Annotated in this window: 106 protein-coding genes and 1 tRNA gene (2 of these 107 running past the window's edge); 63 read left to right on the plus strand and 44 right to left on the minus strand. The window is 61.7% G+C overall.

Annotated features, from left to right (window positions below):
- The 3 genes in view from K3174_RS11735 to K3174_RS11745 are tightly spaced (at most 11 nt apart) and all read left to right on the plus strand, a layout consistent with a single transcriptional unit that may run on beyond the window.
- Positions 1 to 289 carry the 3' portion of an ABC transporter ATP-binding protein gene (locus K3174_RS11735; protein ID WP_221558557.1) on the plus strand. Its footprint begins 620 nt before the window's first position, so the window shows 289 of its 909 coding nt (coding positions 621–909); its start codon lies beyond the left edge, outside the window; it ends in the stop codon at positions 287 to 289.
- A 3-nt stretch (positions 290 to 292) separates the two neighbouring features.
- Complete coding sequence (locus K3174_RS11740) at positions 293 to 1,243, plus strand: MlaD family protein (RefSeq protein WP_221558559.1); 951 nt, start codon at positions 293 to 295, stop codon at positions 1,241 to 1,243.
- An 11-nt stretch (positions 1,244 to 1,254) separates the two neighbouring features.
- On the plus strand, positions 1,255 to 1,839 hold the full coding sequence (locus K3174_RS11745) for an ABC-type transport auxiliary lipoprotein family protein (RefSeq protein WP_221558561.1): 585 nt from the start codon (positions 1,255 to 1,257) through the stop codon (positions 1,837 to 1,839).
- Between the two features lie 2 nt (positions 1,840 to 1,841).
- Here K3174_RS11745 and K3174_RS11750 read toward each other — a convergent pair whose 3' ends face one another.
- Genes K3174_RS11750 through crcB form a run of 6 tightly spaced genes read right to left on the minus strand, consistent with a single transcriptional unit; the run spans position 1,842 to position 5,534 of the window.
- Positions 1,842 to 2,546 carry an ATP12 family chaperone protein gene (locus K3174_RS11750; RefSeq protein ID WP_221558562.1) on the minus strand — a complete coding sequence of 235 codons (705 nt, stop codon included), beginning with the start codon at positions 2,544 to 2,546 and terminating at the stop codon, positions 1,842 to 1,844.
- Positions 2,543 to 2,767: a hypothetical protein gene (locus tag K3174_RS11755; RefSeq protein ID WP_221558564.1), complete on the minus strand. Its 225-nt coding sequence runs from the start codon at positions 2,765 to 2,767 to the stop codon at positions 2,543 to 2,545. The genes K3174_RS11750 and K3174_RS11755 overlap by 4 nt, the downstream gene beginning before the upstream one ends.
- On the minus strand, positions 2,754 to 3,413 hold the full coding sequence (locus tag K3174_RS11760) for an HAD-IA family hydrolase (RefSeq protein WP_221558567.1): 660 nt from the start codon (positions 3,411 to 3,413) through the stop codon (positions 2,754 to 2,756). The genes K3174_RS11755 and K3174_RS11760 overlap by 14 nt, the downstream gene beginning before the upstream one ends.
- Complete coding sequence (locus K3174_RS11765; protein ID WP_221558569.1) at positions 3,410 to 4,012, minus strand: FMN-binding negative transcriptional regulator; 603 nt, start codon at positions 4,010 to 4,012, stop codon at positions 3,410 to 3,412. The genes K3174_RS11760 and K3174_RS11765 overlap by 4 nt, the downstream gene beginning before the upstream one ends.
- Positions 4,012 to 5,127: an RluA family pseudouridine synthase gene (locus K3174_RS11770; protein WP_221558571.1), complete on the minus strand. Its 1,116-nt coding sequence runs from the start codon at positions 5,125 to 5,127 to the stop codon at positions 4,012 to 4,014. The genes K3174_RS11765 and K3174_RS11770 overlap by 1 nt, the downstream gene beginning before the upstream one ends.
- Positions 5,124 to 5,534, minus strand: coding sequence for a fluoride efflux transporter CrcB (gene crcB, locus K3174_RS11775; protein ID WP_221558573.1), 411 nt, complete (start codon positions 5,532 to 5,534; stop codon positions 5,124 to 5,126). The genes K3174_RS11770 and crcB overlap by 4 nt, the downstream gene beginning before the upstream one ends.
- Before the next feature lie 228 nt (positions 5,535 to 5,762).
- Here crcB and rpsU point away from each other — a divergent pair, with 228 nt between their 5' ends.
- The 8 genes from rpsU to K3174_RS11815 all read left to right on the plus strand — a co-directional run bounded on the left by rpsU (position 5,763) and on the right by K3174_RS11815 (position 12,983).
- Entirely contained in the window at positions 5,763 to 5,969 is a 207-nt protein-coding gene (gene rpsU / locus K3174_RS11780; RefSeq protein WP_034952298.1) for a 30S ribosomal protein S21, read from the plus strand.
- Positions 5,970 to 6,049: 80 nt separating this feature from the next.
- Positions 6,050 to 6,619, plus strand: coding sequence for an FKBP-type peptidyl-prolyl cis-trans isomerase (locus K3174_RS11785; RefSeq protein ID WP_221558575.1), 570 nt, complete (start codon positions 6,050 to 6,052; stop codon positions 6,617 to 6,619).
- A gap of 19 nt (positions 6,620 to 6,638) precedes the next feature.
- Positions 6,639 to 8,357 (plus strand): DUF4153 domain-containing protein, encoded by a 1,719-nt coding sequence (locus K3174_RS11790; RefSeq protein ID WP_221558578.1) that lies wholly within the window; start codon positions 6,639 to 6,641, stop codon positions 8,355 to 8,357.
- A gap of 49 nt (positions 8,358 to 8,406) precedes the next feature.
- Complete coding sequence (gatC, locus tag K3174_RS11795) at positions 8,407 to 8,709, plus strand: Asp-tRNA(Asn)/Glu-tRNA(Gln) amidotransferase subunit GatC (protein ID WP_221558580.1); 303 nt, start codon at positions 8,407 to 8,409, stop codon at positions 8,707 to 8,709.
- Between the two features lie 118 nt (positions 8,710 to 8,827).
- On the plus strand, positions 8,828 to 10,309 hold the full coding sequence (gatA, locus tag K3174_RS11800) for an Asp-tRNA(Asn)/Glu-tRNA(Gln) amidotransferase subunit GatA (protein ID WP_221558581.1): 1,482 nt from the start codon (positions 8,828 to 8,830) through the stop codon (positions 10,307 to 10,309).
- Entirely contained in the window at positions 10,309 to 10,506 is a 198-nt protein-coding gene (locus K3174_RS11805; protein WP_221558583.1) for a hypothetical protein, read from the plus strand. The genes gatA and K3174_RS11805 overlap by 1 nt, the downstream gene beginning before the upstream one ends.
- Positions 10,503 to 11,999, plus strand: coding sequence for an Asp-tRNA(Asn)/Glu-tRNA(Gln) amidotransferase subunit GatB (gatB, locus tag K3174_RS11810; protein WP_221558585.1), 1,497 nt, complete (start codon positions 10,503 to 10,505; stop codon positions 11,997 to 11,999). The genes K3174_RS11805 and gatB overlap by 4 nt, the downstream gene beginning before the upstream one ends.
- A gap of 135 nt (positions 12,000 to 12,134) precedes the next feature.
- A complete protein-coding gene (locus tag K3174_RS11815; RefSeq protein WP_221558588.1) occupies positions 12,135 to 12,983 on the plus strand; it encodes a hypothetical protein in 849 nt (282 codons plus the stop codon).
- A 37-nt stretch (positions 12,984 to 13,020) separates the two neighbouring features.
- Here the strand turns inward: K3174_RS11815 and K3174_RS11820 are convergent, their stop codons facing one another.
- The 4 genes from K3174_RS11820 to K3174_RS11835 form a co-directional block, all read right to left on the minus strand.
- Positions 13,021 to 13,809: a hypothetical protein gene (locus tag K3174_RS11820; RefSeq protein ID WP_221558590.1), complete on the minus strand. Its 789-nt coding sequence runs from the start codon at positions 13,807 to 13,809 to the stop codon at positions 13,021 to 13,023.
- 191 nt (positions 13,810 to 14,000) lie between these two features.
- Positions 14,001 to 14,303 carry a hypothetical protein gene (locus K3174_RS11825; protein ID WP_221558592.1) on the minus strand — a complete coding sequence of 101 codons (303 nt, stop codon included), beginning with the start codon at positions 14,301 to 14,303 and terminating at the stop codon, positions 14,001 to 14,003.
- 39 nt (positions 14,304 to 14,342) lie between these two features.
- On the minus strand, positions 14,343 to 17,210 hold the full coding sequence (locus K3174_RS11830) for a M16 family metallopeptidase (RefSeq protein ID WP_221558594.1): 2,868 nt from the start codon (positions 17,208 to 17,210) through the stop codon (positions 14,343 to 14,345).
- Positions 17,211 to 17,223: 13 nt separating this feature from the next.
- Complete coding sequence (locus tag K3174_RS11835; protein WP_221558596.1) at positions 17,224 to 19,458, minus strand: penicillin acylase family protein; 2,235 nt, start codon at positions 19,456 to 19,458, stop codon at positions 17,224 to 17,226.
- Positions 19,459 to 19,577: 119 nt separating this feature from the next.
- On the opposite strand from K3174_RS11835, the gene K3174_RS11840 reads away from it, so the two are divergent.
- Positions 19,578 to 21,023, plus strand: coding sequence for an ATP-binding protein (locus K3174_RS11840; RefSeq protein ID WP_221558603.1), 1,446 nt, complete (start codon positions 19,578 to 19,580; stop codon positions 21,021 to 21,023).
- A 134-nt stretch (positions 21,024 to 21,157) separates the two neighbouring features.
- The gene (clpB, locus tag K3174_RS11845; protein ID WP_221558605.1) at positions 21,158 to 23,734 is read left to right on the plus strand and encodes an ATP-dependent chaperone ClpB; all 2,577 of its coding nucleotides are present in this window, start codon (positions 21,158 to 21,160) and stop codon (positions 23,732 to 23,734) included.
- A 73-nt stretch (positions 23,735 to 23,807) separates the two neighbouring features.
- Here the strand turns inward: clpB and K3174_RS11850 are convergent, their stop codons facing one another.
- On the minus strand, positions 23,808 to 26,804 hold the full coding sequence (locus K3174_RS11850) for a TonB-dependent receptor domain-containing protein (protein ID WP_247712125.1): 2,997 nt from the start codon (positions 26,802 to 26,804) through the stop codon (positions 23,808 to 23,810).
- 149 nt (positions 26,805 to 26,953) lie between these two features.
- Positions 26,954 to 27,526 (minus strand): hypothetical protein, encoded by a 573-nt coding sequence (locus K3174_RS11855; RefSeq protein ID WP_221558607.1) that lies wholly within the window; start codon positions 27,524 to 27,526, stop codon positions 26,954 to 26,956.
- A 110-nt stretch (positions 27,527 to 27,636) separates the two neighbouring features.
- Here K3174_RS11855 and K3174_RS11860 point away from each other — a divergent pair, with 110 nt between their 5' ends.
- Positions 27,637 to 27,972, plus strand: a complete 336-nt coding sequence (locus K3174_RS11860; RefSeq protein WP_221558609.1) for a hypothetical protein — start codon at positions 27,637 to 27,639, stop codon at positions 27,970 to 27,972.
- 18 nt (positions 27,973 to 27,990) lie between these two features.
- Here the strand turns inward: K3174_RS11860 and K3174_RS11865 are convergent, their stop codons facing one another.
- The 3 genes from K3174_RS11865 to K3174_RS11875 form a co-directional block, all read right to left on the minus strand.
- Entirely contained in the window at positions 27,991 to 29,832 is a 1,842-nt protein-coding gene (locus K3174_RS11865) for a tetratricopeptide repeat-containing sulfotransferase family protein (RefSeq protein ID WP_221558611.1), read from the minus strand.
- Positions 29,833 to 29,864: 32 nt separating this feature from the next.
- Positions 29,865 to 31,385 carry a putative 2OG-Fe(II) oxygenase gene (locus K3174_RS11870; RefSeq protein WP_221558613.1) on the minus strand — a complete coding sequence of 507 codons (1,521 nt, stop codon included), beginning with the start codon at positions 31,383 to 31,385 and terminating at the stop codon, positions 29,865 to 29,867.
- Between the two features lie 88 nt (positions 31,386 to 31,473).
- On the minus strand, positions 31,474 to 34,698 hold the full coding sequence (locus K3174_RS11875) for a TonB-dependent receptor domain-containing protein (protein ID WP_345719640.1): 3,225 nt from the start codon (positions 34,696 to 34,698) through the stop codon (positions 31,474 to 31,476).
- A 375-nt stretch (positions 34,699 to 35,073) separates the two neighbouring features.
- Here K3174_RS11875 and K3174_RS11880 point away from each other — a divergent pair, with 375 nt between their 5' ends.
- Both K3174_RS11880 and K3174_RS11885 read left to right on the plus strand, forming a co-directional pair.
- Positions 35,074 to 36,246: an acetyl-CoA C-acetyltransferase gene (locus tag K3174_RS11880; RefSeq protein WP_221558864.1), complete on the plus strand. Its 1,173-nt coding sequence runs from the start codon at positions 35,074 to 35,076 to the stop codon at positions 36,244 to 36,246.
- Between the two features lie 109 nt (positions 36,247 to 36,355).
- A complete protein-coding gene (locus tag K3174_RS11885) occupies positions 36,356 to 37,141 on the plus strand; it encodes an SDR family NAD(P)-dependent oxidoreductase (protein WP_221558625.1) in 786 nt (261 codons plus the stop codon).
- A 106-nt stretch (positions 37,142 to 37,247) separates the two neighbouring features.
- On the opposite strand, the gene K3174_RS11890 is transcribed toward K3174_RS11885, so the two are convergent.
- Positions 37,248 to 37,796, minus strand: a complete 549-nt coding sequence (locus K3174_RS11890; protein WP_221558626.1) for a TetR/AcrR family transcriptional regulator — start codon at positions 37,794 to 37,796, stop codon at positions 37,248 to 37,250.
- 158 nt (positions 37,797 to 37,954) lie between these two features.
- Between K3174_RS11890 and K3174_RS11895 the strand changes: the two genes are divergently transcribed.
- The 3 genes from K3174_RS11895 (at position 37,955) to K3174_RS11905 (ending at position 39,949) form a co-directional block, all read left to right on the plus strand.
- Positions 37,955 to 38,311, plus strand: coding sequence for a VOC family protein (locus K3174_RS11895; protein ID WP_221558628.1), 357 nt, complete (start codon positions 37,955 to 37,957; stop codon positions 38,309 to 38,311).
- Between the two features lie 230 nt (positions 38,312 to 38,541).
- On the plus strand, positions 38,542 to 39,411 hold the full coding sequence (locus K3174_RS11900; RefSeq protein WP_221558630.1) for a crotonase/enoyl-CoA hydratase family protein: 870 nt from the start codon (positions 38,542 to 38,544) through the stop codon (positions 39,409 to 39,411).
- A gap of 67 nt (positions 39,412 to 39,478) precedes the next feature.
- Entirely contained in the window at positions 39,479 to 39,949 is a 471-nt protein-coding gene (locus K3174_RS11905) for a MarR family winged helix-turn-helix transcriptional regulator (RefSeq protein WP_221558632.1), read from the plus strand.
- Positions 39,950 to 39,995: 46 nt separating this feature from the next.
- On the opposite strand, the gene K3174_RS11910 is transcribed toward K3174_RS11905, so the two are convergent.
- The 7 genes from K3174_RS11910 to K3174_RS11940 all read right to left on the minus strand — a co-directional run bounded on the left by K3174_RS11910 (position 39,996) and on the right by K3174_RS11940 (position 47,497).
- On the minus strand, positions 39,996 to 40,994 hold the full coding sequence (locus tag K3174_RS11910) for a type II secretion system F family protein (RefSeq protein WP_221558634.1): 999 nt from the start codon (positions 40,992 to 40,994) through the stop codon (positions 39,996 to 39,998).
- A gap of 20 nt (positions 40,995 to 41,014) precedes the next feature.
- A complete protein-coding gene (locus tag K3174_RS11915) occupies positions 41,015 to 41,986 on the minus strand; it encodes a type II secretion system F family protein (protein ID WP_221558636.1) in 972 nt (323 codons plus the stop codon).
- 52 nt (positions 41,987 to 42,038) lie between these two features.
- Entirely contained in the window at positions 42,039 to 43,328 is a 1,290-nt protein-coding gene (locus tag K3174_RS11920; RefSeq protein WP_221558638.1) for a CpaE/TadZ family protein, read from the minus strand.
- A gap of 6 nt (positions 43,329 to 43,334) precedes the next feature.
- Complete coding sequence (locus tag K3174_RS11925; RefSeq protein WP_221558640.1) at positions 43,335 to 43,988, minus strand: CpaD family pilus assembly protein; 654 nt, start codon at positions 43,986 to 43,988, stop codon at positions 43,335 to 43,337.
- Positions 43,989 to 44,002: 14 nt separating this feature from the next.
- Entirely contained in the window at positions 44,003 to 45,547 is a 1,545-nt protein-coding gene (locus tag K3174_RS11930; protein WP_221558642.1) for a type II and III secretion system protein family protein, read from the minus strand.
- Between the two features lie 41 nt (positions 45,548 to 45,588).
- Positions 45,589 to 46,689: a Flp pilus assembly protein CpaB gene (gene cpaB, locus K3174_RS11935; protein ID WP_221558644.1), complete on the minus strand. Its 1,101-nt coding sequence runs from the start codon at positions 46,687 to 46,689 to the stop codon at positions 45,589 to 45,591.
- Positions 46,690 to 46,780: 91 nt separating this feature from the next.
- Positions 46,781 to 47,497: an A24 family peptidase gene (locus K3174_RS11940; RefSeq protein ID WP_221558650.1), complete on the minus strand. Its 717-nt coding sequence runs from the start codon at positions 47,495 to 47,497 to the stop codon at positions 46,781 to 46,783.
- A 156-nt stretch (positions 47,498 to 47,653) separates the two neighbouring features.
- On the opposite strand from K3174_RS11940, the gene K3174_RS11945 reads away from it, so the two are divergent.
- The 3 genes from K3174_RS11945 to K3174_RS11955 all read left to right on the plus strand — a co-directional run bounded on the left by K3174_RS11945 (position 47,654) and on the right by K3174_RS11955 (position 49,884).
- Entirely contained in the window at positions 47,654 to 48,550 is an 897-nt protein-coding gene (locus K3174_RS11945; RefSeq protein ID WP_247712126.1) for an alpha/beta fold hydrolase, read from the plus strand.
- Complete coding sequence (locus K3174_RS11950; protein ID WP_221558652.1) at positions 48,547 to 49,644, plus strand: NAD(P)/FAD-dependent oxidoreductase; 1,098 nt, start codon at positions 48,547 to 48,549, stop codon at positions 49,642 to 49,644. Before K3174_RS11945 ends, K3174_RS11950 begins: the two co-directional genes overlap by 4 nt.
- Positions 49,645 to 49,707: 63 nt before the next feature.
- Positions 49,708 to 49,884, plus strand: a complete 177-nt coding sequence (locus K3174_RS11955) for a YegP family protein (RefSeq protein WP_221558654.1) — start codon at positions 49,708 to 49,710, stop codon at positions 49,882 to 49,884.
- On the opposite strand, the gene rnhA is transcribed toward K3174_RS11955, so the two are convergent.
- From rnhA to ispH, 3 genes are read right to left on the minus strand one after another with little or no spacing between them, the layout of a single operon-like run.
- Complete coding sequence (gene rnhA / locus K3174_RS11960) at positions 49,885 to 50,328, minus strand: ribonuclease HI (protein WP_221558662.1); 444 nt, start codon at positions 50,326 to 50,328, stop codon at positions 49,885 to 49,887.
- Complete coding sequence (gene thrB, locus K3174_RS11965; protein WP_221558671.1) at positions 50,325 to 51,281, minus strand: homoserine kinase; 957 nt, start codon at positions 51,279 to 51,281, stop codon at positions 50,325 to 50,327. The genes rnhA and thrB overlap by 4 nt, the downstream gene beginning before the upstream one ends.
- Before the next feature lies 1 nt (position 51,282).
- Positions 51,283 to 52,266 carry a 4-hydroxy-3-methylbut-2-enyl diphosphate reductase gene (ispH, locus tag K3174_RS11970; protein ID WP_221558673.1) on the minus strand — a complete coding sequence of 328 codons (984 nt, stop codon included), beginning with the start codon at positions 52,264 to 52,266 and terminating at the stop codon, positions 51,283 to 51,285.
- A 96-nt stretch (positions 52,267 to 52,362) separates the two neighbouring features.
- On the opposite strand from ispH, the gene K3174_RS11975 reads away from it, so the two are divergent.
- The 9 genes from K3174_RS11975 to tatC all read left to right on the plus strand — a co-directional run bounded on the left by K3174_RS11975 (position 52,363) and on the right by tatC (position 59,571).
- Entirely contained in the window at positions 52,363 to 53,016 is a 654-nt protein-coding gene (locus tag K3174_RS11975; RefSeq protein WP_221558675.1) for a hypothetical protein, read from the plus strand.
- Between the two features lie 45 nt (positions 53,017 to 53,061).
- A complete protein-coding gene (gene argS, locus K3174_RS11980) occupies positions 53,062 to 54,801 on the plus strand; it encodes an arginine--tRNA ligase (protein ID WP_221558677.1) in 1,740 nt (579 codons plus the stop codon).
- A 2-nt stretch (positions 54,802 to 54,803) separates the two neighbouring features.
- Positions 54,804 to 55,496, plus strand: a complete 693-nt coding sequence (locus tag K3174_RS11985) for an SPOR domain-containing protein (RefSeq protein ID WP_221558679.1) — start codon at positions 54,804 to 54,806, stop codon at positions 55,494 to 55,496.
- Positions 55,497 to 55,576: 80 nt separating this feature from the next.
- Entirely contained in the window at positions 55,577 to 56,599 is a 1,023-nt protein-coding gene (gene nagZ / locus K3174_RS11990; RefSeq protein WP_221558681.1) for a beta-N-acetylhexosaminidase, read from the plus strand.
- Entirely contained in the window at positions 56,587 to 57,405 is an 819-nt protein-coding gene (locus tag K3174_RS11995; protein WP_425594434.1) for a segregation and condensation protein A, read from the plus strand. The genes nagZ and K3174_RS11995 overlap by 13 nt, the downstream gene beginning before the upstream one ends.
- A complete protein-coding gene (scpB, locus tag K3174_RS12000) occupies positions 57,405 to 58,022 on the plus strand; it encodes an SMC-Scp complex subunit ScpB (protein WP_221558690.1) in 618 nt (205 codons plus the stop codon). The genes K3174_RS11995 and scpB overlap by 1 nt, the downstream gene beginning before the upstream one ends.
- A gap of 60 nt (positions 58,023 to 58,082) precedes the next feature.
- Positions 58,083 to 58,310, plus strand: coding sequence for a twin-arginine translocase TatA/TatE family subunit (gene tatA, locus K3174_RS12005; RefSeq protein ID WP_221558692.1), 228 nt, complete (start codon positions 58,083 to 58,085; stop codon positions 58,308 to 58,310).
- Between the two features lie 24 nt (positions 58,311 to 58,334).
- Positions 58,335 to 58,769, plus strand: coding sequence for a Sec-independent protein translocase protein TatB (gene tatB, locus K3174_RS12010; protein WP_221558694.1), 435 nt, complete (start codon positions 58,335 to 58,337; stop codon positions 58,767 to 58,769).
- Position 58,770: 1 nt separating this feature from the next.
- The gene (gene tatC / locus K3174_RS12015; protein ID WP_221558696.1) at positions 58,771 to 59,571 is read left to right on the plus strand and encodes a twin-arginine translocase subunit TatC; all 801 of its coding nucleotides are present in this window, start codon (positions 58,771 to 58,773) and stop codon (positions 59,569 to 59,571) included.
- On the opposite strand, the gene K3174_RS12020 is transcribed toward tatC, so the two are convergent.
- The gene (locus K3174_RS12020; RefSeq protein WP_221558870.1) at positions 59,556 to 61,205 is read right to left on the minus strand and encodes an amidohydrolase; all 1,650 of its coding nucleotides are present in this window, start codon (positions 61,203 to 61,205) and stop codon (positions 59,556 to 59,558) included. The genes tatC and K3174_RS12020 overlap by 16 nt on opposite strands.
- A 110-nt stretch (positions 61,206 to 61,315) precedes the next feature.
- Between K3174_RS12020 and K3174_RS12025 the strand changes: the two genes are divergently transcribed.
- From K3174_RS12025 to K3174_RS12040, 4 genes are all read left to right on the plus strand, one after another.
- Positions 61,316 to 62,569 carry a threonine ammonia-lyase gene (locus K3174_RS12025; protein WP_221558698.1) on the plus strand — a complete coding sequence of 418 codons (1,254 nt, stop codon included), beginning with the start codon at positions 61,316 to 61,318 and terminating at the stop codon, positions 62,567 to 62,569.
- A 172-nt stretch (positions 62,570 to 62,741) separates the two neighbouring features.
- On the plus strand, positions 62,742 to 63,584 hold the full coding sequence (locus K3174_RS12030; RefSeq protein ID WP_221558700.1) for an arginyltransferase: 843 nt from the start codon (positions 62,742 to 62,744) through the stop codon (positions 63,582 to 63,584).
- Positions 63,550 to 65,724, plus strand: a complete 2,175-nt coding sequence (locus tag K3174_RS12035; protein ID WP_221558702.1) for an autotransporter assembly complex protein TamA — start codon at positions 63,550 to 63,552, stop codon at positions 65,722 to 65,724. Before K3174_RS12030 ends, K3174_RS12035 begins: the two co-directional genes overlap by 35 nt.
- Complete coding sequence (locus K3174_RS12040) at positions 65,724 to 69,935, plus strand: translocation/assembly module TamB domain-containing protein (RefSeq protein ID WP_221558705.1); 4,212 nt, start codon at positions 65,724 to 65,726, stop codon at positions 69,933 to 69,935. The genes K3174_RS12035 and K3174_RS12040 overlap by 1 nt, the downstream gene beginning before the upstream one ends.
- An 8-nt stretch (positions 69,936 to 69,943) precedes the next feature.
- On the opposite strand, the gene K3174_RS12045 is transcribed toward K3174_RS12040, so the two are convergent.
- From K3174_RS12045 to K3174_RS12085, 9 genes are all read right to left on the minus strand, one after another.
- Complete coding sequence (locus tag K3174_RS12045) at positions 69,944 to 70,510, minus strand: fasciclin domain-containing protein (RefSeq protein WP_221558707.1); 567 nt, start codon at positions 70,508 to 70,510, stop codon at positions 69,944 to 69,946.
- A 10-nt stretch (positions 70,511 to 70,520) separates the two neighbouring features.
- Positions 70,521 to 71,618: a hypothetical protein gene (locus K3174_RS12050; protein ID WP_221558709.1), complete on the minus strand. Its 1,098-nt coding sequence runs from the start codon at positions 71,616 to 71,618 to the stop codon at positions 70,521 to 70,523.
- Between the two features lie 88 nt (positions 71,619 to 71,706).
- Positions 71,707 to 72,303, minus strand: a complete 597-nt coding sequence (locus K3174_RS12055) for a lysozyme (protein WP_221558711.1) — start codon at positions 72,301 to 72,303, stop codon at positions 71,707 to 71,709.
- A 134-nt stretch (positions 72,304 to 72,437) separates the two neighbouring features.
- Positions 72,438 to 75,884 (minus strand): autotransporter domain-containing protein, encoded by a 3,447-nt coding sequence (locus tag K3174_RS12060; RefSeq protein ID WP_221558721.1) that lies wholly within the window; start codon positions 75,882 to 75,884, stop codon positions 72,438 to 72,440.
- A gap of 230 nt (positions 75,885 to 76,114) precedes the next feature.
- Complete coding sequence (glnA, locus tag K3174_RS12065) at positions 76,115 to 77,524, minus strand: type I glutamate--ammonia ligase (RefSeq protein WP_221558723.1); 1,410 nt, start codon at positions 77,522 to 77,524, stop codon at positions 76,115 to 76,117.
- Between the two features lie 54 nt (positions 77,525 to 77,578).
- Positions 77,579 to 77,917, minus strand: a complete 339-nt coding sequence (locus tag K3174_RS12070) for a P-II family nitrogen regulator (RefSeq protein ID WP_221558725.1) — start codon at positions 77,915 to 77,917, stop codon at positions 77,579 to 77,581.
- A gap of 216 nt (positions 77,918 to 78,133) precedes the next feature.
- Positions 78,134 to 79,072, minus strand: coding sequence for an N-acetyl-gamma-glutamyl-phosphate reductase (gene argC / locus K3174_RS12075; RefSeq protein ID WP_221558727.1), 939 nt, complete (start codon positions 79,070 to 79,072; stop codon positions 78,134 to 78,136).
- Positions 79,069 to 79,416, minus strand: coding sequence for a hypothetical protein (locus K3174_RS12080; protein ID WP_221558729.1), 348 nt, complete (start codon positions 79,414 to 79,416; stop codon positions 79,069 to 79,071). The genes argC and K3174_RS12080 overlap by 4 nt, the downstream gene beginning before the upstream one ends.
- A 74-nt stretch (positions 79,417 to 79,490) precedes the next feature.
- Positions 79,491 to 80,879: a leucyl aminopeptidase family protein gene (locus K3174_RS12085; RefSeq protein ID WP_221558731.1), complete on the minus strand. Its 1,389-nt coding sequence runs from the start codon at positions 80,877 to 80,879 to the stop codon at positions 79,491 to 79,493.
- A 45-nt stretch (positions 80,880 to 80,924) separates the two neighbouring features.
- Between K3174_RS12085 and K3174_RS12090 the strand changes: the two genes are divergently transcribed.
- Both K3174_RS12090 and map read left to right on the plus strand, forming a co-directional pair.
- Positions 80,925 to 81,731, plus strand: a complete 807-nt coding sequence (locus K3174_RS12090; RefSeq protein WP_221558733.1) for a PdaC/SigV domain-containing protein — start codon at positions 80,925 to 80,927, stop codon at positions 81,729 to 81,731.
- Between the two features lie 40 nt (positions 81,732 to 81,771).
- On the plus strand, positions 81,772 to 82,599 hold the full coding sequence (gene map, locus K3174_RS12095) for a type I methionyl aminopeptidase (RefSeq protein WP_221558735.1): 828 nt from the start codon (positions 81,772 to 81,774) through the stop codon (positions 82,597 to 82,599).
- On the opposite strand, the gene K3174_RS12100 is transcribed toward map, so the two are convergent.
- The 3 genes from K3174_RS12100 to ccmA form a co-directional block, all read right to left on the minus strand.
- On the minus strand, positions 82,593 to 82,946 hold the full coding sequence (locus K3174_RS12100) for a GNAT family N-acetyltransferase (RefSeq protein WP_221558737.1): 354 nt from the start codon (positions 82,944 to 82,946) through the stop codon (positions 82,593 to 82,595). The two genes, map and K3174_RS12100, sit on opposite strands and share 7 nt — an antisense overlap.
- Positions 82,947 to 83,049: 103 nt before the next feature.
- Positions 83,050 to 83,706 carry a heme exporter protein CcmB gene (locus K3174_RS12105; RefSeq protein WP_221558739.1) on the minus strand — a complete coding sequence of 219 codons (657 nt, stop codon included), beginning with the start codon at positions 83,704 to 83,706 and terminating at the stop codon, positions 83,050 to 83,052.
- The gene (ccmA, locus tag K3174_RS12110) at positions 83,703 to 84,284 is read right to left on the minus strand and encodes a heme ABC exporter ATP-binding protein CcmA (RefSeq protein ID WP_221558741.1); all 582 of its coding nucleotides are present in this window, start codon (positions 84,282 to 84,284) and stop codon (positions 83,703 to 83,705) included. Before ccmA ends, K3174_RS12105 begins: the two co-directional genes overlap by 4 nt.
- Before the next feature lie 58 nt (positions 84,285 to 84,342).
- Between ccmA and K3174_RS12115 the strand changes: the two genes are divergently transcribed.
- Complete coding sequence (locus K3174_RS12115; RefSeq protein WP_221558743.1) at positions 84,343 to 84,636, plus strand: 4a-hydroxytetrahydrobiopterin dehydratase; 294 nt, start codon at positions 84,343 to 84,345, stop codon at positions 84,634 to 84,636.
- 46 nt (positions 84,637 to 84,682) lie between these two features.
- On the opposite strand, the gene K3174_RS12120 is transcribed toward K3174_RS12115, so the two are convergent.
- Genes K3174_RS12120 through K3174_RS12130 form a run of 3 tightly spaced genes read right to left on the minus strand, consistent with a single transcriptional unit; the run spans position 84,683 to position 86,472 of the window.
- Positions 84,683 to 85,036 (minus strand): alpha/beta hydrolase-fold protein, encoded by a 354-nt coding sequence (locus tag K3174_RS12120; RefSeq protein ID WP_221558893.1) that lies wholly within the window; start codon positions 85,034 to 85,036, stop codon positions 84,683 to 84,685.
- Complete coding sequence (locus K3174_RS12125) at positions 85,026 to 85,832, minus strand: SDR family oxidoreductase (protein WP_221558745.1); 807 nt, start codon at positions 85,830 to 85,832, stop codon at positions 85,026 to 85,028. The genes K3174_RS12120 and K3174_RS12125 overlap by 11 nt, the downstream gene beginning before the upstream one ends.
- Positions 85,833 to 85,854: 22 nt before the next feature.
- Positions 85,855 to 86,472: a DNA-3-methyladenine glycosylase family protein gene (locus K3174_RS12130; RefSeq protein WP_221558747.1), complete on the minus strand. Its 618-nt coding sequence runs from the start codon at positions 86,470 to 86,472 to the stop codon at positions 85,855 to 85,857.
- Positions 86,473 to 86,563: 91 nt separating this feature from the next.
- Here K3174_RS12130 and K3174_RS12135 point away from each other — a divergent pair, with 91 nt between their 5' ends.
- The 25 genes from K3174_RS12135 to K3174_RS12255 all read left to right on the plus strand — a co-directional run bounded on the left by K3174_RS12135 (position 86,564) and on the right by K3174_RS12255 (position 112,659).
- Positions 86,564 to 86,881 carry a 2Fe-2S iron-sulfur cluster-binding protein gene (locus K3174_RS12135; protein ID WP_221558748.1) on the plus strand — a complete coding sequence of 106 codons (318 nt, stop codon included), beginning with the start codon at positions 86,564 to 86,566 and terminating at the stop codon, positions 86,879 to 86,881.
- 41 nt (positions 86,882 to 86,922) lie between these two features.
- Positions 86,923 to 87,939, plus strand: a complete 1,017-nt coding sequence (locus K3174_RS12140; RefSeq protein WP_221558749.1) for a cysteine synthase A — start codon at positions 86,923 to 86,925, stop codon at positions 87,937 to 87,939.
- A 31-nt stretch (positions 87,940 to 87,970) separates the two neighbouring features.
- A complete protein-coding gene (locus tag K3174_RS12145; RefSeq protein ID WP_221558750.1) occupies positions 87,971 to 88,333 on the plus strand; it encodes a hypothetical protein in 363 nt (120 codons plus the stop codon).
- The gene (locus K3174_RS12150; protein ID WP_221558752.1) at positions 88,311 to 89,036 is read left to right on the plus strand and encodes a GldG family protein; all 726 of its coding nucleotides are present in this window, start codon (positions 88,311 to 88,313) and stop codon (positions 89,034 to 89,036) included. The genes K3174_RS12145 and K3174_RS12150 overlap by 23 nt, the downstream gene beginning before the upstream one ends.
- Before the next feature lie 345 nt (positions 89,037 to 89,381).
- Positions 89,382 to 89,867 carry a division/cell wall cluster transcriptional repressor MraZ gene (locus K3174_RS12155; protein ID WP_345719641.1) on the plus strand — a complete coding sequence of 162 codons (486 nt, stop codon included), beginning with the start codon at positions 89,382 to 89,384 and terminating at the stop codon, positions 89,865 to 89,867.
- Positions 89,864 to 90,802, plus strand: coding sequence for a 16S rRNA (cytosine(1402)-N(4))-methyltransferase RsmH (rsmH, locus tag K3174_RS12160; protein WP_221558754.1), 939 nt, complete (start codon positions 89,864 to 89,866; stop codon positions 90,800 to 90,802). The genes K3174_RS12155 and rsmH overlap by 4 nt, the downstream gene beginning before the upstream one ends.
- Positions 90,802 to 91,314 (plus strand): hypothetical protein, encoded by a 513-nt coding sequence (locus K3174_RS12165; protein WP_221558756.1) that lies wholly within the window; start codon positions 90,802 to 90,804, stop codon positions 91,312 to 91,314. Before rsmH ends, K3174_RS12165 begins: the two co-directional genes overlap by 1 nt.
- Before the next feature lie 62 nt (positions 91,315 to 91,376).
- Entirely contained in the window at positions 91,377 to 93,080 is a 1,704-nt protein-coding gene (locus tag K3174_RS12170; RefSeq protein ID WP_221558879.1) for a peptidoglycan D,D-transpeptidase FtsI family protein, read from the plus strand.
- Positions 93,077 to 94,549 carry a UDP-N-acetylmuramoyl-L-alanyl-D-glutamate--2,6-diaminopimelate ligase gene (locus K3174_RS12175; RefSeq protein WP_221558758.1) on the plus strand — a complete coding sequence of 491 codons (1,473 nt, stop codon included), beginning with the start codon at positions 93,077 to 93,079 and terminating at the stop codon, positions 94,547 to 94,549. Before K3174_RS12170 ends, K3174_RS12175 begins: the two co-directional genes overlap by 4 nt.
- Positions 94,546 to 96,012, plus strand: coding sequence for a UDP-N-acetylmuramoyl-tripeptide--D-alanyl-D-alanine ligase (locus K3174_RS12180; RefSeq protein WP_221558760.1), 1,467 nt, complete (start codon positions 94,546 to 94,548; stop codon positions 96,010 to 96,012). The genes K3174_RS12175 and K3174_RS12180 overlap by 4 nt, the downstream gene beginning before the upstream one ends.
- A gap of 18 nt (positions 96,013 to 96,030) precedes the next feature.
- The gene (gene mraY / locus K3174_RS12185) at positions 96,031 to 97,101 is read left to right on the plus strand and encodes a phospho-N-acetylmuramoyl-pentapeptide-transferase (protein ID WP_221558762.1); all 1,071 of its coding nucleotides are present in this window, start codon (positions 96,031 to 96,033) and stop codon (positions 97,099 to 97,101) included.
- Complete coding sequence (gene murD / locus K3174_RS12190) at positions 97,098 to 98,393, plus strand: UDP-N-acetylmuramoyl-L-alanine--D-glutamate ligase (protein ID WP_221558764.1); 1,296 nt, start codon at positions 97,098 to 97,100, stop codon at positions 98,391 to 98,393. The genes mraY and murD overlap by 4 nt, the downstream gene beginning before the upstream one ends.
- A 5-nt stretch (positions 98,394 to 98,398) precedes the next feature.
- Positions 98,399 to 99,655, plus strand: coding sequence for an FtsW/RodA/SpoVE family cell cycle protein (locus tag K3174_RS12195; RefSeq protein ID WP_425594435.1), 1,257 nt, complete (start codon positions 98,399 to 98,401; stop codon positions 99,653 to 99,655).
- A complete protein-coding gene (gene murG / locus K3174_RS12200) occupies positions 99,652 to 100,872 on the plus strand; it encodes an undecaprenyldiphospho-muramoylpentapeptide beta-N-acetylglucosaminyltransferase (RefSeq protein ID WP_221558776.1) in 1,221 nt (406 codons plus the stop codon). Before K3174_RS12195 ends, murG begins: the two co-directional genes overlap by 4 nt.
- On the plus strand, positions 100,869 to 102,293 hold the full coding sequence (gene murC / locus K3174_RS12205; protein WP_221558779.1) for a UDP-N-acetylmuramate--L-alanine ligase: 1,425 nt from the start codon (positions 100,869 to 100,871) through the stop codon (positions 102,291 to 102,293). The genes murG and murC overlap by 4 nt, the downstream gene beginning before the upstream one ends.
- A gap of 44 nt (positions 102,294 to 102,337) precedes the next feature.
- Positions 102,338 to 103,264, plus strand: a complete 927-nt coding sequence (gene murB / locus K3174_RS12210) for a UDP-N-acetylmuramate dehydrogenase (RefSeq protein WP_247712146.1) — start codon at positions 102,338 to 102,340, stop codon at positions 103,262 to 103,264.
- Positions 103,265 to 103,273: 9 nt separating this feature from the next.
- A complete protein-coding gene (locus tag K3174_RS12215) occupies positions 103,274 to 104,248 on the plus strand; it encodes a D-alanine--D-alanine ligase (protein ID WP_221558780.1) in 975 nt (324 codons plus the stop codon).
- Positions 104,241 to 105,149: a cell division protein FtsQ/DivIB gene (locus K3174_RS12220; protein ID WP_221558790.1), complete on the plus strand. Its 909-nt coding sequence runs from the start codon at positions 104,241 to 104,243 to the stop codon at positions 105,147 to 105,149. Before K3174_RS12215 ends, K3174_RS12220 begins: the two co-directional genes overlap by 8 nt.
- The gene (gene ftsA, locus K3174_RS12225) at positions 105,149 to 106,435 is read left to right on the plus strand and encodes a cell division protein FtsA (RefSeq protein ID WP_221558792.1); all 1,287 of its coding nucleotides are present in this window, start codon (positions 105,149 to 105,151) and stop codon (positions 106,433 to 106,435) included. Before K3174_RS12220 ends, ftsA begins: the two co-directional genes overlap by 1 nt.
- A 135-nt stretch (positions 106,436 to 106,570) precedes the next feature.
- Positions 106,571 to 108,322: a cell division protein FtsZ gene (ftsZ, locus tag K3174_RS12230; RefSeq protein ID WP_221558794.1), complete on the plus strand. Its 1,752-nt coding sequence runs from the start codon at positions 106,571 to 106,573 to the stop codon at positions 108,320 to 108,322.
- Positions 108,323 to 108,371: 49 nt separating this feature from the next.
- Complete coding sequence (locus tag K3174_RS12235; RefSeq protein WP_221558796.1) at positions 108,372 to 109,895, plus strand: tetratricopeptide repeat protein; 1,524 nt, start codon at positions 108,372 to 108,374, stop codon at positions 109,893 to 109,895.
- Positions 109,896 to 110,045: 150 nt separating this feature from the next.
- Positions 110,046 to 110,549 (plus strand): type III secretion system chaperone family protein, encoded by a 504-nt coding sequence (locus K3174_RS12240; protein ID WP_221558806.1) that lies wholly within the window; start codon positions 110,046 to 110,048, stop codon positions 110,547 to 110,549.
- A 134-nt stretch (positions 110,550 to 110,683) separates the two neighbouring features.
- Positions 110,684 to 111,424 carry a Bax inhibitor-1/YccA family protein gene (locus K3174_RS12245; RefSeq protein WP_221558808.1) on the plus strand — a complete coding sequence of 247 codons (741 nt, stop codon included), beginning with the start codon at positions 110,684 to 110,686 and terminating at the stop codon, positions 111,422 to 111,424.
- A gap of 171 nt (positions 111,425 to 111,595) precedes the next feature.
- Positions 111,596 to 112,492 carry a hypothetical protein gene (locus tag K3174_RS12250; protein ID WP_247712130.1) on the plus strand — a complete coding sequence of 299 codons (897 nt, stop codon included), beginning with the start codon at positions 111,596 to 111,598 and terminating at the stop codon, positions 112,490 to 112,492.
- A 91-nt stretch (positions 112,493 to 112,583) separates the two neighbouring features.
- A tRNA-Ala gene (locus tag K3174_RS12255) sits at positions 112,584 to 112,659 on the plus strand.
- An 18-nt stretch (positions 112,660 to 112,677) separates the two neighbouring features.
- Here the strand turns inward: K3174_RS12255 and K3174_RS12260 are convergent.
- Positions 112,678 to 113,373 carry a hypothetical protein gene (locus K3174_RS12260; RefSeq protein ID WP_345719642.1) on the minus strand — a complete coding sequence of 232 codons (696 nt, stop codon included), beginning with the start codon at positions 113,371 to 113,373 and terminating at the stop codon, positions 112,678 to 112,680.
- A 172-nt stretch (positions 113,374 to 113,545) separates the two neighbouring features.
- Positions 113,546 to 114,490, minus strand: partial view of a replication-associated recombination protein A gene (locus K3174_RS12265; protein ID WP_221558813.1) — the 3' portion only. 378 nt of this gene lie beyond the right edge of the window; the window shows 945 of its 1,323 coding nt (coding positions 379–1,323); the start codon falls outside the window, past its right edge; the stop codon is at positions 113,546 to 113,548.

Raw genomic sequence — 114,490 nt, forward strand, 5'->3', positions numbered from 1 at the left:
GACGCTGGGCCTGACCGTGTTCCTGATCACGCACGATCTCGATACGCTGCACGAAATCTGCGATCGGGTGGCCGTGCTGGCAGACAGGAAGGTGATCGCGGTCGATACCGTCCCCAATCTGATGGAGCTCGACCATCCGTGGATCCAGGAATATTTCAACGGACCGCGCGGCCGGGCGGCGCTGACCGCGCAGGCGCTCGACGAACTGCGCAGGCATATGGACAAGCCGCCCGCAGCCAACGTGGTCAAAGCGTTGGACAAAGCTAACTCGAAGAAGGATAAGGCTTAGCGCATGGAAACGCGGGCAAATCACGTTTGGGTGGGGGCAGTTTCGTTGCTCATTCTCGGCGCACTCGCGCTGTTTATCGTCTGGCTCGCCCGGCTGGGCGGCGGCGAGCAGAACGAATACGACATATTCTTCAAGCAATCCGTATCGGGATTGGCCAATGGCAGTTCGGTGGACTTTTCGGGCGTTCCGGTCGGACAGGTCAACGAAATCGAACTGTGGGACAAGGATCCCGAATTCGTCCGCGTGCGGATCAAGGTGAAGAACAGCGTGCCGATCCTGGTCGGCACAACTGCGACGATCCAGGGCAGCTTTACCGGGGTTTCGACCATCACGCTCGACGGTGCGCGAACCGGTGCTCCGCCTATCTCATGCGAAACCACGGCCTGCACCGAAGGGGTGCCCATCATTCCGCCGACCGCCGGTGGCGGCTTCGGGGCGGTACTCGCGAGCGCGCCTTTGCTGCTGGAGCGTCTGGCGACGCTCACCGAGCGCCTGACGGTGCTGCTGAGCGACCGCAATCAGGAAGAAATCTCGCAGATCCTGGCCAATACGAATGCCGCAAGCGCAGGGTTCGCCGCGGCGGCGCCCCAGATGGAGCGCACCATGGCGGAATTGCAGGTTACCTTGCGCGAAGCGGCCGAAACGCTCGACCAGTTCGAAAAAGTCACCGCCTCGACCGATCGCATCCTCAATCAGGAAGGCGAAGCGATCGCCAAGGACCTGCGCGCCACGCTCGAATCCGCCAGCGGTGCGGCCAAAGCGCTCGAGGACACGCTGAACGATGCACGGCCTGCGACGAAGCAATTGACCGAAAGCACCCTGCCGGCAGCCGAGGCGACGCTGCGCGATCTGCGCGCGACCAGCAAGGCGCTGCGCGATGTGACCGAGAAGATCGACGAACAGGGTGCCGGTTCGCTGCTGTCGAGCCAGCCATTGCCCGACTACAAGCCGTGAGGGGCCCGAAGATGAAGAGCACCGTCAAACTTGCCGCTTTGGCTCCGGCCCTGCTGCTGGGCGGCTGCCTCAGCTTCGGCGGGGACGCTCCCGACAGCTTGCTGACCCTGACGCCGGCAGCAACCGCACCGGCGGGTGCCGGTCCGTCGGCCGGACGGGGAAACCCGCTGGCGATCGTGGAGTTCGAGGCGTCCAAGGCCATCGACGTTACCCGCGTGCCGGTGCAGGTCACCGATACGCAGCTCGCCTATCTTCAGGACGCGGTCTGGGTGGACCGGCCCGCGCGCCTGTTCGGCCAGCTGGTTGCCGAAACCATCCGTTCGCGCACCAATCGCATCGTCGTGGACGGGAGCGACCCGGGAATGAGCGCGACCGATCGTCTGTATGGAACTCTGCGCAGCTTCGGCTACGATGCGCGTACGGCGGAAGCCGTGGTCGTCTTCGACGCGGTCCGCAACGGCAGCGATTCCGTCGCGCTAACCCGTAGGTTCGAAGCGCGCGTGCCGGTTGCGGCGCCGGAGACGGCTTTCGTCGGACCGGCGCTCAACGAAGCGGCGAACGACATTGCGGGCCAGGTCGCCGACTGGGTCGGCTGACGCTATCGGCCCATTACGGCCAATGCGGTAAATGCCTGCGCATTGGAGAAGTCGTCCTCCCGCCGTTTCCGCACGGCTTCTGCCTCTTCGTCCCGACCCCATTTCTCGGCCTGCCATTCCTCTTCCAGATTAGCGTCCCGCCAGAGCAACATCGGATCGTTGATCGCAGCGTCATTCGCCAGCAGAGCCACGCACAAGGATGCGGCGAGCGATGCCATGGCGGTCATTCCGGCCAGAGTGAAATCGTCCTGCGCCTCCAGATGCTGACGCAAGGTGGACAGCGTATCTTCGGGCTGCGCCCGATGAACGATCCCGCTGACCCGCCGAAAACGAAGGCCGAGTTTGCCCTCAAGATGCTGGACCAGCGGGTCCCACACATCCTGCTGGCGCGCATATAGCGCATCTTCGGGATCGGCCCGGTAGCATAGCGTATCGGTTTCGGCATAGCCGATCAGCTTGGCGATCGCTGCTGCACGATCGGCCCCGACGATATCGATCGCGAAATCCGCATGGTCGCGAAACAGGAAGCGCTTGGGGTCGATCTCGTCTCCCTGCTCGCCCCATTCGCCTGCAAGCGCGTGGGCAAGCGCGCTCGAAGGCACGATCTGCGGGATGCCGCCCTGAGTCTTGACGGGGCGGCCATCGAGAGAAACCTGCCAACCGCCCTGCGCTTCCCCTACCGAAACGTCCTTGTAGAACCGCTTCACTTATTGCTGCTCCATCGCTTGGCGAGGAAGATCGGCAGGATAAAGATATCGACCGCTGCGAGCGCAAGGAAGAGATAGCCAACGATCTCCGGCAAGGGCAGGCTGCCGGCAAGCACCAGCGCGCCGAGCACGCCTAGAGCTACGCCCAACAAACGCACTGCCTGGATGGTCAGAAAGCGGGCCTTGGCCGGATCATGCCCGGCCGGGTCAGGCTGGTTCACGGATCATTGCTCCCAACTGGCCTGCAGTGTCGGCAACCGCGCTGGCACCTGCATCGAACAATTCCTGCGGTTCGTGATAGCCCCAGGATACACCGATCGCGCGCACGCCTGCCGCCGCCGCCATTTCCATGTCGAAGCTGGTATCGCCGATCATCACCGCCTCCCCAGGGACGACGCCGGCTTCGATCAACGCGGCCTCGAGCATGGCGGGATGCGGCTTGGACGGATGCCGATCGGCGGTCTGGAGCGACACGAAGCGATGCCTGATGCCATGCGTATCGAGGCACGCCTGGAGCCCTCGATCGCTCTTGCCCGTGGCTACGGCAAGGAGCCAACCCTCGGCATCGAGGTCCTCGATAAGCTGGGCGATGCCCTCGAACAGCGGCTCGCGCAGCGCACCCGACAGCCGCAGGTCGCGGAAACCGGCCTTGTAGGCTTTGACGATTGCGTTGCGCTGATCGTCTCTGGCGTCGGGGGCCAGTTCGCGCAGGGCGAAGGGCAGGCTCAGGCCGACCACGCGGCGTACACGATGCCGATCGGGTACTGCGAGCCCATTGACGAGAAAAGCCCGCTCCATGGTTTCACAAATCGCGGCCTGCCCGTCGACCAGCGTCCCATCGCAATCGAATACGACGAGACGGCTCATGCCGGAAGACTGCGCATGAGACTGGCCATCGCGGAAGGACCCTCGCGTGTCAGACCTGTTATAACCTCTTCCCGCACTTCGACGGACTTGTTTTGCGAAAGCTTGACCGTTTCGCGCCAGTTTTCGACCGTCATCTCGAAACCGACAATCGCTTTGAGAAGGCCTTCACGGTGCTTTTCGGACAATTTGTCCATCGTCCAGGGTATGCCATGAGCGATGCGGGCTTCGTGCCGGGCGGTCAAGGCTTCGAGAAGTGCGACCAGTTCCTCGCGGTCGAGCGTCGCCACCGGCCCTTCAATCTCTGCGGCAATGTAGTTCCAGGTCGAGACTTGATCGGGTTCGGAATACCACCGCGCGGAGACATAGGCATCGGCGCCGTTGACGACGATCAGCGGTCGGCCATTCGGCAGGTGCTTCGCGACTCTGTTGCCGCGCGCCAGATGGAAGCGCAGGCGATCCCGACCGGCCGTTATCACGGGAGTATGGGCCACCATGGGACCATCCGGCGTTTGGCAGAACACCATCGCAAAACCTACTTCATCGATTAACGCCCGATGAAAGCACCGGTCTGGCTCGCGAAAGTGCGGGTTGGGATGCATCAGCGCTTACCCTTGGGTTTGCCTTTCGCCGCACCGCGCTCCCGGCGCGGCGAGCGCTGCGATTTGCGGAAGTTCTTGGCGTGCTGGCGGGCTTGCTGCTTCTTTTCCTCGCGCGATTTGGGCGGCGGATCGTCGCGCATCGGCGTGGCATCGCTGGCGCTTTCCCGAAAGCCCAGCTGTTCCATCGAGGCGGCGAAATGTTCGGGCAGCTCGGCGGTAACGTCCAGCTTGCCGCCGTCCGGACTGTCGATGATCAGGCGCCGGGCATGGAGGTGCATCTTGCGGCTGATGGTGCCGGTCAGGAAAGCATCCTTGCCGCCATATTTACCGTCGCCGACGATCGGGTGCCCCATTGCCGCGCAATGGACGCGAAGCTGGTGCGTGCGGCCGGTCAGCGGCTGGAGTTCGAGCCAGGCGGCTTTCTTGCCTGCGCTGTCGACCACGCGATACTTGGTCTTGGCGGCCTGGCCGCCTTCGTGGTCGACATGCATTTTCTCGCCGCCCGAGCCGGGCTGTTTGGCGAGAGGCGCTTCGATCACGCCTTCCTTGATGTCGGGCACGCCGATAACCAGCGCCCAGTAGATCTTCTTGGCCGAGCGGCCCGAGAAGCGCTTGGAAAAGAACGCCGCGCTGCCCGGCGTGCGCGCGACCAGCAGCACGCCGCTGGTATCCTTGTCGAGCCGGTGCACCAGCCGCGGACGCACATCTTCCTCGCCCGGAGCGAAAGCATCGAGCAGCCCGTCGACATGGTTGAAGGTGTTGGTTCCGCCCTGCGTTGCAAGGCCCGGCGGCTTGTTGAGGACCAGAGCACCCTTGGTCTTCTCGATGACCATGGCTTCTGCCTGCTCGATCTCGGCCGGTTTCAGCTCGCGTTTGGACTTGGCCTTCTTGTGCGGGGCGTCGCCACCCGGCGGAACGCGGATCTGCTGGCCCTGTTCTAACCGGTCGTCGGGCTTCACGCGCTTGCCGTCGACCCGCACCTGACCGGTGCGCGCCCATTTGCTGACCGTGCCGAAGCCGACCTGCGGCAGATGGCGTTTGAACCAGCGGTCGACCCGGATGCCGTCATCGTCGGGAGCGACGGTGAAGCTGCGCACTTCGTCGGAGGTTTTCATCCGGCCATCCTCATCACGCCGAGCCCGACCATCAGCCCACTAATGCCCAGCGCAATCGACAGGAAGGCGTAGAGCAGGGCGAAGAGGTACTGGCCGCGCTGGATCAGCAGCACCATTTCGAGGCTGAAGGCGCTGAACGTGGTGAAGCCGCCGAGCAGGCCGACCCCCAGCAGCAGGCGCAGTTGCTCGCTATCGCCGCTGCCATTGCGCGCCAGCCATCCGGCCAGCAGCCCCATCAGCAGGCTTCCCGCGGCATTGGCCGCCAGCGTGGCGAACGGAAAGGCGGTGACCATCGGCGCGCCGAGCCAGCCGGTCATGGCGCGGCCCAGCTGCCAGCGCAGCACCGCGCCCACGCCGCCGCCGACGAAGACGTGGAGCGCTGCGACTAAGGGAGAAAAGGAGGACATTGCCGCTGCCCTTAGCCGCCATTTGCGCGTTCGTCATCCCGATGCGCGCGCGCATCTTCGCGAATGCGACAAAGACTTGCCATTTGCAGGGAGAATCCGTATGTGCGCCCCCGTTCGAGCCGATCCGGAACGGATTCGGCGCGTTTTTCGTTCTCTTGGCGAAACCGTTTCAAGGAGGCAAAACCCGCTGGCGCGGGCTCTGGCCCGCTTAGTGAGGTATTTGAATTTATGCAGATCATCGTTCGCGATAACAATGTCGACCAGGCTCTCCGCGCGCTCAAGAAGAAGCTGCAGCGCGAAGGCGTGTATCGCGAAATGAAACTGCGCCGCCACTACGAAAAGCCGAGCGAAAAGCGCGCCCGCGAAAAGGCCGCCGCAGTTCGCCGCGCCCGCAAGCTCGAGCGCAAGCGTATGGAGCGTGACGGCATCAAGTAAGTCGCTATTGCGGCTACAACCAAGCTAAGCCATGAGGGCGCGGAGCAATCCGCGCCCTTTGCGTATCGGAAGAGATTTTAATGACCGAGATTACCCGCGTTCCTCTCCAGCCCATCAAGAAGGGCTCGCTGATCAAGCTGTGGCTCGGCGTCATCGTGGCCGTGCTCGTCGGTGCGGGCCTCGCCTGGGCGGCCATGCCCAAGGGGCTCGATGTCGACACCGTGACCGCAGGTACCGGCGATTCGCCCAAGCTGGGGGACGTGGTCTTCGTGCAATATGTCGGCAAGCTTGCCGACGGGACCGAATTCGATCGGTCGCAGCCGCTGCCGATCCCGCCGGGACTGTTCCCGGACGGAAATCCGCTGCTGCTCGAAGAAGGCGCGATCATCGATGGCTTCATCGAAGGCTTGCAGCAGATGCAGAAGGGCGGCAGCTATGTCCTGACCATTCCGGCCGATCAGGCCTATGGCGCCGAACCGCCTCCGGGTTCGCCCATCCCGCCCAATGCCGACCTGGTGTTCGAAGTCGACGTGGTCGATTTCATGAGCAAGGAAGACTTCCAGCAGCGCGCTGCCGCACTCCAGCAGATGATGGGGCAGCAACAGCAGCAGGGGCAACCCGGCGAAGCAGGTCCACCGCCGGCCGAATAAGCGAGTTGGGGAAGGGCGCATGAGCGATACTGCCGACCTTGGCGTGCCTCGCACCCATGCGGACTGGCCGGTCCGCCCGTGGGTGCTGGCCTTATTGCTGGGACTTGCGGGCCTGGCGATCGATTTCGTCGCGGATTGGGACGCCAACGACTGGGCACCATGGCGCGCGGCACTGACGACAGCCTTCGCATTCGGTCCGCTCGCCTTCGCTTTCACACTCGATCGCAATCGCTGGAAGGAGCCGCTCGTCTTCGCGGTCATGGTAGCGCTGGTTATGGCCGGTGTCGCCTGGCGGGTGGCGCTGGCAAGCGAAACCCATGTCGATGCACCGTTCTGGATGGCTGCGGGGATCGTTGCCATTGCGCTCGCACTCCCGTTGTTCCAAGCGGGTTTCCATCGCCTGCGTTGGCGGACGCCCTATGACGAGACGCATTTCCACGTCTGGACCGATGCCATCAGCATCGCAGGCGCGATGGCCTTTGTCGGGCTTTCATGGTCGCTGCTGTTCCTGCTGTCGCAATTGTTCGTCGCGATAGAGATCAACCTGCTTGAAGAGCTGATCGAAGAAAGCTGGTTCGGCTGGACCTTCTCGGGCGCGGCCTTCGGCGCGGCTTTGGGCGTGTTGCGCAACCAGCTGAAGGTCATCGGTACGCTGCAGGCGGTGGTGATGCTGGTCTTCTCGATCATCGCCGTGCCGCTGGCGATCGCGCTGGCGATTTTCCTGCTGGCCGTTGTGGCGAGCGGTATTTCGGTGCTCTGGAATGCCACCGAAAGCCCGACGCCGCTGCTGCTTTCGGTTGCGGTCGCCAGCTTCGTGCTCGTCAACGCAGTGGTCCGCAACGGCGACGCGGAGGCGAGCGGCAATCACGTACTGCGCTGGGCGGCACTGGCGCTGGCATTGGCGATCTTCCCGCTGGCATTGCTGGCTGCGATTTCGACCGGGACGCGCATCGCCGAATACGGTCTCAGCCCGGAGCGCATCTGGGGCGTCATCGCTGTGGCGGTCGCGGTGGCCTACGGTTTCGCCTACTTCATCGCTCCGATCCGCGGCCGGATGGCCGGCTGGATGGAGCGCGTGCGCACCGCCAATCTGCATCTCGCGGTCGGCACCTGCGTTCTCGCCTTGGTCCTTGCGCTGCCGCTGTTCGATTTCGGCGCGATCTCGGCGCGCAACCAGATCGCGCGGCTGGAAAGCGGCAAGGTCGCAGTGGACAAGTTCGATTTCGATGCGCTGCGCTGGGATTTCGGCGATGCGGGGCGCGAAGCACTGGAGAGTCTGGTGAAAGACGCCGATGCCCGGATTGCCGGGCCTGCTCGCACGGCACTGATGCAGAAACAGCGCCCGTATCGCTATGCCATGCGGGACGATACCCGCGACGAACGGTTGGCAAATCTGCGCATGGAGTTCGAAGACCCCGAGCTGCGCAAGGCCGTTCGCGCCTATGTGCGCGATACGGCATTTCTGTGCAGTAGCGCCTGCGTTGCGCTGGATATTGGCCCGGCCGAAGCGCGGCCCGGACGAGAAATAGCCTTCGTATCCGGCAACTTTGTGAGGCGAGAGATCGTCGATCCGCAGAACGTGCCGCCCGAGGGTGCAGTTCAGGCGGCTTCGGCGATCGAACTCGGGCATGACGACGCCCAACCCGAAGTCACTGCGAAATCGAATGTCGAGATCCGCGAGTGGACCGGTCGTCGCATATACGTGGACGGCAAACCACTGGGCGAACCGTTCGAATAGCAGCTATCCCCGCTTGAAGCACGCGCGGTGCGCGGCTAACGCGCGAGCCATGTCAGTTACACGCGAAGAAGTGGCCAAGATCGCCTCGCTCGCCCGCATCAGGATGGGCGAGGAAGAACTCGAACGTATGGTGCCCGAACTCAACGGCATTCTTGCCTGGGTCGAACAACTCGGCGAAGTCGATTGCTCCGGCGTCGAACCGATGACTGCGGTCATTCCCAACACGCTGCGCCTGCGCGACGACGTGGTCGATGCCGATCCCAAGACCGGTGGCGGTCGCCGCGACGATGTGCTGGCCAATGCGCCTGCCGCCGAACATGGCTTCTTCGGCGTGCCCAAGGTGATCGAATGATGCGGCGCCGTGACTGTCCTTCGACAGGCTCAGGACGAGCGGATTTTTGCGCGCTTAACACCATGCCCGCTCAGCCTGAGCCTGTCGAAGGCCCCGCGTTGACGGAAGAGACAAAGTAATGACCGAACTGACAAATCTCGGCGTCAAGGCCATCCGCGACGGCGTGGCCGACGGCACCTTCACCGCGCGCGAAGTGGCCGAGGCGTTCAACGCTGCCGTCGCCGCTGCATCCGAACTCAACGCCTTCATCGTCGCCACGCCCGACCACGCGCTCGCCGCCGCCGATGCGGTCGATGCCAAGCGCGCGAAGGGCGAGGATCTGGGGAAGATGGGCGGCGTGCCCATCGGGATGAAGGATCTGTTCGCCACCAAGGGCGTGCAGACCACCGCTGCCAGCCACATCCTCGAAGGGTTCACGCCCGAATATGAAAGCACCGTCTCGCAGAATTTGTGGGATGCGGGTGCGGGCATGCTCGGCAAGCTCAATCTCGATCAGTTCGCAATGGGCTCGTCCAACGAGACCAGCTATTTCGGCAATGTCGCTTCGCCATGGAAGAAGGACGGCACCAATGCCGCGATGAGCCCGGGCGGGTCATCCGGCGGTTCTTCCAGTGCCGTGGCCGCACGTATCGCGCCTGCTGCAACCGGCACCGACACCGGCGGTTCGATCCGCCAGCCCGCCGCCTTCACCGGCATCTGCGGCATCAAGCCGACCTATGGCCGCTGTTCGCGCTGGGGCGTCGTCGCCTTCGCCAGCAGCCTCGACCAGGCCGGGCCGATGGCGCGCAGCGTCGAAGACTGCGCGATCATGCTAGAGGCCATGGCCGGTTTCGATCCGAAGGATGCGACCAGCCTGCAGATGGACGTGCCCGCATGGGAAGCGGGCCTCGATGCCGACCTCAAGGGCAAGAAGATCGGTATCCCGAAAGAATACCGGATGGACGGCACCGACGAGGAAATCCTCAAGAGCTGGGAGCAGGGCAAGGAATGGCTCCACGATGCGGGGGCCGAGATCGTCGATGTCAGCCTGCCGCACACCAAATATGCGCTGCCCGCCTATTACATCGTTGCGCCCGCCGAAGCGTCGAGCAATCTCGCGCGCTATGACGGCGTGCGCTACGGCCTGCGCGACCTGCCCGACGGGGCGGGCCTGCAGGACATGTATGCCGCGACCCGCGCCGCCGGTTTCGGCGACGAGGTCAAGCGCCGCATCCTGATCGGTACCTATGTGCTCAGCGCGGGCTTCTACGATGCCTATTACACACAGGCACAGAAGATCCGTACGCTGGTGGCGAAGGACTTCGCGCAGGCTTTCGGCCAGTGCGACGCGATCCTCGCGCCGACCACGCCGACGGCCAGCTTCCCGCTCGGCTCGCTCAACGAAGACCCGCTGACGATGTATCTCAACGACGTCTTCGCCGTGCCCGCAAGCCTCGCCGGCCTGCCTGCGATGAGCGTCCCCGCCACGCTCAACGCCGACGGCTTGCCGCTCGGCCTGCAGATCGTGGGCAAGCCCTTCGACGAACAGGGCGTGCTCGACACGGGCCTCGCGATCCAGCAGCGCGCCGGGTTCGACGCGAAGCCGGACAAGTGGTGGTAATGCCCGGGGTCGGAATGCTTCTGGTCATCGTCGGGGCGATATTTCTGACGGGCGCGGTTGCGTTCTACATTTCGCGCAATGTCGAGCACGGCGAGGCGCGGTTCGGCCCCGGCGGCGAGCAGCTTCCCACGCATCCGCCGGAGCCAGAGAAGAAAGACATGAGCGTGACCGTCACGCGAGAGCGAGAAGATCGATGAGTAGTTACCGCATCCAGGGCGCAACCGGCGAATGGGAGGTCGTGATCGGCCTCGAAGTGCATGCGCAGGTCACCTCCAACGCCAAGCTGTTCAGTGGCGCGGCGACAGCCTTCGGGGCTGAGCCGAATACGCAAGTGTCCCTGGTCGATGCGGCGATGCCCGGCATGCTGCCCGTGCCCAATCGCGAATGCATCCGTCAGGCGGTGCGCACCGGCATGGCGATCGAGGCCGAGATCAACACATACAGCCGGTTCGACCGCAAGAACTACTTCTATGCCGACCTGCCGCAGGGCTACCAGATCAGCCAGCTCTACCACCCCATCGTGGGCGAGGGGCAGTTGCTGATCGAGGCCGACGAGAAGGCCGGGATCGCCGAAGACAAGGTCATCGGCATCGAACGCATCCATGTCGAACAGGATGCGGGCAAGCTGATGCACGACCAGCATCCGACCATGTCCTATGTCGATCTCAACCGCAGCGGCGTGGCGCTGATGGAGATCGTCTCCAAGCCAGACATGCGCTCGCCTGCGGAGGCCGGCGCCTATGTCCGCAAGCTGCGCGCGATCCTGCGCTATGTCGGTTCGTGCGATGGCAATATGGAAGAAGGCTCGATGCGCGCCGACGTCAATGTCAGCGTGCGCAAGCCGGGTGAGGAATTCGGCACGCGGACCGAGACGAAGAACGTCAATTCGGTGCGCTTCGTGATGCAGGTCATCGAATACGAAGCCAACCGCCAGGTCGACGTGATCGAGAACGGCGGCAAGGTCGATCAGGAAACGCGCCTGTTCGATCCGGGCACCGGCACCACGCGGACCATGCGCAGTAAGGAAGATGCGCACGATTATCGCTACTTCCCCGATCCTGATCTGCTGCCGCTGGAACTGGAGGAGGATTTCCTTGCCGAATGCCGGGCGAGCCTGCCCGAACTGCCAGACGCCAAGCGCCGCCGATACGAAAACGATCTCGGCCTCACGCCTTACAATGCGCGCGAATTGACCGCCGAGGTCGAAACCTTCGCGCGTTTCGAAACGCTGCTGGCCGCCGCCGCGGCGAAGATCGGCAAGGGCGAGGCGCAGGTCGCCACGCAGGTCGCCAACTGGGCGCTATCGGTCGCGCCGGGCGTGATGAAATCGCTCGGCGACGAGGCGAACATGGCCAATGCCACCGCCGAAGCGCAGGCCGGCATCCTTGCCATGCAGGACAAGGGCGAGATTTCCGGCGGCCAGGCCAAGGAAATCTACGAAATCGTCCTGCGCGATGGTGGTGAACCGGAGAAAATTGCCGATGAGAAGGGCCTCAAGCAGGTCAGCGATACCGGCGCCATCGAGGAAGCGATCGATGCGATCATCGCCGCCAATGGCGACAAGGTCGAAGAATATCGTAGCGGCAAGGACAAGCTGTTCGGCTTCTTCGTCGGCCAGACGATGAAGGCGATGCAGGGCAAGGCCAATCCGGCGGTGGTCAACCAGATCCTCAAGGACAAGCTCAGCTGAGGCCAGATTTCCCATCATCATAGTCCGTTAGGAAAATCGAACTAGTGCCGCGGAAGCAGGCCGATCGGGCGGGGATGTGTTGCCCCGCCTGAACAGCCTGTTGCCGCAAACTTAATTGCACCGGGGGGGCGCAACATGAAGATTCTTTCCGCGATAATTCCGTGCGCGCTGGTCGTATCCGCGCCGCTTTCAGCCGAGACGCTGTCGAACACCCATGTTCTGATGCTGCTCGATGCCGGGCTCGGTGAAGAGGCAGTCATCGCCAAGATCGAAACCGAGCAGGGCGAGTACGCGACCGACACATCGACCTTGTTGCAATTGAGCGCACGCGGCGTACCGAGTTCCGTGATCGCGGCCATGGTCAAGCGGGCATCGATCGTGCCCGAAATGTCCGATAGCGCTGCCGATCCGTTGGCCCCGCATTTCCCGGGCGTCTATCTGTACGACGACTGGTCGAACGAACCGCGCATGTGGAAGATCGATCCGACCTCCTCATCGCAAACCAAGACTGGCGGTATATTCGGCTATGCCCTGACCGGGGGGATCGCGAGCGCCAGCGTCAAGGCAGTCATCCCGGGGGAGGAGGCGCGCCATAATGTGCCGAAGTCCACTCCGGTGTTCTACGTCTATCTGGACAGCGCGACCGGTGGAATGAGTGGGACCTTTTCTACGGGCTTCGGCGCGTCGATCCAGTCGCCGAACGAATTCTCTCTGGTCGCGCTGAGCCAGAAGAAGGGGCGTCGCGAGGCCCGGATCGGCAGCATGAACATTGCCGGCGCCAAGGCAGGCGTCATGGACAAGGACCAGATTCCCTTCAGCTATGAGCAAGTGGCGCAGGGCGTTTACAAACTGACGCCTGAAGCTCCGCTGGAAAAGGGACAGTACGGCTTCATTTTCGCTGTCGGCGGAGGTGCCGGCCCGGGCCTGGTTGGAAGTGCGGGCACCGCCGGGGCGCGCGTATTCGCCTTCGGTGTGGGCGACTAGACTCTATCGAAGCATGCCGGTGACAGGGCGCTGCCCGTTACCGGCACTTGGGATGCTGTCCGATATCGCGCAGATCGTAGAAATGACCATCTGCAATGGTCACCTGAACGCATTGGCGCGATTCCGGACGCCACTGGATCAAGTAGCGCGTGTTGCCGCTGGCGAAGTTATCGACCTGGCGGAAACCTCGCCGTTCCAGTTGCGACATACCGCCGGCGGCACGAGCGTCGGTCAGATCCTTGTAAACGGCGGCGCGATCGTACCCGCCATGGCCGTGGTGATGCGACAGGTTGGCATTGCGTTGTCGGACGCCTGCCGAATAGCCGCTCGAATAGGCATCCGACCGATCGTAATTATGATAGGCCGCGCTGTGCAGGCCGTCGGTAAAGCCGCGGTCGTAATACTGTTCGTCGTCCCTGCTGGAATAATGGTTGCCGTCATCGTGATGGTTCGACTTGTGGCTTAGCAGCGCGCCGAGAATGGCAGCTCCTGCAACGACGCCCACTGCGGCTGCCGTATTTCCACCCTTGTGATGCCCGCAATCCTGGTCCGAGGCATCGTTGATGGTCATTACCCGGCCATCGTAGACTTCGACCTGCACGCAGTCGTCGTCGCCTTCGTCCCACCAATAGCTGTAGACATAGCCCATCGAATTCTTGTTGGTGGACACATGGGCGAAGCCGCGCTGTTGTAGCTGGTATTCCGCATCGCTTCCTAGCGAGCCGTTGATATCCGTAAGCTGGCTGGCACTTTCCGCGAGCGCCGGCGGGATTGTCAGCGCGATCGCGGCACTCGTCGCAAAGATCTTCGAAAATAGTCCGGTCATGGCAAAGTCCCCTGTCTGCAAAAGATAAAGACAGCGCACCGTCGCTGCGGTGCGACTCGACCCGGCAAGACGGAATTGAACCATCGAACGGGATGAGCGGCAAGTAGGGCGAACCCGAAGGTCCGAAACCGGGCATAGAAAAAGGCGCCGGGAACTCCTCCCGACGCCTTCGTCTGTCTATCGATCTTCGATCAGCCCTGGATCTGGCCCGTAAGTGGCATGTCGCCGAAAGCGCCGGCGTTGACGGTGCCCGTCAGCTGACCGCCATCGACCGTCGCGGTGCAGTTGAGCGTCATCGGCATCGGAACCGTCATGTCCATCGCCCAGGTCAGCGTATTGCCGTCGATCTTGCCGTCCTTGACGTCCATCGAGCCCATGCCGCCGGCCATCGAGCCCGTGAAGCTGCCATCGTCGCCGGGGACGACGGTGAAAGTGCCCTTCTGGTCGCCCATCGGGCTTTTGACGACGGTGTCATAAGTACCTGCTACGGACATGGGTATTCCTCTCTTCGGTTTGAGATTTGAAGTGGCGGTTCAATCGGCGTTACTTACATCGCTGTCAACATCGAGATAGGTCGTTGGCAGGCCCAGCCGTTCGAGCTGAGCGTCGATTTCCTTGCGGTCGCCGACCACCACGATCGTGAGATTGTCGGGCCCGAGATATTCGCGTGCCGCCGCATCGATCGCTGCCTTGTCGATCGCGCGATAGGTTTCGGGCAAGGTGACGTAATAGTCGTCAGGGCGGCCCAGTTCGCTGTTTTCCACGATCGCGCCCAAGACCTGTCCGTTCGTTTCGAAGCGGTTCGGCAGGCCGCGAATGTTGCCGTCCGTGACGCGGTTGAATTCCGTATCGTCGACGCTGCGGGCGCCGTCGGCGAATTCGCGGGCGGTCTGCAGGATCAGTTCGATCGAATCCGCCGTACGGTCGGACTGGACCGCTGTGCTGAGGGTGAAAAGGCGTGGACCATCCGGCGCATCGACGCCGCTACGCGCGCCATAGCTCCAGCCTTTTTCTTCCCGGATGATCATGTTGATCCGGCTCAGGAACCCGTTGCCGAGCACTTCATTGGCCAGATCGAGCGCCTCCAGCCCCGGAGTGGGGCCGGTGAGCGGGAGAACGCGCCCCGCATAGATGACCGATTGCGGGGAATTGGGCCTGTCGATCACGACAAGCTGCGTTTGTGCGGGCGGAATTGCGACGTCGAGCGCTTTTGCCGGGGCAGCTTCGCCCGTACCTTGCCAATCGCCGAAGCTGCTTTCCAGCAGGGGGCGGATTTCGTCCATGGAGACGTCGCCCACCACGTAAATTTTAGCATTTTCCGGGCGTATCCAGCGTTGGTGTTCGGTTGCGAGCGTCTCCGGAACGATCGACTCGACGACCGGCACCGTGCCGAGCCCGCCGACCGAGCCGTAGGGATGGCCCTCGCCGAATACGAGCGGGCGCAGCGTGCGACTGGCAAGGCCGCCGGGCGAGGAGAGCTGCTGGGCGATTGCCGCCAGCCTTTGGTCGCGCACCCGCTCGACCTCGCCCTCCGCGAAAGCCGGATTGCGGACGATATCGGCCATCAGCGCGAGCGACGGCGCGAGATTGGCGGTGAGCGCATTCATCGTAACCGAACTCGAATCGAGCGAACTGCCGGTGCTGATCGAAGCGCCCAGCCGCTCCTGCTCCTCGGCGATCTCGACCGCGCTACGGGTTTCCGTGCCTTCCTCCAGCAGATCCATCATAAGCGACTGGATGCCGGCCTTGGCTGCGCCGTCCGCGGCATAGCCGGCGTCGAATTGCATGCTGACGACCGCCTTCGGAACGGCGCTGCGCCGCGCGAGAACGACTTCGATGCCGTTAGAAAGCTCGGCACGCTCGACCTCGGGGAAGGTCAGCGGGCCGACCGGCTCTGGCGTGGGCAATTCGCGCGGTGGACCGGTGCGGGTAATCTCGACCGGCTCTTTCGCATCGGGTTCGGGCGCGGGCGTCGTGGCCTCGTCGCCCCAGCCGCCCATGTCGCCGCCATTCTCGGTCCGCTCGCCCGGCACGACCGACAGGCGGTAAACCGGCCGCGTCAGCCAGCGCTGCATCGCTTCCTTCACCTGACCGGGCGTGGCGCCCGCAATGGCTTCGAGCTGCGTCTTGTACTGCGCCGGATCGCCCGTGTAGAGCAGCCCTTCGGCCAGGGTCGAACCCTTGCCGCCGAACCCTCCGACACGTTCCAGTGCATCGATTTCGCCCGACACCAGGCTGGTGGCCGCCCGCGCCAGTTCGTCGGCATCGGGACCTTCCGCCACCATCTGCGCAATGACCTCGTCGAAGCGCTTTTCCGCCACGGCCTGGTCGACGCCGGGCTTCACGTCCATCTGCGCGGCAAGAAGCGACACCTGTTCCGACTGGTAGCTATAGGCCGCCACGCTGGTCGCCAGCTGCTCGTCGCGGACGAGGACGTTGTCCAGCCGCGAACTGGCGAGGCCGCCCAACACATTCATGCCCACTTCCAGCGGGACGGCGTCGGGATGCGTCATCGCCGGTCCGCTCCACACGCGGTAGATGCGCGGCTGCGGGACCTGATCGACCATCACGCGCGATTTGTCGGCGGCGAGAGTGACCGGCGGGGCCTCCACCTCAGGTACTGCGGGCCCCGAAGGAATGGCGCTGAACCAGCGCTCGACCATCGGGCGCGCGGTCGCCGCGTCGATATCGCCGGTTAGCGAGAGAACGACATTGTTGGGTGCGTAATTGTCGATGAACCACTTGCGCACGTCGGTCAGGCTGGCCGCGTCCAGATCGGCCATCGAACCGATGGTGGAGTGGCGATAGGGGTGTCCGACGGGGAAGAGCCCTTCCAGCAGGGCGTAGAAGGTCAGGCCATAGGGCTGGTTGTCGCCCTGCCGCTTTTCGTTCTGAACCACGCCGCGCTGTTTATCGAGCTTCTCCTGGCTGATCGCGCCGAGGAGATATCCCATGCGGTCGCTTTCCATCATCAGCGCAAGGTCGAGCGCGCCTTTCGGCACCACTTCGACGTAGTTGGTGCGGTCGAAATTGGTCGAACCGTTGGTGCTGGTCGACCCTGCGGCCTCCAGCGGGATGTCGAAATTCTCGACATTCTCGCTGCCGCCGAACATCAGGTGTTCGAACAGATGCGCAAAGCCGGTGCGCCCGCGCGGTTCGTGCTTGGAACCGACACGGTAATAGGTGGTGACGCCCACGATCGGCGCCTTGCGGTCGGTATGGACGAGAACCGTCAGGCCGTTGTCGAGCGTGAACTGTTCGTAGGGAATATCCACCTCGTCCACGAGGTCGGCTACGGGTGCCGCCTGCGCGGTGTCTTGCGCGGTCAGGGCAACCGGATTCGCAGCGGCGAAACCGGCAAGCGCAACGGCTGCTATGCCGTTCATCAACATACGACGCATCGAATACTCCCTGTTAGCGCGTTGGCGTGTGGCTGACCGTATAGCGGCGCTTGGCGTTGGCAAGCACATCCTCGCGCCAGAAATGAACCGGCTTCAAGCGGTGCTGGACGAACAGCGTTGCCTGATCGGCATAATGCGGGGATGCGGGCCGCGTGGTCGCCGCACCATAGGGCTGGATGGAGCGCGAAGAGACGCGCCCGCCCGGCAACCATTCGACCCACTGGATGAAGCTGTCGCCATGGCGCACCGACAGGCGACCGTCATCGTCGACGTCCCACAGAGTAGAGGCGCGCAGCGTGTCCGATCCGCCGTCGAGCGGCAGATCGACCTTGCCTTGCCGCAAACGCAGCAATTCTCCCATCGGCGGGTCGATCCGCCCGAAATGGGTCTTGAGGTGCCCAACCTGCTTTTCCAGCTCGGTACGGGCGTCGGGCCAGGGTTTGTTCTGATAGCTGGCCGACATGAATTCGCGGATCATCAACAGCGCCAATGCGTCTGCCTCGCCGACATTGTCGGCGGTGAAATCCCAGCCCATCAGCATATCGCGCGCGCCGGCAAGTTCGGCATCGTCGGACAGGTCGAGTTCGGCCAGATCGTCCCACAGCCGCGCGACATAGCCGGCGCGTTCGTAGCCGGTATCGTATTTGATCTCTTCCAGCGTCGCCCGGTCGAGCAATTGCGCTTCGCTCATGAGCTTCCAGGCCCGGCGCGAGCGGTTGGTCTGCTTCAGTTCGACCCCCAGCTCGGGCGCGAAATCCTCGGGCGACAGATCGCTGCCGGCACCGGCAGCGGTGAACGGCGTGTTGTTGGCATTGTAGAGCCAACCGCTCGCCGGGTTCACATATTTCGGCAGCGACTGGTAGGGCACGGGACCGGACCAGATGGCTCGCGGATCGTCGCCGGGCAGAATATTGCGCCAGTCATATCCCTTCGCCCGGTCGGGCAGGGCGGCGTTGTAGATATAGGCGATATTGCCGGCCTCGTCGCCATAGATGAAGTTCGTCGATGGAATGTCCATCCGGGCCAGGACGGTCTGGAATTCCTCCAGATTCGTCGCCTTGTTGAGCCGGTAATAGGCGTCGAGCTGGCCGAGATTGCCGATCCCGCCATAGCGCACGGCGAAATAGCCCTTGTCGTTCTTGATCACCGGCCCGTGGACGCTGCGATAGACGGTGCGCCGGATGGGCAGGGTGATCGGGCCGAGCTTCACCGGCAGGGTCACGGTCTTCGTTTCCAGATCGCGCCACTGATTGCCGATGCGGTATTGCGTCCCGCCATCGTTCATCACCAGCTTGTAGAGATCGACCATGTCGGGCGTGTTGACCGTATTGGTCCAGCCCAGATGTTCGTTGTGGCCGAGGAAGGGGAAGGGGCTGCCGGGGAAGTTGGCGCCGGCATAATGCCAGCCTTCTTCGCTTTCGACGACGAGTTCGTACCACGCCACGCCGCCGCGCCAGGGCTGGTGACTGTTCGATACGAGGATGGTCGGCCCGCCCGATTTCTTCGGCATCACGGCAAAGGCGTTCGATCCGGCCAGCGCGCCGTCCTCGCCCCAGGGCAGCGGCCATGCCCGCGCTTGATCGGGGGCTGTGTCTGCCTCTTCGCGAATGACCTCGGCGGGTTCGGCGGCCGGTGTCGCTTCGCTGCCTGCGGCGGGGATGGGCGGGCCGAATTCGGGGCGCAGTTCCTCGCCCTCTACCAGCGGGCCGATGATGTTTCCGAGGCCGAAGAAGAACGGCTGGCGCAAGGCGAAGCCGGCAGCGACATCGACGCCGTCGACCGGGAACAGATTGCCCAGTTTCACTTCGCCGGGATGCTGTCGGGCGTAGTCGTTGAGCCCCGTCGCATAGGCATCGAACAGAGCGCGCGTATCCTTGGGCAGTCGGGGATAGGTCTCTTCTGCCGTGCCGCGGGCATCGAGCAGGTGATAGGCGTAATCGAACGCGGCGCCATCTTGACCGGCGATCGCGCCATAGCGCCCACGGCTCATCGCCACCACGTCCTGCAGGGTGAAGAAATCGTCCTCGGCATGGGCCACGGCGACGCCATAGGCGACGTCGGTGTCGGTCTTGCCGTAAATGTGCGGCACGCCGAACTCGTCGCGACTGATCTCGGCCGAATAGGCCCGGTTTGGCAGGGAAATGTCGGCGCGCTTGGCCCAGAAAGGCTCCCATGTCGCGAGCCCGATGAAGGCAACGAGCACCAGCACGAGCAGCGCAAAACCTATGCGCCCCAGCCATTTCTTCATAAAAACCCGTCCTCTCTTGCAACCCGGTTAGCGACTGCCGTCGGGACTCGCAATGCGATTGGGCAAAACCGCAAGGCGCCTGTTCCCCCACCCGGATTCGGCTGGCTAACGATGGGCCAGTGACAGCGCAGATCGCCATCGGCCACGAATCTTCCGGCAAACCGGTCGAGTTCGATATCGAGGAACTCCTCGCCACCCGTTTGCTCGTCCAGGGCAATTCGGGCAGCGGCAAATCGCACCTGCTGCGCCGCCTGCTCGAAGAAAGTGCGGGCATGGTCCAGCAGGTGGTGATCGACCCGGAAGGCGATTTCCCCTCGCTGGCCGAGGAGTTCGGTCACGTGGTGATCGACGGTTCGGCCTATTCGCCGCCCGAGATCGAGGCGCTGGCCCGCCGCATCCGCGAACACCGGGCCAGCGTGGTGCTCGATCTGGACGGGCTCGAGGTCGAACAGCAGATCCGCTGCGCCGCGCAGTTCCTGACCGCGCTGTTCGATGCTCCGCGCGAACACTGGTATCCGGCGCTGGTGGTGGTCGACGAAGCGCAGATGTTCGCGCCCGCCGCCGCCGGCGAGATGGCCGAGGATACGCGCCGCATGACACTGTCGGCGATGACCAATTTAATGTGCCGCGGGCGCAAGCGCGGACTGGCGGGCATCGTCGCGACGCAGCGGCTGGCCAAGCTGGCCAAGAACGTCGCCGCGGAGGCCTCGAACTTCCTGATGGGGCGGACCTTTCTCGACATCGACATGGTCCGCGCCGCCGATCTGCTCGGCATGGAACGGCGGCAGGCCGAACGTATCCGCGAACTGGAACGGGGCCATTTTCTGGCGCTTGGCCCGGCAATCACGCGCGTTCCCCTGGCGGTGAAGATCGGCCCGGTAAAGACCGGCCATATGGTGAGGAGCGAAGGGTTGATGGCGCTGCCCGACACCGCGCCCGAGGATATGGCAGCTTTGCTGACCACCGATCTCGCCAGCGAGGTCGCCAAGGCCCCGCCGCCACCGGCTCCGCCGCCCGCGCCGCGGGTTGACGAGATGGAAGACAGTATCGCGCATGCCGAGGAACGGCGGGTCGCTCCGCCCGCACCGGTCGACACCTCCGTCGTCGCCACGCGCATCGCCGGGATCATCGGCGAATTGGCGGGGGAAGAGGGCATCGCCTTCCAGTCGGCCAGCGCGCAATATCAGACCTTCCTCACGCGCTGCCGTCGCGAGCGGTTGATCGGGCCGATGCCCGACATGCGCGGTTTTCGCCGTCGCTTCGCGATTGCCGCGGCGGGGCTGGACGATCTGGCGGAGGATGCCCAGAGGCGCATCATGCAGTTGGCGGAAGCGGTCGAGGAAGACCTGCTCGGCCCCTTCCTCGTCATCGCCAAGGCCGCGCATGCGGGCGAAACGCAGGTCGACGAACATGCGCTCGCCCGCGCTTACGGCACCAGTTCCCCGGGACGCATCCGGCGCCTGCTCGATCATCTCGAACGGCAGGGATTGGTCGTGGTGCGCGAGGATTTCGGCGGTGACCGCACGGTGATGGTGCCGGGTCTCGAGGGCATCGGCGCCGAATAATTCGTGCTTGGCACTCGCCAAGCAACGAGACACCCCTATATCCGGGTAATACACCTTGCGAAAATCGCGGGGAGTACTTGTGTTGTATTATCGTCACACCATATCGACCCGGAATTCTTGATTGGGGTGTTTGCATGAATCTCGAAAAGTTCACCGATCGCGCCAAGGGTTTTCTGCAGGCGGCGCAGACCGTGGCCATCCGCAACAGCCACCAGCGCATTTCGCCGACGCACCTCCTCAAGGCGCTGCTCGATGACGATCAGGGCATGGCGGCGCAACTGATCCAGCGCGCGGGCGGCAATCCGGGGGTGGCGATCACCGAAATCGACAATGCGCTGGCCAAGGTGCCGGCCGTGTCGGGCGGTGGCGCGCAACAGACCCCGGGGCTCGACAACGACGCCGTGCGCGCGCTCGATGCTGCCGAACAACTGGCCGAAAAGGCGGGCGACAGTTTCGTGCCCGTGCAGCGCATTCTTCAGGCGCTGGCCATGGCCGACAATGCTGCCGGTAAGGCGCTCAAATCGGCCGGGGTCGATGCGAAATCGCTCGAAGCCGCCATTCAGGAAGTGACCAAGGGACGTTCGGCCCACAGCGCCGGAGCCGAGGAAGCCTACGACGCCATGAAGAAATATGCGCGCGACCTGACGCAGGCGGCGCGCGACGGCAAGCTGGACCCGGTCATCGGACGCGACGAGGAAATCCGCCGCACGGTGCAGATCCTGGCCCGCCGCACCAAGAACAACCCGGCCCTGATCGGCGAACCGGGCACCGGCAAGACCGCGATCGCCGAAGGTCTCGCGCTGCGTATCGCGAATGGCGACGTGCCAGACAGCCTCAAGGGCCGCACCTTGATGGCGCTGGACATGGGCGCGCTCATCGCGGGCGCGAAATATCGCGGTGAGTTCGAGGAGCGGCTCAAGGCCGTGCTCGACGAGGTGAAGGGCGCCGACGGGCAGATCATCCTGTTCATCGACGAGATGCACACGCTGATCGGCGCAGGCGCGAGCGAGGGCAGCATGGATGCGGGCAACCTGCTCAAGCCGGCCCTGTCGCGCGGCGAACTACATTGCATCGGCGCGACCACGCTCGACGAATACCAGAAATACGTCGAGAAGGACCCCGCGCTGCAGCGGCGATTCCAGCCCGTCTTCATCGACGAGCCGAGCGTCGAGGACACCATCTCGATCCTGCGCGGCATCAAGGACAAGTACGAGCTTCACCACGGCGTGCGGATTACCGACGGTGCGATCGTTGCCGCGGCGCAGCTCTCCAATCGCTACATCCAGAACCGCTTCCTGCCCGACAAGGCCATCGACCTGATGGACGAGGCGGCGAGCCGCATTCGCATGGAAGTGGAGAGCAAGCCCGAGGAGATCGAGGCGCTCGACCGGCGCATCATCCAGCTTCGGATCGAGGAACAGGCGCTGCAGAAGGAAACCGACGGTGCCTCCCGGGACCGTCTCGAGGCGCTGCGCAAGGAGCTGTCCGAGCTCGAGCAGCAGTCGTCGGAGCTGACCACGCGCTGGCAGAACGAGCGCGACAAAATCCATGCCGAGGCGCGGATCAAGGAAGAACTCGATCAGGCGCGGCTCGAACTCGAGCAGGCGCAGCGCGGCGGCGATCTCGCCAAGGCGGGCGAGCTGCAATACGGCAAGATTCCCGAGCTCGAGAAGAAGCTCGCCGAAGCTTCGGGCCAGACGGACAACGCCCTGCTCAAGGAAGAAGTTACCGAAGACGACATCGCCGGTGTCGTCAGCCGGTGGACCGGCATCCCGGTCGACAAGATGATGGAGGGCGAGCGCGAGAAGCTGCTCGACATGGAGAACATCCTGGCGAAACGGGTGATCGGCCAGTCGCAGGCGATCGACGCCGTCTCCAAGGCCGTGCGCCGTGCGCGGGCGGGGCTGCAGGATCCGGGGCGCCCGCTGGGCAGCTTCCTGTTCCTGGGGCCGACCGGGGTCGGCAAGACCGAACTGACAAAGGCGCTTGCGGGATTCCTGTTCGATGACGACCAGGCGATGGTCCGCATCGACATGAGCGAGTTCATGGAGAAGCACGCGGTCGCCCGCCTGATCGGCGCGCCTCCGGGATATGTTGGATATGAAGAGGGCGGGGTCCTCACCGAAGCCGTCCGCCGCCGCCCTTATCAGGTGGTTTTGTTCGACGAAGTCGAGAAGGCGCACGCGGATGTGTTTAATGTACTTCTGCAGGTTCTCGACGACGGTCGCCTGACCGACGGGCAGGGCCGCGTGGTGGATTTCAGCAACACGCTGATCATCCTGACCTCGAACCTCGGCAGCCAGTATCTCGCACAGATGGACGACGGCCAGAAGGTCGAGGACGTCGAGCCGCAGGTAATGGATGTGGTGCGCGGCCATTTCCGGCCCGAGTTCCTCAACCGGCTGGACGAAATCATCCTGTTCCATCGCCTCGCGCAGGAACACATGGCCCCCATCGTCGACATCCAGGTCGCCCGTGTCCAGAAGCTCTTGAGAGATCGCAAGATCGTGCTCGACCTGACCGAGGGCGCGAAGAAATGGCTCGGCCGGGTGGGTTATGACCCGGTCTACGGCGCCCGCCCCCTAAAGCGCGCGGTGCAGCGTTACGTGCAGGACCCGCTGGCCGATATGATCCTGTCGGGCAAAGTCGCGGACGGATCGACCGTCAGGATCGACGAGGGCGATGGGGAGTTGGGGATGGTGGTCGGCTGAAGTATTCTGGCAGATGGCACAAAAAATGGGCCCCGGAATGTCCGAGGCCCATTCTTTCTGGTATCCGACAAAATTAGAAACCGAATGTTGCCGCAACCTTGAAGTAGCGGCCCATAATGCCATCAAAATAGGTGACTACACCACCGCCTGCAGGCGCAGGAAACGGTGCTTCGCTGTCGAACAGGTTCTCCACGATGAAGCGGAAAACAAAGTCCTCGTCGGTTTTAAAGCTAATCCCGGCGTCTACATAGACGATGTCATCACGTTCGAAGAATTCGAATGTCGTCGGCGCCGCGTCAGCATCGACCACAGCTTTGCCGATGTACTGGAATTGCGTGAATGCGCCCCAATTGTCATTCTCGTAGGTTACGCCAACGGTGCCTTGATGCTTCGAGTAACCGATACCACCGCGAAGAGTACTTAGATCGCCCGTACCGACCCGCTCTTCCAACTTATCGATGTACTGGTACGAACCACGCAGACTGATCGTACTGTCGGCGCCGAGGAACGGAGTTGACTGGGTCCAACGCAGATCTGCAATCAGGCCCTGATAGTCGTAGGAGGCAACGTTCAGGAAACCGGTCCGGATGAACTCGACTTGCCCCGCTGCATCGCGATCAATGCGATCGCAGGACGGATCTGGGAAATTCACCGAATCGTAACAGGCTTCGAGAGTGCCTTCTGCATCGACACTCTGAATCGCACCTTCAAGGGCAATGTCCACGTAGTCGACCGACAAGGTCAGGCCCGGAGCAAAAGTCGGCGTGAAGACCAATCCAACTGTCCAACTGTCGGCCGTTTCGTTTTCGAGATCGGTATTGCCCGACAGTGAACCACGTGTGGTAAAGTCCACGATGTTCGAAGTGAAATTGGCCGGCAGACCATCGGCAGCACAGTTTGCCTGTCGCTGCGCCGGGTTGGGGCCCGAGTTGATGAAGCGGGCGTCGCAAGGATCGTCAGCCGTCGTAAAGATGGCGCTGGTCGGGTTGAACAATTCTGTGATCGCAGGCGCACGTATTGAACGGGTGAAGTTGCCACGGAATGCCAGATCCTCGATCGGCTTCCATCGTCCGCCTGCCGTCCAGGTAATGTCTCCCCCGGTCAACGAATTGTCGACGTAGCGAATGGCACCCTTGGCTTCCAGCAGGTTGATGAAAGGTACGCCCATAGACGGTGAAACAATCGGAATTTGGAGTTCGCCAAACACCTCGTCGGTATTGTACGAACCGGAAACTGGATCGATCGGGATTGACCGTCCGAACTGAGTGCGCGGCGCATCTGGATCGTTAGGGTCAGGCTGACCAAAGAAGAACGCTCCCGGATCGAAATCTGCACTTTCCTTGCGATGCTCGTAGCCGATTGAGAAGCCTACTGGGCCGCTCCAGATGTTGAACAAATCGCCGCCAACAGTTGCAATGAAGTCATACTGCTCATTGGTTGCTGTCGGATCGGCAATGGTGGTAATATATTGAGCCACCTCGGGCGAGTTCTGGTTGCCGAACGGGTTGAACGGTACGCAGGTCGCGCTGATCGTCTGAATTGGCGAATTTTCGGCTCCAGCAGGGCAACCGGCAAGCGCATTTTCGAAGTTCTGTTGAACCAGTTCCCGACTACGTCCTTCGGTCCGCGAACGTCCATAAACCCCTGAAACTTCCCAATTCAGATTGCGCGAACCGAGCGAAAAATCGCCACGAAGCCCACCCGCGATGCGGTATACTTCGACGGTTGACGAACCTTCGCCTGAGATGAGATCGGTATTGGCGCGACCGAGAAAAAAGAAGTCTTGCCCAGCGGGGAGTTGCGCTGCGATCGTCGCGCGCGCCTCATCTGACAAAAACGGGTTGCTGAGCGGGATGATCAGGTTGCCGTCGGGCGTGCCGGCGTCATCGAACAGCCAAGTATTGTAGACCGGTTGCGAACGCAATTCCGTACCCTTGGAATTGGCGTACTGACCTTCGAGGAATGCGGTGATGTTGTCGGTCACGTCGTAAGTGGCCGAAATAGCGCCCAAATAACGTTCGACCGGCGAGAGCAAGTTTTGCACAGGAGTTAGGCTGAACCCATTGCCACCCGAAGAGTTTACAACGCCATAGCGTTCACCAAAGTCGAGTGGAACGAGATTGCCGTTGGCATCGAAGACTAATGAATTGCCGCTTGCATCATAGAAATCAAAGCCGAATCCCGGTACGATATCGATACTGGTGGGTGCGCCGAACTCATTGAGAATTGGGATCCTGCGATCGTCGATCAAGATATTGTCGAAAGGTGAGTCCGGATCGTTCGGCGCGACATAGAAAAGGCCCTGCGCAGTTCTATCGCGGTCCGAATACAGAAGTCCTTCGGTCTTGTTGTATTCAAATGCTGCGACAACGTTGCCGCGACCATCGGCAAAGCTCGTGCCAGCCATTGCGCCAAGACGATACTCCCTCGCATCACCTTCTTCGGCGAGGCCCATCTGCGCGTCAAACCGAACACCTTCGAAGCTGTCTCTTAGGATGATGTTGACTGTTCCGGCAATAGCATCAGCGCCGTAGATCGGCGCACCTCCAACAGCGATAGTTTCGATACGATCGACCATTAAGGTCGGAATTGTGTTCAGATCGACCTGCGAACCTGCCGCAACCGGACCGAAAATCGAGGCGGTATTCGAACTGACGTAGCGGCGACTATTGACGAGCGTAAGCGTACGCTGCGAACCTAGACCAAAGAAGTTGATGAACGTCTGTCCGGAACCGAAGCTGCCAGCTTGGCCGCCAACAGGGTTGTTGGACGGTGGACCGAAAGCTGGTTGGTCTTCCAGAGCTTCTCCGATACTTGTTAGGCCGCGTTCTTCGATCTGGTCTGAACCGACCACGATGGATGGCTCCAGCGTGTCGCGATTGGCGCGCCGAATGCGTGATCCGGTGACCACAATCGCATCGCTTTCCGCAGAGTTCGCTTGAGTTTGCTCATCGGCGATGTCTTCATCGGAATTCTGTGCATAAGCTGGAGCGGAGAATACAAGAGCGGCGAGGCCGGCGCTTGTGAGAAGTGCGGCCCGTCCACCCATGGTGGAAATGGTCTTTTTCATGTTGTTCAGTCCCCATGTTTGTGCCGGTTGACCCGGCCCAGAAGGGGATAGAAGCAAGGGGCGACCGTCTAGGCAACCCACACGACGACGATGTCGCAACGGTTCGAGGTCAAGAGTATCAATAATGTCACAATCTGGCTGCAATGACGTTATTTTACTCGATTGGCCTTCACGCCCCCCTGGTTGCCGATCCTGATATAATATGCCGACAGCGCACCGCTCTTGATCAGCAGTTTGTCACCCACCTTTGGTTCGAGCAGTCGGCGCGGCACGTCGGAAATCCGCCAGACGGCCCCTTCCGCTGTACGGATAGTGTAGCCTGAGGGATACGAGCCGCTGACCGCTGCCACCGTCGTTTCGATTTCGTTGATCTCTTCCTCTTCGTTGTCTCGCTTGCCGAAGATGCCCAGATCCGGGAGGGCGAAGCCGAACAGGCCCCGCCTCGTTTCGCGCACCGCCTCCCGATCAACGATGCGGAGTTCTCCGGCGTCTTCGGCAGAGACTATTTCACCCGCCGCGCGGTCGAAGCAGGCGAGTCGGCTAGCAGGCTCGGTTTCTGCCTGGCACGCTTTTAGCGCTTCGAGATACGTGTTCTTCGCATCGGAATCTTGTGCGCTTGCGGGTATCGAAAGTGAAGCGAGAGCTAACGCCAGAGCGGCTGTGAATCTACCGGATGATTCGAGTGCGATATCTTGACCCGCTTGCATGCTTTTATTCTCCAATCCGTGCCAATTAGACTCGCCATACACGACGGCCCTCAAAAACTGAAAGAGGCATTAGGGTTTTGGAGCCATCTCTGCTAACTCAAACGAGAATTGTGGAGGATCTCGAAATGAAATTGCCGAACACAGCCTTGGCTATTGTTGTGTCGATGGCTTTGCCAGCCGCGCTTACTGCCCAGGACGCCGCGGAGCAGCAGCAGCAGGAGCCGGTGGTGGGGTCAATTTATTCCGAGGCTGCATCATCGACCCATGTCGCTTCCAAGGAAGAAATCACTGCGGGATCGAACAAGGAAAAGGTGATCTGCCGTCGTGACAAGGTGATCGGCTCACGAGTCAAGGCTGAGCGAGTATGCAAAACTGCAAAAGAATGGGAATGGGAAAAGAAAGCGAACCGCGAGATGGTAGAACGAGGCCAGAACCAGCGGACTACCTCTGTGGGCGGCTGAATTTCGCTACGTGAGCGGTTATTCGGTTTCGTAGTTCATCTTTTCCGCCCAGGGACGCAGGATAGGAATAACCGGCGACAGTTGATCGGCGTAGCGGCGCCAGCGTCCTGCTGCCCGCGTATATAGTTGCTCGCCGATCTGCGAATAGCTTGCCGTTCGAACCCGGCCCCGCTGGCGGGCGGTTTCGGTGTGGTCCAGCAAGCGGTCGTCCCATTCCAGCCCCAGCCATTCGATCAGAGGCTCGAGTTCGGTACGAGGATTCTCCACCAGCCGTTCGTAGCGGACTGCGCGCCAATCGACCGCGAACAGTTCCGTCGCGCGTTTCCACGAGCTAAATGCTGCGTCGTAAGTTCGCGCTGCTTCCTCCAATTCCGTGAAGCTGCGCATGGCGTGATTGAGATTGAAATTGGCCATGAATGTGCTGAGTACGACGTCGTACGGATGACGTTCGGCCAAAATGATCCTGGCGTTGGGAAACAGCCAGTGGATTGTCGGCACACGGGTCATGTTGAGCGGATGCTTGTCCACCAGCCATTTGCCATCTGCCATGCCGAAATGGCAGGCTTCCTTGAAGTATTCTCTACGCAAGTTGCCGATAGTGGACATATCCAGGTCACCGAGATCATGGTCGCCGATCCTTTTTAGCGTACTGGCCATCATTGGCCTTTCCTCCAGCACGCACAAATCGTCGATGCCCATCAGCATGGTGTCGAGCAGCGTGGTGCCCGAACGCGGAAATCCGACCAGGAAGACCGGGTCCTGCAAGCCGTCCTCAACGGCGCGGTCTGTTGGCAAATTTTGAGCCCAGTCCGCGGTCCATCTTTCTAGTTCGCTCCCCACCTTTTCGCGGAAACTCGCGCCTTCGGGGGCACGGCTTCCCGCAACCGAACCTGCGTTCATTTGTTCAAAGGCGGCAAAGGCTGCGGGGGCGTTCCCTAGCCGATCCTCGATTCCGCCAATCAAGTGAAAGCGCGCGACCGAATGCACCGTTTCAGGAATGGCTGCAGCGTGCCTCGCCGCATCTTCGAAACGACCCTCGCGGCGAGCTTTCCATGCCTTGAGAAATTCCGCTTCCGCCGGCGCTGCGTCGATATCGATACTGTCCACCAGTTCCGCCAGATCGTCGAGGCGATTGAGCGATTCATAGACCAGTCCAAGTTCGATGTGCGCCGGGCCGAAATGGGGCGACAGCTTTATCGCTTGCCGTAAGGTCGCGATGGCGGAATCGAAGTCTTCCACACGTGTATAGGCCATCCCCAACTCGGTGAGGACGCTGACATCATCCGGGGCGATGGCCCGGGCATCACTCAACGTCTTGATGAGCGCTTCCCGACGATCGGCCTCACGCAGGACCTCCGCCAGATTCAGATAAATCGGGATATCGGCTGGTGCTAATGTAATCGCGCGCTCAAAGGCCGTGATTGCTCCGTCAAAGTCGCCAAGTTTGGCTAGTACGTTGCCGAGATTGTTGAATGCGGCGAGGTCATTCATGTCTGCGGCTACGCAACGCCGGTAAGCTTCGGCCGCTTCTGCCAGACGACCCTCAGCCTGTAGCACGAACGCCTCTACTCGGATGAGGCGCGGATCACTTTCGTCTCGCGCAAGCGAAAGCGCGGCTTGATGATTTTCGACCGAAACGAAGGCGTTGGCAAGATTGACTTTCGTCGCGACATCGCGCGGGTTGATCGTCAGTATCCGCTCAAGATGCGGGATAGCACGCGAATGATCTTCCATTCGCTGTGCCGCCATAGCTGCTATCGCGTGCCATGGTGCTTCCTCGCCCAATGGTTCAGCGTTGTTCTCGATCAGTGCCAGCGCACCTTCGTTGTCGCCTTGCCGCAGCTTCGTCATTGCTGCCATCACCTGGGAGGAAGGCTGCGGCCTTGTCTGGTTCATCCGAAGTTACTCTGTTTGGGGCGGGCGACGTCGAACGCGACGGTCATCCGCTCTCCTTGCGGGAAAGGGCGCGTACCATGCCACATCGTGGATGGGAACAGTACCAAACGACCGATCTTGGGCTCGATTAAACGATGTGGCGGGAGTGAAGGCACCAATTCCCGGCTCTGACCGAGCGACAGCCAGCCAGCATGCGGGTCGCCATCGGATGATGCGGCAGGTAGGCCAACGTAGAACGCCGAACTCAGCCACCCTTGGCTGTGCACATGATCGACATGAAATCCCGCATCGGTGAGGCGCACGGACCACGACCCGGAAACACGCTGTGGCTCGTGATCTTGGAGCAAGGTGGGGTGACGAGGCCGGTGCGGCGAAAGCTGTCGAACGTGCTTGGCAACCGCGCCTAGCAAAGCGCGCCGAAGCTCGCGAATGACGGGTTCCGTGCGAAGCAGCAGGTTTCCATCCGTCTGTGTGCCATCGCGCACCGATTGGTCGAGCGGGGCTGCCTTGGCGACGTGCAACTCGCGCAGATAAGAAACGAGCCGATCGAAGTCGCCGAATTGTTGTGAAAGATCATACACTCCAACCAGGGACGGGTCGCCCTCGAGCCATTGCCAACGCCGGTCGTCGGTCATCCGCCACGCCAGTGACAGATAAGGCCACAGCATATTGTCACGATCGCGCTCGATAAGGGGTTCTATCAGCGAGGCAGCGGCGTCCGCACGTTCTGTCTTGACCAGGTGCCGGGCATGAAGCGATGCATCCGCAATGTCGACAAGGGCATCCACCTTGCCAAAAGCCGTGTCCGCTGCCGCGGTATCGCCCTGCTCGGAATGGATATGCCCGGCGAGCACTTGCAACCAAGGCTTCTCGCCCTGACTCGACCGGGCCGCGTGCAGTGCCGAAGCTGCAAGGTCCAGATCGCGCGCTTCGAGTGCCAGATTGACATGAAGTCGAAGTAGCCCCTCCGACGCGCCCGGTTCACGGCTCTTGTGCGCCAGAGTCTCGAGTGGGGCCAGCCCCATCTGTCCTCGCAAATGGGCGAGGTCGCGCTGGCCGTCGAGCCATTCAGGGTTCGCTCCGACCACGCGGTCCAGGAACGCTATTGCTTCCGATGATCGTCCCTCACGAAACAGTGCGGCTGCGAGACCCTGAAAAATACTGCCGTCTTGCGGCGCAAGTTGCGCGGCCCGTTCGAAGAGGGCCACTGCCGGCACGCCCGCATCCAGCGATGCCCGCGCATATGAATGAGCAATCAGGCCGTCGGTCGGTGCGAGACGGGCGGCCTTGCCGAAGGCTTCGAGTGCGGTCTGGCTGTCGCCTACCGCTCGCGCAGCAAGACCGAGTAGCTGGTGCATACGCGGATCGCCTGCGAATGCCTTGGAAAGCTTCCGTGCCAGCGGCATCAACAGTTCCGGATAATCGGCCTTCAATAGGGAAAGACCTGAGGCAAAGGCAGCCTGGGCATCCGATTTCGGAAAGCTGGCGACGATCTTCCTTGCTTCTTGTCTGGTCATCCTGCGCCTTTGATCCGTCCCCTGTCTGACGAGCCAAAAAAATGGCGGACCCGAAGGCCCGCCATTCCTTGTCTAGATGTCGGTACGCTTAGAAATCAAGCGTAACGCCAGCATAGATGTAGCGACCGATTGCGTCGTACACCTGCGCGAAGGTGTTTCCGTTACAGAAACCTGCCGGACAGGACTGCGAGCCCGTCAGCGGCGGCGAGCGATCCAGAAGGTTGTTCGCGCCAAGGCGGAACTTGTAATGGTCGCCCACTTCGTAGGTGAATGCCAGGTCGAAGTAGTTCTGGGCACCGAAGCCAGCCGAACCCGGACGGGCTACGCCACCCGGAGCAGGACCCGAAGAACCACCGCTGAACAAGTTGGTGTTTTCTTCGACAGCGTCGAGCGTGACCGAACCAAAGTGGCGCCAGCGCACCGAAGCGCCGATGCCGTTGGTGAAGTCGAAGCCGACACGGGCCTGGTGGCGCCATTCCGGAGTCGGGACGCCGCAGGTGTTGCCGTAAAGGCCCACGCAGTCATAGGTGCGATCGAGACCGGGGATGTCGATACCGGTGTCGGTCGTGAGTTCATCAAGCCAGGTGCCGACGAAGCTCAGCGTCAGGCGGCCCGCATTGCCGATCTGGCGAGTATAGGCTGCGTTGACGTCGATGCCCGAGGTCTTGATGCCGCCGATGTTCTGCTGCGTGTTGGTCACGAAGCCGTTCGACGAACGCCAGATCGAACCCGAATTGTCGCGATTGATGAGATCGCAGAAGGCGGGGTCGGACGTCTGGGTGCAGGCCGACAGGATGGTGTCGGCGCCGATGCCGGTGATCGCATCTTCAATCTTGATGTTGAAGTAGTCGACCGAGGCGCTGAAGCCAGGCAGGAAAGTCGGCGTCAGCACGGCACCTACGGTGTAGGTGTCGGCCGTTTCCGGCGTCAGATCGGGATTACCACCAATCTGACCGTTGTACTGGCTGGCGGGGTTCGGAGCGACAAACTGCCCCGCAGAAAGACCCTGAGCGATACAGCCCGGATCGCCCGCTACGCCCGAACCGCCAGAACCGATCACGAAGCCCGAGCACGGGTCGGTCGAACCGTCGAGAGCGACACGCTGTGGAGCGAAGAGATCCTGCACCGTGGGCGCGCGCACCGCGCGGTTGTAACCGCCGCGGATGCGGATGTCCGCCGTCGGGGCAAGTTCACCTTCGATTTTGTAGGTGTCGGTCTGGTTTCCGGTGTTGTAATCCGAATAACGGTAACCGCCGGTGATCGAGAAGTCGTACAACCAGCTATCCTGCACGATCGGCAGACGAACTTCGGTGAAGATTTCCTTCACGTCGAACGAACCCGAAACCGGCAGCGTGGGTGCACCCTGTCCAGCGAGGTCGCCGGTCTGGAACGCCACGTCCGACTGGAATTCGAGGCTTTCCTTGCGGTATTCGGCACCGATAACGATACCGACACCTTCGGACGCCCACGGCGACTGCACGCCGTAGCTGCCCAGAGCACCCGAGACATAGGCCGAGGCCACCTGCTCGCTGACGATCCCGCGCGAGAAGCCCGGAGTCGAAAGATAACTCACGGCAGCCTGCGACGGTGCAACGGTGCCCGGCGAGAAGATGTTGTAAGGCACGCAGTTCGGATCGGTACCGTCGAGTACGGAACGGCAGACCGCGTCGATTTCCGGTGTACTCGGATTATCAACTACGTCCAGCGCGCGCGTCAGGCGCGTGACCGAGAAGTCGTTGAGATAGGTCTGAGCGAAGTTGGTACGGCCATAGAGATAGTAGGCGTCATACGACCACACCTCGTCCAGATCGCCGCGCATGCCGAGCACTGCACGATAGCTGGTGTGCTGCAGATCGTCCTGACGCGGACCACCTTCCACGTTCCGGCGCAGGATCTGCGCGAAGCCGCGGTTGTAGGTGTTGCCCGCCGCATCGAAGAAGTCGAAGGGGGTGGTCTGCAGCTGCGGTTCGCCGATATCGCGGTCGATCCGGGCCTGGTTCTCGGCGGCAACATTGCCGACGGTGGTGAAGGCATCGCCCGGCAGCGGGCTGACAAGAAGATTCTCGTCGTCGCAGAGCTGCGCCAGTTGCTCGGGTGAAAGCAAAGGATTGTCGCAGTTGATCGACAGCGTGTTACCGAAGTTGCCCGATTCGGCGATCTGGGCGACCGTACGGTCGTCCATGAACATGAACTCCATATACGGGTGCAACGCTTCGCTGATTTCGTAATCCGCGAATACGCCGGCCGTGTAACGCTCGTCAGGGCGCTGGAAGTAGTTGCGCGGAGCGAAGTTGTACGGCGTAAATCCTGGCAGAAGCGTGCGGTTAGGGCCGAACTGGCCGATTGTCGAAGTGAAAGAATCCGCTACGCCGTTGCCGTCTGCGTCCGTTAGATCGTCGAAATCGTCATTATAGAAGACCGTGCCGGTCGGCGAAGTTGCCGAACCGCCGCAAGTGTAGCGACCTGCACCGCCACTAACTGCTGCCGCCGTGGCCGACGAAAGCGCGCAAGCCGAATAATCGCGACGGCTTTGATTAACCGGGTTGATCTTGCGGTAGCCCACATAACCCATCGCGTGGCCGCGACCATCATCGAAGCTCGAGCCGAAGGCCAACGTCGCATCGAAGGTCCCACCATCGGTCGTCATGCCGCTGGGATACGGGAATCCACGGGCATCGAGCGCTCCGGTAACATCCGTACCGGCGCGGTTGTTGTGGTTGTAGAACGAATACTGGGTGTCGAACTTGAAACCTTCGAAGTCGGTGTCGAGCACGAAGTTGACAACGCCCGAAACGGCGTCGGCACCATAGACCGAAGAAGCACCGCCGGTCAGCACGTCGATCCGCTCGATCATGGCGGCGGGAATGACGTTGATGTCGGCAGCCGATGTCGTCGGGTCACCCGGAACCAGACGGCGACCGTTGACGAGAACGAGGTTGCGTTCCGAGCCAAGACCGCGAAGGTTCAGCGTTGCAGTACCGGTCGCGCCGTTCGAGACGTTCGAACCCTGGCCGGCAAAGACCTGCGGCAGCGAGTTGACGAGGTCTTCCACGCGGGTCGTACCCGTCTGGGTGACTTCTGCGGCGGTTACCACGGTAACCGGGCTGGCCGATTCCAGGTTTGGCTGCTTGATGCGCGTGCCGGTGACGAGAATTTGGCCGCCCGCTGCACCGTCGTCGGTGACATCGGCGCCTTCTGCCGGTCCAACACCGGCCTGATCGTCGGTGTCCTGAGCCAACAGCGGCTGGGCAACCATCGCGAGACCAACGACGGCGGTTGCCGCACTGGCCTTCAAATAGGTTTGGAGTTTCACTCTGTTAATCCCTCTATTGATCGACCGACCCCTGAGGTCGGATCTCCAAGGAGCCGCTGGGAGGGACTTCTGCAAAGCAAGAGCCACGCTCATACGCATGCTCCATCCCCCCAGCGGATGGCGACATGTGCCTTTACGGACGCTGCTAATGCAAAGCTTTTGTTACAGTCTGCGCGGTTTGGCGCGAGGGGTGTGACGCCTATGTCACACCTGCCAGCGGGCGCAGTTTGGCGAAAGATTTCTTCTTAGGGCTCTGTTCGGCAACACTCGAAAACTCGGCATCCCGCCTCGGTTGACGTTTACGTAAGCCACGCCTAGAAATCCGGTTCCTAATCGAAACCTAGATCATTGCAGAAACGTTGCGAGAGGATGACAATGCCCGAAGCCTATATCGTCGAAGCCGTCCGTACTGCCGGGGGGCGCCGCGGTGGTCGTCTGGCGGGTGTTCACCCGGTCGATCTCGCGGCGAAATCGCTCGATGCGGTCATGGAACGCAGCGGGCTGGATGCGCAGGCTGTCGACGATGTGGTGATGGGCTGCGTCAGCCAGGGCGGGGAGCAGGCAATGCAGGTGGGGCGCAATGCCGTGCTGGCATCGAAGCATCTTGGCGAAGGAGTTCCCGCGGTCACGATCGACCGCCAGTGCGGCTCCAGCCAGCAGGCGATACAGTTCGCCGCGCAGGCTGTGATGAGCGGGACGCAGGACGTGGTCATCGCCAGCGGCGTCGAAAGCATGAGCCGCGTCCCGATGGGCTCGACGGCGATGTTCCATATGAAGGAGGGCCTGGGCAACTACAAATCGCCAGGGCTCGAAGAGAAGTATCCCGGCATTCAGTGGAGCCAGTTCATGGGCGCGGAAATGATCGCCCGGAAACACGGCTTCTCCAAGGACGACCTCGACCGCTTCGCCCTTCGCAGCCATGAAAAGGCGATCGCGGCGACCAAGTCCGGCGCTTTCGAGAACGAGATCGTCGGCGTGGACATCGCAACACCCGAGGGCGAGGAATGCCACACGGTCGACGAAGGCATTCGCTTCGATGCCACGCTCGACGGCATTGCCGGCGTCAAGCTGCTCAGCCCGGAAGGCAAGATCACGGCTGCCACCAGCAGCCAGATCTGCGACGGGTCGAGCGCAGTGCTGGTCGTGAGCGAGCAGGCGCTGAAAGATCATGGGCTCACGCCGCTGGCTCGCATTCACAACCTCACCGTTACCGCGGGCGATCCGGTGATCATGCTCGAAGAACCGCTCTTTGCGACCGATCGCGCGCTCCGGCGTGCGGGCATGAAGATCGGCGATATCGATCTGTACGAAGTGAACGAGGCGTTCGCGCCCGTTCCGCTGGCCTGGCTCAAGCATACCGGAGCCGATCCGGAAAAGTTGAACGTCAATGGCGGGGCAATTGCGTTGGGTCACCCATTGGGCGCATCCGGCACCAAGCTGATGGCGACGCTGGTTCACGCGCTCAAGGCGCGCGGCAAGAAATACGGCCTGCAGACGATGTGCGAAGGTGGCGGTGTAGCCAACGTCACGATCATCGAAGCGCTTTGACGTTTTGCGTCATCCGGGCAAAGGCCGGGATTGCGTGCGGTCAAATCCGACGTTTTGGAAACCGATCCCGGCTGCCGCCGGGATGATGAACTGATTGAGAGGAATATCCATGGAAGTCAGCAGCAATACCCCAGCAGTCGTCACCGGCGGTGCGTCGGGGCTTGGGGAAGCCACGGCCCGCGCGCTCGCCGCGAAGGGTGCCAAGGTCGCCTTGTTCGACATGAACGAGGAGAAGGGCGAAGCAGTCGCCAAGGACATCGGCGGTATTTTCTGCAAGGTCAACGTCACGAGTGACGAAGACGTGGATGCGGGTTTCGCGAAAGCGCGCGAGGCGCATGGTCAGGAGCGTATCTTGGTCAACTGCGCGGGCATCGGCAACGCGATGAAGACCGCAAGCCGGAGCAAAGAGGATGGCAGCATCAAGCACTTCCCGCTTCAGGCTTTCGACTTCATCATTCAGGTCAATCTGGTCGGCACCTTCCGCTGTATCGCCAAGTCGGCGGCGGGCATGCTGACGCTCGATCCGCTATCCGAAGACGGAGATCGCGGGGCCATCGTCAACACCGCAAGCGTTGCCGGCGAAGATGGCCAGATGGGCCAGGCTGCCTATTCGGCGTCGAAGGGCGGCGTCATCGGCATGACCTTGCCCATCGCGCGCGATTTGATGAGTGAGGGCATCCGCGTCAACACCATCCTGCCTGGCATTTTCAACACCCCGCTGATGAACGCCGCGCCACCGCAGGTGAAGGAAGCGCTGGCCGCCAGCGTTCCGTTCCCGAAGCGCCTCGGCAATCCGGAAGAATATGCACGTCTGGCCATGACCATGATTGAATGCGGATACTTCAATGGTGAAGATGTGCGTCTCGACGGCGCGATCCGCATGGCGCCGCGGTAACACGTAGGGGCGGCCCGTCGCCTACAAGGGGCGGGGGCCGCCGCCGGGCAGGTTTGCGACGGCCCGGTTTTGCGGACGTTTGCCAACCAGACCGACAGCCTGTTATTCAATTACTACCGGACCGGAGAAGCCGCGAGCAGGCAACCAAACTGTCCGTCATGTCGTCAATCGTGGAAGTGGCTTCGCCCGCTAGCCAGCTTCTCAGCATCGCCAGTTGGGCGGCCGCGATCCCTCTTGCAGCGATAGCGGCAGCACTGTCTCCCAGACCAGCCCGAACCGCATGAGTTCGAATGGCCTCTGCCAGACTACGTTGGAAGACTGGCCCCGTGGTCGAATCAAGAAGTGCACGACCGACCAATCTGCGATCCCAAAGATGCCGGACGGTTTCGCGAATATAGGACCGAGCCGCCCGTCCTGACGCAGCCGTTGCGAGAGCCAGGACAACCGGTTGCATCGCGTGAAGCAACACATCGTTTTTGCCGCGAAAATGCTCGTAGAAAGTCGATTTCCCGACGCCCGCATTCGCAATGATATCGGATGCGCGTATCGTCTCATACCGGTGCCGAAGCGCAAGTGCGGTGAAGGCATCGACGATGGCCTTGCGTGTTTGCGTGCGCGGTACACGCTCGGATCCGGGCGGCGCAATGGCGGGCATATGCATGGTTTAGCATCGGCTGCCGCATGTGCGAAGCCCGTCGCACCGGACTTCTGCTGCGCGATGTCCGCTTTGTCGCATTCAAAGTGTTTTGGCACTCGTCAAAGATGAAGTGCGCAGTCAAACTGCGCTTGTATCCAATCCAGGAGGTGTCGACCATGGACCATCGGGCAGTCGCGATAATTCCAAGCAACAATCTGGACGAGAGCGAGGCATTCTATCGGCGCCTGAAATTCGATGTGGTAAGCGATTACGGCAACTACCGCATACTCGAGGACGGCCGCGGGTGGCACCTTCACCTCACTCATGTCGCTGGTTGGCCAAGGAACATCGAAGACAATCCGTTCGGCTTGTACCTTTACGTCGAAGACGTCGACGCGGCGGCCGACGGCGTGCGCGAACTTATAATCGAGGAAGGTGCGCCACATGAAAGGCCATGGGGCACATATGAATTCTCGGTTAGCGATCCCAGCGGCCTTCTTGTCCGTGTGGGTCGCATTATCGACGATCCATAGAGTCGCTTTTGGGATCTGTTTGGCGGTGGGGCCATGGTCGCAAGTGGACATCTTCTTTCCTACCGGGCCGGTCTCGATGTAACGTGTTTGCATGGTGGGCTTTCCTCTCGGTCTCCTCTCGCCCCGCCCGACCGGGCAGAGGCCACTTTGGGCCTCCACCCGTTTTTCCTTGCCAGGACAGTGTAACATGCGGTCCATGTTGCGGGACTGACCGGAGAGAAATCCAACATATGTCCTACAACCAGATCAAGCTCGACATCGATGGCGGCATTGCCACTATTACACTGCACCGTCCGGACAAGATGAACGCCTTCACCCGCGTTATGATGGACGAGTTCATCGACGCGCTCGATCACACCGATAGCGACGATGGCGTGCGCGCGGTCATCGTGACCGGGCATGGCGACCGGGCCTTCTGCGCGGGCGCCGACCTGACGCCCGAAGGTGGAGGGCACGTCTTTTCCGATCCGAATCCGGTTGAAGACCTTTCCGACGAACGCGTGCGCGACGGCGGCGGCCGCCTGACGCTGAGGCTGTTCAATTCGAAGAAACCGCTGATCGGTGCCTGCAATGGCGTTGCCGTCGGCGTAGGGGCAACCATGCAACTGCCCTTCGACATCCGGTTGTGTTCGGACAATGCGCGCTTCGGCTTCGTGTTCGCGCGGCGCGGGATCACGCCCGAAGCCGCGTCGAGCTGGTTCTTGCCCCGTCTCGTAGGTATGCAAACCGCGTTGGAATGGTGCATGACGGGGCGCATCTTCGATGCGAATGAAGCGCTCGATCGAGGCCTCGTGCGTTCGGTTCACGCGCCGAACGACCTGATGGATGCGGCTAGCGGCATAGCGCGCGAGATCGCCGATAACACTTCGGCGGTATCGGTCGCGATGACCCGCGCAATGCTCTGGCGATTGGGGGGAGGGGGGCATCCGATGGACGCGCATCGCATCGATAGCCGTGCGATCTACCGCCTCAGCCGCAGCGCGGACGCAAGGGAAGGTATTGCGAGCTTCCTGGAAAAGCGTTCGCCCGCCTATCCCGATACGGTCGGCGGAAACATGCCCGACTTCTATCCTTGGTGGGACGAACCGGGTTACGAATGAGTCGGCATGAAAAGGTTACAATCGCAACGGCCTTGCCAACTGGGAAGTGTCATTTAGATGTAACGCCATGTCCAGACGACAGCCCGCCCAGCGCCTTGCCGAATTCCTCCCTTACCAACTCTCGATCGCGTCGAACGCAGTGTCGGCGCGGATCGCGGAGCAGTATCGCAAGCGTTTCGCGCTCAAGACCACCGAGTGGCGGATCATGGCTGTGCTCGGCGATCATGGCGCGTTGACCCAACGCGAACTGTCACAGCAGACGCTGATGGACAAAGTGCCGGTCAACCGGGCGTGCAAACGCCTCGAGGATCGCGGTCTTGTGCATCGCTCACCCAATACCCGCGACGGTCGCTCCCACTTGCTCGAACTCACGGCAGAGGGCAGGGCGGTGCATACGGGTATCATGCCACTCGCGCTCAAGATCGAAGAAGAGTTGTTTTCGGTGCTGAGCGCAAAAGAGCGTGCGAGCCTCAACGACATGCTTCTGCGTATCCGCGATCAAGCAGGGGATTTCGACGCAGAAAGCCTGGCCGACTGAGAAAGTCGGCCAGGTGTCCTGTGCGAAGCTGCGCGGGAGAAATCGGTTATCCGATACCACCGCTGAAGGCGTCGGCGATCGAACACGCCGCCGGGCCGAGAATAACGATGAACAGTACCGGCAGTATGAACAGGATCAGCGGCACGGTCATGATGGCAGGCAGGCGCGCGGCCTTTTCCTCGGCGCGCATCATGCGCTCATTGCGGAATTCGGCCGACAGCACACGGAGCGCGGAAGCTAGTGGAGTACCGTAGCGTTCGGTCTGGACCATGGTCGTCACCACGCCCTTCACCGCATCGAGATTCACGCGATAGGCCAGATTGTTGAACGCCTGACGGCGTTCGTTGAGGAATGACAGCTCGATCGCGGTGAGGGTGAATTCTTCCCCCAGTTCGGGATATGCGCGGCCCAGTTCCTTGGCGACACGATTGAAGGCGGCGTCGACGGTCAGCCCTGCTTCGGCACAAATGACAAGCAGGTCCAGCGCATCGGGCAGGCCCTTGCGGATCGCATCGGAACGCTTCTTGGCGATGTTGCTGATGTAGAGTTCAGGGCCCTTGTAACCAGCGAAGAGAGCAAAAGCGAGAGCTGCAACACGCTTCATCTGCCAGTCGGGATAGACCTCTACCAGATAGAGCATGACGAAAGCGAAGCCTCCCAGCAATATAGGGAGCACGGCACGCAGGCCGATAATAACGATCGCCAGTTCCTTGTTGCGGATGCCGGCATGAGCCAGCTTCTGCTGGACGACCTCGACCTGACTCTGCTGCAGCACTTTCATGCTGCCGAGCGTTTCCTTGATTTTTTCGGTCGTATCGGTCTTGCGAACGAGGCTCTGGCGCTTCTTCGCTCCCGAGGCAACCAGGCCCATCTTGAGTTCTTCGCGGCGACCTTCAAGCGCTCTTACGCGCTTGGCCATCGGATCCTTGATGGTGACCGCTGTGTAGATCGCGAACACCACGGCAGCCGCCGCGATCCCGGCGAGGATCGAGCCGACGAAATAGACATCGAAGCCGAGGAGGGTGGGGCCGGTTGCGGGATCCATTGCTCTAGTCTTTCCTCAACTCAGATTTCGAAACTGACCATCTTCGCCATGATGAAGGCGCCGATGCTCATCCAGACAAGGCCACCGAGCCCCGTGACGATCAGGCGATCCTCGGTGAAAAAGCCACCGATATAGGCCGGGTTGACGAACCAGATCAGACCGAAAACGATAAAGGGCAGCGAACCGACAATATAAGCCGAGGCTTTGGACTCAGAGCTCATCGCCTTGATTTTCAGCTTCATTTGCGCGCGTTTGCGCAGAACATCGGCAAGGTTGGAGAGTGTCTCGGCAAGGTTACCACCGGTTTCGCGCTGAATGGCGAGTGTAATGCAGAAGAAGTTGAATTCGGGAATGCTGAGACGATCTGCAGTCACCTGGAGCGATTCCTCCATTGTGCGCCCGATCTTGGTGCGCTCGACAATGCTCTTGAATTCCTCTCCGACGGGACCGGGGATTTCCTGCGCAACTACGGCCAGGGTCTCGGTCACCGGCAGACCCGAGCGCAGGCCGCGCACGAGCAATTCGATGGCGTCGGGGAACTTCGCATTGAACTTGGCCGTGCGTTTCGTGATAGCGCGGCCCACGATAAAGTGGGGTAGTCCGGCGCCGACCAGAACTCCAACGCCAAGGGCAAGAGGGAGAGATCCGCTGCGCAGGTAGAGAAGTAGTGCAGCGGCAACCGCGAGGCCGAGCGAAGCGTAGCCATACTGGCTCAGCGTCCACCCCTTGCCCGTACGGTCGAGCCGATTGGCCAGAGCTTCGATACGCGATCCGGAGCCCGCCACCTTATGGGCTTTGGGGCGCCGGGCGGCGATGGCTTTTTTCAGCTGCGATTCGACCTTTGTATCCGTACTCTCCGAATGACGGTAGCGGACCTGCTGCAGCCGTCGTTGGCTGGCCTTGCCGGCGTTAGCGCCGGACAGCAGCACATAGCCGATCGCCAGCAAGGACAGGACCCCGACGGCCAACAGCACTAGCTGGATGATGTTCATACGTACTCTCCGTCCAAACTAGTCGGGTGCGCGGGCCTGCCCGCGCCGGCCGTCATTGCGCCGGTTCTCTGACCTGCGCGTCCTTCTTTTTCGCCAACAGGCCCTTGAGGTCGAGGCCACCGAGAAGCGATTTCTTCGCCGCCCCGAGTTCGGCGTTCTCGCTGCCCTCGTCGCCGGCACCGATGACCCGGGCGGAAAGCTGCTTGATCGCCGTCGTTGCCTTCGATCCACCATTGGCGTCGACAAAAGTCTTGCCCAGCTTGGCTGCGTTTGCTGCCGCTTTCTGGTCGAACGGGATCAGAACATCGATCTTCCGTTCGATCGATGCTTCGAAATCGGCCTTGCTAATCTCCGACACGCCGGGCTGAACCTTGTTGGCGACGATCACGACCTGAGCGTGCGGCGCATTGTTCTTGAGCCACGAAAGAATGCGGATCGTATCGCGTGCCGAGGCGAGCGACATTTCCGTGGCCAGAACGACGACGTTCACTTCGTTGAGCAAATGCGGAAAATTGATCATCATGTTGCGCGGCATGTCCAGCACGGTCATTTCGAACGTGTGCTTGAATTCTTCCTGCAGCTGCATGAAGGCCGCACCGTCGGTCATCAGCGGCTGATTGATTGGTGCTTCTGCCGAAAGAATGGCCAGATTATCGTTGGCGCGGATCATGGCGCGTTCGATGAACAGCCCGTCGATCCGGCTCGGATTGTCGATCGCGTCGGTCAGACCGCGTCCTGGCTCGAGATCAAGCGTAAGCGCGCCGGTTCCAAAATGGACGTCGAGATCGAGCAGCGCTGTCGGCATCCGCTTCTCGGCAGCGAAAATCCATGCCAGCGAAGTCACGAGTGTCGACGCTCCAACTCCGCCACGTGTGCCGATGACCGCGGTTGAGACATGGTGCTTTACACCTTCGTCCTCGCCCGTGCGGGGCGCCAGGAACACTGCCTGCGCTTGATTGAGCGAGTCGCGGACCATGTTCGCCGACAACGGCTTCAACAGGTAATCGTGAATGCCGCTCGCAAGCAGGTCGCGATAAAGGCGCACATCGTTGACTTGGCCGATGGCAATAACGACCGTGCCCGGCTCACAGACCTCTGCAAGGGCATTGATATCGTTCAGCGGGTCGCCGCTCTCAGACAGATCCACCATCAGAATGTTCGGGCTGGCCGAAACCGACAAGGACTGGATTGCGTTGCGCAACCCGCCCTTGTTGCATTTTTCGGGTTGCCAGCCGAGTTCGATCACCACCGGACGCAGCACGTCTAGGGCGTTCTCGTCGCAGATATAAGCCGCGAAGGCGTCGCGGTTGCCCGCATTGCCAGGTTTCAGTGAAGCGCTCATGGCTGGTTAGCCTCCTTCTGTGCTGCTGACTTCGGCCAGGTTGCCACCCGCCCCGGTCGGAGCCTGATCGCGATATGCCTTTATGGCTTTTGTCGAGGTGCTGACGACGGTTTCACCCGCCCCTTTCTGGCCTGTGATCAGGTCTTCCGGATTAGCGACCATCGCGGCAAGATTGCCGTTCACCGCACAACCGTAACCCGGGTAGGTGGCGTTCATGGAGTTGTGCTCGTTATTGGCCGACCAGTCGGGGCAGCCTGGAACGCTGGCCGTCGAGCGGGTGACGACAATTCGGGCCTGGCCCGGATCGACATAGCCGGCGGTGACCGGCGATCCTTCGCTCAGGAGGACGCCATGCCGACCGGCGAGCGCCGTCAGGTCTTCCTTGAGTGCTGGATTGCCACTCGGATCGTCTAGTGAAACGCGATCCCCGAAGCCAAGATCCATAGCGTCAAACCAACCGGCAATGCGCTGGCGTTCGTTGACGGGCAAACCGTCGCCAGCAGTGCTCACATCGAGGGTGAAATTGGTCCGTTCCACCACCGGCTGGCGCGCACTCTCGAGCGTACGATTTTCCATCGGCATGCCGCCACATGCTCCGAGCGCGAGGCCGAGCGAAAGGGCAAGCGAACCGGCGAACTTGCGATTGATTGCATTTGCCATTGTACTCGTCTCCATTAGTCGAAGCTGAAGCCGGGTTGGGCGGCTGCGGTGCGTTCATTGCGGCGTGCTTCGGGCTGCGTGCCCGCCTGCGGTTCGCCATTGTCCGTCGGCTCGCCCGGCGAAACGGCAGGCGCAGCCGGTGCGGTTTCGATCGCGCGGGGCTTCGGTCGTTCTTCGCCAGAGACGCCATCGCTCTGCTGGAAACCAAGCAGGCGCTGGAACTCGTTCGGCTTGCGGAAACCGTCGGTCGGCAGGTGGATATCGTTGGCGTCCACCGGCTTCACCAGATACGGCGTGACGACGATGACGAGTTCGGTTTCACCCCTGCGATAGTTGGTCGACCGGAACAGGTTGCCAAGGATCGGGATATTGCCAAGGCCCGGGGCCTTGTCGATCGTATTCGTCGCGTTGTTGGACAACAAACCGGCGATCATGAAGCTCTGGCCGGAGCCGAGCTCCACGGTCGTTTCCGCGCGGCGTGTAACCAGTGCGGGGATCTGGAAGCCTTCGAACACAACGGCGCCCTGGCTGGACAGCTCCGAAACTTCCGGCCTCACGCGCATGGAGATGCGCCCGTTGGCCAGAACGGTGGGAGAGTAGGCGAGGCTGACGCCGTAGTTCTTGTACTCGATCGTGGTCGTGCCAAGGCCTTGGCTGAGTGGTATAGGGAATTCTCCCCCGGCGAGAAATTCAGCCGTTTCGCCGGAAAGAGCAGTGAGGTTAGGCTGTGAGAGCGTCGTTACAAGGCCCTGCGTTTCCGCAAGATCGAGTGCCGCACCGATATCGAGCCCGAGAAACTTCCCGAATGCTCCCAATGTTGTGCCAGGAGAAATCGGGCTTACGGTAGATCCAGCCAGCGGGCTCTGGGAACCCCCGCCAAGCGGGCTGCCCGGATCTAGCACTGGAATCGCACCAGAGCGCCCCTGGCCGATCCCGAACTTGAATCCGCTGCTGCTGTCGATGCTGGTGAGGTTCACCCCAATAGCGCGAACGAAGCTGCGGCTCACCTCAGCGATACGAACCTGAAGGTTGACCTGAAGTGGGGTCGCCATACGCAGACGGCTGATGACGTTCGATTCTGCGCCGACAAAAGCTTCGACGAGCCGTTGTGCCTCTTCGGCATCCTCCGGAGCGGCAACCGTTCCGGTGAGAAGGATGACGTTCGAGCCCATGGTTGCCACCGAGATGTTGGCTTCGGGCATTGCGAGCGCGAGCAGCTGATCGATGCTGCCAATGTTCGAGCCTACGCGGACATTGGCCGACCAGACAATGTCGCCGGCATTGTTGCTGGCATAGATCGTGGTTTCGCCCCCGGCCTTGCCGAAGACATAGAGCTGGCGTTGCGACTTTACCTGCACGTCGGCGATTTTGTCGTCGGCAACGAAGACATCTGCCATGCTGCCAGGCACGTTGACGAGTTCGCCACGACCGATCGACAGAACGATCTCGGAATTTGGCCGGACGACCGACTGCGCGGTCGCGACAGTCGTCGGTGCAGCTGCCAGTGGCGTCATGGCCAAGCCGGCAAGCAGCAGTTTTGTGGTAAGGCGACGTTTCATGGAATGGCCCCCTGAATGGCTTTCCTGTTGTTGGGTCCGGCTCATTTAATGCCTGCTGCCTGGGCGGCGGGCATGGTGTTGGCAGTTTGGGCGACGCCGGCTGCCTGCTTGCCGAGCAGGGCGCTGCCGGCGGCCTTTACTCCGCTTGCACCGACCGCCACGTCTTCGGTTTCCTTGCCGCGAGTCACGCGTACACTCGGACCGCTACGAACTGGCTGGCTTACTCCGCCAACGACCTGCGGAGCTGCAGCTGCCGCGACACCCTGAGGCGGTGCCGTTCGGCGCTGGAAGCGAGATACGTCGCCACCGGTTACATATGTGCTCTTCCCATCATCGGGCCGCGACATCGCCTCGCGCAGAAGCTTTTCTTCTTCTTCGGGCGTGGCATTATCGGGAATGGCGACATCGCCCGAAGCGATAGCGCGCTCGAGTTCGCTCTGGTTGTCGGCGAGCGAGCGCAGCGAGAGACTCAGCGTGCCGATGGTTTGTGCTACCGCGACCTTCTCGGCGATGACCGGCGTCACCTCGATCGTGACCGTGCTGAATGCTTTCACGACGGTTGATCCATCTTCGGCCTTTTCCGAAACGGTCGACTGGTCGGTTGCGAGTACCCGAAGGTTACGAAGAATGGTTTCCGACGCTTTCAAAGCGGTACCTTCGCCTTCGACCTGCTGCGTCAGGACCATATCCACGCGGTCGCCCGGGAAGACGAAGCCGGCCACGCCCGATTGGGCTGTCACCGGTACGGTAATGGCGCGCATTCCTGGCGTAAGGGCTGCGGCAAGGAAGCCGCGATCGCCCGGAGCGACAAGCGACCCCTGAGTCACTGGTTCTCCGGCGGTGATCGGATGGCGCACGACCGTGCCGAGCAGCTTGCTGATGTCGGCTTCGCCATCGAGGAAATAGGCGTCCTGGACCAGTTCTTCCGGCCACGCCTGGAAGCCGATTGAGTCGGCCGTGATGATCGTTCCCACAGGCAGGGCGCGCTGCGCGACGAGGACTTTGGGGCCATTCGGTTCGACCTGTGCGGCAGCCTCGGCCTGCGGCGCACTGGCGCCTGTAAACATGCTCCGCGCGACAAGCGCCGTACCGACCGCTACGATCAGTGCTGCAACCAGCAGAACCAGTTTCTTTCTATCCATGGCTATCTAGCCCCCTAGTTCAGCTCGCCAAATCCCAATGCGAGCAAGTATGGTTTCACGCTGTACCGGCGAATTGGTTAAGATCGGGTTTTCACCCAAGGCCGATTGCATTGCCCGCCTGCAGCATCTGTCCGCTCGCCACGATCCAGATCCCGGCAAGCGAAATTGCCGGTCCATATGGTACCCACAGTTCGCGATCGTGGCGGCGAATGATCCGGATCGATCCCAGCGTGACGAGAAGGAGTATGACAAAGGGGGCCAGCACCAGTGCGATGGTGGCGATCGGGCTTTTCGAAGCGGAGTCGATCAGGCCTGCCGGCAGCGAAAGTCGTGGGCCGCCGAGCACAGAGCTCGCGAACAGTGCAGCGACTGCCGTGCCCATTACCAAAAGCACCGCGTCCCGCGCTGGATTTGTGCGGATTGTCGTGGAACGCGCCACCCGCCATGCGCCGACGGCCATGGTCAGGACCCAGCCAAGCATTGCCATGGCGACAAGCAGAAGCGTGAACTGCGAGGGAGGTACCCACAGGGCGAGGGCGGTCAAAAGCTTGACGTCGCCTCCGCCCATTTGACGGATCGCGAACAGCACGCAGCATACCGCAAAGACGATGAGCGAAAGCCCGATTTGAACAGCGATTCCCGGCCACAGCGGCAGCCCGACTGACAGCCAGTACAAAGGTGCGCCAAGGGCAACGGTGAGCGTCAGCCGGTTGCTGATCGTTCTGCTCTTGAGATCGGTAACGATCACCCAGAGGAGCGCGATTGCCAATCCGGCAAGCAGTACGTAGGTGAAAATTTCGCTTTGCATTTCGCCCCCAAGGCTTTGCTTCGGGGGGCGGTGCTACAGGAACGTGCTTACCAAAAAGTAACCATAGAGGAGGTCGCGATCACCGGGATACCAGCGCAGGGGCGCACATTCGACCGGCGTGCAATAGCTCCCGCGGCTCGCGAGTCGACATTTGCGTTGGCCGACGGCCATGACATCCGTCGGATCGATTGGCCGGGTGCCAATGATGGATTGCGCGGTTCGATACTGTTCCTTCCCGGGCGCGGCGATTTCTACGAAAAGTATCTAGAGACGCTCGACCAATGGCACCGCGATGGCTGGCGGGTAACGGCGGTCGACTGGCGAGGACAGGCCGGGTCGGGCAGGTTGGGCGAGGATGCCGTTACTGGCCATATCGCGGACTTTTCCGATTGGGTCGATGATCTCGCATATGTCTGGCGCTCATGGAAGTCGGAAACGCGCGGACCACATGTCCTGGCTGGCCATTCGATGGGCGGTCACCTGGTTTTGAGAGCGCTTGTCGATCATCGCATCGATCCCGATGCGGTGGTGCTCACCGCGCCGATGCTGGGCATGTCCGGACCGCCGTTGCCGCTGGCCGTGCTTCACGGTGTCGCACGCATTATGACCAAAGTTGGCAAGCCGACGCGGCCCGCTTGGAAATGGAGCGAAAAGCCGGGCGAGATGCCGGCCAATCGGCGTGACCTTTTGACTCATGATGCCGAACGTTATGCAGACGAGCTGTGGTGGCGCGAGAAGCGGCCCGAACTGGTCATGGGGCCGGGAAGCTGGGGCTGGGTCGAAAGGGCTTATGCCTCCGTCCGTCGGTTGGAAGAAGCGGGCGCGATGGAAGACGTGGAAGTGCCCGTTCTGGTGCTCAGCACGGCCGCCGACAAGCTGGTAAGTCATCCGTCCGCAGCTCGCGCGGCGCAGCGTTTACCCAAGGGTGAACTGGTTGCGTTCGGCAACGAGGCGCGTCACGAAATCCTGCGCGAGGTAGATCCTGTCCGTGATCGCGCCATGGCTGGCGTTGCAGAATTCCTCAACCGAGTGGCTCCGCCGGAGGTCGCGTGACGACCTACGATTTTGCATTGGTCGGTGCCGGTATCGCTGGCGCCAGTCTCGCTGCCGAACTTTCCCTTGGTGGTGCCAGGGTACTGCTGCTCGAAGCGGAGGACCGCCCTGGCTACCATGCAACCGGCCGCTCCGCAGCTTTCTGGGATGAGTGCTACGGCGGCCCCGAAATTGCGCCACTGACGCAGGCATCCGGACCGTACCTGAGTGATGGTAGCTTTCTGCAAAAGCGCGGTGCTCTCTATATCGGCCGCGCCGACGACAGGGAACTGGCTATCGACTTTGTGAGGCGCTTCACTTTGACCGGTGCGACGCTTCAACATCTTGAACGGGCTGAACTGCGCAAACGCGTTCCTGGAATTCGCTACGGATGGTCGGATGCGGTCTGGGCGCCCCTATGCGCCGATATCGATGTTGCGGCGCTTCACGCGCACTTTCTGGCGCAGGCGCGCCGGAACGGCGCGACGCTCGCATGTCGGGCGCGCGTAATCGGTTTGGAGCGCACTGCCGAACGCTGGACGATCGTGACCGAGCACGGCGATGAACATAGTGCGGCGGTGACCGTAAACGCGGCCGGAGCATGGGCGGACGGGCTGGCCAGAATGGCGGGGGCTGGGCCAGTGGGAATCACTCCCTATCGGCGGACTGTCGCGCAGCTTCGCGTGGATCCACCGGTGCCGGAGGATCTACCGCTTGTGCTCGATTTGGGTGGCAAGTTCTACTTCAAACCTGAATCGGGCCGCCTGTGGTTGAGTCCGCAGGACGAAGATCCGAGCGAGCCTTGCGATGTGGTGCCCGAAGAACTGGTTCTTGCCCAGGCGATTGCGCGGCTCGAGGCGGTGGTCGATTGGCGCATACAGGCGGTCGAACACAAATGGGCAGGCCTGCGCAGTTTTACGGCGGACAGACGGCCGGTCTTCGGCTTGGACCCGCAAGTCGAAGGGTTTGCCTGGTTCGCAGGGCAGGGCGGCTTCGGCATCCAGACCTCACCTGCGGCTGCGCGTCTGGGACGGCAGCTCTTGCTCGGCGAAAGTCGGGACGACATGACGGCTAATCTCGACGCCGATCTCTATTCACCCGCTCGGTTCGGGTAGCCATAGCTGCAACATTTGTTAGGTTGTTCGGCGAATCCTAACCGCAGGCAGGAGACCGCAAACATGGCGCATCATTTCAAGATCAAGAAGAACAAGGCCGGCGAGTATGTGGCGTATTTCATGTACAACTCGGAAGCGATCTTCTGGACCGAGGGCTACAGTTCCAAGGCCAGCGCCAAGAATGCCATCGAGTCGGTCAAGAAAAACGGCCCGGCCGCCGAGACCGTCGACGAGAGCTGATCAGCCTTCCGCGGCGATCCTCTCGGCCTCGTCGCTGGCGAGGCGATCGACGCGGTCGTTTTCCGGGTGACCCGAGTGCCCCTTGACCCAGTGCCATTCGACATTGTGGCGAGCGGTCAGTTCGATAAGTTCGTGCCATAGCTCTGCGTTGCGCACGGGTTTCTTGCTGGCATTGATCCAGCCACGCTTTTTCCACCCATGGACCCACTTGGTAATACCGTCGATCAGGTACTTGCTATCGGTGTAAAGATTGACTTCGCAGGGCTCGATCAGCGCGCTCAGACCTTTTATCGCGGCGGTCATTTCCATACGATTATTGGTCGTATCCGGTTCGCCGCCCGAAAGTTCCTTCTCGTGGCGCCCCATGCGCAGCAGTGCACCCCAACCGCCGGGACCGGGATTGCCCTTGCAGGCACCGTCGGTAAACAGTTCGACTTTCTTCATGTGAAGGCGCTCTGGCCGTTTGCGCGATAGAATTCCAGTCGTCGCATGAAATCCATGGGATCCTTGCGTCGCACCAGCGCATCCGCCGGCGTGTCGAGCCAGTCTTGTGCGCGGCTCGCAATGAAACGCAGGCAGGCTCCCTGAGCCAGCGACGGCAACGCTGTGCGCTCGCTTTCGCTCAACGGACGCAGGCTTTCATAGCCTTCGATCAGTGCCTTTCCCAATTCGGCGTAATTCCGTCTGCCGGATTGGTCGAAGCACCACGCGGCATGCGTTACCGCCAAGTCGTAGGCCATTGCTCCGCTACAGGCGAAATAGAAGTCTATCATGCCGGTCACGCGGTCGCCCAGCATCAGCACATTGTCCGGAAACAGGTCCGAATGGATGATCGACGCCGGTAGGTCGCTTGGCCAGCTTGCAACGATACCGTCGCCAAGCGCGAGAACGGCCGGCAATTCGGGATCGATCAATGCTAGCGCGTCGCGACCGCATTGGACAAGCATGGCGAGCGTCTGTGGCGGTCCGAGATCGTTTGCCCGGGTCATTGGAAAGCCTTGCGCGGCGAGATGCGTCTGGGCCAGCGCGACACCGACGGCCCGAAGCTGCGCCGGATTGGGCGTGGTGGGCGACACGCCCGGAAGAAATTCGATCAGCGCCACGGCTTTATCGTCGATCTTCCGCCAAGCGGCGCCGCTGCGATCGTGAATGGTGCGGGGCACCGGGCAGTTTGCGTCCGACAAATGATCCAGCAAGCCGAGAAAGAACGGCAGATCGGCGGGATCGATCCGCCGTTCGTACATCGTCAGGATATAGCGCGCACGGGTCGTCTCGATAAGCCAGTTCGAGTTCGAGACACCTTCGGCGATCCCCTTTGCGGAAACCAGTTCGCCGACATCGTATTCCGCGATCAGTCGCGCGAGGTCTTCCGCCCCGAGATGGGTGTAGACCGCCACTCTATTCGGTAAGTTGCCGCGGCAATTTGAAGATCATGTTCTCTTCAGCGGTCGTCACGATGTCTTCTTCGACAACCCGCCAATCCGACAGCCGATCGACCACCTCGCGTACCAGTTTTTCGGGTGCGGACGCGCCGGCCGTGAGGCCGACCGTACCGATGCCTTCCAGCCAGCTAGGATCGATTTCCTCTGCGCGCTGGATGAGCCGGGCATCGGTGCCCATGCGTTCGGCGACTTCCACCAGGCGGAGAGAGTTGGAAGAATTGGGCGCGCCGATCACCAGCACGAGATCGCAGCTTGGCGCGATTTGCTTGACCGCAGCCTGCCGATTGCTGGTCGCGTAGCAGATGTCTTCCGCCTTCGGAGCGACGATCTGCGGAAACCGTTCCTTGAGCGCGAAAATGATGTCGTGAGTATCGTCCACCGACAGGGTCGTCTGGGACAGATAGGAGAGATCGTCTTCGGCCGTGAACCTGAGATTGGCAACATCTTCGACCGTCTCGACCAGAGTGATCTGGCCTGCGGGTACCTGGCCCATCGTGCCAACGACTTCCGGATGGCCCGCATGTCCGATAAACAGGATGTGCTGGCCCTTTTCTATCTGACGTTCGGCCTGGCGATGAACCTTGCTGACCAGCGGGCAGGTGGCATCGACATAGAGCATGTTGCGCCGTTCCGCTTCGGCAGGAACGGTCTTGGGGACGCCATGCGCACTGAACACCACTGGCGCATCGTCGGGCACTTCATCCAGTTCTTCGACGAAGATCGCGCCTTTGGCTTTGAGGCTATCCACAACGTACCGATTGTGCACGATTTCATGCCGCACATAGACCGGCGCGCCGAACTTCTGCAGGGCCCGCTCGACAATCTCGATCGCCCTGTCGACACCTGCGCAGAAACCGCGGGGTGCGGCGATAACGAGCTTCAGGGGAAGGCGCGGATCGCTTCCCGGAGGAGCAGGCGTGGATTGAAAGGGAGCGTTCATGTACCGCCCTCTAGCGCTTTCGCGCGGTCCAAGCTAGGGCAAGCCGCAGCCCGCCGGGCGACGAATTCGAATGACCGCAATAGGGAAAATAGCCGCATGACCATCCGTACCCGCCTTCTGCCCGCGCTTGCCCTTGGCCTTGCCTTGGCCGGCTGCGCAAGGGAAGGCGATCTGATCATCGATCAGGGCGTCGGCATTTCTGCGGTTCGCAGCACCTGTCCTGCCGTGGGAATTCCCGACTATACCGGCGATATCACGACTTTTCGCACACCGGGTTCTACGACGTTTTCCGATCTCGATGTAACCGCAGCGATCACGAATCTGCGATCGACATGCAACGAGGGTGCGACCGATCGGGTGTATTCGGAAGCGACTTTCGATGTCGTGGCACGTCGTACCGATACACGGGGTAGTCGAACGGTCACGCTGCCCTATTTCTCGACCGTCCTACGTGGCGGATCGTCGGTGGTGACCAAACGGCTTGGCAGCGTCAACCTGCAGTTCGCCGATGGGCAGGAGCGGGCTCAGGCGCGCGGTGTGGCAGGTGCCTATGTCAACCGGGCCGAGGCCACGCTTTCCGATGATATACGTCAGCAGATCACCCGCAAGCGCGAGGCCGGCGATCCGGATGCCGCGCTCGACCCGCTGGCCGATCCCGCAGTGCGCGCGGCTGTCCAGCGGGCAACTTTCGAACTGCTGGTCGGCTTCCAGTTGACCGAGGAACAGCTGCGCTACAACGCGACGCGCTAGGGCATGGTATCTTGCCATTTCGTGCCGATAGTCTAGGCGCGCGCAATGGCTGACATGCAGACACTCCACGCGGCCTTCGCGGCCCGCATCGATGCGGTATTGAGCGCTCTCGAAATGGAAGGCGTGTTGCCGGCCGGCGTTTCGCGCGCCAACGTAACCGTCGAACCGCCGCGCGATGCCACGCATGGCGATCTGGCTACCAACGCCGCGATGGTCCTCGCCAAACAGGCGAAGACCAGTCCACGTGCTCTGGCAGAGAAGATCGTGCAGCACCTCGAGAGCGATCCCGCCATCGCCAAAGCCGAAATCGCCGGTCCGGGATTCATCAACCTCGGTCTGGAAAGCGATGTCTGGCGGCGCGAGCTGCAAGCGATCGCAGCACTGCGTGACAAGTATGGTCGTTCGGAGATCGGCCAGGGCAGGACGGTCAATGTCGAGTATGTCTCGGCCAATCCGACCGGGCCGATGCATATGGGGCACTGTCGCGGAGCTGTGGTGGGCGACGCGCTGTCGAGCCTGCTCGAATGGGCGGGATATCGCGTCACGCGCGAATACTATGTGAACGATGCGGGCGGACAGGTCGACGTTCTCGCACGGTCCGTGCACCTGCGCTACCGCGAGGCGCTGGGAAATGAGATCGGAGAAGTGCCCGAAGGTCTCTATCCGGGCGATTACCTCAAGCCGGTTGGCGAACGGCTCGCGCAAGAATTCGGGCCTGTTTACAAGGCTGCGCCCGAAAGCGACTGGCTAGCGCTGTTCCGCCAGCGGGCCGTTGCCGCGATGATGGAGATGATCCGGGCCGATCTCGCCCTGCTTGGTATCCACCACGATCTGTTTTCTTCCGAAGCTGAATTGCAGGCGGCGAAAAAACCTGAGGCTGCAGAAGCATGGTTGCGTGAACACGGCTTCGTCTATGACGGCGTCCTCGAAGCGCCAAAGGGCAAGGCGCCGCCCGAGGATTGGGAGCCGGTGGAGCTGCCGCTCTTCCGCTCGACCGAATTCGGCGACGATCAGGACCGGCCGATCAAGAAGTCGAATGGAGCATGGACCTATTTCGGGGCCGATCTCGCCTATCACTTCCAGAAGGCGGAAAAAGCCGACGCGATGATCGATATCTGGGGCGCGGATCACGCCGGTACGGTCAAACGCATCAAAGCCGCCGTGGCCGCGCTGACCAAAGGTGCCGGGCGCGACGTGCCGTTCGACGTCAAGCTGGTGCAGATGGTCAAACTGCTGCGCGATGGCGAGCCGGTGAAGATGTCAAAGCGCTCGGGCACTTTCGTCACGCTTGCCGACGTCGTGAACGAGGTCGGCAAGGACGTGGTGCGCTTTACCATGCTCACCCGCAAACCCGATGCGCAGATGGAATTCGACTTTGCCAAAGTCGTCGAAGCATCGAAGGACAATCCGGTTTTCTACCTCCAATACGCCCATGCGCGCATCTGCTCGACACTGCGCAAGGCCGGCGTAAAGCCCGAAGACGCATATCTCGACCGGTTGGGTGCGGACGAACTCGCTCTGGTTCGCGAGGCGGCGCAATTTCCGCGCGTGGTCGAGGCGGCAGCCAATGCGCGCGAGCCGCACCGCATCGCCTTCTTCCTTGGTGATTTAGCCGCCGCCTTCCACAGTTTCTGGAATGCGGGTAATGACGATCCCTCGAAGCGGATCATCCAGGAGGGCGATCCCGATCTGACTACCGCGCGGCTGTTTCTCGCGGCACAGGTCGGGCAGGTGATCCGCAACGGCCTCGCGATACTGGGGGTCGAAGCGGTCGAGGAGATGTGAGTATGGCGTCACCGCCCTACGGAACGGACGAGGAATGGGAAGGCGAGGGTCAGCTCGACCTGGCGGACGATGAAAGCCTGCCTTGGCTCGAAGCCGGCGTGGATGACGAAGAAGCCGCCCGGTTCGACACGTCGCGCCTGGTCCTTGTGGGCTTGCTGGTAGCAGCCCTGCTTGGGGTGGTCGGCGGCGGCGTATGGTTCTTGACCAGCCAGGCTTCCGACGAGCCTGAGCCTGATGGCAGCCTGATTGCTGCTCCTGACGAACCATACAAGACCAAGCCGGAAAATCCGGGCGGCAAGACCTTCGCTGGCACCGGCGATACGAGTTTCGCCGTGGGGGAAGGGCAAACGCGTGAAGGCAAGCTGGCGGAGCCGAGCGTTGCGCCCCAGAACGAAGTGGGCGCATCGGCCGGTCCGTCGATTGCATCCACGGTCGATGAAGCACCGCGTACCGCACAAACTTCGGGTACAGCGGTTCAGGTCGGTGCTTACCCAAGCCGCGAAGATGCGGAGATGGCCTGGTCGAATATTACGCGCCAGACCGAGGTCCTGAATGGCGTCCGCCACCGCGTAGTCGAGGCTCAGGTCGATATCGGGCGCGTTTTCAGGTTGCAGGCGATGGCTGGCGATCGTGCAGCGGCCAACCGACTTTGCGCGGCGCTCAAGGGTGATGGCCTGGCCTGTTTCGTCAAATAGGCTGGCGGTCGTGCTTGATTTCCACATCTCCCACGGGTCGCAAGCTTGCGGGATTCGAGCGAAAGACCCAATTTCTTGACATGACGCCTGCCATATTCGGTGTATCCGGCCTTGAACTGACGGCTGACGAGCGCGCCTTCTTCAAGGAGGCAGATCCGGCTGGCTACATTCTTTTTGCACGCAATTGCGAGAGCAAGGACCAACTGCGCAAACTGACCGATGATCTGCGTGCGATACACGGTCGCGAGCGGCTGATTGTCTCGATCGATCAGGAAGGTGGCCGTGTCGCGCGGATGAAGCCGCCCGTCTGGCAGCGCTATCCAGCCGGTGAACTCTTTGCAAAGCTGTGGGAAATTGCCCCGGCTTCCGCGATCGAGGCCGCACGGGTCAATGCCGAGGCGATGGGCCGGGAGCTGGCCGAAATGGGTATTTCGGTCGATTATCATGCCCCCTTCGATGTGCGCCGTCCTGAAACCGACGACGTGATCGGCGATCGCGCACTTGGCAGCGAACCGATGCAGGTGGCCGCGCTCGGCCGTGCGGTACTCGACGGTATGGCACGCGCGGGCATCGTGGGTTGTCTGAAGCACATGCCAGGCCATGGCCGTGCGACCTCCGATACACACAAGGAATTGCCGGTTGTCATGGCGAGCGACGAAGAGCTCGAAGTCGATATTGAGCCTTTCCGGACGCTTGCGGCTCATCCGCTGGGCATGAGCGCTCATATCGTCTTCGAAGCTTGGGATGCGACAACGCCCGCCACGCTTTCCGAAAAAGTGATCCGCGACGTGGTTCGCGGCAAGATCGGTTTCGAGGGCCTGCTCCTGTCCGACGATATCGACATGGAAGCGCTCGATGGGACGATTATCGAGCGCTCGATTCGCGCGCTTTCCGCCGGCTGCGACATCGTACTCAACTGCTGGGCCAAGATGGACGATCAGGTCGCCATAGCAGAGCGCGGTGGCACGATGGGGACGCAAACTGCAGTGCGCCTCGAGCGAGTCCACACGGCGATGGGCGAACCGCAGGACGGGCCGGAATCGGCAGAATTACTGGCCAAACGCGACGCCTTGCTGGCGATAACCCGTGAATGGGCCGCATGATCAGCGACGGCATCCTCTTCAATGACCCTGAAGTCGGGGAACGGGAGGACTGGGACGGGATCGCTGCCGAAGTTCCGGTAGATGAGAACGCGCTTTATCTGGAACTCGACGGATGGGAAGGGCCACTGGATCTCCTTCTCGATCTGGCGCGCCGACAGAAGGTGGATCTGCGCTCGATCTCGATCCTGTCGCTGGTTGACCAATATCTCGGTTATATCGACCGGGTCGAGGCGCTGAAGCTGGAACTGGCCGCCGATTACCTCGTAATGGCGGCATGGCTCGCCTACCTGAAATCGGCGATGCTCTTACCGAAGGAAGAGCAGGAGGATCCGAGTCCCGAGGAATTGGCGCTCAAGCTGCAACTGCGCCTGCAACGTCTCGGCGCCATGCGCGATGCGGCGGCCCGGCTCATGGGCGGGGACAGGATTGGGCGCGACGTGTTCCTGCGAGGGAGCCCGGAGGGCCTTGAAATTGCGCGCAAGAACCTTTGGCAGTGCGACCAATTCGCCCTGATCGAGGCCTATGGCAGGGTCAAGGCGCGAACCGCGCCCGCGATTCACATGGTTCGCGAACGCCCCGTGATGACGCTCGAATCGGCACTTGACCGTGTGTCGAATATGCTCGGCGTTACGCTCGACTGGATGGAATTGCGTGACTTCCTTCCGCCCCATGCCGAACCTCGTTTGCGGCGTTCTGCCTTGGCCTCGAGTTTTGTCGCTGCGCTCGAATTGGCGCGCCTCGGCAAGGCGGAATTGCAGCAGGAAGACACCTTCGGTCCGCTTCATTTGCGACGGATGCCGGCCTGATGGATGAACTAGCCCGCGCCGTCGAGGCCGCGCTGTTCGCTGCGGAGGAACCGATGACGGCCGAGGCCCTGGCCGGTTTCCTTGGCAATGCCGCGGTTGGCGATGTCCGTGAAGCGCTGCAGAACGTGGCCAAGCATTATGAAAAGCGCGGCATCCATCTCGTCGAGAGGGGCAAGCGCTGGCATTTCGAAACGGCTCCGGATCTCGCCCATTTGCTCAGGCGCGAAAAGGAACAGGTTCGCCGCCTCAGCCGCGCTGCAACCGAGGTTCTGGCGATCATTGCCTATCACGAACCGGTTAGCCGCGCGGAAATCGAATCGATCCGCGGTGTGCAGACGAGCGGTGGAACTCTCGACGTGCTGATGGAAGCGGGCTGGGTGAAGATAGCTGGACGGCGGGAGGTCCCGGGACGGCCAACGATCTACTCCACCACGGCTGAATTTTTGGACCATTTCGGCCTGTCGAGTCGACGCGACCTACCGGGAATCGCGGAATTGCGGGCTGCTGGCCTGCTCGACCCGGTCGAGGACGCCTACGAGGAACTCATCGGTGACAGCGATGTCGCTGCGGAGCGGAACGACGCCGGGCCGAGCGTCGAGGCTGTCGACGAAGACTGACTAGCGCTTAAGCGCGTCTGCGCCTATACTGGACCCTGCGTTATCTAGAGAGAAGGTCCCATGGGTCTTAGTGTCTGGCAGCTTGCCATAATCGCCATCGTAATTCTCGTCCTGTTCGGCCGGGGCCGTATTTCCGAGATGATGGGAGATTTCGGCAAGGGTATCAAAAGCTTCAAGCAGGGCATGAACGAGGAAGAAAAGTCCGCGAAGCAGATTTCCCATGAGGCGAAACCTGCCGAAGACGGGCTGACTCCCGACCAAGTCAAGCAAACCGCCGACACCAAGTAATCCGCGAACAGGCGGAGGCAGGTCATGTTCGATATCGGCGCCAGCGAATTGCTGGTGATCGTCATCGTGGCGATCCTTGTGATCGGGCCAAAAGACATGCCCAAGGCCTTGCGCACAGCCGGTCGCTGGATCGGCAAGCTGCGCCGGATGTCCAGCCATTTCCGTGCCGGGATCGACGAAGTGGTCCGTCAGGCCGAGATCGAGGAAATGGAAGAAAAATGGGCCGCTCGGAACAAGAAAATCATGGCGACATATCCCGACGGCTCAAGCCCGGAAGGAGGCGCGCCGGAGAACCTGCTACCAGGCGAGATGGAACCGCTTTCGTCGGCTGACGAGGTGCCCGACGCCGACGCTGCGGCTGAAGCGGCGATCAGACGTGCGGCACCGGTAAGGGCGCCGGAGCACGCGGACCGATCGCCTCCCCCTAAGGATCCGCCCGCCGAAAAAAGGGACGCCTGAAATGGCGGTCATCAAGGATATCGACGAGAGCCAGGCGCCGTTGCTCGATCACCTGATCGAACTGCGTTCGCGGCTGGTGCGCTGTGTCTTGGCGCTGATCGTCGCATTCGGGATCTGCTTCTATTTCGCGGACCCCATCCTTGGGTTCCTGATCCAACCGCTCAAGAACGCCTTCCCGGAAGGAGAGGGGCAGCTGATCTTCACGAAGCTGTACGAGGTTTTCTTCGTCGAAATGAAGGTCGCGCTGTTCGCAGGTTTCTGCCTGAGCTTTCCGATCATCGCGAACCAGTTATGGGCCTTCGTCGCGCCGGGCCTGTATGCGCGGGAAAAAAAGGCCTTCCTTCCATTTCTGCTGGCGACCCCGATCCTGTTCACGATGGGCGCGGGCCTTGCTTATTACGTGGTGATGCCAACCGCCTTCAGGTGGTTTCTCGGCTTTGAGGGAACCGCTGGCGGGCTCGAGATTCAAGCGCTCCCGACGGCGAACGAGTATCTCGGATTGGTCATGCAGTTCATCCTCGCCTTCGGGATGAGCTTCTTGTTGCCGGTTTTGCTGCTGCTGCTGCATCGCGCCGGAATCGTGAGCAGAGAGCAACTGGTTGGCGCGCGGCGCTATATCGTCGTGCTGGTGGTGGCAGTCGCAGCGATCATCACGCCGCCCGATCCGGGCTCGCAACTATTGCTGGCCATTCCGCTATTGCTGCTGTTCGAAGGGTCGCTCGTATTGATGCGTCTTACCGACAAGCGCCGCAAGGCCGAGGTGGGAGCCAACGTTTCCGAGGATGCTCAGTCAGCGTCGTAGACCTTGCGCCCACCGACCCAGGTTTCCAGCACTTTGGTCGCCCGCAATTCGTCCGGGCTCGCGAGCAGGGGGTCGCGGTCGACAAGCACGAAATCCGCGCGCTCGCCCGGCAGCAGCTTGCCAAAGCGGCCTTCCGCAAATCCCGCATAAGCCGCTTCGCTGGTAAAACCGGCCAAGGCCTGCTCGCGATTGACGCGTTCCTCCGGACGCCACCCGCCAAAAGGCTTTCCATCGGCGTCCATCCGTGTGGTTGCAGCGGCCAGCCCGGCAAAGGGGTCGGGCGATTCGACCGGAGCGTCCGATCCGAAAGCCAGCCGCCCACCCAGCTTGAGTATCGAGTTCCAAGCATAGGCTCCCCCCAGTCGGTCCGAGCCCAAACGCGCTTCCGCCATCAGCCGGTCGCTGGTCTGGTGGACGGGCTGCATGGAAGCGATGATGCCGTTTTGGCCGAATTTCGGAAGGTCGACCGGGTCTACGATTTGCGCATGTTCGATCCGCCAACGGCGATCGCCGGGGAAGCTTTCCGCAATTTCGGCAACTGCGTTCACCGCATCTTCGTTCGCCGCCGTGCCGATGGCGTGAATTGCCGGCTGGAAATTGCCCTGCGCCGCGCGAACTAGGATATTGCGCAGCTTGGCGGGACCGGTCAGCGGCAGGCCGGTATTGCCCGGGTCGTCGGCATAGGGCTGCTTGAGCCATGCGCCGCGGCTGCCCAAGGCACCGTCGAGATATATCTTGATCCCGTTCATCCGCAGCTTGTCGTCATACAGCCAGGGCGATGGGCGCGCGCCGGCGATTAGCTCCATCTGTTCCGGCCCGGCGGCATAGGACATGATCCTGAGCGTCAGCGCGCCCTTGTCGCCCGCGCGGCGGTAGGTCTGCCAATCTTCGATCGTGGTGCCCATGTCGGCGACTGCCGTAATCCCAAAGCGATGCAGAACGATCTGCGCTTCCGCAAAGGCCAAATCGCGTTCGTTCGGACGTGGTGCCGGGATGGCGCGCGTCATCAACTCCTCGGCTGCATCGACGAACACGCCGGATGGCTGCTGCGATCCCGTCATTCGCTCAACCCGGCCGCCGGCAGGGCTCTTCGTTTCGGCGGTGATTCCAGCCGCCTGCATTGCGAGGCTGTTGGCCCAGCCGGCATGTCCATCTACTCGCTGGAGATAGACGGGTCGGTCGCCAACGGCGCTGTCGAGTTCGGCGGCTGTCGGGAATCTGCCCAGTCCCCACTTCTCCTGATTCCAGCCGCGTCCGAGAATCCACGGTCGTGATTCGTTCTCGGCTGCGAAAAGACGGATCTTTTCCAGCGCTTCCTGCAGCGAGTTCGTGTCCGAGAGGTCCAGCGTCAGCGCGCCGATGCCGATGCCCATGACATGTGCGTGCGCATCGATCAGCCCTGGAATCATTACCGCGCCCCCACCATCCTCTCGATAATCGGTCTGCGGCTTCTTGTCCTTCGACGTCAGTGTTCGCGCGACCTTGCCGTCATCGTCGATGACCAGTGCGCTGAAACGCTGTATCTCGCCATCTGCCCCGATGGTAATTCCCTCGACGTTGTCGACCAGCACGTCCGCAGTCGCTGGCGTGGAAAGTGCGAGTGCAAGCGTTGAGGCAAGGAATTTGAAGTTCATTTCAAGCGGTCCGATCCCGGTTTCGAGCGGCCTGCGATAAGGCATAGCTCAGACGAGGCAAACCCTTTCGGAGATTGCATGGCGTGGCGGCGCGCCGTAGGGGCAGGGCCATGACAAAAGCATTTCCCGTCCGTGTTGCCGCTAACGCGACCGAGCTCCTGACCGTAAAAGATGTACGTGCCGCCGCCGCGCGTATCGCAGGAGCAGTAGTCCGGACGCCGATGTTGCGCTCGCAGACACTATCGGAGATTTCCGGGGCCGACATCTGGCTCAAGTTCGAAAACCACCAGTTCACTGCAGCCTACAAGGAGCGCGGTGCTCTCAACGCACTCCTCCATTTGAACGATGAGCAGCGTTCACGCGGAGTCATTGCGGCATCGGCCGGCAATCATTCTCAGGGACTGAGTTATCACGGTCGCCGTCTTGGCGTGCCGGTCACAATTGTTATGCCGCAGACCACACCGAGCGTGAAGGTCATGCAGACCGAGAGCGTTGGGGGTAACGTTACGCTGTTCGGCGAAACGTTCGACGAAGCTTATGCGCATGCGCGCGAGCTGGAGCAGGAGCGCGGCCTGACCTTCGTTCATCCTTTCGACGATCCCCTAGTTGCAGCCGGCCAGGGAACGGTCGCGCTGGAGATGCTACAAGACAAGGACGATTTCGATTGTTTTGTTGTGCCTATCGGCGGCGGCGGTTTGATGAGCGGTATGGCAACGGTCGCCAAGGCGCTCAAGCCCACGATCGAGATGGTCGGTGTGCAGGCTGAACTCTACCCGTCGATGTATTCGGCGGTAACCGGGGACAAACGGCCTTGTGGCGGCGATACGCTGGCCGAAGGGATCGCCGTTAAGGAACCGGGTGAATTCACTCGGCAGATTGTTGGCGAGCTGGTCGACGATGTATTGCTTGTGAAAGAAGGGAAGCTCGAGCACGCGGTGGCACTGCTCCTGCAGATAGAAAAGACCGTGGTGGAAGGTGCGGGCGCAGCGGGTCTGGCTGCCATTCTCTCCAACCCCGAGAAATTCGCAGGCAAGACGGTCGGCCTCGTGCTCTGCGGCGGCAACATCGACACGCGCCTCCTCGCAAATGTTCTCCTGCGCGATCTTGCTCGCTCGGGCCGTCTCGCGCGCTTGCAGATTGTGTTGCAGGATCGTCCTGGCGCGCTGTTCAAGGTGATGCGCGAGTTCAACGAGCACAACGTCAACATCATCGAAATCTATCACCAGCGCATCTTCACCACGCTGCCTGCCAAAGGGCTCACGGCGGAAATCGAATGTGAAGCACGCGATGGCGACCAGATCGACCGGCTGGTGCAATCGTTGCGCGCGAAAGGCTACAGCGTGGAATTGGCCGAACTGGCCTGATTTCGCCAACTTCGCGCGATCGAGTCTCGTGTCAATCGGGCATCCCGATCGAGTTATTCGACGGGCCGACTGTGCTTTTCATGGTTAAGAGGGTTTTAACCAGGGATCGGCTCTGGCATTGATGCGTCTAGCAGGTAAGGATTTCTTAACCTTTGAAGGGATGCAGCACAAAGTGACCGCACCGATTCGCTTTCCCCGCTTTTTCGTGACCAGCCCCGCGCCGTGTCCGTATTTGCCGGGCAAGAGCGAACGCAAGGTTTTCACGGAGCTGCGCGGCGAGAATGCCGACGAGTTGAACGAGGCACTGGGCCGTATCGGCTTCCGGCGCAGCCAGACGGTCGCATACCGCCCCTCGTGCCTCGATTGTCAGGCGTGCGTATCGGTCCGCGTAGTGGCCGAAGAGTTCAAGCCATCGTCCAGTCAAAGGCGCACGCTGAAGGCGAATGAAGATTTGATCGCCACCGAATGCCGCCCTTGGGCGACCTCGGAACAGTTCGAATTGCTGCAGAAATACCTCGCTGCGCGTCATCCCGGTGGCGGTATGACGCAGATGGAGGAAACCGATTTTGCAGATATGGTGGAACATACCAGCGTATCGAGCTATGTTATTGAATATCGTGAGCCGGGGATCGGCGCTGAGCAGGGTCGCTTGGTTGGAGCTTGCCTCACGGATTACCAGGGTGATGGGCTGTCGATGATCTACAGCTTCTATGACCCTGAGCACGAGGGACGCGCCGGGCTTGGGAACTACATTATCCTCGACCACATCCGCAGGGCGGCACAGCGCGGCCTGCCCTACGTCTATCTCGGCTACTGGGTCGAAGGTGCGGAGCGGATGCAATACAAGGTCCGCTATCGCCCCCTCGAACGGCTTACCCGCGGTGGGTGGGAGCGTATGCCCGAGCGAGAGCAGAAACGGCTCATTGCCGACGCAACCGCCCCACGCGCCCGGCGCCGGGACGAAGCCCTGCCGGCAAAGGATGGGCTTGCTGCGGAATACAAGATCGCCGACTAGCCGGGCCGTTTCTCCGCTTGCGACTTGTTTAGCTGCCATTGCGATTGTCGGCGCAGCACCACTCGCCGCTCAAGAAGGCGAAGTACCATCCTCGCTTGAGGAACTGATACCCGACAGCGCGGTGGACAATCCCGATGCGTGGGCCGAACAGGGCACCGATGGAGAGAGCGTGCCCGAAGCGGACGCTTTGTCCGAACTTGAAGCAGAATCTCCTATCTCCGAGGTTCCAGACATGTCGGTGGCGTGGCCGGAGGATGTTGAACTGGAGCCGCTCGAACCGCTCGAGCCTGAGGATGACATAGAGTTCGTCCAATTGCTCGAAGATGCGCCGCAAATTGCTTTTGACGAAGCCGATATCGAGGAATTGTCCGATACGCTGGTGCTTGGTTTCCCGCAGAAGGAACCGCCGTTCAGCGAACGCGACGACTTTGTCGACCGGTTCGAGGCACTCTCGACCATCGAGGAACTCGACGACGGCGAAGAGAACGTCGCCCAGCTTGCTGCTAGGGCAAAGAAGGATCAGGAACTCCTCGATACGCTGCTTCGGGTTTACGGATATTACGATGGCGAGATCATTCGTACGATCGGAACGCGGGAGGCTGGTGATGATGCCACCGATCAGCGCCCGCGCGGTCGTTTCGATGTCATTCCGGGACCGCGCTACACCTACGGAGCTATCGACCTCGGCGATCTCGACACGTCGGTCGATGCCGTGACATTACGCAAATCCTTCGGGATCGAGATCGGTGACTACCTGCAATCCGATACGATCCTGACCGAACGCTTCAACCTTGATCGCGCTCTGGGCGAAAACGGCTACGCTTTTGCCGAGATCGACGAGCCTGAGTTGCTGATCGATCACGAGCGGGTCGAGGGAGATCTTACCGTACCTGTCAGTCCGAACGGAAAATACGTTTTCGGGGACGTGGTCAGTAGCGACGACGAATTCCTCTCGAGTCGTCACCTTGCCACTATCGCGCGGTTCGATCAGGGCGATGTCTACAAGCGCAGTCTTGAGTTCGATTTGCGCAGTGCCATTATCGCCACAGGGCTCGTATCGACCGTGAGTGTAGAAGCGCGCGAAGTCGTTCCACCTGCCGGAGACGAGCCAGGCGTGGTCGCTATGGATGTCACGATGGAGCGGGCCAAGCTTCGCACCATATCGGGCGCAATCGGATATGGATCGGAAGAAGGCGCACGTATCCAGGCTAGCTGGGAACACCGCAATTTCTTCCCTTCGGAAGGCTCGCTGCGGTTGCGCGGCATTCTCGGTACTCAAGAACAACTCGCTGGCGTCACTTTCCGCAAGAACAATTTCCGCGGCAGGGACAAGGTCCTGACCGTGGATGCCTATGCGTCGAGCGTGGACACAGTCGCCTACGATGCCGACACGATTGCGCTGACGGGTACTTACGAGCGCACCTCGACCCTCTTGTTCCAGAAGCCGCTGGCATGGGGAGTGGGTGCGGAGGTTCTTGCAACCGACGAACGTAATCGGGTGGTCGATGGCATTGCGCGCCCCCGCCAGACCTATTTCATCGCTTCGCTGTTCGGTCGGGCAACGATCGATACGAGCGATTCGCTACTTGATCCTACGCGCGGTTTCCGTCTGACCGGGTTTCTGGGCCCCGAGACTTCCCGGACCCAGGGGGAACAGTATTATTACCTGCGCAACCAGGTCGACGCGTCTTATTATCAGTCGATCGGGGAAAAGAACGTAATCGCCGGCAGAGTCCGTTTCGCCAGCATTCAGGGGGCGGAACTCGTTGGCATCGCCCCGTCACGCAGATTGTATGCGGGCGGTGGCGGATCCGTGCGCGGCTATGGCTACCAGGCGATCGGGCCCAAGAACGAATTCCTCGAGCCGACCGGAGGGCGCAGTCTGGTCGAAGTCTCGCTGGAAGGGCGAATCGGCACGGGCCTGTTCGACGGAGCACTGTCGGTGGTGCCTTTCATAGATGCGGGCAGCGTCTCCACCGGCACATCGCCGGACTTCCAATCCATCAAGTTCGGTGCCGGGCTGGGCGTGCGCTATGCAACAGGTTTCGGCCCACTCAGGCTTGACGTCGGCATTCCGTTAAACCCCGAACCCGACGATTCCGCCGTCGGCGTCTATATCTCGATCGGGCAGGCCTTCTAATGGCGGACAACGATGTTCTCGTGGATGCCGAGCCTGCTTCCGCACCTCGTCGCTCGCGCATTGCCCGAGCAGCCAAGTGGCTGCTGGGTATCGCAGTTGCATTTGTTCTGCTGGTCGTAGGTGCGGTTGTTCTACTCAACACCCCGCTTGGTGAACGCTTTCTCGCCAGCCGGATCGCCGAACAAACATTCCCGAACGGCCTCAATATCCGAATCGGACGAATAGAAGGCAATCTCTACGGCGCAGCAGTGCTGCACGATGTGAGTGTGTCCGATCCCGAGGGCGTTTTTCTGACCATTCCCCGTGCTGAAGTCGACTGGAACCCCGGGGCATGGCTGTCGAACCGGCTCGAAATCGACACGTTTGCAACGCGGCGGGCCACGCTCGCGCGGATCCCGGAGTTCCTGCCGAGTGAGGAAGAAGGCCCTATCCTACCGGGCTTCGACATGTCCGTCGAGCGACTGGAGATCGACAACCTTACGATCGCACGCGGTATAGCAGGCGACGGGCCGCAACGTGTCGATCTGACCGGCAGTGCGCAGGTGGCCGACCGGCGCCTCATGGTCGATATTGACGGGCGCTTGGGCGAGCGCGACCGGCTCGCCCTGTTGGTCGATGCCGAGCCGGACGGCGACGACTTTGACCTATCGCTCGATCTGGACGCCGCGGTCGATGGACCGATCGCGGAAATGGCCGGTCTGGAGACGCCATACGTTGCGCGAATTCGCGGCGACGGAACCTGGTCGCAGTGGACGGGACGCCTGCTTGTCCGCAGTGAGGATGAACGTGTCGCTGCGATGCGCATTACCAACCGCGCAGGCCGCATTGGTCTGCTTGGAAAGTTCGATCCATCCGATTTCCTTGCCGGAATTCCGGCGCAGGCACTTGGTGATGACGTTGCGCTGAAAGCGGATATCGCAATCGACAACCGGAGGTTCGATGGGCGGACGATTCTGGTGGGGAGCGGTCTGGGCGTGGATGCGGAAGGCCTGATAGACCTTGCCAAGAATAGTGCGGAAGAGCTCGAACTTACCGCGATAGTCCGCGATCCCGACCTTCTGGGAGAGGGACTGGCGCTACGCGATGCACGGCTTGACGCGACCATCGACGGCGCTTTCAACGATCTCGCAATCGTTCACGATGCCCGGGTAGGCGAATTCGACTTCGGCGGTACCAGGCTTGCCGGGCTGCGGCAGCAGGGCACTGCACGCTATGATGGCACACGCTGGACGCTGCCGCTTGCAGTTACGCTCGCCAGGATCACGAGCGGTAACGAGCTTGTTGATCCGCGGCTGGTGAATGGTGCGGGACGAGGCACGATCGTCCTCAGCGGCTCGACTCTGCTTTCCGACGATTTGCGGGTGACCTTTCCGGGCACTTCGGCAAACCTCGCCTTGCGTGGAGACCTGTCAGCAGGACGTTATCAAATTCGCGGTCCGGTCCAGGCACAACGTCTGGCGCTGGACAACATCGGCACCGTCGGCGGCACCGCCGTTATCGATTTCACACTTGCGCCCGAAGCGCCATGGCGCCTGTCCGCCGATCTCGATGCGCGGATCGCACCGGTCACCAACGCGACATTGGCCAACCTCGCGGGAACTCCCATCCGAGTGCGCGGCGGAATTGCGGTCGGGGGCAATGCGCCGCTCGACTTCAATAGCCTGCGCGTCAATGCGAGCAAGATACAGCTTGCTCTCGATGGCAGCGTTCGTGATGGGACGACCCGCGTAGCCGGGAGCGGCACGCATGTCGACTATGGCGCCTTTACCGTCGAGGCGAGCGTCACCGATGCCGGCCCCAGTGCTGCACTGGTTTTTGCACAACCCGCAACGGGTCTTGATAATGTTCGTGTCGCGATCGCCCCTACGGACAACGGTTTCGCCATCGACACCGAGGGCAATTCCATCCTCGGCCCCTTTGCGGGCCAACTGGGCCTGGTCGCGCCCGCCAACGGGCCGACCCGGATTGCGATCGAGCGGATGCGCGTGTCCGACACCAATGTCACGGGTGGCATTGCGCTGGTCGATGATGGCGCGGACGGAACGCTGACTTTTGCCGGAGGGGGCCTGAACGGAACGGTGGCACTGGCACCGCGGAGCGGCGGGCAGGGGCTCGACATCGACCTAAGAGCCCGCGACGCACGCTTCGGTGGAGACACGCCGTTGCGCGTCGCGCGTGCCGATATTGATGCGTCGGGCCTCATCGGCGAAGGCGCAACGAGTTTCTCCGGTTCAGGCACGGCCGCGGGGCTTTCCTACGGCACGCTGTTCATTGCCCGACTTGCCGCTCGTGGCGAGGTTGAGAACGGTGTTGGCAGAGTGGATGCTTCGCTCGCAGGTCGGCGCAGTGGACGCTTTGTTCTGGACGCAAATGCTGAAATTCGGCCCGAACGCGTAGCCGTTGCCGCTCGGGGTCAGTTTGCCGGTCGGCGCATATCGATGCCGCGCCGCGCGGTGCTGACGAGTGCCGAAAACGGTACTTGGCGTCTGGCACCTACCCAGCTTTCATATGGTGACGGGGGGATGATCGCGGCGGGCAGCTTCGGTGAAGGAGATCTCGATTTCGATTTCAAGCTTGCGCGCATGCCGCTTTCTCTGATTGATGTGTTCAGCTCCGATACCGGGCTTGGCGGCACCATTTCAGGTACGATCCAATATCGTACCGGTGCAAACATGGTGCCCGTCAGCGAAGCCAAGGTGAAAATCGACGACCTGACGCGTTCCGGCCTCGTGCTCACGGCGCGCCCTGTTGATGTTGCATTGGTGGCGAGACTGACCGAGGCCGAACTCGAGACGCGTGCCATTCTGCAGAACGAGGACATCCAGCGGGGGCGTTTGCAGGCGCGGATAGCTGATCTGCCCGCCGAAGGCCCTCTGCTCGACCGCCTGCGGACTGGCCGCCTATTCGGTCAGCTGCGCTACCGTGGAGCGGCGGAGAGCCTATGGCGGCTCGCGGCACTCGACACATTCGACATCACCGGGCCGATTGCCATTGCCGCCGATGCGACCGGCACACTGCGGGATCCAACCGTTCGCGGCTCGATATCTGGTGACGCGCTGCAGCTTCGCAGTTCGCTGTCGGGCACCGACATCCGGGACATCTCGATGCGGGGACGCTTCCAGGGCTCGCGCCTGCAATTCGCGAGATTCTCCGGGAATACAACGAATGGCGGGACGATAAGCGGAAGCGGGATTGTTGACCTCCGCACACTTGGTGAGAGGGTCGAGGGCAGGATACTGGAAATTCGCGGACCGACAATCGACCTTCGCGCATCGGCAAAAAATGCGCGCCTGCTCGATACCGGTGGTCTCAGCGCCACTATTACGGGACCACTTCGGATCGTTTCAAATGGGCTGGGTGGAACCATTGCCGGTAAGGTTCGCATCAACCGCGCGAGTTGGACATTGGGAACCGCCGCCGACGATCTGCGGATCCCCCAGATCGCGACCCGCGAGATCAACGCACCGGCCAACCGGGCCCCACAGGCAGCGTCCGCACGACCGTGGCGATATCTGATAAACGCCAAGGCAACCAGCCGTATCGATGTCGATGGCATGGGGCTGGACAGCGAATGGGCGGCAGATGTCGTCCTGCGCGGCTCGACGGACGATCCCCGCATTGGTGGCAACGCTGAAGTGGTGCGGGGTAACTATACTTTCGCCGGAACCAGCTTTGAGCTTACAAAAGGCGAGATCGAATTCGATGTCGACGTCCCCATCGATCCGCGCCTCGATATTGTGGCCGAAACCGATCGCGATGGATTGACAGTCGATGTGATGGTCAGTGGGAGCGCGACGCAGCCCCAGATCGCATTCAGTTCGGACCCCTCATTGCCCGAGGAAGAGTTACTCGCGCGCCTGCTGTTCGGAGAATCCGTGACCAGTCTTTCTGCAACCGACGCACTTCAGCTAGGCGCCGCGGTTGCGAGCCTACGCGGCGGCGGTGGGATGGATCCTATCAATCAGCTGCGATCGGCTATCGGGCTCGATCGGTTGCGTATCGTAGGCGCCGACGCTGCGCTGGGTCGTGGAACCGGTATCGCGCTCGGCAAGAACTTTGGTCGACGCTTCTACGCGGAAATCATCACCGATGGTCGTGGTTATAGTGCTACCGAGGTTGAGTTTCGTGTAACCAGCTGGCTGTCGCTGCTTGCGGCAGTCTCGACTGTTGGGCGGGAAAGTGTCGTCGCAGAGATCAGCCGAGATTACTAGGCGAGGGCTCAGCCTTTGGGCGGAAGCAGCACAGTATCGATCGGGATCACCACGCCATTGTTGGCGGCAATTGCCGTACCGCTGAACGTCGCGGTTCCGCCGTCCTCCATTGCTACGGTGAGGTTGTCACCCGTTTTGAAAAAGGTCACGTCGGCCTCGCCCAGAGTGGCCATCGTGACTGGTCCTCCGTTCTGTTCGATCGCCTCGCCGATGGCCTCGGGAGTCAAATGCCCAGGCAGTAGGTGATCGCGGAGGATCGCAACGAGTACGGGCCGTTGCTCTGCTTCCAACAGCGTCGAGCTTTCTTCGCCTAGTGCCTCGAACGCTTCATTGCTGGGAGCCAGAACGGTATAGCTGGCGGAGCCATCGAGAACGCCGGATAGCTCCGATTCCCCGATGGCTTCGCGCAGGGTGCCCAGATCGTCATTGGCACCCAATGCAGCAGCGAGCGTCAGTGTGCCGTCGTCCTTGGTCGCAGTTTGGAGATCGTTAGACTCCTCCTTGCCACAAGCGGAGACGAGCGGCAGCGAGGCGAGCGCCAGCGCGGCCAGACCCGTTTTCCATGTATTGATCATATCAGCCACCTCAGATCAGCAAGTCGATCGCAGCGGAGATCAGCTGCGTTTCGGGATCGATCTGATACACGTAGCCGTCCGAATATCGATATGATGCGTCCGACGTATCGTAGTACCTGTCGCGATAAGCGTAAGGGACGTTGTACACATCGTAACCCTGCGGCATCGATTGCCCGATCACGAATTCGTTTCCGGTCAGCAATGCCGCCACCGAGATGATTGCGGCATCGCTGGGATCGACCCGATAGATGACATTGTCGGCATAGCGATAGGACGAGGCGGGGCCGAGATCGTAGTAGTCGACATAGTAATCTGGAACGGCGTAGCTGTTATAGTTCGATGGCCACGGGTTCCCAACTGCCAAAGCGCCGCCGAGCAGGGGAATATAACCCGCTATCAGCCCATTGCTGGCGGGGCGCAGCAGATAGCCGTCGTCATAGTAATAGCGGCCTGTGCTGTAGTTCGTCAGCCCGAACAGGCGCGGCCGATAATCGTAGCCATTCCATGGCCGGTAATTTTCATAGCGCTGCTTCGCTTGCCCTGGTGGCATGCAGCCATTGTATTTCTTGGCGAGGCCCGGAGGGCACCCGTCAATCACGCTGCGATCGCGATCGCGGACAAGGAAAGTCCGGTCACGGTCGTAACGCGCGCGATCGACATAACGGATAGTCTTGCGATCATATTGGCCAGAATCGCGGCGGTCCGGACGCTGATCTACACGACTGTCGGTGCGCTTATCGGCCTGACGAGACGCTTCTTTTCGATCGTCGCGTCGCTTAACTTGTCGTGGAGGCTCTTTGCGTTGATTGCTACGCTCTTGCTGCTGAACGACCCGCTTTTCGGTGCGTGTTTCGGCCTTGCCGCGATTGTTTCCATTGTCGGGGCGCTGTGCGCCGAGGTTAGACTTGGCATTGCCCGACTTCTGCGCACTGCGATCTGACTTTCCGCTATCCGAGCGTTGTGCGCCACGGTCGGCCTTGCCGCGCTCGACCTGGGCTGCAGCCTGATTCTTGCCGTTGCCCTTGTTGTTGTTACCCTTTCCCGGCTCGGCATAGGCTCCGCTCGCAGCCAGTGCGATGGCGGCTGCACCCATCAACAAGGTACGCATCTTAGAACTCCTTTGTTCGCCCAACGGGAACGACGGGCTTCCGGTTCCGGCTAATCTTGGTGCAAACAATGGCGGTATTCTGCGGTTCCTACCGGGAACGATAGAGTGCTGCCTCTGCGGCTCGGCGGCGGACGAGCCCTTGGAGAACCCGACCTGCCGCACGGTTCCAGCGACCGAATTCCTTTGCAGCAGCGTCGTAATCACCCGACAGATGCCGCTTGAGCAGGGTCGAATGTCCGATGGCGCCAGTGTTGTAATGGAAACTGACCAGCGCATCGAATTGAGCCTGATCGGTCGGCGCGCCGTCTAGCGCTTCCGCGACATCGCGCGCATGGCGCTCGATATCCAGGGCCAGGCGCGCATCGCATTGCTGCTGGGTCCAGACGGTTCCTTTGCCGATGCCCGGGCCCGTGGCGCCCCAGCCAATTGTCCAGGGGCTTCCACCGGTGCCGGGGTCCGGATAGGCCTCGACCAAGCCGTCCGGTCGCAGGCGCGCGCAACCTTCGAACTCTCGGATGAGCCGGATGCCCTGAGGGCCGATACTGTGCGACAGAGTGCCACAATCATCGATCCGCGGGAGATCGCCCATTGTCTCGATTGCAGTGTCCAGGGCTTCGACTTCGGGTTGACTGAATGTCCTGCCCAGCAACTTCCTGACGGCATCGAATAGCGGTTTGCGGTACATCTGAGGCCTCCGTGAAATGAGGCCGACGTATTAGGCACGCCCGGCGGGAGTAGGAAAACGAATTCTGGCAAAAAAATGGGCCGCCCGGTTTCCCGGACGACCCTTGCCGCTTGAGCGCTGACTCCGCAGTTCGGTCAGAACTTGAAGGTCGCCATGGCCCGGTATGACTGTGCATTGGCGTTCTTGCGCGAGATCGTTGTGTCGACGCCAAGGCCGAACTGGACTGCGCCGGTACCGAACTGCGCCGATAGCCCGATTTCGCCCCAGTCCGAGTCCGTACTGGCTACGGCGAATGGCACGGCCGGACCATTGCCCGCTGCGAACTGCGCGCCAACGGCGAGAGGTCCGTCTTCGAATTCGTGCACCCAATCGGCATGAGCATCGATCTGCACCGTACCGCTAACCTTCTGGTAATCGAGCCCGATCCGTCCTTGCAGACTTTCGAAATCCTCGCGATCGATACGCAAGGCCAACGGACCTCCGGTCTCCTCGACGACATCGAAGGAATGGTCCGCATAACGCAGCTCGACGCCCGGCGAGATCGTACCGAAGGCACCTTCGATATCGTACGAAACGCCTACTGCGGCGGCAAGCCCGCCATCGCTGCTTTCGCTCGTCAGTGTTTGCGTATCGCCGACGAAAGACACCGTCCGGGTGGTATCGATATCGACATCTGTGAGGCTGACCTGACCGTCGACAACGATACCGACCTCGGTTTTAACACTGCCGTAGAGCGATACGGCGAGCATCTTGGAGTCCGCTTCCTGACCGAGAACCACGTCCGCTTCGAGATCCGAGTAGTAGGCCGACAGGCCGACCATCGAACTCTCGCTGGGGAAATACTCGATGCCCCCAGCGAAGAAATAGCCATCCACATCGGTTTTCTCGGTGGTGTAGCCGGGCGTGGACGTCCCGCTGCCCCGGATAAGCCCGCCAGCTACATAGATGCCCACATCCTCGCGAATGGCGCCTTGCTGGACGCGGGTCGGTTCGCTGGCCTGGTCGAGGCCTAGCGCGCCGGCCAGCACCGGTTGGCTGCTGCGCGAGGTCGTCATTTGAGCGGTCTGGATCGGGCTCCCGAGTGTGGCAATGGTGCCGCCCGAGCTGGCCAGATCCGATTCGCGCAGACGCGAAGCGTTGAACGACTGGAGATGGTTGTAGGATTGTGCCGTCAGCTGACGGACAGCTGATTCCGCGACCGGGGCCAGGCCTTCAAAAGTAGCCTGGATGGTATCGGCATCGGCAAAGTCCAACACATAGAGGTAGGCCAGGGCCGCGTTGGTGCGGTTCTGGTCGAACAGCTGCGCATAGCTTACCTGCACCGGGTCGGTGCTGTCGATCGCCGTAGCGTAGCTCGCAACGATGATCTCCATCAGCACGGCGGTATCGGTGTAGGTGAACGTCTGGCTGAGAATGGCCGAGATATCGCCCTCGACGAAGGTACCGGTCACGCCGCCATCCGCAGTCAGCACGGTAAACTGCTGACCATTGCCATAGGCCGGCGTCCCACTGCCTAGACCGATGGCCACGACGCCACCGACCGATGCTTCACCCGTAACCGCAACGAGGTCCGAAGCGCCGTCCGCGCCGATGTCGATCATCAGGGTCGAACCTGAGGAGAGGACGAGCGAACCGTCGATGGTCAGCGTGTCGATGCCGCCGATCGTACCCGGCGAAATCGCGCCCATGATGTTGGTCACGAAAGGCGCCGTGATCGTGCCGCCTCCCTGAAGGGCCCCGCCAAAGAGCGTGTAGTCGCCAACCGAGTTCAGTGCGCCATCGACTGTGATCGTGCCGCCGAACTGGCTGATGTCGATCAGCGAAGTCAGGCTGCCATCGGCGGTGATATTCAGGCCGGCGGTGCTCAGCACGGTCAGGCGGTCGATCGTAACCGCGCTGCTCAGCGTAGTGGTTCCAGCATTGCCCAGTGTTACGTCGAAGTAACGTGGGTCGACGTTCACGGTGGCATCCGTGCTGACGACCGGATCGATATTGTCGGGCACGAAGTCCGACGCGCCGGGCAGGCCGTTGTCTAGCGTCGGATCGGGCAGTGGATCGTCCGAAAATTCAGGACTGCCGCCATCGCTGGCATGTGGTGCTTCCTCGGAGAATTCCGGAGCGCCGTTCTGGCTTTCATGGGCATTGATCAGGCTATCACGCGATAGGGCACCGCTACTACCGAAGGCTACGCCTTCCGCGGCACTGGCCGTTTCGGGAGTAGCACTGGTGCCGCCGCCAAGCGCGTCGAGCATGTCGGCGTCGGCTTTGCCGATACCCGAACTCATTGTGTCGCCAACGTTGCGGGCCGGAGGGGTGAACTCGCCGGTGGACAAATCCTGGCATCCATCGCCGAGATTGTCGCCTTCGGGATCGAAGCAGACCTCGCCCCACTCGGGAGCGCCGCCCTCGGTCCCGGCCCCCGGCGATGTCGGCACACCGTTCACGATATTGCCGTCTGCGTCGATGATGCGGTAGTTCGGATCCAGCGTGGTTTCCCAGTGGCTTGCATCTTCCCAAGCACCGTCGCCCGCCTTGGCGGTGACGTAACGGTAGGGATTGTTCGCGGCGATCCAGTCCCAGTACAGGAACAATGGCTGGTAAAAGCTTTCGGTACCGTAGCTCGAGAACTCCTGCGCCCCAAAGAAGCGCGAGCCGCCCGACAGAACACCAATGACAAGATCTTCATCGGTGATCGCGTTGTTGGCGGCGTCGAGGATCAGCGGACCACCCGAGTCGCCACCGGCTGTCGTGCCCTCGTTTTCGCGGGGTTCGTCTTTGTAGAGGTTGAAGTCGAACGGGTTGGTCTTGTTGGGATCGTCGAAGTCTAGACGATACAGGACCTGCGGCAGGTCGCCGGAAGGATCGCCAAACAGGAAGGTGTTGCGCGCGTCGAACGAGGTGAGCGAACCGATCATGTTCTCGGCCGCGCGGCGGCGCCAATCGATGCCTTGGATGTCGCCATTCGTGCCGTTGCCAGAACGGCCGTAACCGGTGATGTTCACGTGATAGCCGGTGCCGTCGACATCGTCGATCGCGCCTGGGTCCGGGAGCGGCGAGAACAGCAGCGACCAGGTCGGCAGATTGGCTGCCGGAGTGTCGAGGCTGGCGATCGCTACGTCGCCTTCGAGGAAGCCGAGCGCGGCTGGATCCTCGAGCGAACGCGGGTCGTAGTAGATGCGGTTGACATTGAAGACCGCCAGATCCGGGTTGCTCTGAAAGCCTGCAAACCAGTTCTGAAACCCGGGAAGGGCGTTAGGGTTGAAGGACCACGCAGCGGGGACATTGTCGACGTTGTAATCGGTCGCGGCGCGATCGTTGACGCAGTGCGCCGCAAAAAGGACAGTTCGCGGATTGATCAGAGATCCCGAGCAGACGAAACCATCAGCGCGAAAAAACATGCCTATGCCGCTGAATTCGTCATCGGTATCGAGGGCACCGCCTTCCGAACGATCTGCGTTCGGATCGACATTGTCGTTCGGCACGATCGCATGCGCAGGCGTGCTCAGTGCAACCGCCGACAGGGCAATAGTAGCCGCGCCAGCCATAAGCCGTCCGCCCATGCGGGTGAAATTAGATTTCATCAGAAATGTCCCTCCGGAAATGATATACGTCCGCGCGCCCAACTCGCGCATGCGATTGTTCTAGAACGGGGAAGAACGAAAAGAAAAGGCCCTAACCTTCTCGATGCGTCGGGTTTACCGCATGCCTGTGGCCCCGAAGACGCACTTCTTTACACTTCAATGAAAAGGGCGACCGGATCGCTCCGGTCGCCCTGTCACTTCACTGATTTCCGCGGCTGAGCGGTCAGCAATCAGGCACTGTAATACATATCGAACTCGGCCGGGCATGGCGTGGTTTCGACGCGCAGGACCTCTTCCCACTTCAGTTCGGCATAGGCGTCGATCTGATCCTTGGTGAAGACGTCGCCCTTGAGCAGGAATTCGTGGTCGGCCTCGAGCGATTCCAGAGCTTCGCGCAGCGAACCGCAGACGGTCGGAACCTCGGCAAGCTCTGCGGGCGGCAGGTCGTAGAGGTTCTTGTCCATCGCTTCGCCCGGGTGAATCTTGTTGGTGATGCCGTCTAGGCCCGCCATCAGCAGCGCGGCATAGGCGAGATAGGGGTTTGCCATCGCGTCGGGGAAGCGGAACTCCACGCGCTTCGCCTTGTCACCCGCACCATAGGGGATACGGCAGGAAGCCGAACGGTTACGCGCCGAGTAAGCCAGCAGGACTGGGGCTTCGAAGCCCGGCACCAGCCGCTTGTAGCTGTTGGTGGTCGGGTTGGTGAAGGCGTTCAGCGCCTTGGCGTGCTTGATGACGCCGCCGATGTAGTAGAGGCAGTTTTCGCTGAGACCACCATACTGGTTCCCGGCGAAAGTCGGCTTGCCGCCGTCCCAGATGGACATGTGGGTGTGCATGCCCGAGCCGTTATCGTCCTTGATTGGCTTGGGCATGAACGTCGCGGTCTTGCCGTAGATATGCGCGACCTGGTGCACGACGTATTTGTAGATCTGCATGTTGTCGGCGGTTTCGACCAGCGTGCCGAAGGTCAGGCCCAGTTCGTGCTGCGCCGCGGCCACCTCGTGGTGGTGCTTGTCGCAGTTGAGGCCCATTTCGATCATGGTGGAAACCATTTCACCGCGGATGTCGACAGCGCTGTCGACCGGGGCGACGGGAAAATAGCCGCCTTTTGCGCGCGGACGGTGGGCGAGGTTCCCGCTTTCATATTCCTTGCCGGTGTTGGTCGGCAGCTCGATATCGTCGATGGCGTATCCCGAGCCGGCATACCCGTCTTCGAAGCGAACGTCGTCGAACATGAAGAATTCCGCTTCGGGGCCGACATAGATCGTGTCGCCAATACCGGTCGACTTGAGGAAGGCTTCGGCGCGCTTCGCAGTCGTGCGCGGGTCCCTAGCATACCATTCGCCGGTCGACGGTTCGACGATGTCGCAGAACAGGATCATCATCGGTTCGGCGCTGAACGGGTCAACATAGACACGTTCGAGGTCAGGCTTGAGGATCATGTCGCTTTCGTTGATGACCTTCCAGCCGGCGATCGACGAACCGTCGAACATCAGGCCATCTTCCAACTGGTCCTCGTCGAGCGTCTTGGCGACCATGGTAAGGTGCTGCCATTTGCCCTTGGGATCGGTGAAGCGCAGGTCGACCCACTCGATACCGTCGTCCTCGATCTGTTTCAGGACCTTCTTTGCACTCGACATTACAATTGCCTCCGTTTGAATTGAAATGGGTATGCGGGGCAGACCCGCAGGCGATCAGATTGCGTCGTCGTCGCGTTCGCCCGTGCGGATGCGCAGGGCCCCTTCGATCGACGAGATGAAGATTTTGCCGTCGCCGATCCGGCCGGTCTGCGCGGCCGCGGCGATGGCTTCGACGGTCCGGTCGGCAATGCCGTCGGACACGACCACTTCGAGCTTCACCTTGGGCAGGAAATCCACGACATATTCGGCGCCGCGATAGAGTTCGGTATGGCCCTTTTGACGTCCGAAGCCCTTGGCCTCGGTGACGGTGATGCCGGACACACCGATTTCGTGCAGCGCTTCTTTCACCTCGTCCAGCTTGAACGGTTTGATGATCGCTTCAATCTTCTTCACGTTGTTTCCGAACCTCGGGAGAACAATGTCAATCCATCCATCGCGCGTTTCTTTCCAAGAATCGTGCCAAGGAAGCCGGCGCTAGGCGTAGCCGAAGATTACGTGCGCGCCAAACGTACTCGACGCAATTTTTGCATCGATCGAGCGAAATTCGCGCAATCCCGGCGATGCCATTTCCCGACACTGCTTATGTGGCAGTCAGAAAATGCCCAAATATTAGGCATTCTGTAGGAGAAGGCCGGTCATCTCGGGGAGTCCGCACATGAGATTGAGGCTCTGGACCGCTGCCCCGCTGGCGCCTTTGCCGAGATTGTCGAGCCGCGCGACCAACCGCGCATTCCAGCCGCCCTCGTTGCCGAAGACAAACAGCTCGAGGCCGTCCGAGGGCGCGGCGTCCGTTTCCAGCAGGAGCTCGCCCGCGGGCGTATCGTCGTGAACGGTGACGACCGCTGAGGCTGTGTAGAATTCTGCCAGCGCGTCGCGCAGGGCGTCGGAGTGCGGATCGTTCTGCATCGCACCGAGGTGCAACGGGACCTCGACGATCATGCCCCGATAGGCGGGAACGACCGATGGCGCGAACAGTACCGGATGGTCGAGGCCGGCATGCACCTGCATCTCGGGCAGGTGCTTGTGCGCCAGATCAAGCGCATAGGTGCGAAACGCAATGTTCGGCTTGTCGATCATACGCTCGATTAACGCCTTGCCGCCACCCGAATAACCGCTCACGGCGTTGACCGTATATGGCCAGTCCGCCGGCAGCAGCCCGGCGCGCACGAGTGGTGCGACCAGTGCGAGAAAGCCCGTCGGGTAGCATCCCGGGTTGCTCACCCGCAGGGCATCTGCCACCCGTTCTCTGCCCACGAGTTCCGGAAAGCCGTAGCACCAGCCCTCCGTTGTCCGGTGGGCGCTCGATGCATCGATCACCCGAGTTCGGCTGGCTGTATCGATCAGTTCCACAGCTTCGCGCGCGGCATCGTCCGGCAGACAGAGGATGGCGATGTCTGCCTCGTTCAACGCGTCGCGGCGGGCCTCCGCATCCTTGCGCCGGTCATCGTCCAGTCGCAGAAGTTCGAATTCGCCACGCCCTTCGAGCCGGTCGGCAATCTCGAGGCCGGTGGTCCCGGCGGCGCCATCGATGAATATTGTGTGTGTCATTGCTCGGAGGCGAGCATGCCGAGCCGGACGTATCCGCTCGGGCCCGCCGGGCCGCAGGCAATCCATGCCCAATCGCCCGCGCAATCGAGCAGCTCGATCTCCTGGCCCGCATCGAGCGTTGTGCCGTTGCCAGCATCGTCGCGCATGGCCAGCTTCAGGGTCGCGGCTGTGTCGCCGATGCGGCGCCGTTGCGGAATGACATAGTGCGCCGCCAGATAGTTCTTCGCGAGTGCGATGTGGGCGAGGTCGCCGCGCAATGGCAACGTACCCGGCGCTGGTTTCTCGACCGGGCCGTTCAGTCCAACGATATCTTCGGGTAGGGAATAGCTGGCTTGAGCAGTCACGCTGTGTGCAAAATCCGGTTGTGAACGTTGCGGGCGCTTAGCCCCGCAGGGCCATTCAAGCAAGGCAGCGCCCGTCAAGCTTCACCGAAACGGCCACGAAGCATATGCCATGCAGCCCGAAGACCATAGGCATCGCCGCCCTTCGGACGGCCCGGTTTCGGCTGCGGACGCCAGGCAAAGGTATCGAAATGTGCCCAATCGATGCCTTCGCCGACGAACCGGTCCAGGAATAGACCCGCCACGCTCGCCCCGGCAAACGCGTTGCCATGGGCATTGTTGGTGTCGGCGATGTCGGAATTGAGCCATTCCCGGTAAGCGTCGGGCAGCGGCAGACGCCAAGGTTCGTCGTCATGCGCCTTGCCTGCCGCGATCAATTCCTCCGCCGTCGCATCCTCACGCGTCATAAGCGCCGGATAGTCGGGGCCAAGGGCGACACGTGCGGCACCGGTAAGCGTTGCGAAGTCGATGATCAGTTCGGGCTTCTCCTCGCTCGCGCGCTGAAGCGCATCCCCAAGTATCAGACGGCCTTCGGCATCGGTATTGCCGATCTCGACCGTCAGCCCCTTACGGGTCTTGAGCACGTCGCCCGGTCTGAAGCTGTTGGAACTGATCGCATTTTCTACCGCCGGAACAAGTAGATGCAATCGCACGGGAAGACCGGCGCCCATAACCAGCCCGGCCAGCGCTATGGCATGGGCCGCTCCGCCCATATCCTTTTTCATCAGCAGCATTCCGGTCGAGCTTTTTACATCAAGTCCGCCGCTGTCGAAACAGACCCCCTTGCCGACGATGGCCAGGACGGGGTCGCTCTCTTTTCCCCAGGTTAGATGCATGATCCGCGGAGCATGGTGACGCGCTGCCGCGCGACCCACTGCATGGACCATGGGATATTCCTGCTCGAGCGTGTCGCCCTTCGTGACAGTCAGCTTGGCCGAGTGCTCTTTCGCCAGCTTCTCGCATTGCTCTTCCAGCGCCGCGGGACCCATGTCTTCGGCCGGTGTGTTCACGAGGTCACGTACGAGGCAAACGGCCTGCGCTTCGGCAATCGCCGGATCGATTGCCTTCACGTCCTTGGTCAGCAGCACGCGTGGGCCGACCGGCCGATCCGCCTTCTTGTAGCGGTCGAAAACATATTGGGCCGTTTGCCAGCCATGAACGGCAGGACCCGGTTCTCCCTCGGCGCGACGGTAGGTACCTTCGGGCAGGCTCTCGGCCAGCTTGGCCATGCACCAACTCGAAAGATCTGCGGGATTTCCTACGCCTCCGACCGCGAACCAGCCGTCCCCATCAGGCACGATCCCGACCTGGTAACCACTGCCATCGAATTTCTGCGCATCGAGCGCCGCCCGCTGGCTCGCAGAAAGCTTCTTCAACCAGCCAGGATATCCGTCGCGGTTGACGAGGTGCAGGGAAATCGCATCCTGTCCTCGGTCGGGCTGGATAAGCGGCTGGTTGTCGGCCATATTCGGAACGTACCCCTGTCTTTCGTCTTCGCAAAGGAAACCGTGATGCGTGCGCCCCTGTTCCTGATTTCGCTCGCCCTGTCGAGTGCGGCCTGCTCGGACGGGGCCGAGTATGCGGAGAAAGCCGGGGTCGAGGAGACTGTAAGCGCAACGGCTTCGGCGACTACTGCTCCGGATGCCAAGGCCTATTCGGTTGAGCAGGAAACCGAACGCTACCAATTCGCCTATTCCTGGCCAGTCGAAGCGGCAGCCGAAGCCGGACTTGCCGCATATCTGAAAGAGAAATCCGATGCGATGCGCGCCGGTCTCGAGAAGGAAGCCGACGACGACTGGAATGCGGCCGAGGGCCAAAGCTGGACCCCGCGTCAGCATAGCGCCTCCGAAGAATGGAGGGTCGTAGCCGATATTCCGGGATATCTCAGTCTTTCGGGCCACCTCGCGACCTATTCCGGCGGGGCACATGGCATGTACGGTGTACAGTCGCTCGTGTGGGATCGGGAAGCGGGCAGGACCATGAAAGGTGTCGAGCTTTTCAACTCGCCTGTTGCGCTGGAGCAGAGCCTTGGCAAAAGGCTTTGCGGTACGCTCAACAAGGAACGCGAAAAGCGGCGGGGCATGAAGATCGAAGAGGGCAGTGACGACATGTTCGACAAATGCCCGGGTCTCGACGAGGCGAGCGTGCTTGTCGGTTCTTCCAACGGTACTACCTTCGATCGGATTGCCGTCTATTTCGGACCCTATGTCGCCGGTGCGTATGCGGAAGGCGACTACGAGCTTGATTTCGACGTCACGGCCAGCGTGCTCGATGCGGTTAAAGCGGAATACGCTGACGCATTCAGCGTGCGCAGCTAGGTATCTCGCAATTTCCGCCTGAGCGCACTATGTCGTGGGCATGACGGAATATCAGGTAATCGAGGCGGACGAGACCGTCTATCGCGACGGCACGATCAAGCTCCACGGGTCGGATGGCTTTGCGGGCATGCGCAAGGCCGGCCGCTTGGCCGCCGAAATCCTCGATGAATTGACCTCTTTCGTTCAGCCTGGCGTGACAACCGGCGCGATCGACGACAAGGCGCGCACCATGATGCTCGATGCGGGGGCAGTGCCCGCCACCATGGGTTATCGCGGCTATACGCATAGCTGCTGCACCTCGATCAACCATGTGATCTGCCATGGTATTCCTTCGGACAAGGCGCTCAAGGATGGGGACATCGTCAATATCGATGTGACGCCGCTGCTGAACGGTTGGCATGGTGATACCAGCCGGATGTATTTCGCCGGCGAGCCTTCGATCAAGGCCAGCCGTCTGGTTGAGGTGACCTATGAATGCCTTATGCTGGGGATCGCGGCGGCATCAAAGCCGGGTGCGCGTCTGGGAGATATCGGTGCGGCGATCGAAGCGCATGCCCGCCAGTACCGCTATGGCGTGGTGCAGGAGTTCTGCGGCCATGGCTTGGGGCGCCTATTCCACGACGCGCCGGAAGTGATCCACGCCGCCCGCGCGGGCACTGGTCCTGAACTCAAGCCCGGTATGTTCTTCACCATCGAACCGATGATCAACGCCGGTCGCCCGCACGCCAAAATCCTGCGCGACGGCTGGACCGCCGTCACCCGAGACAAGTCGCTCTCGGCCCAGTTCGAACATTCAATCGGCATTACCGAAGACGGCCTCGAAATCTTTACCGAAAGCCCCAAGGGCCTGCACAAACCGCCTTACTGATCCGGCACCCATTCATACCAAACCACTGGATGCCCGGTACGGGGGTGAGCAGATTCGTGCGTCGACAACATTCCGGCCCGTTCGTAGAAGGCGCGGGCAGAAAGGTTGGTTGCGGCAGTATAAAGCGCGAAGCCATTCGGCATTTCCTGCTTAGCATGCGCGAATAGCAATCCGCCAGTTCCCGACCCGATTGCTTTGGGAATGACGAACAATTGATCAAGTACCTTGACCGACGGTTTAGTCGCTAGGAAGCCGACGACAACGTCCGAATCCGTTGCAAGCGTGATCGACCAACCTTCAGCGATTTCGGAATCGATGCGTTCGCGAAGGGTTTGTCGGGAAGGCATCGTGGGAGGCCCAACGCCCGGGAGGCTCGCACTCAAATGCCATATCTCGGTGATTACTTCGAAATCGCGGTTATGTGCAGGGCGAAGGCGGGGCACGGGCTGATTATCCCTCTCGCGCAGCCTTTATCGCGGCGCCGGCCGCAAATGGGGACACGGCGCACAGCGCAAGACTGATCGCGCCAGTCAGGAGCAGGGCTTCAGGGTCGGGGCGTGCGAGCGAACCGGCTCCGAAGATCAGGATCGGCACGGCCAGTGGGATGACCATCAGACCGGCGAGTGCCGCGCCCCCACGAAGGCTCGCGGTAAGCGCCGCAACAGCGAGCCCGACAGCGGCAAGTCCCGGTGTCCCCGCCAGCAAGCCGAGCACTACCGTTCGCGTCGTTTGTCCATCAAGACCAAGAAGGGCGGCAGCGGGGAGTGTAGCCAGCAACAGGAGCGGCGCGAAGGCCAGCCAGTGCGCCAGCAGCCTGACGGCCATGGTCATTTCCTCGCTGATCCCGCGCAGGTGCAGCTGATCGAACATGCCTGCTTCGAGGTCGCCGGCCACAAGCTTTTCCAACGGCAAGATTGCCGCGAGCAGAGCTGCCACCCAGATCACGCCGCCACCCGTCCGCGCTAGCAGTTGAGCATCCGGACCGACCGCAAACGGATAAAGCATTGCCACTGCTAGGAAGAATAGCAGAGGCAGTATCCCGCCCCCTCCGCCACGACCCCCCGGTAACAGAAGTGCGAGATCTCGGCGAAGAAGCGCCTGGATCACGCTGCATACCCCGCAAGGTCGATTGTCCTTGGCGAGGGCAGGGCGATGGGCTGGTGCGAGGCCACGATGGCGATGCCACCGCCGGAACAGTGAAGGGCGATCAGCGTTTCGAACGCCTTTTGGGCATCGGCATCGAGCCCGTTCAGCGGTTCGTCGAGCAGCCAGATCGGACAGCGCCGATTTAACAGGCGCGCCAGCGCAGCGCGTTTTTTCTGCCCCGTTGAAAGATAACGAACCGGAACATCCATCAGCGGTAAGAGCTGGAGCACTTCGAGAGCGCGGCCCGGATTGGTGCAGCCGTCGAGCTTTTGCCAGAACGCCAGTGCGTCGCCCAGCGAATGGTTGGCATCCAGTGCCAGCCGATCGTCGACCAGACCCATCGCACCTTCGCGCTCGACGGTCCCCGCAAATGGCCTTAGCAGGCCTGCAAGAATACGGATCAGACTGGATTTGCCGATCCCGTTAGCTCCGGTAATGTGGTAGGCGTCGCCCGATCTTCCGGGTAACGACAAGCCACGAAACAGCAGCCGATCGCCGCGGCGGCAGGCAATGTCCGTTGCGACTAGGTGAGCTTGCATGGCGAGGGTCGATAGGCAAAAGGCGCCCACGCGACAAGCAAGAGGAGATTCGCGCGTCATGACGGTCGAGCAGCTAAGCGAGGAAGAACGCAAGAGCTGGTTAAGAGCACTGCCGGGATGGTCGTTGTGCCGCGATGGCGACGCGATCGAGCGAAAGTTCGAATTTGCCGATTTCTCCGAAGCTTTCGCGTTTATGACCCGCGTCGCGATGATCGCGGAGGCGCGCGATCACCATCCCGAATGGTTCAACGTTTACAACCGAGTCGAAATCACCCTGACCACACATGATGCGAGCGGTTTAAGCCTGCGCGACGTGAAAATGGCGCGCAAGATCGATGCGCTGCTGGCCTAGGGTGCCTTCGCGAGCCCTCGAGCCAAGGTCGTAGAGCAGACTTTCCTCATAGGGCTTGGGCCTCATAGGGCTCAGGGTCCACTACCGGCGGCGCCAGTTCGTGCCACCTGATCACGCTCTCGATCCCGACAAGGATGAGGGGATCGAACGACCAGTTCATATCGCGGCTTTGAGCGATTCCGGCGATGTGCTCGAAATTCTGCTCCGGCCCGCCATCCAGGACGTAAACGACGGGGTATTTCCGCTCGGGCTCCTTGTCGTATCCGGTCGGCAGCCGGACGGTGACCTTGCGGTTCTCGCTTTCCAGGATTGCGGTCTTCGCAGTGTAGGTGGTGGCACCACCAGCGGCTCGCCGCCCGCCAGCTGGGTGCTGGCGGGTGCCGCAAGGCTCACCGACCAAGAGGGCGGAACGACGAGCGCGTCTGCTTGCGCACGCGGCCCGGCAGCCAGCGCGCGGCGAAAGCCATACTTTTTGCGGTCTTCCCGACGGTCGTGTGCAGCCTCTTGCCATGGACAGCGGCCCAGGCCGCAGCTGCAACTTCTTCAACTGGCGTGATTTCAAGCCCTGCTGTCGTCACGCGCTGGCGAATATCTTCGTTGGAGCGCGCATTCGGATTATGGTCGAGCAGCGGCGTGTCGATGAAGCTCGGCATGAGCGAGCGCACATTGATCCCATCTTCGGCCCATTCGCCGTCGAGACTTTCGGTCACCGCGCGGACGCCGAATTTGGTCGCGGAATAGACGCTCGCACCCGGAGTTCCGTATATGCCGGCAGCGCTTGCGGTGTTGAGCAGGCACGATCCCGGCGCGGTCTTCCTGAGATGTGGATACGCGGCCTGCGCGCCGAACAACACACCCTTCAAATTGACATCGAGGCACCGCTCTATTTCTTCGGCGCTGTTCTCGATTAACGAGCCGCCGAGCGGAATACCGGCATTGTTGAAGACCACGTCGATCCGGCCACCCGTCGCAACCGAGAACGCGTCGAGCGCTTCGTCCCACGCGCTACGATCGCGTACGTCGAGCTGATGCGAATAAACGAAACCGTTGCCGATCATCTCTTCGGTTATGCCCATTCCCGCCTTGTCGATATCGCCGAGGCCGATGAACCAATTGCGCTGGGCGAAAAACACAGCGACCGCCTGCCCGATGCCCGAACCGCCTCCGGTGACAAAAATCGCCTTGCGCTCGCTCACATTTTCTCTCCCTCGTGTGCCACTACAGCGCGGCGCTATTGTATGTGTGCCAGGTAAAGATAGCCATGGCGCCGCGATAGGGACGCCATTTGTCGCCCAACACCCGCGTTTCCTTCTCGCTCGGCCTCTCGGGCAAACCGAGCAAGCGACCGACTGCTTCCTGAACGGCCAGGTCGCCGGCCGGCCAGATGTCCTGCCGGCCTTCGGCGAAGAGGAGATAGATTTCCGCCGACCAACGCCCGATGCCTTTGATGCGGGTAAGTTCGAGGATCGCAGCCTCGTCATCGTCGGGCAGGTTATCGAACTGCAGTTCGCCGCTCGACACGAGTTCGCACAAGCTTCGCGCATAGCCCTGTTTCTGGCGCGAAAGCCCGCAGGCGCGCAGCGTATCGAAGTCGCGGGCGAGCAGTTCGTGCGCTTGCATTTCCTCGCCCAGTTCCGCTTCGAGTTTGTTCCACACCGAAGTGGCCGCTGCCACGCTGACCTGCTGCCCCACTATGGTCCGCAGCAAAGTCTGGTAGCCGGTCGGCCGAATGCGCTCTTCCGGATATCCGCAACGCTCGATCGCGGCGGCAACGGTCTTGTCCTCGGCGGCAACGGCGTCGAGATGTTGGCGTAGCTGTACGTTAGTCAGACCCATGGCGAGTATGCTTGCCTTCCCCGTCCCGATTGAATAGCAGCGCGACGCATAGGTTGGGCCAGTGGCCCTTTGCAACCGAGGATAGATGCAAATGCCGAAACTGATCGTCACCACCCGTGAAGGCGACACCAGTGAAATCGACGTCGCCGACGGTCTGACCGTGATGGAAGCGATCCGCGACAACGGTTTCGACGAACTCCTCGCGCTGTGCGGCGGCTGCTGTTCCTGTGCCACTTGTCACGTCCACGTCGATGCCGCCTTCAGCGACAAGCTGCCACCTATGACCGAAGACGAAGACGATCTGCTGGAATCGACAGATCATCGCAAAGCGACGTCGCGCCTGTCCTGCCAGATCCCGTTTGCTCCTGAACTCGACGGCCTGAAGGTTACTATCGCGCCTGAAGATTGATGTTGTTTGCGGGTTAAGGCCCGCGCGCCTAGTTCCTGACCATGACTGCCATTCCCGTACGCGAGCGCACGCTCGACCTTATCGGCAATACCCCGCTCGTTCGCCTTGAAGGGCCGAGTGCGGAGGCCGGCTGCGACATTTTCGGTAAATGCGAATTCGCCAACCCCGGCGCATCGGTCAAGGACCGAGCGGCGCTGTATATCATTCGCGATGCAGAGGAGCGCGGCGAACTCAAGCCGGGTGGCACGGTCGTCGAGGGAACCGCCGGGAATACCGGCATCGGCATAGCGCTGGTGGCCAATGCGCTGGGGTACCGCACGATCATCGTGATGCCCGACAATCAGAGCCACGAGAAAATGGACACGATACGAGCTTTGGGCGCGGAACTGGTCACCGTTCCGCCGACCAAATATGCCGATTGCAACCATTTCCAGCACGTCTCGCGCCGCATGGCGGCAGAGATCGACGGGGCCATATGGGCGGGCCAGTTCGACAATACCGCCAATCGCAAGGCGCATATCGAAACGACTGCGAAAGAGCTCTGGGAACAGCTCGATGGCAGGATCGACGGTTTCACTTGCGCCGCCGGCACGGGTGGGACGATTGCCGGGGTCGGACTGGGCCTCAAGGCGTTCGACGAAACCATAGTCATCGCGTTGACCGACCCGCACGGCGCGGCCCTTCACAGCTACTTTGCGCACGGTGAACTCAAGGCGGAAGGGTCCTCTGTCGCCGAGGGGATCGGGCAAGGGCGCATTACCGGCAATCTCGAAGGAGCGCCGATCGATACCCAGTTCCGGATCTCGGATCGCGGAGGTCTTGAATGGGTCGCGCGGCTCTTGCGCGACGAAGGACTGTGTCTCGGCCTCTCGAGCGGAATCAATGTGGCGGGCGCGATTGAGCTGGGCAAGCAACTGGTCGCTGAAGGTCGCGAGAACCCGCGCGTTGCGACCATATTGTGCGATACCGGCTTCCGCTACCTTTCGACGCTGTACAATGCCGATTGGCTGGCTTCGAAAGGATTGCCGGTCTTCGATTGGTTGCAATCGGGCGATTGACTGGCAGGCAATGGTGCCTAGGCTAATGCGCGTGCCGCAGTTTTTCGACATGAGCCGCAAGCCGCCCGTCGGCGAATTGCCGGATGTACCCGGAACGGATGCCCGGCGCGAGCGCACGGTGCAACGCCTTCAGATAGGTATAACGGGAATTGTGATGATGATACTGCTCGTCGGGCTGGCGAGCATTATTCAGAACCGCGCTGCGGAAACCGACGCGACGACGGTTCCCGATGCTGCGCCCACGACAGAACCGACCCAGGCCGCGCCGCGGAACGATCCTCTGGTGGAAGCAGGGGTAGTGCCGGATCTTCCCGCTGAACCGACGGCGACCCCAAGCGCTACGCCGACTCTTGGGCCACAGGTCGAGACCAATGCCCCCTTGGCTACGGACTAGCATTTCGCTGACATTGCTGCTTGCGCTTTTGGCAGCTTGTTCGCCCGGCCAAGCCACCGAGGAAAGTTCGGAAAAACCGACGGTCGGCCTGTTCGCAAGCTTGCCGATATTTTGGGGCGAGGGTGGCCCGTCGGCCATACTCGCCGGCACGGAACGCAAGGATTGGGTTCGCTCCCTGATCGAGAAACGCTTTGCAATCGCACCGCTCGATACGCTGGAGGCTGAAGCAGTCGACGGCGTGGCCCGAATAATCATGGCTCAGCCGCGTCCGTTGGCGCCGTCGGAAAACGTGGCGCTGGACAACTGGGTGCGCCAGGGAGGGCGATTGCTGATATTTGCCGATCCACTCCTGACGCGACACAGCGAATTGGCTCTCGGCGACAAGCAGCGACCGCAGGACGTTGTGCTGATCTCCCCTATCCTTTCCCGCTGGGGGCTCGAGCTTCGCTTCGACGAAGATCAGCCCGGCGGAACGCGATACATTTCTGCCTTCGATCGCGATTATCCCGTGAACCTGGCAGGGCATTTCGTGCTGGTCGAGAATGACGGGTGTACCTTGTCCGAAACGGGGCTGCTTGCCCAATGCGACGTCGGCAAGGGGCGAGTCACGCTGATGGCGGACGCGGCCATACTCGACGACGACGGTTCTTCGCCAGGCCGCGCGTCGTTGGAATCGCTGATCGCCATCGCGTTTGATCGCTAACGCGGGATTTCGCGGGACAGAGTCGAAGGCTTCGGTGATGTCGTGCACGAATCCGCGGAAATGCGTGCATTTCCAGAATCTTCGTTAGGCAATCAGTATGAAATTCGAGATTCTCAAGTCGAAAAATATTCTTTATAAACAGTGTTTTAAATCGTTATCCCGTAAAATCCCGCAATTTTCCCTTCCATCCCCGCCTCACCCGCGATAAACCAAGCACACATCGGACAACCACTGTCTATGCGCGCCTCGCATGATTGCGGGGCGGCTCGCCAACATGTGTGGGCGAGCGGGGGAGGTGTTGTCCGATGGGGAGGTAATCGAAACCGTATTCGGGGTTTGGGGAAAGTGTCTTTCGGAGGGTATAGCGGTCAGGCCTATTCGCCCGCGGGCGACAAGGGTCGCTTTGTGCTTCCGCCACTTTTCCGCAAGGCTGTAAAGGAATCGAGCGATGGCCGCGTGCTCTGTCTGACGAAGCACCCGACCTGGAACTGCCTTGTCGGCTTCGGCCTTTCCCGTAAGCCGGAACTTGAAGCCCAACTCGACCGCGAAGAAGAAATGGCGGTTCGTCTGGGCAAGGAATTCGACCGCGATACCCGGTCGAGCCAACTTTTCGGCTTTCAGGAAATGCCCTTCGACGACAGCGGCCGCTTCGTCATGCCCGAACATCTGCGTACCCTTGGGGGGGTCGAGGACGGCCTCTATTTTCAGGGCGGCGGACGCTTTTTTACGCTCTGGAATCCCGATGAGCTTGCCAAGATGGGCGATGATTGGGCGGGCGCGAAAGCGGCCTGCGAAAGCTTCCTTGCCGATGCGAAGGCGAAGGGCAAATGACCGGCGCTCCGCATATCCCGGTGCTCCTGGAAGAGGTGATTGAAGCGCTCGATCCGCAACCGAACGACGTGCTGATCGATGCGACGTTCGGTGCTGGCGGTTACACGCGTGCGCTGCTCGAGCGCGGCGCAACCGTGCATGCCTTCGACCGGGATCCCGATGCCGTGGCCTCGGGTCGCACATGGCGCGAGACGGAGGAAAATCCGCCGCGCCTAATCCTTCATCCGCATCGTTTCTCCGAAATGCTCGACGTCATGAAGTCGGTTGGCGTCGTGAGGGTAGACGGCGTGGTGATGGATATTGGCGTATCGTCCATGCAGCTCGATCAGGCCCATCGCGGATTTGCCTTCTCTTTGGACGGCCCGCTCGACATGCGCATGAGTCAGGAAGGGGCGAGCGCGGCGGACTTCCTCAATAATGCAGACGAAAAGGCGATCGCCGACGTGCTTTACACCTATGGCGAAGAACGCCAGTCGCGCCGCGTAGCGCGGGCGATCGTCGCCGCGCGCCCGCTGGAGACGACTGGCGATCTGGCGCGCGTCGTGCGCAAAGCTCTCGGTCACAAACCGCACGACAAGAAGGACCCGGCCACCCGCACCTTCCAGGCCATCAGAATTCATGTGAACGGCGAGCTCGACGAACTGTCCCAAGGCCTGAGGGCTGCCGAACGCCTGCTGTGTGAAGGAGGTCGCCTCGCGGTGGTCAGCTTCCACAGCCTCGAAGACCGGATCGTCAAGCGCTTCCTGCGCGAGGCATCCTCAACCCCGAGTGCCTCGCGTCATGTCCCTATGGTAACGCAGGACGATCCGGTTTTTTCGAAGGTCTCGAAGGCGATCAAGCCGGGCGAGGCGGAGATCGCACGCAATCCACGCGCTCGTTCCTCGGTGCTGCGTTCCGCCGTGCGCACCGCCACCGCTGCACGGGAGGCCGCGTGATGGTTGGCGGGTCCCGCATCCGGCAGATCGGCTGGGCTCTCGTCCTCGGCGTATGCTTTGCGCTGCTCCTCGCGCTGACTTTCAAGGTCAACGCGGTAAAGAGCGACGTGCGACTAGCCGAGCGCAAGATCATTGCCGCGAAGCAGGCCAAGCTGATGCTTGAAACCGAATTCGAGACACGCGCCAGTCAGCAGCAGCTTTCGGACTGGAACGCGGTCGAATTCGGCTATTCCGCGCCGCGTGCGGACCAGTATCTTGAAAGCGAGCGTCAGCTTGCCGCGTTGGGCACTCCGCGGGGGATCGATGCGCCGGCGCCCGTTCGCGTGGCTCTCAACCGACCCGTGCCGCAAAAGGATGGTCTCTTCGCCGACTGGATCGATGAAGGAGACGATGATGCGGCGGCGACCGGCCCCAAACGACGCGAACTTGCTGCCGCAACGGCGAAAGGTCTGGCCGAACGTCTGGCGAGCCCGACCGTGAGCATGGTCGCGGTTGCGGAAGCGAGCCAGTGAACGCCCTTTCCGGCTTTGGCCCTGCCATCGCCGCGGGCAAAAGCGGGCATGGAGCGGTGAGCATGGCAGTGGCTTCGGGCCGGGTCCAGCTCGTCACCATCCGCCAGCGCTCGCTGACGCTGGCGCGCTGGCGAGTGCTCTGGATCGCGCTCGGCTTTGCATTCATTGCCTTGCTGGCACTGGTGCGCATCGCCTATCTCGGCATGTCGGACAGTGGCCTGCGCGGAACCTCGCTGGAAGAGGCCCTGTTGCCGCCGCGCGGTGAAATCACAGACCGCAACGGCGTTCCCCTTGCGCGCGCATTTCCCGCCTATGCCCTGTGGTTCAATCCCGAGGCACTGGGTGCCGATGGCGCACCTCTGGTGCGGGATCCGGACGTCGTCGCCGCGAAACTCAAAGCTATCTTCCCCGATCTCGACGAAAAAGCGGTGGCGGCGCAGTTCGCTGCCGGCAAGCAGGGCTACATCCGTCGGCGCGTGCTACCAGAGGAAGCGAACCGGGTTCAGGAAATCGGCGAACTCGCGCTTGAAATGCCGATGGAGAACGACCGTCACTATCCGCAAGGATCGATGGCGGCACATGTTCTGGGCTACGTTGCGGCCGACGGCAACGGTCGCGTCGGGATGGAACAGGTCTTGAACGAACATCTGTCGGATCCTGCGACCCGTGGCAGGCCGATCGCACTGTCGATAGACTCGCGCGTCCAGGGCGCTCTCGAAGACGAATTGCGCCGCGGCATGAAGCTGGTTCAGGCGCAAGGCGGAGCAGGTATTGTGCTTGATGTGAATACCGGCGAAGTGCTGGCCCTCGCATCCTTGCCGGAGTTCGACCCCAACAAGATCGATGCGCGCGGCGAAAAGCTGATGTTCAACCGCGTGACCAATCAGGTCTACGAGCTTGGCTCGACCTTCAAGCCTCTCTCTGTCGCTGCTGCGATCGATGCCGGCGTCGTGCGCAACCTTGGTCGCCGCTGGGATGCTACACCGGTGAAGGTCGGACGTTTCAGCATTAAGGACAGCCACGATTTGGGGTCGACGCTCAACGTGGTCGAGACGTTGATCCACTCCTCGAACACGGTGACGGCTCGGGTTGCGGATGAACTCGGCCCGGAACGGATGCGCCGTTATATGATCGACATGGGTATGAACGAGCGGCCCTACATCGAATTGCCGGCCAAAGGTTTTCCGATTTGGCCGGGCGAGAACTGGCCACGGCTGCGTTCCATGACCGTCGGATACGGGCACGGTATCGCCGTCACGCCGCTGCATCTTGCCAGCGCGTATGCGGCGATGGTCAATGGCGGCATCTGGCGCCCGGCGACGTTGAAGAAACTCGCGCCGGGCGAAGCGCCAAAGGGACGCCGCGTGTTCAAGGCGTCTACTTCCAGCCGCATGCGTCAACTGCTGCGTGCGATCTCGATCTACGGTACTGGCCGTAATGCCAACGCACCAGGATACCGCGTCGGGGGAAAGACGGGCTCGGCGGAAAAGCCCGGCGGTACGGCAGGCTATCGCAAGACCGCACTGGTATCGACATTCGCGGCAGCATTTCCCATGGACCGTCCACGCTATGTGGTAATCGCCATGCTGGATGAGCCGCGCGGAACCGTGGCCAGCTCGTATCAGCGCACGGCCGCCTGGAACGCAGCGCCCATCGTCGGTCGCCTCGTGCCGCGCATCGGCCCACTGATCGGTGTACGGCCCGACGATACGCGCGATGTCGACATTTCGGATATCAAGCCGCTGATTCCGGAGGCAAACAAGTGAAGCTGGCCAAGCTCTGTGGCGCCGTAGGGATTGCTTGCGATTCCGACGTCAATGTGACCGGCTTTGCCATCGACAACCGCAAGGTAGCCCCGGGCACGGTCTTCGGCGCATTCCAGGGCACCCAGGTCAATGGCGAGGACTTCATTTCCGCCGCCGTAGACAGCGGCGCGGTCGCCGTAGTCGCGCGACCCCAAGCCAGAGTCGAGGGTGCGCTCCATATCGCAGACGATGTCCCGCGCCGCGTGTTTGCCGCCCTAGCGGCGCAGTATTTTACGCCGGTGCCCGACCATATCGTCGCGGTGACCGGCACGAACGGCAAGACCTCCACGGTGGAGATGACACGCCAGATATGGCGCATGGCAGGCGAACGTGCGGCGAGCATCGGCACGCTGGGCGTCACGACCCCGGACGGAAGTGTTTCGACCGGTCTGACGACGCCCGACATTGTGACCTTCCTCTCGAACCTGAGCGGTCTAGCGCGTGAAGGCGTTACGCATGTCGCTTACGAGGCATCGAGCCATGGTCTCTCGCAATTCCGCAATGAGGGAGTGCCGGTCGAGGCCGCAGGGTTCACTAATTTCAGCCGCGACCACCTCGATTACCATGCGGATATGGAAGACTATTTCGCTGCCAAGATGCGGCTGTTCGATGAAGTGGTTTCGGACGGCGCTACTGCGGTGATCTGGATGGGATCTGGCGATAGCGGCTGGAATGCCCGTGTGATCGAACATGCCGAGCGACGCGGCCTGACCGTGATGACGGTCGGCGAGCAAGGCGCGGCCATCCGGCTGACCGGGCGCGAGCCGACCCAGCTTGGCCAGTCCTTGACTGTTGAGCATGCTGGAAAGAGCCGCACGATCAACCTGCCTTTGATCGGTGCTTATCAGGTGTCCAACGCACTTACTGCCGCCGGATTGGCGCTCGCGACCGGGATCGATGCCGGACTGGTGTGGGATGCGGTTGCGCGACTGCAGCCCGTTCGCGGCCGCCTGGAACGCGCGGTCATCGCGCCGTCGGGCGCGCCGGTCTATGTCGATTATGCTCACACGCCCGATGCTCTAAAAGCTGCGATTCAAGCGCTTGATCCGCATGTTTCGGGGCGACTGATCACCGTGTTCGGCGCCGGCGGCGACCGCGATCACGGTAAGCGTGGGCCGATGGGCGAGGCTGCGGCGAAGGCGAGCGACCTGGTGATCGTCACCGACGACAATCCCCGTGGCGAGGATCCTGCGGATATCCGCCGCCAGGTGCTTGAGGGAGCGCCACAGGCGCGCGAAATAGGCGACCGTCGCGAAGCCATCCTTGCAGCCATCGCCGAAGCGGGTGCGGACGATATCGTCCTCATCGCCGGCAAGGGACATGAAACGGGTCAGATCATCGGATCGGGAGAAAACATGCGGGTCCTGCCTTTCGACGATGTCGAGGTTGCGCGCGAATGCGCGGCACAGATTGCCGGAGGTGACGCGTGAGCGCTGCGATCCTGCGCCATCCGGCCTATGTCGAATGGCCCACCGATCCACGCGACAGGTTGCCCCTGACCCTGTGGGATGCGAAAGCCATTGCTGCAGCCGTCGACGGTGTCGCCAGTCATGATTTCCAGGTCGCGGGCGTCGAAATGGATAGTCGCGATGTCGTCAATGGCGATCTTTTCGTGGCGCTCAAGGGAGAGGCGATGGACGGTCATCGCTTCCTCGACAAGGCGTTTGCCAACGGCGCGGCGGGCGCCATCGTCGACCGACCGGTGGACTGGCCGCATATCCTGGTGGACGACACGACGGAGGCGCTGAGGGCGCTGGCCAGCGCGGCGCGCAATCGCGTCGACGCGATGATCATTGGCGTCACCGGATCGGTCGGCAAGACCGGCGTGAAGGAGGCCATCTTCGCCAGTCTCGAACGGGCCAGTCGCGGCGCGGCGCACCGGTCGACGCGCAGCTACAACAATCATGTCGGTGTGCCGCTAAGCCTTGCGCGCATGCCCGCCCGCAGCCGGTTCGGCATCTTCGAAATGGGGATGAACCATGCCGGTGAGATCGAAGGGCTGACGGCGCAGGTCCGCCCGCATGTCGCGGTAATTACTACCATCGCACCGGCACATATTGAAAACCTCGGCAGCATGGAGGCCATCGCCGACGCCAAGGCCGAGATCTTCGTCGGGCTGGAGCCAGGCGGCATTGCCGTCATCCCGGCGGATACCGAGCATTACGAGCAGCTCAAGCTCGCTGCCCTTCGGGTCGGCGCGAAAGTCGTCAGCTTCGGCAGGGCACGCTTTGCCGACGTGCGCTTGCTCGACGCGATACCCAGCGCCAACGGCGGCAGCCTCGTGACCTGCGAATTCCCCGAAGGACGGCTGTGCTACACCGTCGCCGAACCCGGCGATCATTGGGTAGTGAACTCGCTTGCCGTCATGGCTGCGGTACGCGCGGCAGGCGGGGATATGGCTGCCGCCGGGCTCGCTCTGGCCGAGATGGGTGGTCTCAAAGGTCGCGGGGCACGTCATGGGATCGACGTGCCCGGCGGCAAGGCCTTGCTGATCGACGAGAGCTACAACGCCAATCCGGCCAGTATGCGTGCCACTCTGGCGCAACTCGGCCAGACACCGTCCGGTCGGCGGATCGCCGTCCTTGGTGCGATGAAGGAACTGGGCGACTTCGGACCGCAATTTCACGCTGCGCTGTCGGAACCGGTTCTGGCTGCCGATGTCGACTATGCCCTGCTGGTTGGCGACGAGATGTCCGCCCTCGCGCACGAGCTGGGGAAACCGGAGAGTTCGGTCCTTGGCAAGCCCATTGCCTGGGCGCATTGCCGTACTGCCGACGAGGCGATCGAGTTGCTCGAAGATTTCGGTGTCGTCGCGGGCGATGCCGTGCTGGTCAAGGGCTCCAACTCGGTCGGCCTTAGCCGGCTCGTGGATCATTTCATCCGCGCCCGCTAGGCGCGACGAGAGGCCGAATTGCTTTATCTCCTCGCCGAATGGTTGAACTTCGAAGGCATCTTCAACCTCGTGCGCTATCAGACGTTCCGCGCCGGAGCGACGCTGATGACGGCACTCGTCATCGGCCTGCTTATCGGCCCGCGTTTCATCGACATGCTGCGCGTGCGGCAGGGCAAGGGCCAGCCGATCCGAGAGGATGGGCCGCAGACCCATCTTGCCAAGCGCGGCACGCCGACCATGGGCGGGTTGATGATCCTCATCAGCCTGGCTCTTGCCGTGCTCATATGGATGGATCTGCGCAATCCGTTCATCTGGGCAGTGCTGGCGGTAACGCTCGGTTTCGGCCTGATCGGTTTCCTCGACGATTATGACAAGGTTTCCAAGGCGAGCCACAAGGGTGTTTCGGGCAAGGTCCGATTGCTGATGGAATTCATCGTCGCGGGGATCGCCAGCTGGATTATTGTCAGCCAGATCAACACGTTCCTCTATGTCCCGTTCTTCAATTATCTCGGTTTCGAACTTGGGCCGTTCTATTATCTCTTTGCCGCGATAGTCATTGTCGGCGCGGGCAATGCCGTGAACCTGACCGACGGGCTCGATGGGCTGGCAACGATGCCGGTCATCATTGCCGCAGGTACTTTCGCGCTCATCGCCTATCTCGTGGGGCGTGTGGACTATTCTGAGTATCTCGGCATTCCGTATGTTCAGGGTGCGGGCGAGCTGGCCATTTTCTGTGCCGCGATCATGGGCGCGGGACTGGCCTTTCTGTGGTTCAACGCGCCGCCTGCAGCCGTATTCATGGGTGACACCGGCAGTCTCGCCCTCGGGGGTGCGCTAGGTGTGATCGCAGTTGCGACACAGCATGAAATCGTGCTTGCCATTGTCGGCGGATTGTTCGTGTTCGAGGCATTGAGCGTGATCATCCAGGTCTTCTGGTTCAAGCGCACAGGGAGACGGGTTTTCCGTATGGCGCCGATCCACCACCATTTCGAACAGCTCGGCTGGTCGGAGAGCAAGGTCGTGATCCGGTTCTGGATCGTGGCGATCGTGCTCGCACTTATGGGGCTTGCAACGCTCAAACTCAGATGATCACGTCATCCGCCTGGAAGGACAAGAAATACGCCGTTCTCGGACTGGCGCGCTCCGGCCGGGCCACGGTCGAAGCGTTGCTGACGAGCGGGGCCGACGTGCTTGTATGGGACGATCGCGCCGAGGCGCGTGAGCCCTTTGCCGGGCGCTGCGCGATCGGCGATCCGCTGGAGGCGGAATTGAGCGGTTACGCGGGCGTGGTGGTCAGCCCGGGAGTTCCGCTCAATACCCACCCAATCAAGCCGCACGCCGACAGCTTCGGCGTGCCGGTCATCGGCGATATCGAACTTTTCGCGCAGTCGAGAGCGGAACTGCCCCCGCACAAGGTTGTCGGCATCACCGGCACCAACGGCAAGAGCACCACCACCGCACTGGTCCACCATATCCTCAAGACCGCGGGTGTGCCGACGACGATGGGCGGCAATATCGGCCTGCCGATCCTCGAACAGGAACCGCTACCCGAAGGCGGGGTCTATGTGCTGGAACTGTCGAGCTACCAGATCGACCTGACCTATTCGCTCGACTGCGACGTGGCGGTGCTGCTGAATGTCACACCGGATCACTTAGATCGATATGAGAGCTTTGAGGATTATCAGCAGTCCAAGCTTCGCGTTTTTGGAATGCAGTCAGTTCAGCACTCTGCGGTCATCGCGGTAGATGACCCGAGTTTGCGTTCTTATATTTTTGATTTGATGGGTGGACCGGGCGCGCTGTCCGAACCTTCGACCAACGGATATGGCGGAGTACCGGATCAAGCGGATTTCCCCTCGCTAAAAGGCCCTCATAACACACAGAACATTTGGGCAGCCATGTGTGCGGCGCGTGATCTCAGCGTGGATTACGACAGGTTTCTATCAGCTCTCCGCACCTACCCCGGCCTTCCACACCGCATGGAGCGTGTCGCCGAAATCTCCGGGGTTGCTTATGTCAACGACAGCAAGGGCACCAACACCGCAGCCTCAGCGCCTGCGCTGGCGGCGTTCGACAACATCCACTGGGTCGTCGGCGGGCTGGCCAAGGAGCCGGGGCTGGGCGAGTGCGAGGCCGAGTTGGGGCATGTGAAAGCGGCCTATACCATCGGTAAGGCGGGCGAGGATTTCGCCCGGTTGCTGGAAAAAAAGGTGCCGATCAGACGCTCGGTTACGCTGAAACAGGCGGTGTTCGACGCTTCGAACGCCGCAGTGTCCGGCGATACCGTTCTCTTGTCGCCCGCTTGCGCCAGTTTCGACCAGTATCGCGACTTCGAAGCGCGGGGCGAACATTTCCGCGAGCTGGTTGAGGCGCTGAAATGAGCACCATGCAGCCATATGTTCCCGGCAAGCGGCAGCCTGCGCATATGCCCAAGGGCAAATTGTCGCGCTGGTCCGAACTCAAGATCTGGTGGCGCGAGATCGATCGCGTGCTGCTACTGCTCGTGCTGCTGCTGATGAGCTTCGGCACCATTGCCGTCGCCGCCGCCAGTCCGGCCAGTGCGGATCGGCTTTCGACTTCGAGCGAGACACTCGACCCGCTCTACTTTTTCTATCGCCACCTTGCTTGGCAGGTGTTGGCGCTCGGCACCTTGCTTGGCATTTCGATGCTGACGCGGGAGAATGGGCGCCGCTTGGGCCTGCTGCTGGCCGCTGGCATGACCGCCTTGCTGTTCGTTGTGCCGATAATCGGTGTGGAGATCAACGGAGCGCGGCGCTGGATCAGCCTCGGCATGCAGTTCCAGCCATCGGAATTTCTCAAGCCCGGATTTGCCATCGCCACGGCGTGGATTCTGTCGTGGCGCATGCGCGATCCGAACATGCCGGTGGCGGGTATCGCGACCGCCTATGTCGCTCTGATCGCGGCGCTGATGATGATGCAGCCCGATCTGGGCGGCACGATCCTGTTCGGCGGCGTCTGGTTCGTTTCCATGATCCTCGCCGGGATAGACGTAAAACGGTTGAGCTTGGTCATAGGCGGCCTCCTGGCTCTCCTGACGGCGACATACTTCCTTTATGACAATGCCCGTCACCGCATCGACAGCTTCATAGGCGGGGGTACGGCTTACGATCAGGTCGATCTCGGCGCTCGTACGCTTGCGGCGGGCGGCTGGACAGGCGCGGGCTATGGGCTTGGCATTCGAAAGATGAGCCTGCCCGAGGCGCATACCGACTATATCTTCAGCGTCATCGGCGAGGAATTCGGCCTGATCGCCTGTGCAGCAATCGTGCTGCTCTATCTGGCGATTGTTGCGCGCGTACTCATGCGTCTTATCGATGAGGAAGATCTTTTCGCATTGCTCGCCGGTGCCGGGCTGACGACTTTGCTTGGTGGACAGGCCTTCATCAACATTCTCGTCAACCTGCAACTGTTTCCGTCCAAAGGCATGACGCTGCCGCTCGTCAGCTATGGCGGCTCCTCGACCATTGCCATCTGTCTCAATGTTGGCCTGCTCCTGGCGATCACGCGGCGTAATCCGTTCCTGAAAAGCCAGACCAGGGGTCTTGGAGATTTGCTCGGCATGGGGCAGACGGCCCCTATGAAAGACCAGACGGGTATCGCACGCCGGGAGATCTACCCATGACCGGCGCCAGCCGCCACTACGTTCTCGCTGCTGGAGGGACGGGCGGTCATCTGCTGCCCGCCTTTGCATTGGCCACAGAACTGGAACGCCGCGGGCATCATGTCGCGCTGATCACCGACTCACGCGGGGCCGAGATTCCTGGCAAGCCCGATTTCATGCCGGCGCATGTCATTCCGGCAGGCCGCTTCGGCAAGAATCCGCTGAGCTGGTTCAAGGGAATCAAGGCGGTGCTGGAAGGCCGGCGTATGGCGCTGCGTCTGTTCGAAAGCTTCGAGCCGAGTGCGGTGGTCGGTTTCGGCGGCTATCCCTCGCTCCCCACGATCCTTGCGGCTACCAGCGCGGGCGTGCCGACCGTCGTGCATGAACAGAATGCCGTGCTGGGCCGGGTGAACCGTTTGTTTGCCAGGCGCGTCGACGCGATCGCCACGGCCTATCCCGAGGTCGAACGGCTCGATGCCAAGCATCGTGAGAAAGTTCATCTCGTCGGCAATCCGGTGCGCGCCGGTGTGCTCTCGCTGCGCGACGAGCCTTTCCCCCCTCTCGGTGAAGACGGACTGCTCAGGGTGCTGGTGACGGGCGGCAGTCAAGGCGCGAGGGTGCTGTCGGAAATCGTACCCGATGGCCTGTCCATGCTTCCTCCGGCACTGCGTCAGCGGCTGCAGGTCATCCAGCAATGCCGTGCCGAGGATCTCGAGACGGTGCGCGAGCGGTATCGGACGCATGGAATTCCCGCCGAACTCGCCACCTATTTCGAGGATATGGCGGCCAGGCTGGCCGATGCGCATCTGTTCATCGGGCGTGCAGGCGCTTCGACGATAGCCGAATTGACCGCTGTCGGACGGCCGGCGATCCTGATTCCGCTGCCGATCGCAACAGATGATCACCAGGCTGCCAATGCCCGCGAACTCGCCAAGTCGGGCGGGGCACGAATGATCCGGCAGGAACGGTTCACCGCCAAGGAACTGGCCAAGCAGATCAAGGCGCTGGCGGACAATCCGCAGGGCCTGGCCAATGCCGCCCATGCTGCGTGGAATTGCGGCAGACCGAAGGCGGTGGAGGATCTTGCCGATCTCGTCGAGAGCTTCGGTGGAGTCGACATGATGGACGTCATCCGCGTCGGCGGAAACAATGCGCGCCGCGCGTCGCAAGGTGCCCCGGTCGGTCAGGCACTGCGTCGGCCGCAGCGCCAGCGGGCGGCGCGGGAGACGGCGAAATGAGAGGCGTTCCGACGGATATCGGCACGATCCATTTCGTCGGCATTGGCGGCATCGGCATGTCCGGGATCGCCGAAGTGATGGATAACCTCGGCTATCGGGTTCAGGGCTCCGACATGAAGGAGAGCGCGACGGTCGAGCGCCTGCGCAAGCGCGGCATGACCATCGCCATCGGCCACGCGCCAGAGAATGTCGAAGGGGCGGCAGTCGTCGTCACCTCGACTGCGGTGAAACGCACCAATCCCGAAGTCGCCTATGCGTTGGAAAACCGCATTCCCGTGGTGCGCCGCGCGGAGATGCTCGCCGAACTCATGCGCCTGAAATCGACCGTCGCGGTCGCAGGTACACATGGCAAGACCACGACCACCAGCATGATCGCCGCGCTGCTCGACGCCGGGAATATCGACCCGACGGTGATCAATGGCGGCATCATCGAGCAGTACGGTTCCAACGCCCGGCTGGGCGACAGCGAATGGATGGTGGTCGAGGCCGACGAGAGCGATGGCAGCTTCCTGCGCCTCGACGGCACAATTGCCGTCGTGACGAATATCGATCCCGAGCATCTCGACCACTATGGCGATTTCGACGGGGTGAAGGACGCCTTCGTCGAATTCATCCACAACGTGCCATTTTACGGCGCGGCGATCCTGTGCATCGATCACGAAGAAGTGCAGGCGGTGATCGGCAAGGTTCGCGATCGCAATGTCGTGACCTATGGCTTCAACCTGCAGGCCGATATTTGCGGCGTGAACGTGCGCCCGGACGCGGGCGGCAATTGCTTCGACGTCATCGTGCGCCGTCGCGGTCAGGAAGATCGCCGGATCGAAGGCGTGCGCCTGCCCATGCCGGGCCGTCACAATGTCCAGAACGCGCTGGCGGCCATCGCCGTCTCGATCGAGATGGGCTGTCCCGATGAGGTCATCTGTAACGGATTTTCCGCCTTCGGCGGCGTCCGCCGCCGTTTCACCAAGGTGGGCGAGGTGCCGAGCGGCGATGGCGTGGCCACGATTATCGACGATTACGGCCATCACCCGGTGGAGATAAAGGCCGTGCTGGCCGCCGCGCGCGAAACCGCCGATGACGGACGGGTCATCGCGGTGGTTCAACCGCATCGCTACACGCGTCTGCGCGATCTGATGGACGACTTCCAGAGCTGCTTCAACGCGGCGGACGAAGTCTATGTGACGCCCGTCTACGCGGCCGGGGAAGACGCGATCGAGGGCGTGGATGCGGATGCTCTCGTCGCAGGTCTCAAGGCACGGGGCCATCGTGCAGCACATACGGTCGAGGATGAGAAGGACCTGGCCGACAAGCTGGCCAAGGACTTGCGTCCGGGCGATTTCGTCGTCTGTCTCGGGGCAGGCGACATCACGCAGTGGGCGGCCGGACTTCCGAATGGCATCGCCAGGGCGACCACATCGTGAGCGAGATGGAACAGCCCGACGATGTGTGGAACTGGGATAGCGGCATGGCCCCGGATTGCGAGGTCGAGGGTGGCATAGCGGCGCCCATCGACACGCATGGCGTGCGGGGCAAGCTGACTCCCGATGCACCGCTCGCAAAGCTGGTGTGGTTCAAGGCGGGAGGTCATGCCGACTGGCTGTTCGAGCCCGCCGATCTCGAAGATCTCAAACTGTTTCTCGAACGCCTCGATGGCGATCTGCCGGTCATGGCTCTCGGTCTCGGATCGAACATGATCGTGCGCGATGGCGGCGTTCCCGGTGTCGTGATCAAACTGGGCAAGCCCTTCGCCGGGATCGAACTCGGCGACGACCACACACTGGTTTGCGGTGCAGGTGCGCACGGCATTCTCGTCGCCTCCGCAGCGCGCGATGCCGGGATTGCGGGCATGGAATTCATGCGCGGCATTCCCGGCACTGTCGGCGGTTTCGTGCGCATGAACGGCGGCGCTTACGATCGCGAGGTCAGCGATGTTTTGATCGATTGCGACGTGATCATGTCCGATGGCCAGTGCATCACTTTGCCGGCGGTCGATCTGCAATACACTTATCGTCACTCGGCCTTGCCCGAAGGCGCAGTGGTGGTTCGCGCCCGCTTTCAGGGTGAGCCGGGCGATCCCGAAGCCATCGGCGCAAAGATGGATGAAATCGGCGCTGCCCGCGAAAACTCGCAGCCCTTGCGGACCAAGACCGGCGGGTCGACGTTCAAGAACCCGCCGGGAAGGAAAGCCTGGCAACTCGTCGACGAGGCCGGGTGCCGCGGTCTTCGCAGGGGTGGCGCGCAGGTGAGCGAGAAGCATACCAATTTTCTCATCAATGTCGACGATGCGACGAGCGCCGACATCGAAGGGCTGGGCGAAGAAGTGAAGCGCCGCGTCTACGAGCATTCGGGCGTCATGCTCGAATGGGAAATCCAGCGTGTGGGGCGACCGTAAAGGCTTGAAATGACAGAACTCCCCAAACTCCACATCGCCGTTCTCATGGGTGGCTGGGCGAACGAGCGGCCCGTTTCGTTGATGTCGGGCGAGGGTGTCGCACAGGCTCTCGAGGAGCGCGGGCACACGGTTACGCGGATCGACATTGATCGGCAGGTTGCAACCCGCATTGCCGAGGTTGTACCGGACGTGGTGTTCAACGCGCTGCATGGTGTACCGGGAGAGGACGGCAGTGTGCAGGGTATGCTCGACCTGATGGGCCTGCCCTATACCCATTCCGGCCTCGCCACATCGGTCATCGCGATCGACAAGCAGCTGACCAAGCAGGCGCTGGTGCCGCATGGCATCCCCATGCCCGGCGGGCGGATCGTCAGGAGCGCCGAGCTGCACGAACGCGATCCCATGCCCCGCCCCTATGTGCTGAAACCCGTCAACGAGGGCAGTTCGGTCGGCGTCGCCATCGTCACCGACGAAGGCAATTACGGCAATCCGATCGCGCGCGACGCGAAAGGGCCGTGGCAGGAATTCGGCGAGCTGCTTGCCGAGCCCTATATCAAGGGCCGCGAGATGACTGCGGCAGTGGTCGAGTTCGAGGATGGACCGCGCGCGCTGGCCGTGACCGAACTGAAGCCGAAAAGCGGCTTTTACGATTTCGATGCGAAATATACCGATGGCATGACCGACCATGTCTGCCCCGCCGATATCCCGCAGCACATTACCGACTTGTGCCTCGAATACGCGCTGAGAGCGCATAAGCTGCTGGGTTGCCGCGGCACCAGCCGCACCGATTTCCGCTGGGACGAGGAACAGGGCGAGGATGGTCTCTTCATCCTCGAGACGAATACGCAGCCCGGCATGACGCCGCTCAGCCTGGTGCCGGAACAGGCGAAGTATGCCGGTCTCGATTACGGCGAATTGTGCGAATTGCTAATCGCCGCCGCGATGCGTCATCATGCGGTGAAATTCGGGGGCGGCGGTGGCTAGGGTCAAGCGCAAACCTACCGGCGTGCGCCGCTCGGCCGCGGCGCGCAATCGCAGCCAGAAGGCGCGTGCGGCGCGCAGCCACACGACCGGCCTGTTCGACCGGGCAATGGCAGCACTGCCCTTTACCGATGAGCAGTGGCACAAGTTCTTCCTGTTCGCGATCATCGCTGCTGGGGCGGGGATCGCCTGGACGATCGCCAGCTATGCCGGTGTCCCCGAACTGGCACGGGTGGAGCTGGCCAAATCCGCTTCGCGCGCCGGGTTCGAGGTCAGCCGTGTGCGGGTCTCGGGCGTCGAAAGAATGAATGAGCAACTGGTCTATGAGCGCGTGCTCGCCGAACAGGATCGCCCGATGCCGCTGGTCGACCTGACCGAGGTGCGCGAGCGGCTGTTGGACTTGCCGTGGGTCGCCGATGCGCGCGTGTCGCGCCAACTGCCCGGCACGCTCAAGATAGATATCGTCGAACGGGTGCCCCACGCCGTGCTGCGCAAGCCCGGACGGCTGGTTCTGATCGACCCGCACGGCCACGAGCTCGAGCCGATCGGTGCCGAGGATGCAAAGGGCAAACTGTTGATCGAAGGGCCGGGCGCGGCGCGGCAGGTTCAGGAGCTCGGCAGGCTGCTCGATGCGGCGCCCGCGCTGAAACCGCAGATCGCTTCGGCCGAATGGGTCGGCAATCGCCGCTGGAATCTCACCTTCAAGACGGGGCAGCTGCTCGCACTTCCCGAGGGCGATCTCGGCGCCCCCGCGCTGGTCAAATTCGCCCAGCTCGACGGGATGCATCGCCTGATCGGCGGCAAGCCCATCGCGATCGACATGCGCGTCCCCGACCGGGCCTATCTGCGCTGCCAGGGCGGTCCCTGCCCGAAGCAGATGGCGCTGAACGGGAGGGGCGAATAGTGGCGACCCAGCAACCCCGCATTGCCCGGGTGTTCGGTGCGATCAATATCGGCTCGTTCCGCATATCGACCATGATCATGGGGCAGGTCGAGGGTGGCGAAATGGTAGTCCTCGGTTCGAGCCACCGGGCGAGCGAGGGGATCAAGCGCGGCTATGTGACCGACATGCGCGCCGCCAGCCACGCGATCCGCACCGCGGTCGAGAAGGCGGAAGCCAACGCCAATACATCGATCCAGAGCGTGTGGATCGGCTGCGCGGGAGCGGGACTTTCGAGCAAGATCTGCAGCGTCGAGATAGCGATTGGCGGGCGCCGGATCGAGGAAGACGATATCGAACACCTGCTCTACGCGGCGCGCGATCACCTCAATCCCGATGGGCGGATGGTACTGCACGCGCAACCGGCGCATTATACGCTGGACGGGGCGCATGGCGTGGCCAACCCCAAGGGCCTGCATGCCGAGGCGCTGGGGGTGGACGTCCATGTCACGCTGGCCGAAGGCGCCCCCGTCCGCAACCTGATCGAAGCCGTACAGACCGCGCATCTCGACGTCGAAGGGGTGGTCGCCAGCCCGCTGGCTGCGGCATATGCCTGCCTCACCCGCGAGGAACGCGATCTGGGGGTGGCGCTGGTCGAAATCGGCGCGCAGGTCACCAATGTCTCGGTCCACGCGGCCGGCATGCTGCTGGGCCTCAAGTCCATCCCGATCGGATCGAACGACATTACCGATGCGATTGCCTCGTCGCTCGGCATTCGCCGCAGTCAGGCCGAGCGTCTGAAATGCGTGTCCGGTTCGGCGATCGCCACGCCGACCGACCATCGGGAGATGATCCCGGTCAATGCTCCTGGCGAGGAAGCAAGCGCGCGATTGGCGCGCGGCGCGGACGAACACAACCGTATCGCCAGGGCCGAACTCGTTTCGATTGTGACCGATCGGCTGGGTATCTCGACGGCCGAGATCGGCAAAGCTCTCAAGTCGATGGGGTTTTCCGGTTCGCAGGGCGGGCAGGTCGTGCTCACCGGCGGGGGCGCCGAACTGCACGGTGTCGCCGAATTCATGCAAGGTGCGCTCGGTCTGCCGGTACGGATCGGCAAGCCACCGGCCTTGCAAGGCCTCCCCGAAGCGCACGCGACACCGGGATTTGCCACGCTGGCCGGCCTGTGTCTTTATGCCGCCGAAGATCCGGTCGATATCCGTTCGGTCGGCCCGCGCTACCAGCCGACCAAGCGCTATCGCGGCATGGGCCTGCTGAACCGTGTCTTTCAAGCGGCGCGCGAGTATTTCTGAGGGTTGAATCGGCGCAGCAGTGCGGCATTAGCCCTTGTGGATAAGGCACTAATCGTTTCGACCTGCGATTCGCTTTGTGCCAGAGTTGTGACATAACGCCCAAGGGCGACATTTGAATTCTACGGGGACTCTTCAATGAGCATCAATATCGGACCGGCATCTGACGACGACCTTCGTCCCAGGATTATGGTTGTGGGCGTCGGAGGCGCAGGCGGCAACGCCATCGCCAACATGATGCAGGCCGAAATCGAAGGCGTCGACTTCATCGTCGCCAATACCGATGCGCAGGCTCTTAGCAGTTCGCCGTCCGAGAAACGCATCCAGCTCGGCCCGGATATCACCGGGGGCCTCGGCGCGGGTGCTCGTCCCGAAGTGGGCAAGGCTGCGGCCGAGGAAACTGTCGAAGAGATCGAGGACGCGCTGGCAGGCGTGAACATGGTCTTCATCGCGGCCGGCATGGGCGGCGGCACCGGCACCGGTGCGGCACCGGTCATCGCCGAAGCAGCGCGCAAGAAGGGCGTGCTCACCGTCGGCGTGGTGACCAAGCCGTTCCTGTTCGAAGGCACGCGCCGCATGCGCGCCGCCGAAGCGGGCATCGACGAGCTGCAGAAGCATGTCGATACGCTGATCGTCATCCCCAACCAGAACCTGTTCCTGGTCGCCAAGGCGGAAACGACCTTCAAGGAAGCCTTCATGCTCGCCGACGAGGTGCTGCAGCAGGGCGTGCGATCGATTACCGATCTCATGGTCATGCCGGGCCTCATCAATCTCGACTTTGCCGACGTGCGTTCGGTGATGAGCGAGATGGGCAAGGCGATGATGGGCACCGGTGAGGGCGAGGGCGACAACCGTGCGCTCGAAGCGGCCGAGCGGGCCATTGCCAATCCGCTGCTCGACGGCGTCAGCATGGCCGGCGCCAAGGGCGTCATCATCTCGATCATCGGCGGCGAAGACATGAAGCTGCTCGAAGTCGACGAAGCGGCGAACCACATTCGCGAGCTGGTCGACGAAGATGCGAACATCATCTGGGGATCGGCTTTCAACCCCGATCTCGATGGCAAGATTCGGGTGTCGGTGGTTGCCACGGGTATCGAGCACGACGGTTCGATGAACGCGGCACCGTCGCGTTCGTTCTCGATGCGTGAAAGCAACGCGCCCAAGCGTCCGGTCCTTGACTTGCCGAGCGAAAGCCAGGCCGACGAAGAACCGTTCGAGCTCAACGAAGGCCTGTCCGCCGAGCTTGATACCGCCCCTGAACATGAGTCGGCCGAGGCGGAAACCGATACGTTCGACCTGACCGACGAAGCCGAATATGACGGGGCGGATCGGCCTTTCGGCCTCTCGCCCGCGAACTCGGCGGACGAGGGCGAGGAGGATTACGACGACGTCGACGATATCGTCGATCCGCTGGCTGGTTTGCGCAACGAGCAGACCGAACGCTTCGACGCGGATCAGGATGACGGCGTGCCTCCGCCCGCTGACGACAGCGAATTCGGCGGGGCGCCCGCGGAAGAGGGGTGGGGCAACGAGCGGCAGCCGCTCGATCTGTCGGAACCCGCTGGCGGTTCGCAGGATGAATTCGAGCTTGGCGACGAGCATGTCGCGAGTGAAAGCCCGCTGGCAACCAAGCCCGGCCGCAGACGTCCTATCGTGCCGGGCGGCGGAGAAGGCGGAGACGCCGGTGGCTCGGGCGATGGCGGAAGCGGCGCTCCCGGTTCGGGCGGCGGCGGCGGATCTCTGCCGGGAAACACCCTGTTCGAACGCATGGCGAATCTGTCGCGCGGGGCAAGCCGCTCCGACGACGACGATGATGATGACGACGACGATGGCGGCAACGGTTCCGGTCTCAACATCCCGCGGTTTCTCGGGCGTCAGAACAACCAGTGATTTCGACTGGGTCAGCGCTGGTTAACGCCCGGGCTGCGAAGGACAGGATATGGTTTCAAGAGGGCGATTAGCTGCTGCCGTCGCGCTGCTGGCTCTGGCAGCGCATTCCGTGCCCGTGTCCGCTCAGCGAGAGATCGTCCAGCCGCTGCCCGCTGCTGCGGAAAGCGAACTGGGCGACGCTCTTTCGCGACTGGCGAGCAATGCGGCCGATGTTTCGGCCTTGCTGGATGCGGGTGAGGCCTCCCTCGAACTGGGCGATATCGGCGCAGCGATCGGCTTCCTCGGACGCGCCAACGAGCTTTCGCCCGGCAATGCGCGAACCAAGCTCGGGCTTGCCAAGGCCTATACGCGGTCGCGCAGACCCGTCGAAGCGTTGCGCCTGTTCGCCGAAGCCGAACAGGCCGGCGTGTCGAACGAGCGCATGGCCGAAGACCGTGGATTGGCGTTCGACCTCGTGGGCGATGCGGCCAGCGCGCAGCAATTCTATCGGCAGGCGCTGGCCAACGGCGCGGGCGAGGAAACGACCCGTCGCCTCGCGCTCAGTCAGGCCATTTCGGGCGATAGCAAGGCGTTCGAGGCGACATTGCTACCCTTGCTGGAAAAACGCGATATCGCGGCCTTTCGCACTCGTGCCTTCGGCCTGGCGATCCTGGGGCAGACGCGGGAAGCCAAGGATATCGCCAACACCATGCTGCCGGAAGGTACCGGCACGCGGATGGCGGCCTATCTCGACTATATGCCGCAGCTGACCAAGGCGCAGCAGGCCGCTGCCGGCAATCTCGGCGTATTCCCCCGCACGGCTGCCATCGGGACGGACGATGCCGGGATTGCGGGCTATACAGCGCCACCGGTGCGGATGACGCGCACCGTCCCGCAACTACGACGTCCGGCCACTTCTGCGGCGCCTGCCGCGATAGCTTCTTCGCCGCCACCTCCGCCACCGTCGCCGCCGCCACCTCCGCCACCGTCGCCGCCGCCACCTCCGCCACCGGCCCCTGTGACGAATCCGAGGCCATCGCTCGCTGCGACAGTGACCGAGCCCGAACAAACGCCCTCGCCAGCCGAGGCGCCTGCTGCCACCGCGCGGATCGAGCCGTCTTCAACCTCTGCCAATGTCGACCCGAGCACGGACCCGCCGGCTCCACCGCCCGAGCCGCAACCGAGCCTCATCTCGGTCGCGGATGCGTTCAGCGGTTTCAGTCTCGAGCCAACATCCGCAGTTTCCGCCACGAGCGGGGCCGTGGACATCACCAAAATCGAAATTCCGCGCGAACGCCTGGAACCCAAGCCGCCCCTGCCACCTGCTCACCCGTCACGCCATTGGGTTCAGGTTGCGACCGGCAAGGATACGACTGCGCTCGGCTTCGACTGGCGGCGAATTTCGCGCAAGGCCGACGGCAAGCTGGAGGGCAAGGGGCCGTTCGTGACGCCCTGGGGGGAGGCCAACCGGCTGTTGTCGGGCCCGTATGACACCGACGCCAAGGCGCGTGAAATGGTCAAGGAACTCAAGGAATTGGGTGTCGATTCCTTTACCTTCACCAGCTCGGCCGGCGAGGCGATCGAGAAGCTGTGAGGGTGTGTCCCGGCGGTGGCGGCCCGGCGAATTGTTCACAGGCTTTGCACAGGCCTTAGCGGTTCTCCCCAGCGCCGAAGCCTGCCTCCATTGCCAAGCGCCCCGTCGTTTCTGCATCCAGCCAACCATGACGCGCATGGAACAGCCTCGATGAAACCGTCGGAAGACCGTTACGAAGTCGACGAAGGGGCAGCCCCGCTCGACATGCTCATCGCCCTTTTCGAGGCGCGTGGATGGCCCTGCGAATCGACGCCGAGCGAGATGAGCGGCGAAATTCAGGGCAGCTGGACCAAATACCAGCTGCGCGGGATCTGGCGGCCGGACGATATGGTGCTTCAGATACTCTGTTTGCCGGACATCCGCATTTCCGCCGACAAGATGCCGCAGGCGCACGAACTCGTCTCGCTGGTCAACGAACAGATGTGGCTCGGTCATTTCGACATCTGGTCGAATGGCGGCGTGCTGCTGTACCGCAATGGCACCATGCTCGGCGACGACGGGTTACTCAGCCTTGATCAGGCGCAGGCGCTGGTCGAAATCGCAGTCGATGAATGCGATCGCTTCTATCCGGCGTTCCAGTTCATCTTGTGGGGCGGCCGCACGCCGGCAGAGGCGCTGGACGCGGCGATGGTCGACGCAGCGGGCGAAGCCTGAGGGGTGACCAAATCCGGTTAATTCCCGTTAGGACCGATCTGTCCGGTTTCGCTTGAAATCGGCGACGGAAATGCCGATATTGCCACCCTAGGAGCAAGGCGTATTTCCGCACTGCCAAGAGGAGTTGAGAAGAGATGGCCAATTGGAACGACACCGACCAGAGGCAGGGCTTCGGCTCCGTGCCGCGCGCTGGCGACGCCGTTGCCAGGCAGGAAACCTTCGACGCCGGGCTGCGCAAGCACATGCTGTCGATCTACAATTACATGACCAGCGGCATATTGCTGACCGCCGTTGTGGCACTGCTCACAGCGCGTAGCGGGCTGGCGCTGACCTTCGCCAGCGGCCCGCTTATGTGGATCGTAGCGCTGTCGCCGCTCGCAATCGTCTTCGCCATGAGTTTCGGCGCCAACCGGTTCAGCCGCACTACCCTGCAGATGATGTTCTGGGGCTTTGCCACGCTGATGGGTCTGTCGATGTCGACGATCTTCCTCGTCTTCACCGGTGAATCGATCGCTGCGACCTTCTTCGCCACCGCTGGTGCCTTTGCCGGCCTCAGCCTGTTCGGCTACACCACGAAGAAGAACCTGCAGGGTTTCGGCACCTTCCTGGTGATGGGGGTGATCGGCCTGCTCATCGCGATGGTGATCAACATCTTCCTCCAGTCGAGCATCATGGCACTGGCCATCAGCTTCATCGGTGTGCTGATTTTTGCCGGCCTCACGGCTTACGATACCCAGCGTCTGAAGATGGAATACCAGTATCTTCGTGGCACGGAGTTCGCTGGGAAGGCCGTGATCATGGGCGCACTGAGCCTGTATCTGGACTTCATCAACATGTTCCAGTTCCTGCTCAGCTTCATGGGCAACCGCGAATAGGTGTAAACCACTCGTCGCACACAGGAATCGGTTGAACGTGCCCGGGGTGTAACCGACACTCCGGGCATTTTCTTTGGCAACGCGACCGTCTACCACAGGCCTCGCTTCATCCCCCGTCAAGGGACGGCGGCGCAGGATGAACAACAGGTTTATCGAGGAGGGTCACGCGCCATGAGACGCGGTTCACATATCACTATTCGCATCGCGGCCATTGCTGTCGGGATGGCCGTGCTGGGTGCTTGCGCGACGCCCCCGCCTCCTCCCCCCCCGCCGCCGCCGCCGCCGGTAGAGGCCGTGCCAGTGCGGCCCCTGCCTCCGGGCCAGGCGTCCTATGTCATGGATATTCCGCAACTCAATTCGATGGGCATCCGCGAGACGGTCAATCTGGGTATCTCGGACGATGAGAAGGTGTGGCACTTCCGCTCCGCCTGGAACGTGGCGGCGCTGAACTGCCTCGACCCGCAGTACCAGCAGATCCTCGAAGGCTACAGCGGCTATATCAAGGATCATGCGCGACCGCTGAAACAGGTCAACGACCGCATCGATGCCGACTATCGCAAGGAACACGGTAAGGGACGGCCGGCAATTCAGGCTCGCGAGAGCCAGATGACGATGGTCTACAACTACTTCGCCTTGCCGCCCGCGCGATCCGATTTCTGCCGCACGGCGCTTGGCATTTCGCAACAGTATGTCGCTTCGGAAACGGTCGATCCGGTTGCCTTCGCGCTGACGAATTTCTCGGTACTCGAGGGTCCGTTCGAGCGTTTCTTTGTCGCCTATGAGCAGTACCAGCGAGATTCTGCCGCCTGGGACGCGCAATATGGTGAACGCTACGGCGCATCGCAGCCCGGATATGTAGCGGTCAAGAACTCGAGAGCGTTTCAGGTGCCGCAGCCGGGTTCCGATCCTGCGGCGCTAAGTGTGGCGCCCTTGCAGGAAACGACGGTGATCGATCCCGATACCGGGGCTCAGATCCCGGTCGTTCCCGTCGATGAAACCCGGGTATCGGTGCCGATTGTCCAGCCGATCCCCAACGATGCCGGCGAAGACGACACGCCGAAGGACTGATCGCCTCGTATGGATGCTTTGCAGGCGTGCCGTCATTCGCTAGATGGCACGCCTTGCACTGCATATATCTGCAGTGTTGCAGACCTGGAACGGGGCCGTAGCTCAGTTGGGAGAGCGCGTCGTTCGCAATGACGAGGTCAGTGGTTCGATCCCGCTCGGCTCCACCAGGAAATTCGGCTAGCGGTCTAGATCGCGCCGAAGGTCCAGCCTTCGGTGCGGGCGATAGCGGGCGTCAGGCCACGCGGCGACCAAAGGGCCGGATCGTTTGCCGCTCTTCGCAGCCATGCGGCTGTCAACATCGCGTCTGTCGAGTGGTCGTCGTATCGCTCGAGTGATGGATGCGGTTCTGAACCGAGGTTGGCGAGCATTCGATTTAGGGTATCGCCATCGCGAATCTTGCTACGTCCTTTTGGCATTCCAGCGGCACGCGCTGCGATTGAAGTGTAAATCTCAACGATTAGCGGCCCCCTCAGCGGCACGTCGTCGAAGGGCCAAACCGGTACTTTTCCGCGCAGCCGGTTTAGTAGACGCATTCCGGTAAGACTCGATTTGCCAACTTGTGCGGCGCCTACAAGATTGAAGCAACTCACCGGATTGACCCCATTCGTTCGCTGCCGATGCTCGGCCTCACGGAGACGTCCTGCCCCTCCGACAAAAGCATCGCCTGTGACCGTTTCACCAGGATATTGGTTGCGAAAGTGAGCTTTGAAATTGTCGTTCTTCGGGAATGTCGACGCGCTTAAGTGCGCCTCTTCAGCGCACTTACGGTCCACCAACTCCCAAAGCGCTTTGGCGTCCTTGGGTGAGCTTGGATTGCCGGGGAAATAGTCGCCAGCGTCTACAAAAGGTAGCCCGGGCGACAAGTCGAGGCCGATCAGCATGTCGGTCTGCGCCTTCGCATGATCAAGAAGCCATTTCAGAATGCTTTCTCGTGACCAGCCACGCGCTGGTTTCAACAGCCTCGGAGCGAAGCTTCCCGTAGTGCAGTGCGCCATGGCCAAGCCTTTGGGCCGTGCAACCGCCTCGCCTGACCAGTCAATACAAACAAAGTTTTTAAAGCTTCGCACGGTCTTTCCGCAGTTTGTCCCAATATTCGAGCCGTTTCTTCACTTCGCGCTCGAAGCCGCGCTCTGCGGGTTCGTAATAGGTCTGCGGCTCCATCTCCTCGGGCCAGTAATTATCGCCCGAAAAGCCCTCTTCGGCGTCGTGGTCGTAGCTGTAGCCCGAACCGTAGCCGATATCCTTCATCAGTTTTGTCGGCGCGTTGAGGATGTTTTGCGGCGGCATCAGGCTCCCCGTTTCCCTGGCCGATCCGAGCGAAGCCTTCTGCGCCTTGTAGACCGCGTTCGATTTGGGGGCGGTGGCAAGATAGGTACAGGCCTGCACCAGCGCGAGTTCGCCCTCGGGGCTGCCCAGAAACTCGTAAGCGTCCTTGGCCGCCATGCATTGCACCAGCGCCTGCGGATCGGCCATGCCGATATCCTCCACCGCCATGCGGATCAGGCGACGGGCGAGGAAGCGCGGTTCCTCCCCGGCAGTGAGCATGCGCGCGAGGTAATAGAGGCTCGCCTGGACGTCGCTGCCGCGCACCGACTTGTGGAGCGCGGAAATGAGATTGTAATGTCCTTCGCGATCCTTGTCGTAGACCGCCACGCGGCGCTGCAGGAAGCTGCCGAGGGCCGCCGGATCAAGGGGCTCTTCGATCTTCGCATTGTAGAGCGTTTCGGCCTGATTAAGCAGGAATCGCCCATCGCCATCGGCACTCGCCACCAGTGCATCGCGCGCTTCGGGGGTCAAGGGGAGCGAGCCTTCGAGCTTTTCCGCGCGGTCGAGCAACTGGCCGAGGGCCTCGCAGTCGAGCCGCTGGAGAATCAATACCTGTGCGCGGCTGAGAAGCGCGGCGTTGAGCGCGAAGCTGGGGTTCTCGGTGGTCGCGCCCACCAGTGTCACCGTTCCGCGTTCCACGAAGGGCAGGAAGCCATCCTGTTGCGCGCGGTT

The organism is Qipengyuania qiaonensis, from assembly GCF_019711515.1.
GTDB classification, from domain to species: Bacteria; Pseudomonadota; Alphaproteobacteria; order Sphingomonadales; family Sphingomonadaceae; genus Qipengyuania; species Qipengyuania qiaonensis.

Excerpts from the sequence above, each read along its gene's own strand:
- K3174_RS11740 (WP_221558559.1), top strand. The coding sequence starts at position 293 with ATGGAAACGCGGGCAAATCACGTTTGGGTGGGGGCAGTTTCGTTGCTC.
- K3174_RS11745 (WP_221558561.1), top strand. The coding sequence starts at position 1,255 with ATGAAGAGCACCGTCAAACTTGCCGCTTTGGCTCCGGCCCTGCTGCTG.
- K3174_RS11760 (WP_221558567.1), bottom strand. The coding sequence starts at position 3,413 with ATGAGCCGTCTCGTCGTATTCGATTGCGATGGGACGCTGGTCGACGGG.
- K3174_RS11765 (WP_221558569.1), bottom strand. The coding sequence starts at position 4,012 with ATGCATCCCAACCCGCACTTTCGCGAGCCAGACCGGTGCTTTCATCGG.
- K3174_RS11770 (WP_221558571.1), bottom strand. The coding sequence starts at position 5,127 with ATGAAAACCTCCGACGAAGTGCGCAGCTTCACCGTCGCTCCCGACGAT.
- crcB (WP_221558573.1), bottom strand. The coding sequence starts at position 5,534 with ATGTCCTCCTTTTCTCCCTTAGTCGCAGCGCTCCACGTCTTCGTCGGC.
- rpsU (WP_034952298.1), top strand. The coding sequence starts at position 5,763 with ATGCAGATCATCGTTCGCGATAACAATGTCGACCAGGCTCTCCGCGCG.
- K3174_RS11785 (WP_221558575.1), top strand. The coding sequence starts at position 6,050 with ATGACCGAGATTACCCGCGTTCCTCTCCAGCCCATCAAGAAGGGCTCG.
- K3174_RS11790 (WP_221558578.1), top strand. The coding sequence starts at position 6,639 with ATGAGCGATACTGCCGACCTTGGCGTGCCTCGCACCCATGCGGACTGG.
- gatC (WP_221558580.1), top strand. The coding sequence starts at position 8,407 with ATGTCAGTTACACGCGAAGAAGTGGCCAAGATCGCCTCGCTCGCCCGC.
- gatA (WP_221558581.1), top strand. The coding sequence starts at position 8,828 with ATGACCGAACTGACAAATCTCGGCGTCAAGGCCATCCGCGACGGCGTG.
- K3174_RS11805 (WP_221558583.1), top strand. The coding sequence starts at position 10,309 with ATGCCCGGGGTCGGAATGCTTCTGGTCATCGTCGGGGCGATATTTCTG.
- gatB (WP_221558585.1), top strand. The coding sequence starts at position 10,503 with ATGAGTAGTTACCGCATCCAGGGCGCAACCGGCGAATGGGAGGTCGTG.
- K3174_RS11815 (WP_221558588.1), top strand. The coding sequence starts at position 12,135 with ATGAAGATTCTTTCCGCGATAATTCCGTGCGCGCTGGTCGTATCCGCG.
- K3174_RS11820 (WP_221558590.1), bottom strand. The coding sequence starts at position 13,809 with ATGACCGGACTATTTTCGAAGATCTTTGCGACGAGTGCCGCGATCGCG.
- K3174_RS11825 (WP_221558592.1), bottom strand. The coding sequence starts at position 14,303 with ATGTCCGTAGCAGGTACTTATGACACCGTCGTCAAAAGCCCGATGGGC.
- K3174_RS11830 (WP_221558594.1), bottom strand. The coding sequence starts at position 17,210 with ATGCGTCGTATGTTGATGAACGGCATAGCAGCCGTTGCGCTTGCCGGT.
- K3174_RS11835 (WP_221558596.1), bottom strand. The coding sequence starts at position 19,458 with ATGAAGAAATGGCTGGGGCGCATAGGTTTTGCGCTGCTCGTGCTGGTG.
- clpB (WP_221558605.1), top strand. The coding sequence starts at position 21,158 with ATGAATCTCGAAAAGTTCACCGATCGCGCCAAGGGTTTTCTGCAGGCG.
- K3174_RS11850 (WP_247712125.1), bottom strand. The coding sequence starts at position 26,804 with ATGAAAAAGACCATTTCCACCATGGGTGGACGGGCCGCACTTCTCACA.
- K3174_RS11860 (WP_221558609.1), top strand. The coding sequence starts at position 27,637 with ATGAAATTGCCGAACACAGCCTTGGCTATTGTTGTGTCGATGGCTTTG.
- K3174_RS11865 (WP_221558611.1), bottom strand. The coding sequence starts at position 29,832 with ATGGCAGCAATGACGAAGCTGCGGCAAGGCGACAACGAAGGTGCGCTG.
- K3174_RS11870 (WP_221558613.1), bottom strand. The coding sequence starts at position 31,385 with ATGACCAGACAAGAAGCAAGGAAGATCGTCGCCAGCTTTCCGAAATCG.
- K3174_RS11880 (WP_221558864.1), top strand. The coding sequence starts at position 35,074 with ATGCCCGAAGCCTATATCGTCGAAGCCGTCCGTACTGCCGGGGGGCGC.
- K3174_RS11885 (WP_221558625.1), top strand. The coding sequence starts at position 36,356 with ATGGAAGTCAGCAGCAATACCCCAGCAGTCGTCACCGGCGGTGCGTCG.
- K3174_RS11890 (WP_221558626.1), bottom strand. The coding sequence starts at position 37,796 with ATGCCCGCCATTGCGCCGCCCGGATCCGAGCGTGTACCGCGCACGCAA.
- K3174_RS11895 (WP_221558628.1), top strand. The coding sequence starts at position 37,955 with ATGGACCATCGGGCAGTCGCGATAATTCCAAGCAACAATCTGGACGAG.
- K3174_RS11900 (WP_221558630.1), top strand. The coding sequence starts at position 38,542 with ATGTCCTACAACCAGATCAAGCTCGACATCGATGGCGGCATTGCCACT.
- K3174_RS11905 (WP_221558632.1), top strand. The coding sequence starts at position 39,479 with ATGTCCAGACGACAGCCCGCCCAGCGCCTTGCCGAATTCCTCCCTTAC.
- K3174_RS11910 (WP_221558634.1), bottom strand. The coding sequence starts at position 40,994 with ATGGATCCCGCAACCGGCCCCACCCTCCTCGGCTTCGATGTCTATTTC.
- K3174_RS11915 (WP_221558636.1), bottom strand. The coding sequence starts at position 41,986 with ATGAACATCATCCAGCTAGTGCTGTTGGCCGTCGGGGTCCTGTCCTTG.
- K3174_RS11920 (WP_221558638.1), bottom strand. The coding sequence starts at position 43,328 with ATGAGCGCTTCACTGAAACCTGGCAATGCGGGCAACCGCGACGCCTTC.
- K3174_RS11925 (WP_221558640.1), bottom strand. The coding sequence starts at position 43,988 with ATGGCAAATGCAATCAATCGCAAGTTCGCCGGTTCGCTTGCCCTTTCG.
- K3174_RS11930 (WP_221558642.1), bottom strand. The coding sequence starts at position 45,547 with ATGAAACGTCGCCTTACCACAAAACTGCTGCTTGCCGGCTTGGCCATG.
- cpaB (WP_221558644.1), bottom strand. The coding sequence starts at position 46,689 with ATGGATAGAAAGAAACTGGTTCTGCTGGTTGCAGCACTGATCGTAGCG.
- K3174_RS11940 (WP_221558650.1), bottom strand. The coding sequence starts at position 47,497 with ATGCAAAGCGAAATTTTCACCTACGTACTGCTTGCCGGATTGGCAATC.
- K3174_RS11955 (WP_221558654.1), top strand. The coding sequence starts at position 49,708 with ATGGCGCATCATTTCAAGATCAAGAAGAACAAGGCCGGCGAGTATGTG.
- rnhA (WP_221558662.1), bottom strand. The coding sequence starts at position 50,328 with ATGAAGAAAGTCGAACTGTTTACCGACGGTGCCTGCAAGGGCAATCCC.
- ispH (WP_221558673.1), bottom strand. The coding sequence starts at position 52,266 with ATGAACGCTCCCTTTCAATCCACGCCTGCTCCTCCGGGAAGCGATCCG.
- K3174_RS11975 (WP_221558675.1), top strand. The coding sequence starts at position 52,363 with ATGACCATCCGTACCCGCCTTCTGCCCGCGCTTGCCCTTGGCCTTGCC.
- argS (WP_221558677.1), top strand. The coding sequence starts at position 53,062 with ATGGCTGACATGCAGACACTCCACGCGGCCTTCGCGGCCCGCATCGAT.
- K3174_RS11985 (WP_221558679.1), top strand. The coding sequence starts at position 54,804 with ATGGCGTCACCGCCCTACGGAACGGACGAGGAATGGGAAGGCGAGGGT.
- nagZ (WP_221558681.1), top strand. The coding sequence starts at position 55,577 with ATGACGCCTGCCATATTCGGTGTATCCGGCCTTGAACTGACGGCTGAC.
- K3174_RS11995 (WP_425594434.1), top strand. The coding sequence starts at position 56,587 with ATGGGCCGCATGATCAGCGACGGCATCCTCTTCAATGACCCTGAAGTC.
- scpB (WP_221558690.1), top strand. The coding sequence starts at position 57,405 with ATGGATGAACTAGCCCGCGCCGTCGAGGCCGCGCTGTTCGCTGCGGAG.
- tatA (WP_221558692.1), top strand. The coding sequence starts at position 58,083 with ATGGGTCTTAGTGTCTGGCAGCTTGCCATAATCGCCATCGTAATTCTC.
- tatB (WP_221558694.1), top strand. The coding sequence starts at position 58,335 with ATGTTCGATATCGGCGCCAGCGAATTGCTGGTGATCGTCATCGTGGCG.
- tatC (WP_221558696.1), top strand. The coding sequence starts at position 58,771 with ATGGCGGTCATCAAGGATATCGACGAGAGCCAGGCGCCGTTGCTCGAT.
- K3174_RS12020 (WP_221558870.1), bottom strand. The coding sequence starts at position 61,205 with ATGAACTTCAAATTCCTTGCCTCAACGCTTGCACTCGCACTTTCCACG.
- K3174_RS12025 (WP_221558698.1), top strand. The coding sequence starts at position 61,316 with ATGACAAAAGCATTTCCCGTCCGTGTTGCCGCTAACGCGACCGAGCTC.
- K3174_RS12035 (WP_221558702.1), top strand. The coding sequence starts at position 63,550 with ATGGGCTTGCTGCGGAATACAAGATCGCCGACTAGCCGGGCCGTTTCT.
- K3174_RS12040 (WP_221558705.1), top strand. The coding sequence starts at position 65,724 with ATGGCGGACAACGATGTTCTCGTGGATGCCGAGCCTGCTTCCGCACCT.
- K3174_RS12045 (WP_221558707.1), bottom strand. The coding sequence starts at position 70,510 with ATGATCAATACATGGAAAACGGGTCTGGCCGCGCTGGCGCTCGCCTCG.
- K3174_RS12050 (WP_221558709.1), bottom strand. The coding sequence starts at position 71,618 with ATGCGTACCTTGTTGATGGGTGCAGCCGCCATCGCACTGGCTGCGAGC.
- K3174_RS12055 (WP_221558711.1), bottom strand. The coding sequence starts at position 72,303 with ATGTACCGCAAACCGCTATTCGATGCCGTCAGGAAGTTGCTGGGCAGG.
- K3174_RS12060 (WP_221558721.1), bottom strand. The coding sequence starts at position 75,884 with ATGAAATCTAATTTCACCCGCATGGGCGGACGGCTTATGGCTGGCGCG.
- glnA (WP_221558723.1), bottom strand. The coding sequence starts at position 77,524 with ATGTCGAGTGCAAAGAAGGTCCTGAAACAGATCGAGGACGACGGTATC.
- argC (WP_221558727.1), bottom strand. The coding sequence starts at position 79,072 with ATGACACACACAATATTCATCGATGGCGCCGCCGGGACCACCGGCCTC.
- K3174_RS12085 (WP_221558731.1), bottom strand. The coding sequence starts at position 80,879 with ATGGCCGACAACCAGCCGCTTATCCAGCCCGACCGAGGACAGGATGCG.
- K3174_RS12090 (WP_221558733.1), top strand. The coding sequence starts at position 80,925 with ATGCGTGCGCCCCTGTTCCTGATTTCGCTCGCCCTGTCGAGTGCGGCC.
- map (WP_221558735.1), top strand. The coding sequence starts at position 81,772 with ATGACGGAATATCAGGTAATCGAGGCGGACGAGACCGTCTATCGCGAC.
- K3174_RS12100 (WP_221558737.1), bottom strand. The coding sequence starts at position 82,946 with ATGCCTTCCCGACAAACCCTTCGCGAACGCATCGATTCCGAAATCGCT.
- ccmA (WP_221558741.1), bottom strand. The coding sequence starts at position 84,284 with ATGCAAGCTCACCTAGTCGCAACGGACATTGCCTGCCGCCGCGGCGAT.
- K3174_RS12115 (WP_221558743.1), top strand. The coding sequence starts at position 84,343 with ATGACGGTCGAGCAGCTAAGCGAGGAAGAACGCAAGAGCTGGTTAAGA.
- K3174_RS12130 (WP_221558747.1), bottom strand. The coding sequence starts at position 86,472 with ATGGGTCTGACTAACGTACAGCTACGCCAACATCTCGACGCCGTTGCC.
- K3174_RS12135 (WP_221558748.1), top strand. The coding sequence starts at position 86,564 with ATGCCGAAACTGATCGTCACCACCCGTGAAGGCGACACCAGTGAAATC.
- K3174_RS12140 (WP_221558749.1), top strand. The coding sequence starts at position 86,923 with ATGACTGCCATTCCCGTACGCGAGCGCACGCTCGACCTTATCGGCAAT.
- K3174_RS12150 (WP_221558752.1), top strand. The coding sequence starts at position 88,311 with ATGCCCCCTTGGCTACGGACTAGCATTTCGCTGACATTGCTGCTTGCG.
- rsmH (WP_221558754.1), top strand. The coding sequence starts at position 89,864 with ATGACCGGCGCTCCGCATATCCCGGTGCTCCTGGAAGAGGTGATTGAA.
- K3174_RS12165 (WP_221558756.1), top strand. The coding sequence starts at position 90,802 with ATGGTTGGCGGGTCCCGCATCCGGCAGATCGGCTGGGCTCTCGTCCTC.
- K3174_RS12170 (WP_221558879.1), top strand. The coding sequence starts at position 91,377 with ATGGCAGTGGCTTCGGGCCGGGTCCAGCTCGTCACCATCCGCCAGCGC.
- murD (WP_221558764.1), top strand. The coding sequence starts at position 97,098 with ATGATCACGTCATCCGCCTGGAAGGACAAGAAATACGCCGTTCTCGGA.
- K3174_RS12195 (WP_425594435.1), top strand. The coding sequence starts at position 98,399 with ATGCAGCCATATGTTCCCGGCAAGCGGCAGCCTGCGCATATGCCCAAG.
- murG (WP_221558776.1), top strand. The coding sequence starts at position 99,652 with ATGACCGGCGCCAGCCGCCACTACGTTCTCGCTGCTGGAGGGACGGGC.
- murC (WP_221558779.1), top strand. The coding sequence starts at position 100,869 with ATGAGAGGCGTTCCGACGGATATCGGCACGATCCATTTCGTCGGCATT.
- murB (WP_247712146.1), top strand. The coding sequence starts at position 102,338 with ATGGCCCCGGATTGCGAGGTCGAGGGTGGCATAGCGGCGCCCATCGAC.
- K3174_RS12215 (WP_221558780.1), top strand. The coding sequence starts at position 103,274 with ATGACAGAACTCCCCAAACTCCACATCGCCGTTCTCATGGGTGGCTGG.
- ftsZ (WP_221558794.1), top strand. The coding sequence starts at position 106,571 with ATGAGCATCAATATCGGACCGGCATCTGACGACGACCTTCGTCCCAGG.
- K3174_RS12235 (WP_221558796.1), top strand. The coding sequence starts at position 108,372 with ATGGTTTCAAGAGGGCGATTAGCTGCTGCCGTCGCGCTGCTGGCTCTG.
- K3174_RS12240 (WP_221558806.1), top strand. The coding sequence starts at position 110,046 with ATGAAACCGTCGGAAGACCGTTACGAAGTCGACGAAGGGGCAGCCCCG.
- K3174_RS12245 (WP_221558808.1), top strand. The coding sequence starts at position 110,684 with ATGGCCAATTGGAACGACACCGACCAGAGGCAGGGCTTCGGCTCCGTG.
- K3174_RS12250 (WP_247712130.1), top strand. The coding sequence starts at position 111,596 with ATGAGACGCGGTTCACATATCACTATTCGCATCGCGGCCATTGCTGTC.
- K3174_RS12260 (WP_345719642.1), bottom strand. The coding sequence starts at position 113,373 with ATGCTGATCGGCCTCGACTTGTCGCCCGGGCTACCTTTTGTAGACGCT.